General features: G+C 63.2%; 104 protein-coding genes, 1 tRNA gene and 1 pseudogene (2 of these 106 cut by a window edge). 67 read left to right on the forward strand and 39 right to left on the reverse strand.

Annotated features, from left to right (window positions below; all coding sequences use genetic code 11):
- On the forward strand, positions 1-240 hold the 3' portion of the coding sequence (locus Q0L30_RS16505; RefSeq protein WP_296658468.1) for a hypothetical protein. Its footprint begins 156 nt before the window's first position; 240 of the gene's 396 nt are visible here — the last part of the coding sequence; its start codon lies off the left edge, out of view; the stop codon is at positions 238-240.
- A gap of 266 nt (positions 241-506) precedes the next feature.
- Here the strand turns inward: Q0L30_RS16505 and Q0L30_RS16510 are convergent, their stop codons facing one another.
- The gene (locus Q0L30_RS16510) at positions 507-704 is read right to left on the reverse strand and encodes a hypothetical protein (protein WP_296658469.1); all 198 of its coding nucleotides are present in this window, start codon (positions 702-704) and stop codon (positions 507-509) included.
- A 611-nt stretch (positions 705-1,315) separates the two neighbouring features.
- Here Q0L30_RS16510 and Q0L30_RS16515 point away from each other — a divergent pair.
- Positions 1,316-2,119 (forward strand): ferritin-like domain-containing protein, encoded by an 804-nt coding sequence (locus tag Q0L30_RS16515; RefSeq protein WP_296658981.1) that lies wholly within the window; start codon positions 1,316-1,318, stop codon positions 2,117-2,119.
- A gap of 235 nt (positions 2,120-2,354) precedes the next feature.
- Here the strand turns inward: Q0L30_RS16515 and Q0L30_RS16520 are convergent, their stop codons facing one another.
- The 4 genes from Q0L30_RS16520 to Q0L30_RS16535 all read right to left on the reverse strand — a co-directional run bounded on the left by Q0L30_RS16520 (position 2,355) and on the right by Q0L30_RS16535 (position 7,328).
- Positions 2,355-3,974, reverse strand: a complete 1,620-nt coding sequence (locus Q0L30_RS16520; RefSeq protein ID WP_296658471.1) for a DEAD/DEAH box helicase — start codon at positions 3,972-3,974, stop codon at positions 2,355-2,357.
- Between the two features lie 227 nt (positions 3,975-4,201).
- Positions 4,202-4,822 (reverse strand): hemolysin III family protein, encoded by a 621-nt coding sequence (locus tag Q0L30_RS16525; RefSeq protein WP_296658474.1) that lies wholly within the window; start codon positions 4,820-4,822, stop codon positions 4,202-4,204.
- 417 nt (positions 4,823-5,239) lie between these two features.
- Positions 5,240-6,535, reverse strand: a complete 1,296-nt coding sequence (locus Q0L30_RS16530; protein WP_296658476.1) for a cytochrome c — start codon at positions 6,533-6,535, stop codon at positions 5,240-5,242.
- A 22-nt stretch (positions 6,536-6,557) separates the two neighbouring features.
- Positions 6,558-7,328, reverse strand: coding sequence for a c-type cytochrome (locus tag Q0L30_RS16535; protein WP_296658480.1), 771 nt, complete (start codon positions 7,326-7,328; stop codon positions 6,558-6,560).
- Between the two features lie 510 nt (positions 7,329-7,838).
- On the opposite strand from Q0L30_RS16535, the gene Q0L30_RS16540 reads away from it, so the two are divergent.
- Positions 7,839-8,765: a CopD family protein gene (locus tag Q0L30_RS16540; protein ID WP_296658482.1), complete on the forward strand. Its 927-nt coding sequence runs from the start codon at positions 7,839-7,841 to the stop codon at positions 8,763-8,765.
- Between the two features lie 41 nt (positions 8,766-8,806).
- On the opposite strand, the gene Q0L30_RS16545 is transcribed toward Q0L30_RS16540, so the two are convergent.
- On the reverse strand, positions 8,807-9,106 hold the full coding sequence (locus tag Q0L30_RS16545; RefSeq protein WP_296658484.1) for a hypothetical protein: 300 nt from the start codon (positions 9,104-9,106) through the stop codon (positions 8,807-8,809).
- Positions 9,107-9,387: 281 nt separating this feature from the next.
- Entirely contained in the window at positions 9,388-10,536 is a 1,149-nt protein-coding gene (gene dgoD / locus Q0L30_RS16550; protein WP_296658487.1) for a galactonate dehydratase, read from the reverse strand.
- Positions 10,537-10,662: 126 nt separating this feature from the next.
- Here dgoD and Q0L30_RS16555 point away from each other — a divergent pair, with 126 nt between their 5' ends.
- From Q0L30_RS16555 to Q0L30_RS16570, 4 genes are all read left to right on the forward strand, one after another.
- Positions 10,663-11,382, forward strand: a complete 720-nt coding sequence (locus Q0L30_RS16555) for a FadR/GntR family transcriptional regulator (protein ID WP_296658983.1) — start codon at positions 10,663-10,665, stop codon at positions 11,380-11,382.
- Positions 11,383-11,644: 262 nt separating this feature from the next.
- Positions 11,645-11,914, forward strand: a complete 270-nt coding sequence (locus tag Q0L30_RS16560) for a CopG family transcriptional regulator (protein WP_296658490.1) — start codon at positions 11,645-11,647, stop codon at positions 11,912-11,914.
- Entirely contained in the window at positions 11,911-12,261 is a 351-nt protein-coding gene (locus Q0L30_RS16565) for a type II toxin-antitoxin system RelE/ParE family toxin (protein ID WP_296658492.1), read from the forward strand. The genes Q0L30_RS16560 and Q0L30_RS16565 overlap by 4 nt, the downstream gene beginning before the upstream one ends.
- 49 nt (positions 12,262-12,310) lie before the next feature.
- A complete protein-coding gene (locus Q0L30_RS16570; RefSeq protein WP_296658495.1) occupies positions 12,311-12,487 on the forward strand; it encodes a DUF977 family protein in 177 nt (58 codons plus the stop codon).
- Positions 12,488-12,756: 269 nt separating this feature from the next.
- Here the strand turns inward: Q0L30_RS16570 and Q0L30_RS16575 are convergent, their stop codons facing one another.
- A complete protein-coding gene (locus Q0L30_RS16575; RefSeq protein ID WP_296658497.1) occupies positions 12,757-13,554 on the reverse strand; it encodes a hypothetical protein in 798 nt (265 codons plus the stop codon).
- Positions 13,555-13,891: 337 nt separating this feature from the next.
- Between Q0L30_RS16575 and Q0L30_RS16580 the strand changes: the two genes are divergently transcribed.
- The 8 genes from Q0L30_RS16580 to Q0L30_RS16615 all read left to right on the forward strand — a co-directional run bounded on the left by Q0L30_RS16580 (position 13,892) and on the right by Q0L30_RS16615 (position 20,256).
- The gene (locus Q0L30_RS16580; RefSeq protein ID WP_296658500.1) at positions 13,892-14,278 is read left to right on the forward strand and encodes a thioredoxin family protein; all 387 of its coding nucleotides are present in this window, start codon (positions 13,892-13,894) and stop codon (positions 14,276-14,278) included.
- Positions 14,278-15,006 (forward strand): cytochrome c biogenesis CcdA family protein, encoded by a 729-nt coding sequence (locus tag Q0L30_RS16585; protein WP_296658502.1) that lies wholly within the window; start codon positions 14,278-14,280, stop codon positions 15,004-15,006. Before Q0L30_RS16580 ends, Q0L30_RS16585 begins: the two co-directional genes overlap by 1 nt.
- Before the next feature lie 208 nt (positions 15,007-15,214).
- Positions 15,215-15,424: a DUF2892 domain-containing protein gene (locus Q0L30_RS16590; RefSeq protein ID WP_296658505.1), complete on the forward strand. Its 210-nt coding sequence runs from the start codon at positions 15,215-15,217 to the stop codon at positions 15,422-15,424.
- Positions 15,425-15,427: 3 nt separating this feature from the next.
- Positions 15,428-15,982, forward strand: a complete 555-nt coding sequence (locus Q0L30_RS16595; RefSeq protein ID WP_296658507.1) for a sigma-70 family RNA polymerase sigma factor — start codon at positions 15,428-15,430, stop codon at positions 15,980-15,982.
- Positions 15,963-16,232 (forward strand): GDCCVxC domain-containing (seleno)protein, encoded by a 270-nt coding sequence (locus Q0L30_RS16600; protein ID WP_296658514.1) that lies wholly within the window; start codon positions 15,963-15,965, stop codon positions 16,230-16,232. Before Q0L30_RS16595 ends, Q0L30_RS16600 begins: the two co-directional genes overlap by 20 nt.
- A gap of 49 nt (positions 16,233-16,281) precedes the next feature.
- Positions 16,282-16,842: a carboxymuconolactone decarboxylase family protein gene (locus tag Q0L30_RS16605; RefSeq protein ID WP_296658516.1), complete on the forward strand. Its 561-nt coding sequence runs from the start codon at positions 16,282-16,284 to the stop codon at positions 16,840-16,842.
- A gap of 799 nt (positions 16,843-17,641) precedes the next feature.
- Positions 17,642-18,745, forward strand: coding sequence for a DNA methyltransferase (locus Q0L30_RS16610; protein ID WP_296658518.1), 1,104 nt, complete (start codon positions 17,642-17,644; stop codon positions 18,743-18,745).
- Positions 18,746-18,759: 14 nt separating this feature from the next.
- Positions 18,760-20,256, forward strand: a complete 1,497-nt coding sequence (locus Q0L30_RS16615) for a hypothetical protein (protein WP_296658520.1) — start codon at positions 18,760-18,762, stop codon at positions 20,254-20,256.
- Positions 20,257-20,260: 4 nt separating this feature from the next.
- Here Q0L30_RS16615 and Q0L30_RS16620 read toward each other — a convergent pair whose 3' ends face one another.
- The 3 genes from Q0L30_RS16620 to Q0L30_RS16630 form a co-directional block, all read right to left on the reverse strand.
- Complete coding sequence (locus Q0L30_RS16620) at positions 20,261-21,964, reverse strand: hypothetical protein (protein ID WP_296658523.1); 1,704 nt, start codon at positions 21,962-21,964, stop codon at positions 20,261-20,263.
- A 90-nt stretch (positions 21,965-22,054) separates the two neighbouring features.
- Entirely contained in the window at positions 22,055-23,965 is a 1,911-nt protein-coding gene (locus tag Q0L30_RS16625; protein WP_296658524.1) for an ATP-dependent helicase, read from the reverse strand.
- Positions 23,962-25,695, reverse strand: a complete 1,734-nt coding sequence (locus Q0L30_RS16630; protein ID WP_296658527.1) for a DUF2813 domain-containing protein — start codon at positions 25,693-25,695, stop codon at positions 23,962-23,964. Before Q0L30_RS16630 ends, Q0L30_RS16625 begins: the two co-directional genes overlap by 4 nt.
- Before the next feature lie 457 nt (positions 25,696-26,152).
- Between Q0L30_RS16630 and Q0L30_RS16635 the strand changes: the two genes are divergently transcribed.
- From Q0L30_RS16635 to Q0L30_RS16655, 5 genes are all read left to right on the forward strand, one after another.
- Positions 26,153-27,079, forward strand: coding sequence for an HNH endonuclease (locus Q0L30_RS16635; RefSeq protein WP_296658529.1), 927 nt, complete (start codon positions 26,153-26,155; stop codon positions 27,077-27,079).
- An 81-nt stretch (positions 27,080-27,160) separates the two neighbouring features.
- A complete protein-coding gene (locus Q0L30_RS16640; RefSeq protein WP_296658532.1) occupies positions 27,161-27,643 on the forward strand; it encodes a hypothetical protein in 483 nt (160 codons plus the stop codon).
- A 40-nt stretch (positions 27,644-27,683) separates the two neighbouring features.
- Positions 27,684-28,322 carry a hypothetical protein gene (locus tag Q0L30_RS16645; RefSeq protein ID WP_296658534.1) on the forward strand — a complete coding sequence of 213 codons (639 nt, stop codon included), beginning with the start codon at positions 27,684-27,686 and terminating at the stop codon, positions 28,320-28,322.
- Between the two features lie 1,270 nt (positions 28,323-29,592).
- Positions 29,593-29,787 carry a helix-turn-helix domain-containing protein gene (locus Q0L30_RS16650; protein WP_296658535.1) on the forward strand — a complete coding sequence of 65 codons (195 nt, stop codon included), beginning with the start codon at positions 29,593-29,595 and terminating at the stop codon, positions 29,785-29,787.
- Positions 29,784-31,067, forward strand: a complete 1,284-nt coding sequence (locus Q0L30_RS16655) for a phage/plasmid primase, P4 family (RefSeq protein ID WP_296658537.1) — start codon at positions 29,784-29,786, stop codon at positions 31,065-31,067. The genes Q0L30_RS16650 and Q0L30_RS16655 overlap by 4 nt, the downstream gene beginning before the upstream one ends.
- A gap of 622 nt (positions 31,068-31,689) precedes the next feature.
- Here the strand turns inward: Q0L30_RS16655 and Q0L30_RS16660 are convergent.
- From Q0L30_RS16660 to Q0L30_RS16670, 3 genes are all read right to left on the reverse strand, one after another.
- A complete protein-coding gene (locus Q0L30_RS16660; RefSeq protein ID WP_296658540.1) occupies positions 31,690-32,031 on the reverse strand; it encodes a hypothetical protein in 342 nt (113 codons plus the stop codon).
- Between the two features lie 178 nt (positions 32,032-32,209).
- The gene (locus Q0L30_RS16665) at positions 32,210-32,533 is read right to left on the reverse strand and encodes a single-strand-binding protein/primosomal replication protein n (protein WP_296658543.1); all 324 of its coding nucleotides are present in this window, start codon (positions 32,531-32,533) and stop codon (positions 32,210-32,212) included.
- Between the two features lie 50 nt (positions 32,534-32,583).
- On the reverse strand, positions 32,584-33,810 hold the full coding sequence (locus tag Q0L30_RS16670) for a replication-relaxation family protein (RefSeq protein ID WP_296658545.1): 1,227 nt from the start codon (positions 33,808-33,810) through the stop codon (positions 32,584-32,586).
- An 876-nt stretch (positions 33,811-34,686) separates the two neighbouring features.
- Between Q0L30_RS16670 and Q0L30_RS16675 the strand changes: the two genes are divergently transcribed.
- Entirely contained in the window at positions 34,687-35,325 is a 639-nt protein-coding gene (locus Q0L30_RS16675) for a hypothetical protein (RefSeq protein WP_296658548.1), read from the forward strand.
- Positions 35,326-36,676: 1,351 nt separating this feature from the next.
- Here the strand turns inward: Q0L30_RS16675 and Q0L30_RS16680 are convergent.
- Entirely contained in the window at positions 36,677-36,844 is a 168-nt protein-coding gene (locus tag Q0L30_RS16680; RefSeq protein ID WP_296658550.1) for a hypothetical protein, read from the reverse strand.
- A gap of 298 nt (positions 36,845-37,142) precedes the next feature.
- On the opposite strand from Q0L30_RS16680, the gene Q0L30_RS16685 reads away from it, so the two are divergent.
- On the forward strand, positions 37,143-37,451 hold the full coding sequence (locus Q0L30_RS16685) for a helix-turn-helix transcriptional regulator (RefSeq protein WP_296658552.1): 309 nt from the start codon (positions 37,143-37,145) through the stop codon (positions 37,449-37,451).
- A 1,909-nt stretch (positions 37,452-39,360) separates the two neighbouring features.
- On the opposite strand, the gene Q0L30_RS16690 is transcribed toward Q0L30_RS16685, so the two are convergent.
- Positions 39,361-39,825 (reverse strand): HAD domain-containing protein, encoded by a 465-nt coding sequence (locus tag Q0L30_RS16690; protein WP_296658553.1) that lies wholly within the window; start codon positions 39,823-39,825, stop codon positions 39,361-39,363.
- Positions 39,826-39,874: 49 nt separating this feature from the next.
- Between Q0L30_RS16690 and Q0L30_RS16695 the strand changes: the two genes are divergently transcribed.
- The 4 genes from Q0L30_RS16695 to Q0L30_RS16710 all read left to right on the forward strand — a co-directional run bounded on the left by Q0L30_RS16695 (position 39,875) and on the right by Q0L30_RS16710 (position 43,126).
- A complete protein-coding gene (locus tag Q0L30_RS16695; protein WP_296658555.1) occupies positions 39,875-40,498 on the forward strand; it encodes an excisionase family DNA-binding protein in 624 nt (207 codons plus the stop codon).
- Positions 40,499-40,519: 21 nt separating this feature from the next.
- Positions 40,520-40,765, forward strand: a complete 246-nt coding sequence (locus Q0L30_RS16700) for a DUF2442 domain-containing protein (protein WP_296658557.1) — start codon at positions 40,520-40,522, stop codon at positions 40,763-40,765.
- Positions 40,766-40,916: 151 nt separating this feature from the next.
- On the forward strand, positions 40,917-41,210 hold the full coding sequence (locus tag Q0L30_RS16705) for a hypothetical protein (protein ID WP_296658559.1): 294 nt from the start codon (positions 40,917-40,919) through the stop codon (positions 41,208-41,210).
- Positions 41,211-42,712: 1,502 nt separating this feature from the next.
- On the forward strand, positions 42,713-43,126 hold the full coding sequence (locus tag Q0L30_RS16710; protein ID WP_296658560.1) for a hypothetical protein: 414 nt from the start codon (positions 42,713-42,715) through the stop codon (positions 43,124-43,126).
- 143 nt (positions 43,127-43,269) lie between these two features.
- Here Q0L30_RS16710 and Q0L30_RS16715 read toward each other — a convergent pair whose 3' ends face one another.
- From Q0L30_RS16715 to Q0L30_RS16735, 5 genes are all read right to left on the reverse strand, one after another.
- The gene (locus Q0L30_RS16715; RefSeq protein WP_296658562.1) at positions 43,270-44,889 is read right to left on the reverse strand and encodes a site-specific integrase; all 1,620 of its coding nucleotides are present in this window, start codon (positions 44,887-44,889) and stop codon (positions 43,270-43,272) included.
- A 161-nt stretch (positions 44,890-45,050) separates the two neighbouring features.
- A tRNA-Met gene (locus Q0L30_RS16720) sits at positions 45,051-45,127 on the reverse strand.
- Between the two features lie 116 nt (positions 45,128-45,243).
- Entirely contained in the window at positions 45,244-46,902 is a 1,659-nt protein-coding gene (locus tag Q0L30_RS16725) for an MFS transporter (RefSeq protein ID WP_296658564.1), read from the reverse strand.
- Between the two features lie 267 nt (positions 46,903-47,169).
- A complete protein-coding gene (locus Q0L30_RS16730) occupies positions 47,170-48,762 on the reverse strand; it encodes a sensor histidine kinase (RefSeq protein WP_296658567.1) in 1,593 nt (530 codons plus the stop codon).
- A gap of 12 nt (positions 48,763-48,774) precedes the next feature.
- Positions 48,775-49,557 carry a response regulator transcription factor gene (locus tag Q0L30_RS16735; RefSeq protein WP_296658569.1) on the reverse strand — a complete coding sequence of 261 codons (783 nt, stop codon included), beginning with the start codon at positions 49,555-49,557 and terminating at the stop codon, positions 48,775-48,777.
- Between the two features lie 221 nt (positions 49,558-49,778).
- On the opposite strand from Q0L30_RS16735, the gene recA reads away from it, so the two are divergent.
- The 8 genes from recA to Q0L30_RS16775 all read left to right on the forward strand — a co-directional run bounded on the left by recA (position 49,779) and on the right by Q0L30_RS16775 (position 58,342).
- Positions 49,779-50,858 carry a recombinase RecA gene (gene recA / locus Q0L30_RS16740; protein WP_296658572.1) on the forward strand — a complete coding sequence of 360 codons (1,080 nt, stop codon included), beginning with the start codon at positions 49,779-49,781 and terminating at the stop codon, positions 50,856-50,858.
- Positions 50,859-50,865: 7 nt separating this feature from the next.
- Positions 50,866-51,543, forward strand: coding sequence for a recombination regulator RecX (recX, locus tag Q0L30_RS16745; RefSeq protein ID WP_296658576.1), 678 nt, complete (start codon positions 50,866-50,868; stop codon positions 51,541-51,543).
- 108 nt (positions 51,544-51,651) lie between these two features.
- Positions 51,652-52,305 (forward strand): DUF2889 domain-containing protein, encoded by a 654-nt coding sequence (locus Q0L30_RS16750; RefSeq protein WP_296658985.1) that lies wholly within the window; start codon positions 51,652-51,654, stop codon positions 52,303-52,305.
- 82 nt (positions 52,306-52,387) lie between these two features.
- Positions 52,388-53,554, forward strand: coding sequence for an ADP-forming succinate--CoA ligase subunit beta (sucC, locus tag Q0L30_RS16755; protein WP_296658579.1), 1,167 nt, complete (start codon positions 52,388-52,390; stop codon positions 53,552-53,554).
- Between the two features lie 89 nt (positions 53,555-53,643).
- A complete protein-coding gene (gene sucD / locus Q0L30_RS16760) occupies positions 53,644-54,525 on the forward strand; it encodes a succinate--CoA ligase subunit alpha (RefSeq protein WP_296658580.1) in 882 nt (293 codons plus the stop codon).
- Positions 54,526-54,752: 227 nt separating this feature from the next.
- The gene (locus Q0L30_RS16765) at positions 54,753-55,493 is read left to right on the forward strand and encodes a TerC family protein (RefSeq protein ID WP_296658584.1); all 741 of its coding nucleotides are present in this window, start codon (positions 54,753-54,755) and stop codon (positions 55,491-55,493) included.
- Positions 55,494-55,712: 219 nt separating this feature from the next.
- Complete coding sequence (locus Q0L30_RS16770; protein WP_296658989.1) at positions 55,713-56,261, forward strand: pilin; 549 nt, start codon at positions 55,713-55,715, stop codon at positions 56,259-56,261.
- Positions 56,262-56,548: 287 nt separating this feature from the next.
- Complete coding sequence (locus Q0L30_RS16775) at positions 56,549-58,342, forward strand: O-antigen ligase family protein (RefSeq protein ID WP_296658586.1); 1,794 nt, start codon at positions 56,549-56,551, stop codon at positions 58,340-58,342.
- A gap of 78 nt (positions 58,343-58,420) precedes the next feature.
- On the opposite strand, the gene corA is transcribed toward Q0L30_RS16775, so the two are convergent.
- Both corA and moaC read right to left on the reverse strand, forming a co-directional pair.
- Positions 58,421-59,398: a magnesium/cobalt transporter CorA gene (gene corA / locus Q0L30_RS16780; protein WP_296658588.1), complete on the reverse strand. Its 978-nt coding sequence runs from the start codon at positions 59,396-59,398 to the stop codon at positions 58,421-58,423.
- A 157-nt stretch (positions 59,399-59,555) separates the two neighbouring features.
- Entirely contained in the window at positions 59,556-60,032 is a 477-nt protein-coding gene (gene moaC, locus Q0L30_RS16785; RefSeq protein ID WP_296658590.1) for a cyclic pyranopterin monophosphate synthase MoaC, read from the reverse strand.
- A gap of 161 nt (positions 60,033-60,193) precedes the next feature.
- On the opposite strand from moaC, the gene Q0L30_RS16790 reads away from it, so the two are divergent.
- A complete protein-coding gene (locus Q0L30_RS16790) occupies positions 60,194-62,005 on the forward strand; it encodes a M48 family metalloprotease (protein WP_296658593.1) in 1,812 nt (603 codons plus the stop codon).
- Between the two features lie 9 nt (positions 62,006-62,014).
- Here the strand turns inward: Q0L30_RS16790 and Q0L30_RS16795 are convergent, their stop codons facing one another.
- The 5 genes from Q0L30_RS16795 to Q0L30_RS16815 form a co-directional block, all read right to left on the reverse strand.
- Positions 62,015-62,635, reverse strand: a complete 621-nt coding sequence (locus tag Q0L30_RS16795) for a DUF2946 family protein (RefSeq protein ID WP_296658596.1) — start codon at positions 62,633-62,635, stop codon at positions 62,015-62,017.
- Positions 62,628-63,695 (reverse strand): alpha/beta fold hydrolase, encoded by a 1,068-nt coding sequence (locus Q0L30_RS16800; protein ID WP_296658598.1) that lies wholly within the window; start codon positions 63,693-63,695, stop codon positions 62,628-62,630. The genes Q0L30_RS16795 and Q0L30_RS16800 overlap by 8 nt, the downstream gene beginning before the upstream one ends.
- A gap of 22 nt (positions 63,696-63,717) precedes the next feature.
- Positions 63,718-64,164, reverse strand: coding sequence for a nuclear transport factor 2 family protein (locus tag Q0L30_RS16805; RefSeq protein WP_296658600.1), 447 nt, complete (start codon positions 64,162-64,164; stop codon positions 63,718-63,720).
- 100 nt (positions 64,165-64,264) lie between these two features.
- A complete protein-coding gene (gene waaF / locus Q0L30_RS16810; RefSeq protein ID WP_296658602.1) occupies positions 64,265-65,290 on the reverse strand; it encodes a lipopolysaccharide heptosyltransferase II in 1,026 nt (341 codons plus the stop codon).
- 292 nt (positions 65,291-65,582) lie between these two features.
- Positions 65,583-65,777 (reverse strand): zinc-finger domain-containing protein, encoded by a 195-nt coding sequence (locus Q0L30_RS16815; RefSeq protein ID WP_293039815.1) that lies wholly within the window; start codon positions 65,775-65,777, stop codon positions 65,583-65,585.
- Positions 65,778-66,407: 630 nt separating this feature from the next.
- Between Q0L30_RS16815 and Q0L30_RS16820 the strand changes: the two genes are divergently transcribed.
- From Q0L30_RS16820 to Q0L30_RS16860, 9 genes are all read left to right on the forward strand, one after another.
- Positions 66,408-67,607: a phosphoglycerate kinase gene (locus Q0L30_RS16820; RefSeq protein WP_296658608.1), complete on the forward strand. Its 1,200-nt coding sequence runs from the start codon at positions 66,408-66,410 to the stop codon at positions 67,605-67,607.
- Between the two features lie 283 nt (positions 67,608-67,890).
- Positions 67,891-69,327, forward strand: a complete 1,437-nt coding sequence (pyk, locus tag Q0L30_RS16825) for a pyruvate kinase (protein WP_296658610.1) — start codon at positions 67,891-67,893, stop codon at positions 69,325-69,327.
- Between the two features lie 368 nt (positions 69,328-69,695).
- Positions 69,696-70,760, forward strand: a complete 1,065-nt coding sequence (gene fba / locus Q0L30_RS16830) for a class II fructose-bisphosphate aldolase (RefSeq protein WP_293039820.1) — start codon at positions 69,696-69,698, stop codon at positions 70,758-70,760.
- 236 nt (positions 70,761-70,996) lie between these two features.
- Positions 70,997-71,887: a phosphoribosylaminoimidazolesuccinocarboxamide synthase gene (locus Q0L30_RS16835; RefSeq protein ID WP_296658611.1), complete on the forward strand. Its 891-nt coding sequence runs from the start codon at positions 70,997-70,999 to the stop codon at positions 71,885-71,887.
- An 81-nt stretch (positions 71,888-71,968) separates the two neighbouring features.
- Entirely contained in the window at positions 71,969-72,487 is a 519-nt protein-coding gene (purE, locus tag Q0L30_RS16840) for a 5-(carboxyamino)imidazole ribonucleotide mutase (protein WP_296658614.1), read from the forward strand.
- 141 nt (positions 72,488-72,628) lie between these two features.
- Positions 72,629-73,864 (forward strand): 5-(carboxyamino)imidazole ribonucleotide synthase, encoded by a 1,236-nt coding sequence (locus Q0L30_RS16845; protein WP_296658616.1) that lies wholly within the window; start codon positions 72,629-72,631, stop codon positions 73,862-73,864.
- Between the two features lie 14 nt (positions 73,865-73,878).
- Positions 73,879-74,901: an L-threonylcarbamoyladenylate synthase gene (locus Q0L30_RS16850; protein WP_296658619.1), complete on the forward strand. Its 1,023-nt coding sequence runs from the start codon at positions 73,879-73,881 to the stop codon at positions 74,899-74,901.
- Between the two features lie 522 nt (positions 74,902-75,423).
- The gene (locus Q0L30_RS16855) at positions 75,424-75,750 is read left to right on the forward strand and encodes a type II toxin-antitoxin system prevent-host-death family antitoxin (protein ID WP_296658622.1); all 327 of its coding nucleotides are present in this window, start codon (positions 75,424-75,426) and stop codon (positions 75,748-75,750) included.
- On the forward strand, positions 75,713-75,973 hold the full coding sequence (locus tag Q0L30_RS16860; RefSeq protein ID WP_296658625.1) for a type II toxin-antitoxin system RelE/ParE family toxin: 261 nt from the start codon (positions 75,713-75,715) through the stop codon (positions 75,971-75,973). Before Q0L30_RS16855 ends, Q0L30_RS16860 begins: the two co-directional genes overlap by 38 nt.
- Positions 75,974-76,155: 182 nt before the next feature.
- Here Q0L30_RS16860 and dacB read toward each other — a convergent pair whose 3' ends face one another.
- Positions 76,156-77,754, reverse strand: a complete 1,599-nt coding sequence (gene dacB / locus Q0L30_RS16865; protein ID WP_296658991.1) for a D-alanyl-D-alanine carboxypeptidase/D-alanyl-D-alanine-endopeptidase — start codon at positions 77,752-77,754, stop codon at positions 76,156-76,158.
- 465 nt (positions 77,755-78,219) lie between these two features.
- Between dacB and Q0L30_RS16870 the strand changes: the two genes are divergently transcribed.
- From Q0L30_RS16870 to Q0L30_RS16895, 6 genes are all read left to right on the forward strand, one after another.
- Positions 78,220-78,882: a response regulator gene (locus Q0L30_RS16870; RefSeq protein WP_296658630.1), complete on the forward strand. Its 663-nt coding sequence runs from the start codon at positions 78,220-78,222 to the stop codon at positions 78,880-78,882.
- 7 nt (positions 78,883-78,889) lie between these two features.
- Positions 78,890-80,191: an ATP-binding protein gene (locus Q0L30_RS16875; RefSeq protein WP_296658632.1), complete on the forward strand. Its 1,302-nt coding sequence runs from the start codon at positions 78,890-78,892 to the stop codon at positions 80,189-80,191.
- Positions 80,192-80,308: 117 nt separating this feature from the next.
- Positions 80,309-81,802 carry a DegQ family serine endoprotease gene (locus Q0L30_RS16880; RefSeq protein ID WP_296658634.1) on the forward strand — a complete coding sequence of 498 codons (1,494 nt, stop codon included), beginning with the start codon at positions 80,309-80,311 and terminating at the stop codon, positions 81,800-81,802.
- A gap of 204 nt (positions 81,803-82,006) precedes the next feature.
- Positions 82,007-82,507 carry a carboxypeptidase regulatory-like domain-containing protein gene (locus Q0L30_RS16885; RefSeq protein WP_296658635.1) on the forward strand — a complete coding sequence of 167 codons (501 nt, stop codon included), beginning with the start codon at positions 82,007-82,009 and terminating at the stop codon, positions 82,505-82,507.
- A gap of 266 nt (positions 82,508-82,773) precedes the next feature.
- Positions 82,774-83,139: a DUF427 domain-containing protein gene (locus Q0L30_RS16890; protein WP_296658638.1), complete on the forward strand. Its 366-nt coding sequence runs from the start codon at positions 82,774-82,776 to the stop codon at positions 83,137-83,139.
- 37 nt (positions 83,140-83,176) lie between these two features.
- Positions 83,177-83,920: an SRPBCC domain-containing protein gene (locus Q0L30_RS16895; protein WP_296658641.1), complete on the forward strand. Its 744-nt coding sequence runs from the start codon at positions 83,177-83,179 to the stop codon at positions 83,918-83,920.
- Between the two features lie 66 nt (positions 83,921-83,986).
- Here Q0L30_RS16895 and Q0L30_RS16900 read toward each other — a convergent pair whose 3' ends face one another.
- Entirely contained in the window at positions 83,987-84,646 is a 660-nt protein-coding gene (locus Q0L30_RS16900) for a TetR family transcriptional regulator (RefSeq protein WP_296658643.1), read from the reverse strand.
- A gap of 444 nt (positions 84,647-85,090) precedes the next feature.
- On the opposite strand from Q0L30_RS16900, the gene Q0L30_RS16905 reads away from it, so the two are divergent.
- From Q0L30_RS16905 to Q0L30_RS16915, 3 genes are read left to right on the forward strand one after another with little or no spacing between them, the layout of a single operon-like run.
- Entirely contained in the window at positions 85,091-86,356 is a 1,266-nt protein-coding gene (locus Q0L30_RS16905) for an efflux RND transporter periplasmic adaptor subunit (RefSeq protein WP_296658647.1), read from the forward strand.
- Positions 86,357-86,371: 15 nt separating this feature from the next.
- Positions 86,372-89,632 (forward strand): efflux RND transporter permease subunit, encoded by a 3,261-nt coding sequence (locus tag Q0L30_RS16910; protein WP_296658649.1) that lies wholly within the window; start codon positions 86,372-86,374, stop codon positions 89,630-89,632.
- A gap of 1 nt (position 89,633) precedes the next feature.
- A complete protein-coding gene (locus Q0L30_RS16915) occupies positions 89,634-91,157 on the forward strand; it encodes an efflux transporter outer membrane subunit (protein ID WP_296658651.1) in 1,524 nt (507 codons plus the stop codon).
- Positions 91,158-91,294: 137 nt separating this feature from the next.
- Here Q0L30_RS16915 and Q0L30_RS16920 read toward each other — a convergent pair whose 3' ends face one another.
- A complete protein-coding gene (locus tag Q0L30_RS16920) occupies positions 91,295-91,693 on the reverse strand; it encodes an FKBP-type peptidyl-prolyl cis-trans isomerase (protein ID WP_296658655.1) in 399 nt (132 codons plus the stop codon).
- 411 nt (positions 91,694-92,104) lie between these two features.
- Here Q0L30_RS16920 and pqqA point away from each other — a divergent pair, with 411 nt between their 5' ends.
- From pqqA to fghA, 8 genes and pseudogenes are all read left to right on the forward strand, one after another.
- The gene (gene pqqA / locus Q0L30_RS16925) at positions 92,105-92,179 is read left to right on the forward strand and encodes a pyrroloquinoline quinone precursor peptide PqqA (RefSeq protein ID WP_087124130.1); all 75 of its coding nucleotides are present in this window, start codon (positions 92,105-92,107) and stop codon (positions 92,177-92,179) included.
- A gap of 333 nt (positions 92,180-92,512) precedes the next feature.
- Entirely contained in the window at positions 92,513-93,442 is a 930-nt protein-coding gene (gene pqqB / locus Q0L30_RS16930) for a pyrroloquinoline quinone biosynthesis protein PqqB (protein WP_296658656.1), read from the forward strand.
- A gap of 130 nt (positions 93,443-93,572) precedes the next feature.
- Positions 93,573-94,328: a pyrroloquinoline-quinone synthase PqqC gene (gene pqqC / locus Q0L30_RS16935; RefSeq protein ID WP_296658659.1), complete on the forward strand. Its 756-nt coding sequence runs from the start codon at positions 93,573-93,575 to the stop codon at positions 94,326-94,328.
- Positions 94,325-94,636: a pyrroloquinoline quinone biosynthesis peptide chaperone PqqD gene (pqqD, locus tag Q0L30_RS16940; protein ID WP_296658663.1), complete on the forward strand. Its 312-nt coding sequence runs from the start codon at positions 94,325-94,327 to the stop codon at positions 94,634-94,636. The genes pqqC and pqqD overlap by 4 nt, the downstream gene beginning before the upstream one ends.
- Positions 94,629-95,825 (forward strand): pyrroloquinoline quinone biosynthesis protein PqqE, encoded by a 1,197-nt coding sequence (gene pqqE / locus Q0L30_RS16945; RefSeq protein WP_296658665.1) that lies wholly within the window; start codon positions 94,629-94,631, stop codon positions 95,823-95,825. Before pqqD ends, pqqE begins: the two co-directional genes overlap by 8 nt.
- Positions 95,826-96,045: 220 nt before the next feature.
- Positions 96,046-97,481 (forward strand): annotated as a pseudogene (locus Q0L30_RS16950) (xylulokinase).
- Between the two features lie 67 nt (positions 97,482-97,548).
- A complete protein-coding gene (locus tag Q0L30_RS16955) occupies positions 97,549-98,655 on the forward strand; it encodes an S-(hydroxymethyl)glutathione dehydrogenase/class III alcohol dehydrogenase (RefSeq protein ID WP_296658668.1) in 1,107 nt (368 codons plus the stop codon).
- A 13-nt stretch (positions 98,656-98,668) separates the two neighbouring features.
- A complete protein-coding gene (gene fghA / locus Q0L30_RS16960) occupies positions 98,669-99,517 on the forward strand; it encodes an S-formylglutathione hydrolase (RefSeq protein ID WP_296658671.1) in 849 nt (282 codons plus the stop codon).
- Between the two features lie 92 nt (positions 99,518-99,609).
- Here fghA and Q0L30_RS16965 read toward each other — a convergent pair whose 3' ends face one another.
- Genes Q0L30_RS16965 through Q0L30_RS16975 form a run of 3 tightly spaced genes read right to left on the reverse strand, consistent with a single transcriptional unit; the run spans position 99,610 to position 102,267 of the window.
- A complete protein-coding gene (locus tag Q0L30_RS16965; RefSeq protein WP_296658674.1) occupies positions 99,610-100,392 on the reverse strand; it encodes a metal ABC transporter permease in 783 nt (260 codons plus the stop codon).
- Positions 100,385-101,344, reverse strand: a complete 960-nt coding sequence (locus Q0L30_RS16970) for an ABC transporter ATP-binding protein (RefSeq protein ID WP_296658677.1) — start codon at positions 101,342-101,344, stop codon at positions 100,385-100,387. Before Q0L30_RS16970 ends, Q0L30_RS16965 begins: the two co-directional genes overlap by 8 nt.
- 56 nt (positions 101,345-101,400) lie before the next feature.
- Positions 101,401-102,267: a metal ABC transporter solute-binding protein gene (locus Q0L30_RS16975; protein WP_296658995.1), complete on the reverse strand. Its 867-nt coding sequence runs from the start codon at positions 102,265-102,267 to the stop codon at positions 101,401-101,403.
- A 406-nt stretch (positions 102,268-102,673) separates the two neighbouring features.
- Here Q0L30_RS16975 and Q0L30_RS16980 point away from each other — a divergent pair, with 406 nt between their 5' ends.
- The 6 genes from Q0L30_RS16980 to Q0L30_RS17005 all read left to right on the forward strand — a co-directional run bounded on the left by Q0L30_RS16980 (position 102,674) and on the right by Q0L30_RS17005 (position 108,776).
- Entirely contained in the window at positions 102,674-103,477 is an 804-nt protein-coding gene (locus Q0L30_RS16980) for an L-iditol 2-dehydrogenase (protein WP_296658679.1), read from the forward strand.
- Between the two features lie 65 nt (positions 103,478-103,542).
- Positions 103,543-104,868: a sugar ABC transporter substrate-binding protein gene (locus Q0L30_RS16985; RefSeq protein WP_296658682.1), complete on the forward strand. Its 1,326-nt coding sequence runs from the start codon at positions 103,543-103,545 to the stop codon at positions 104,866-104,868.
- 149 nt (positions 104,869-105,017) lie between these two features.
- Positions 105,018-105,971: a carbohydrate ABC transporter permease gene (locus Q0L30_RS16990; protein WP_367277833.1), complete on the forward strand. Its 954-nt coding sequence runs from the start codon at positions 105,018-105,020 to the stop codon at positions 105,969-105,971.
- A complete protein-coding gene (locus tag Q0L30_RS16995) occupies positions 105,968-106,858 on the forward strand; it encodes a carbohydrate ABC transporter permease (RefSeq protein ID WP_296658688.1) in 891 nt (296 codons plus the stop codon). Before Q0L30_RS16990 ends, Q0L30_RS16995 begins: the two co-directional genes overlap by 4 nt.
- A complete protein-coding gene (locus tag Q0L30_RS17000) occupies positions 106,855-107,559 on the forward strand; it encodes an HAD family phosphatase (protein WP_296658691.1) in 705 nt (234 codons plus the stop codon). Before Q0L30_RS16995 ends, Q0L30_RS17000 begins: the two co-directional genes overlap by 4 nt.
- Positions 107,560-107,666: 107 nt before the next feature.
- Positions 107,667-108,776 carry an ABC transporter ATP-binding protein gene (locus tag Q0L30_RS17005; protein ID WP_296658693.1) on the forward strand — a complete coding sequence of 370 codons (1,110 nt, stop codon included), beginning with the start codon at positions 107,667-107,669 and terminating at the stop codon, positions 108,774-108,776.
- A 43-nt stretch (positions 108,777-108,819) separates the two neighbouring features.
- Here Q0L30_RS17005 and Q0L30_RS17010 read toward each other — a convergent pair whose 3' ends face one another.
- The 5 genes from Q0L30_RS17010 to dalD all read right to left on the reverse strand — a co-directional run.
- Positions 108,820-109,665, reverse strand: a complete 846-nt coding sequence (locus Q0L30_RS17010; RefSeq protein WP_296658695.1) for a helix-turn-helix transcriptional regulator — start codon at positions 109,663-109,665, stop codon at positions 108,820-108,822.
- Between the two features lie 37 nt (positions 109,666-109,702).
- The gene (locus Q0L30_RS17015) at positions 109,703-110,260 is read right to left on the reverse strand and encodes a carboxymuconolactone decarboxylase family protein (RefSeq protein ID WP_296658698.1); all 558 of its coding nucleotides are present in this window, start codon (positions 110,258-110,260) and stop codon (positions 109,703-109,705) included.
- A 148-nt stretch (positions 110,261-110,408) separates the two neighbouring features.
- Positions 110,409-111,356 (reverse strand): sugar-binding transcriptional regulator, encoded by a 948-nt coding sequence (locus Q0L30_RS17020; protein ID WP_296658998.1) that lies wholly within the window; start codon positions 111,354-111,356, stop codon positions 110,409-110,411.
- Positions 111,357-111,406: 50 nt separating this feature from the next.
- Positions 111,407-112,888: a xylulokinase gene (xylB, locus tag Q0L30_RS17025; protein ID WP_296658700.1), complete on the reverse strand. Its 1,482-nt coding sequence runs from the start codon at positions 112,886-112,888 to the stop codon at positions 111,407-111,409.
- 163 nt (positions 112,889-113,051) lie between these two features.
- Positions 113,052-113,405: the 3' portion of a D-arabinitol 4-dehydrogenase gene (gene dalD / locus Q0L30_RS17030; RefSeq protein WP_296658702.1), read on the reverse strand. The gene runs 1,056 nt beyond the window's last position; only the last 354 of its 1,410 coding nucleotides appear in the window; the start codon falls outside the window, past its right edge; the stop codon is at positions 113,052-113,054.

The raw sequence follows: 113,405 nt of genomic DNA on the forward strand, positions 1-113,405 counted from the left end.
GGCGCCGACGCCCCGGCCGTCTATTCCGCGACGCTCGACGCGTTCGTCGCGCATCGTCGCGGCAAGCTCACGCAGGACCAGTTCTGCGGCTTCCAGGCCGCGCTCGCGCAGCATTACGCGTCACTCGGCAAGAGCGGCGATCCGCAGGCGCGCGCGCGGTGGGTGACCTACCTGAACGAACAGCGGGCGCTGGCCGTGTCGTGGCGCGCGTCGGTCGACCCGACCTTGCGGGCGGGTTGAACGTAGTAAACGCGGCGCAAATACGCGGCGAACGCGCACCAGACGCGCACCAGATGTGCCGCCAACGGCTACGGTCGACCGGAAAAAAAGTGGTCACGCGGGCATGAAGCGCGCGGGTCCGCGTGACCATGCACTGCAGGCGCGTACAACTACAGCGATGCGCCTGCATCGGGGATGCGCTCGACAGAGCATTGCGGCGGACAATCCCGGTGTCCGCGCAAGTCGAAAGCGTTGACGGATTTACGGGGCGCGAGTGCCCCGCCCGCCTAAGTACACCGTTTGATGGCCCGTAACGCGGAGTTGCCGGTTTCAGTGAGTCGCCATTGCTGTCGGCCGGAAGCCAGCCGCTCCAGCTGGACGAGCTGTCGTTCGAGGAGGGCGTCCAGTTCTTCCCGCTCCATGTCGATCTGGTGCGGCGCGTCCTTCACTAGCAGCAGGGTGGCGAATTCATGCGGACTCAGCATCGTTCTCTCCGTGTTGCCGCATCAGAAGTCGGCGAAAGCGGCCCTCAGGGCGGCCCGGCGACAAAATGCGGTGGTGTGAGCGAAAGCCTGCACCCGTGCTGATCGCGCTCTGAAAATGCACTGCCGGTTTCGGCTGACGGATCGGACAGGCCAAACGCTGTCCAGCCCTGGATCGGCGACGGGGAACTGGAGTGTAGTCAACGAGACAGCGTTCTACAAATCACATTCCGAAAATTTTTTGATTGACATCGATGCGGCCCACAAGCGGGTGTGACGTTCGGCTAAAACCTTGATTTCACTTCAGGTTTTTGATGCGGCGCGACAATGCGCAGTGCATTGCGCGGCGGCGGCGCGCCGGTGCAGCAGCCCGGCGCGGGCGGCTGCGGGGCACGTTCAAGGCGTCTATTTCCGGAACTGCGGGGGCGAGTAGCGATCCGTGCTCGCGGACTGCAATCTCGCGAAACAACAGCTAAGATGGATTAAAGGTGGGTGATACCTTTCACCACGCTTATGCACCCGCCTTCTTGAATCGAAAGCTGCGCCCTGTGCGAGCACAGACTCCGCTTCGGGAGAACAAGACAATGCGCGACGCTATTGAGCCAGGCCATGAGATGCCCTGGCGAATCGAAGACATCGATTTCACGCGTATCGACCGCCAACGTGCTGTTGTGAACGAAGATCTGCTGTTGCTGCTGTGCGCATCCTCGTTCATCGAAAGCGGCTCCGACCTGTACACCAGTAACCTGAGCGTGTTCTTCAACGGCGACCCGGAAGTCTCCGAATGGCTCACCACCGAGTGGGAACCGGAGGAGCTTCAGCACGGCCGCGCGCTACAGACCTACATTCAGTACGTGTGGCCCGATTTCGACTGGGACACCGCGTTTCACAACTTCTTCGACGAGTATTCGAAGACCTGTTCGTTCGAGGAGTTCGAGAAGACGCGCGCGCTCGAAATGGTTGCGCGCTGCGTGGTCGAGACGGGTACCGCCACGCTCTACCGGGCGATCGGCGAATGCTCCGACGAGCCGGTGCTCAAGGAGATTGCCGGCCATATCCGCACCGACGAAGTGCGCCACTACAAGCACTTCTTCCACTACTTCAAGAAGTACAACCAGATCGAGGGCCACGGCAGGCTGGCGGTGCTCGGTGCACTGCTGCGCCGCGTAATGGAGATCAAGAACGAGGATTCGGAGATCGCGCTGCGCCATGTGTTTGCGATCCGCTATCCGGAGCGCGTGAGCGATCCTGCCTACAACCGCGAACTGACCGCGCGCGTGAGCCGTCTCGTGCGGCACAATCTCTCCGCCGACATGTGCGTGAAGATGCTGCTCAAGCCGCTCGATATCCCGGCGAAGATCCAGCCCGGCGTGCACTATCCGCTCGCGAAGATCACGCAGCACGTGTTCTTTCGCTGACGCACCGCGCGTGCGGCCCGCGTGCAGCACACAGGCCCGCCACGCCGCGGGCCTTTTCTTTTGCGCGGTACAGCCGCCGCAACGGCAATGCGAGCGGAAAAGCCAATCGGCGAAGCCGACCGCTTGGGGCACTCCTGCTCGACGCAAAGCGCGAAGCGGCCTTTGATCTGCCGCTCCGAACGCGGTCGACAACGGCGAGCGAGACGGCTCATGCCGTCCCGCCGCCGCATCCGGCTTAGCGTTCGCGCGAGCCGCTGCCCGGACGGCCTCCCAGCAGCGCGCCGGGGTTCGTCTGCGGTTTGCGCGGTGTGCGGCCGGTTGCGCTATCGTGTGCCGCGCCACGCGGGCGATCGTGATCGCGGGCGCCTTCTCGCCGCGTGTGCTCGGCGCGCTGGGCGCCGGCACCCGGGCCTTGTGCCTTCACGGGGCGAGCGCCGCCCGCAGGCTTCGCCGAGCGCTGCGCGTCGTTGCCTGCGCCATTCGCGCCGCGACCGCGTCCGCCGTTGCTGCCACCGTTTCCACCGCGGTTGCCATCATTCCCGCTGTTACGCGACTCGCCGCGCGACTCATTGCGCGGCTGCGCCGGCTTGCCGCCTTGCCCGCGGTGAGCGGCGCCGCGCGCCTGTCCTTGCCCTTGCCCCTGCGCTTGTCCCTGGCGCGGCGCGCGTGCGCCGCCGCCCTGGCTGCGCCGCTGGATCGGCTCGGGCTTCGCGTTCGGGTCCGGCTCGAAGCCCGCGATGACTTCTTGCGGCACGGCACGCTTGATGAGCCGCTCGATGTCCTTGAGCAGTTGCAGTTCGTCGACGCACACGAGCGACACCGCTTCGCCCGTCGCGCCCGCGCGTCCCGTGCGGCCGATGCGGTGGACGTAGTCCTCGGGCACGTTCGGCAGGTCGAAGTTGACGACGTGCGGCAACTGGTCGATGTCGATGCCGCGCGCGGCGATGTCGGTCGCGACGAGCACCTGCAGCGTGGCGTCCTTGAACTCGCTCAACGCGCGCGTGCGCGCCGACTGGCTCTTGTTGCCGTGAATCGCGAGCGCGCTGATGCCATCCTTCGTGAGCTGTTCGGCGAGCCGGTTCGCGCCGTGCTTCGTGCGCGTGAAGACGAGCACCTGGAACCAGTTGTGCTGACGGATCAGGTGCGTGAGCAGATCGCGCTTGCGGTCTCGATCGACGGGGTGAATCTTCTGGGCGACCGTTTCCGCAGTCGTGTTGCGGCGCGCGACTTCGATCAGCGCGGGCGAATCGAGCAGGCTGTCGGCGAGCGCCTTGATTTCGTCGGCGAAGGTGGCCGAGAACAGCAGGTTCTGGCGCTTGGGCGGCAGCTTCGCGAGCACGCGCTTGATGTCGTGGATGAAGCCCATGTCGAGCATGCGGTCGGCTTCGTCGAGCACGAGTATTTCGAGCTGCGAGAGGTCGATCGTCTTTTGCTGCATGTGATCGAGCAGACGTCCAGGCGTTGCGACGACGATATCCACGCCGCGCTTGAGCGCGTCGATCTGCGGGTTGATGCCGACACCGCCGAACATCACCGTCGATTTGAGCTTCAGATATTTGCCGTAGGCCCGCACGCTTTCTTCGACCTGCGCGGCGAGTTCGCGCGTCGGCGTGAGAATGAGCGCGCGCACGACGCGCTTGCCGCTCGCGGCGGCCGGCATTTCATTGAGGCGCTGGAGGATCGGCAGCGTGAAACCGGCGGTCTTGCCGGTGCCCGTCTGGGCGCCCGCGAGCAGGTCGCCGCCGTTCAGCACGGCGGGAATGGCTTGCAGCTGAATGGGCGTAGGGGTGGTATAGCCTAGTTCGTTGACGGCGCGAATTAGCGGTTCGGACAAGCCGAGAGAATCAAAAGACATAGACACTCGTTTTATTGCGGTGGCGCGAGCGGCAAGGCGCAGCGCACATGCGCGCGCCACGGGACACAGGGCGGACCCGGCATCCCGGCCTTCTCGCGTTACGGGACGGCGCGCCAGTGCGCGCGCCGCATTGTCGGCGATCTATCTAGATGCGCCGGCTGGCGTTAAGTTGCATCGCGGGGCCGCGGACACTGCGGCGGCCGCGCGATGGCTTCGCAAAAGACGCGTTACGCGACGTAGCGCGCAACGCTGACGAATTGACAGACGCTTCCTGCGAGTACGAACAAGTGCCAGATACCGTGTCCGTGCCGGATGCGTTCGTCATTGATGAAAAAATAAATGCCGGCGCTATAGATGATGCCGCCGGCCAGTAGCCACGCGGCGCCGCCTGGCGGCAACGCTTCGAGCAACGGGCGGACCGCGACGACCGCGAGCCAGCCCATCACGACGTACAGGACCATCGAAAGCACGCGCGTGCGCCGGCCGATGGTGAGTTCCTGCGCGATGCCGAGGACGGCCAGTCCCCAGCTCACGCCGAACAGCGACCAGCCCCACGGCCCACGCAGCGTGACGAGCGTGAACGGAGTATAGCTGCCCGCGATCAGCAGATAGATGGCCGAGTGGTCGCACTTCTGAAGAATTGCCTTCAGACGCGGCCCGCGCACACCGTGATAAAGCGTCGAAATCGTGTACAGCGTGAACAGCATCGCGCCGTAGACTGCGAAGCTCACGACCTTGTATGCATCGTGATCGAGCGCGCCGATTGTCACGAGCGACACGAGGCCCACTATCGACAGCATTGCGCCCACGAGGTGAGTAATGCTGTTCAGACGCTCACCAGCGTGCATAACCACTCCTTGTTTTTCTGCTGCGCGGCGCTTTTCGGTTCTTTCCGCTTCCTTCCTGCCTGGTTGCTGCTTTGTTCCTGCATGTATCCGGCGTTTTTCCGGTGTTGTTCCGGTGTTTTTCCGGCTGCACGCCGCGCGCTGTGCAACCGGACGCCTTCGTTTCTGCGACATGCGCCGCCTGTATGCCGCCTATATGCCACCACGAACGGCACGATGCCGCTGTGTGCCAGGGCACAAAAGCCAGGCACCACAGGCACCGAAGCGTGCCGCACAATCCGGGCCCGAAATAGCGAAGGGCGCAACCCGCGATGTTCGGCAGGCTGCGCCCTGTCAGGCAGACGCCACTACGCAACTATAACAGTAACTACTTGCATGGGTTTGCAGGGGACGCTGTGGCCCCAATCTGTGGCCACAGCGTCAGTCGAGCGGTGCGGAGCGCAGTTCGGCCACCTGTTGCGGCGATACCGGCCTGCCCTTGTTGCCCCAGGACATGCGGATGAACGTCACCACGGCTGCGACCTCCTGATTCGACAGCGACTGCGCGAACGGCGGCATGCCGTAGGGCCGCGGATTGCGGTCCGTGCTCGGCGGATAGCCGCCGTTGAGCACCATGCGGATCGGGTTCACGGCCGAATGCATCTGGATCGACTGGTTGTTCGCGAGCGGCGGGTAGTTCGGCGGCATGCCGAGGCCGTTGTCCGCGTGACACTTCGCGCACTGGTCGCGATAGATCTTCTCGCCTTGCTGCAGCAGTTCGCCGCCGAAGGCTTCCGACGTCTCCATCTGCGTCGTCTCGGGCGCCTCGCTCTTTTGCGGGAGGGTCTTCAGGTACGTCGCCATCGCGCGGATGTCTTCGTCGGAGAGGTACTGCAAGCTGTTGTGAACCACGTCCGCCATCGGGCCGAACACCACGCCGCGCTGCGAGACGCCGGTCCGCAGCAGGCTCACGATGTCCTTGATGTCCCAGTCGCCGAGCCCGCCTTCGCCCGACGTGAGCGAAGGCGCATACCAGTTCTGCAGCGGGATCAGCCCGCCGCCGAACGCCGCCGAGTTGACCGGGCCGCCCACCATGTTGATCGAGGTGTGGCACATCGCGCAGTGGCCGAGGCCGTCGACGAGATACGCGCCGCGGTTCCACTCGACCGACTTGGTCGGATCGGGTGCGAACTCGCCTTCGCGGAAGAACAGTGTGCGCCAGCCGATCAGCAGGTTGCGGTTGCTGAACGGAAAGCGCAGCTCGTGTGGGCGGCTTGGCACGTTCGCGGGCGGCACCGAGCGCAGGAACGCGTAGAGCGCATCCACGTCGGCGCGCGTGACTTTCGTGTAGCTCGCGAACGGGAACGCCGGATAGAGCAGGCTGCCGTCCTTCGAGTGGCCGGTGTGCATCGCGCGATAGAAGTCGTCGGCGCTCCACTTGCCGATGCCGTATTGATCGTCGGGCGTGATGTTCGGCGTGTAGAGCGTGCCGAACGGCGTCGCCATCGCCAGGCCGCCCGCGAACAGCTTGCCGCCGCGCACGGTGTGGCACGCGAAGCAGTCGCCGGCGCGGGCGAGGTATTCGCCGCGCTTGATGAGGTTGGCCTCGTCGGTGGGCGCGGCCGCGAGCGCCTCGCCGATGTGCAGCGCTTCGAGGCCGGACCACAGCACCGGCACGAGTGCCGCGACCGCAACGACGACGGCCGCGGAAAGAGCGAACAGGGACTTGCGTTTCATATGGCTGTCTCCCCCAGGCGCCTTATTGCGGCTCGCTGCCGCAAGCGAGCGGTGTCTTCAACGAGCCCGCCGGTGCCGGCACGGGATTTTGCGGAGCGGGCTGCGTGGAGAGCCAGGCCGCGACCGCACTCACGTCCTCGTCGGATAGACGCGTGGCGATCGTATGCATGCAGTCCGGCACGATGGCACGCCGCGAACCCGAGCGCCACGCGCCGATCTGCGCGCTGATGTAGTCCGCATGCAGGCCGACGAGACCCGGAATCGCCGGTTCCATGCCGGTCAGCTTCTCGCCGTGACATGCGGCACAGGCCGGAACCTGCCGCGCCGGGTCGCCGTGCAGGACGATTTCGCTGCCGCGGGCAAGCTTGCTCGCGGAGACCGTCGGTGTGGCGGGCGGCGGATAAGGCGGACGCTGCTGCGAGAAGTGCGTCGCGATCTCGTGCAGGTAGTCGTCGGAGAGATAGGTGACCAGGTAGTTCATCGGAGGGTACTTGCGGCGCCCCTCGCGAAAATTCTCCAACTGGTTGAACAGATACTGGACCGGTTTGCCGGCGAGCCGCGGGAAGTAATCGTTGTCCGAACCCTGGCCTTGTTTGCCGTGGCAGGCGGCACAGCCCCGCACGCGCGCTTCGATCGTGTCCGGGGCCTTGGCTTGTGGGGCCTTCGCTTGCGGCGTCTGTGCGTGCGCCGCGTTGAAAACGCCGGTCGCCCCGAATACCAGCAATGCTCCGAGGGGCGCGGCGAGCGGAATGAGCGGTCGGAAGAGGCGTCTTGGGAACACGCTTAACTCCATCTTTATCGTGGACCTGACCGGGCTTCGAACGACCCGGCTTCCAGGCTGCGCGCGCTGAAATCTGCTGGCCTTGCGCGCTGCGGCGACGCGAAATTCTATCATCGCCGTCTTGCGGCGACCATTTGTCGCACATGCCGCGCCGACCGTGCAAGGGCTTACCCGAACGCCATTGCAACAACCCGGAGCACTATCGCCGGAATCAGCCGGTATCATTCTGCACCGGTTGCCGGATCCGTGGCACGCGTTTGTTCGGCGCCCGCGTGCCCGAATCCGCATTGGAGCCATGCGGGGGATGCCTTTCGGACGAGGTGCATCGCGTGGCTCGCTGCTGTTTAATTTGCGTTTTCTTCGATGTTTGCTTCGGGTTTGCTTCGATGCCTATGTACTCATGTTTCATGTTGCTTCTTTGCCACTGGTCTCGATGACTCCAATTGCACTTTGCTGTTCGATGCGGCGTACCTGCCCCGCGTATCTCTTTTCGTTGCGTGAACGCGGGGAGGCGACGGCCCGATGAAACCCGACTGGCTCTGGATCGGGCAGGTCGCGATGGCCGCCCTCATCAACGTTGCGTACGCATTCGCCCTGGGTTCGGCGCTCTACGGCGCGTGGCTCGAAAGGGACGGGCATCGCCCCGTCTCGCCCGCTCATGCGGCATGGCTGCGCGCACAACGCTCGCTGCGCGCGGCGGCCATCGTGCTCGTGATCGCGCTGGCGATGTGGCTGCTCTACGAAAGCGCGTCGATGAGCGGTGAGCGCCTGCCTGCCGCGTTCGGCGTCGTGTCGACGGTGCTCACGCAGACGCACGTCGGGCAGGCGTGGGGCGTCGCCGCTGGCGGCGCGCTCGTGCTGGTTGCGACGGCATTCCTCCGGTCCGGCGGCGTGCGCGACGGCGTGCTCTGGATCGCGCTCGTCGTTATCGCGCTGGGGCGCGCGGCGCTCGGCCATGCCGCCGATTCGGGCTTCGCCTCGGCCGCGCTCGGCATGCACGCGCTGCACGTCCTGAGCTCGAGCGCGTGGGGCGGCATCGTCCTCGCGGGCGGATTTGCCGTGCTGCCGGCGCTCGGTGCGTCGACGGCGCGCGGCATCCTGATCCGCACGTCGACCCAGGTGTCGAACGTGGCGATGTTCTCGGTGGGCTTCATGTTCGCGACCGGCGTGTTCAATGCCGTGCGCGGCTCAGGCGGCTCGCTCGCCGCGCTGACCGGCAGTTCGTGGGGCCACGTGCTGCTGTTCAAGGCGGGGCTCGTGGCGCTCGCACTCGTGCTGGGCGGCTATAACCGGATCGTCGCCATGGCGCAGTTGCGCCGGTCGGCTTCGACGGCGGCGGCGCGGCGCTTCGTGAACGTGCTTCACCTGGAAGCGATCGTGATGATCGGCGTGCTCGTGCTGGCGGCCGTGCTCGCGCGCAGCGTGCCGGCCTACGTGTTGCACGGCTGATACGTGAATTCCGAAGGCCGCGAAGGCCACATGCAGCGGCCTCACTCGTAGCCGAGCCGGTGACTGAGGATCGGCGAGAAGAAGAGGCCGATGGCGCACCCGGCGGCCTTGCCTTCGAGTTCGGCGAGTGCGGACACCGACGAAGGATCCCACAACAGATCGATCAGTTGCGGCGCGCACCACAGCACCGCAACGCCGATGAACGCGTGTTCGACGGCGAGGATGCGCCAGCCGTGCGCGCGGGCGATTGCCGCAACGATCACCCGCATGATGCCGAAGACGACCAGCGCGCCGACGGCGGCCTGTTCGCGGATCAGATAGTCCGGGAGCGTCGTGTCCATGTGAATCCCTGTAACGCGCAATGGGTCCTGGGGATTCAGCAAGGACTACGCCAGCGCAGCGCCGGTTGCGGTCGGTGCGCGCCTCGTGCGCGACGGATCATGAGCGGCGGGGCTCGCGGCGATGGTTTTATGTGCGCATGAAGACAATCGCCGCGTGCGCCCAATGGCGTCACGCGGCGAATCGGCTTCGAACCGGCCTTAAACGTTGCGGCGCTGAAACGCGTCTTGCAGGCAGCGTCGTTTGACGCCGCCCGCGCGGTTGAGGCCGGTCACCACGCCTGTCACCACTCGGCGACGCTGCCGTCCGCGTGACGCCACACCGGATTGCGCCAGCGATGGCCGGTCTTCGCCATCTCGCGCACTTGCTCCTCGTTCACGTCGATGCCGAGACCCGGGCCCTGCGGTATCGACACGAATCCATCCTCGTACGCGAACACGCCCGGATTATGGATGTAGTCGAGCAGATCGTTGCCCTTGTTGTAGTGAATGCCGAGGCTCTGCTCCTGGATGAAGGCGTTGTAGCTCACGGCGTCGATCTGCAGGCAGGCCGCGAGCGCGATCGGACCGAGCGGGCAATGCAGCGCGAGCGCGACGTCATACGCTTCGGCCATGGCGGCGATCTTGCGGCATTCGCTGATGCCGCCCGCGTGCGAAGCGTCGGGCTGGATGATGTCCACATAGCCGCCCGCGAGGATGTGCTTGAAGTCCCAGCGCGAGTAGAGCCGCTCGCCGAGCGCGATCGGCGTGCTGGTCTGGTCGACGATGTCGCGCAGCGCCTCGACGTTTTCGGAGAGCACGGGCTCTTCGATGAACATGAGCTTGTACGGATCGAGTTCCTTCGCGAGCACCTTCGCCATCGGCTTGTGGACGCGGCCATGGAAATCGACGCCGATGCCCACGTGCGGCCCGACCGCCTCGCGCACGGCGGCGACATTGGCGATCACGCCTTCGACCTTGTCGAAGGTATCGATGATCTGCAGTTCTTCCGAACCGTTCATTTTCACGGCCTTGAAGCCGCGCTCGACCACCGCGCGCGCGTTGTTCGCGACGTCGTGCGGACGGTCGCCGCCGATCCACGAATAGACCTTGATCCGGTCGCGCACCTGGCCGCCCAACAGTGCGTGAACGGGCACGCCGTGGTGCTTGCCGAGGATGTCCCAGAGCGCCTGATCGATGCCCGCAATCGCGCTCATCGAAACCGGCCCGCCGCGATAGAAACCCGCGCGATACATGACCTGCCAGTGATCCTCGATGTGGCGCGGGTCCTTGCCGACCAGATAGTCGGCGAGTTCGTGGACGGCGGCTTCGACCGTGTGCGCGCGGCCTTCGACGATCGGCTCGCCCCAGCCGACGATGCCCTCGTCGGTTTCGATCTTCAGGAAGAGCCAGCGCGGCGGGACGACGAACGTTTCGAGCCTGGTGATTTTCATGGCGGTGTCTCCGGTTTTTCCGGTGTCGGGTGCGGCGCGCGTGGGTCACGCGTCTTCGGCGTTCATGCTACTTCAAAAGCTGCTGTTAAGTGCTATTAATAGTATTATTTGGCTTCGGGTCCCATTATCTGGGCATGCGGACCGCAACGACATTCGAGGAGAACGGCGATTCAGCGCGATCTGCACGGCACGGTGGCATTCGAACTCGGTAGCGCGATCCTGCGCGGCGACTACGCGCCCGCGCAAGTGCTGCCGCGCGAGGCCGAACTCATGGAGATGTTCGACGTCAGCCGCACCGTGCTGCGCGAAGCGCTGCGCACGCTCACGTCGAAGGGGCTGGTGGAATCGCGTCCGCGCGTGGGTACGCGCGTGCGCGCGCGTGAAGCGTGGAATCTGCTCGATGCCGACGTGCTCGACTGGTATGGGGGCGTTGCGCCGCCGCTTGCGTTCGCGCTCAAGCTTCAGGAGATGCGCGAGATGGTTGAGCCGTTCGCGGCCGGGCTGGCGGCGAGCGCGCACGATGCCGATGCGCTGGCGGTTCTGCGTGAAGCGCACGACGCGATGGTGGGCGCGCGTAACGTCGACGAATGGGTGCGCGCCGATCTGCGCTTTCACCTCGCCATGCTCGCGGCTTGTCGCAATGAACTGCTCGTGCCGCTCGGCGCGCTGATTGCTCGTACGCTTGAGGGGCAGTTGCGTATGAATGCTGCGCGCGCGGAGGTGTTCAACGCCGCGCTGGCGGAGCATACGGCTGTGTTCGATGCGATTGCGTGTCGGGATGCGCCGCGTGCGACATCGGCGATGGCGGCGTTGTTGCGCACGACGCGGGAGCGGATCGAGGGGTGATTGGTGTGGGGCGTTCGAGCGCTTTGCGCGCCTCTTTTTCCGCCAGGTGTTTACTGCAAGACACCAAAGAGATGTCTTGCAGTGTCGATCACGATAGTCTTATTGAGGAAGAGGGTGTTGCCTATTATCGCGGGAAATCCACTATCGCCCCCTACTGAAGCCGCTGATCGAGTAGGACGCTGGTCTGGTGTGGTGCGATAGATGCGAATAAAGCCGCGATTTGTGCGACAATTTTTTCGCGAATGAGCCAGCGAGGTTTCCTATGTCCGAACGCATCAATGCCCGTCTGTCGCAGCCCCTGGCTGAGTTTGTGAGCCGGATGGTTGGCGAAACAGGTCTCTATGAGACGCCTAGCGAGTATGTGCGCGACCTCATCAGGCGCGATATGGAGAAGCGCGAAGGCCAGTTTCTACAAGAGGCTATCCTTGCGGGCTACCGTGATCTTGCCGCGGGCCGCGTTTTTGCGTCGTCCGGGGATTTCAAGGCCGACATGGCTTTGCTGGATCGCAAGGAGGCCGAGGGCTGGCAATGACGGAATCTGCCGCCCGATTATTCCTGACCCGCCACGCGGCACTTGAGCTACGTCGAATTCATGTGCGCTCCACCCGCGAATGGGGCGAAGCGGTGGCCGACCGATATCTTGATGATGTGTACGTTGCGATACAACGGGCGGCCGCCAGGCCGGAGGATGGCCGCTTGCGGCAGCTTCGCTCGGCACCTTTCTTGATGGTGCCCGCACGGCAACACTTCGTGATCTATGACATCGTGCCAGATGGCATTGTTGTGCTCGCCGTCGAGCCTCAGGTCCGTGACATTGAAACACTGATTGCCGGGTTCACTCCTGCATTTCTGGCGGAAGTTGAGCGGCTGAGGCAATGATGATGTCCGTGGCCGGGGCATTGCTTGATGGCCACTGCCCGCGCTGTCCTTGCAGATCGTCGCGTTTGCCCGTGAGCATGGCCGCATCACGATGGCCGAGGCGATCAAGCTGACAGGCAGCAATCGAAACACTTTGAAGCTGCACTTCCGCGATCTGATCGATCGCGGACATTTGGAGCTGCACGGCAGTGGGCGTGGCGTCTGGTACGGACTGAAGTCGGTTTAGGAAAAAGCGGATACACCTGCTGCCCGGCACTGCCCCTCATTACGCATCAAACAGAGAGGAGTGCGTAGAAAATAACACACAAATGGTAAGCTCGGCCCCGCCTCGTCTGCATCGACACTTTTGCGCCGCAATTTATTTTTGCCGAACAACCTGAATCTTGTGGAACTGAAAAGGGCTTCCGATTTCCCGGAAGCCCTTTCTACATCTAGTGACGAATCAGGTAGGGGCCTTCTGGTCCAGACCTGATCTGCGTGGGCGTATTCCGGCAATCAGACAAGTTTCGAATCGACATCGACAGGAAGCTCCGAGAGTATTTCAAGTGATTCGTCGGAAAGCACATCGTCCCCCTCGAATCCGAATAGCGTCATATCCCGCCTCACGAGCAAGTCCCGGATTTCGGTTCTGAAAAGGCGTACCAACGATACGATGACGGCATCGATATCCGCGTTGCCCGTCTCCAGCACCATATGGTCCAGTAGATCGACCGTCGTCTCGGCGCTGAGCATCAAATCGCCCGTTACCCAGCTATTGACCGTAAAGAGGCTGATTGGCAGGCCCTTGGCATCGAAGCCGATGGTCAGCAGGTGCCGGGTGTCGACCCGAGCATCAGCCCCGCCCGCAAGTTGCGCGAACGCCAGTTCTCGCCTCGAGCGCAACCGTCGCGACCACAGCCTGCGCCTTGCAAAGAGGTGAATGTGCCCGTGCTCTCTGGCGCCGGGTCTGTCTTCCGGTGAGTGCGAGTGATAGAACCACTGGTAACTGCCGTCCGCATCAATTGCGTCATATTCCGGATAGTGGGTCCATTGTTTCGGAGACTGACCGCGCAACAGGCTATCCAGAAGATGTTCACTCCGCTGGGCGAGGCCGGCATAGACATCGAGCAAACGCAAGCCGGCGGCGCGCGCGTCGTCGCCGGCTGGACGCGTTGATTGCCGGGCCCGGGCCATGGGTATCAGCTTTGAGGAGCGCACTTCGGAGCGCACTTCGGGCCACACTTCGGGCCGCACTTCGGAGCGAATTTGCTGGCGCCGCACTTGACCTTCTTCATGCTCTTCCTGGGCGCGCATCTTCCCGCACATTTTGCTGCGCGGCACTTCGCCATTTCAGCGTTGGGGGCGCACTTCGCCGGGCCCTTCATTTCCTGGGCCGCGACCGGCAACGCCAGGGTGGCGGCGGTCAGGGCGGTCAGAGAGGCGAGTTTCAACGATGTCTTCACGATGGCTCCTTGATGGTGAGTAGTGCGAGGCGCCAGAAGGCCTCCTCGACCGCTAAGAGGGCCCTGGGCACGAAAAGGGTTCGGCGGCACCGCAAATATATTTTCGCGGACCGCGAATCGTTTTTGCACCTGGCCGCCTCTTAGTGGGGGTTCCTCCTTCAATCCCGTGAAGCACGCAAGGAAGCACCATGAAAGCTCTGCGCACACTCGTTGGAATCATTCTGGCCGCATCGGCTTCCCTGACCGTGGCGGGCGAAATCAAGCCCTACACACCGCAAGCGTTCGACCAATTGACGCAGGCGGGCAAGCCCGTGGTCGTCGATGTCAGTGCAACCTGGTGCCCGACCTGCAAGGCCCAACGGCCCATCGTCGAGAACCTCATGAAGCAGCCTGCCTACCGGGACGTGACGGTGCTCACGGTCGATTTCGACACGAACAAGGCTGCCCTGAAGCTATTCAAGGTCAACATGCAAAGCACGTTCGTGGCCTTCAAGGGAGCATCGGAAGTGGGGCGCTCGGTGGGCGACACCACGCCTTCGGGCATCGAAAACCTCATCAGAAAGACGGTCAATTGATGGAAATCGGTCTCGGCTCCTACAGCTTTGGCTTTCTGGCAGGGCTCCTTTCGACGTTGTCGCCTTGTGTCCTGCCGCTCGTTCCCATCCTGCTCGGGTCTGCGACGAGCGTGCACCGGCGCGCGCCGCTTGCGCTCGCCGGTGGGCTGGCGATTTCCTACGCGATCATCGGAACCTCGCTCGCCTCGGCGGGGACGGCCTTGAACGTCGACGCGGGTGTTTTCCGTTATGCGGGTGCGATCGTGCTTGCACTGCTGGGCGTAGTCCTGATGTCAGGCAGTCTGCAGCAGCGCTACGCGGTTGCGACGTCGGGTCTGGGTGACGCGGGAAATAGCCTGATATCCCGTATGCAGCCCGACGGGCTGTCGGGCCAGTTCGCCATCGGCCTCGTGCTGGGCGTGGTGTGGAGTCCATGCGTGGGCCCCACCCTCGGGGCGGCCGTCATGCTGGCCAGTCAGGGTTCACATCTGCCGCAAGCCGCGCTGCTCATGGGTGTCTTCGGCATCGGCGCCGCCTTGCCAGTGGCGGCCCTGGCCTATGTCTCACGGGGCGCCATGGCGAAAATGCGCGGCAAGCTGATGCTGGCGGGGAAGACCGGCAAGATTGCGATGGGTGCCATCATGGTGGCGATCGCCGTGCTAATCCTGAGCGGGGCCGACAAAACCATCGAAGCCTGGCTGGTGAGTCATTCGCCCGCATGGCTCACGGCATTGACCACGCGTTTTTGAGCCTCTTATCCGAACATCTTCAAAGCGCCTTACTGTGCGCAGAAATCAGATCGAATTTCGCACGCTCGCCTCCTTGCTGGCTGCGGCGCCGCAGTCGGTGGATAGCAACGCGAACGCGCATTTTTTTCATGTTCGGCGAACCGTTTTGCCGGGTGGATGCCTCTTGGTGTGCGAGGGCTGTCCTCAATCACCGACAAAGGAAATTGCCATGTTCTATGTGAAGAACGTTCCGAACTGGGAGCGCGTCCTGCGCGTCATCATGGGCCTGATGAGCCTGGGCTATGCCGTCATGAACTGGGGTGGTTCAAGCCTGGCTATCGGCGCGGGCATCGTCGGCGCGATGCTGGCCATGAGCGGCCTGATCGGCTTTTGCCCCATGTGTGCGATGGTGGGGCGCAAACTGGACAAGGAACAGTAAGCCATGGCAAAGAGCGGGGTCGAGCGGGACAACTTGATAGTGGCCGCCCAGACGGGAGACGCTGCCGCTATCTCATCTCTGCTCGCCGTATGTCAGGCCGACGCCCGGCGTTACGCATACAAGCACTGCCACGCGAGCGATGTCGACGATGCCGTGCAAGAGTCGCTGCTTGTCATCTCGCGCAAGGTGAAGGGTCTCAAGGCTGCTGCTGCGTTCTCCGGCTGGCTGTTCACGGTCATCAAGCGCGAATGCCGCAGGCTTCAACGGATGATGTTCAGGCACGACCCGTTGCCGGAAGAGGCTGCTGAGGCGCTGCTCGCCCACCGAAGCGACGACGCGCTACGCGTGGACCTCGCCAACGCCCTGGAATCGTTGCCCGCGCACTACCTGGAAGTCGTGCTGCTACGCGATTTCGAAGAGTTGACGATTGCCGAGATTGCGGCGCGTCTGGGCGAGCCGCAGGGCGCCGTCAAAAGCCGGTTGCATCGCGCGCGGGAGCTGGTGCGCGAGTACATGCTGGGCCCGGACCTCGCTCCGCATGAAGGTGGCAGGAGGTGAACGCGTGAGCAATCTCCAACCCGGCTCAATTGATGCTCGATTGCGCTCGACACTGACCTGCCCGGCATGCGGCCATGCCGTCGAACTCGACATGCCCACGGACGCGTGTCTCTTCTTTTACGAGTGCGAGGCCTGCCATGTGCAGCTTCGACCGTCTCCGGGCGACTGCTGCGTCTTTTGCAGCTACGGCTCGATGAAATGCCCTCCCATCCAGCTGGAGCACCGCTGTCGCGGCACTCGTGCCAACTGACCGCTATTGAAATGCGGTCATCCTCGTTTTCTCATCCATGGAGATGAACATGCCTTACATCAAAACGCTTGCCCCTGTTGACCATGCATCTGCAGAAGGCAAGCAGAAAGAGATACTGGACACGGCCCGCAAACAGGTTGGTTTCATCCCCAACATGTACGCCAACATGGCCAATGTTCCGGCGGTTCTCGACACGTATCTGCACGGCTATGGACTGTTCCGGGGAGAGTCCGGCTTTTCCCCGGCGGAGCAGGAGGTTGTCTTTCTGGCAGTGAGCCAGGTTAATGGCTGCGCCTATTGCACGGCGGCTCACAGCATGATTGCCGACAAGATGTCGGGGGTGCCCGCCCCGGTCCTGCAGGCCATTCGCGACGGCCAACCTATCCCCGATGCCAGGCTGGCAGCGCTGTTCGGTCTGACTCAGGACATCGTTCGTACGCTCGGCAAACCGGGCGAAGGCAAGGTCGCCGCGTTTCTCGATGCCGGTTATACGGAGCAGGATGTGCTCTATATCATCCTGGCCGTCTCCGTTAAGGTTCTGAGCAATTACTCCAATCACGCATTCGGGACCGAAGTCGATTCGAGATTTGCGGCTTACAAGGTGAGTTGACGCCGTCGCCAGAATTGCGAGCTATGGGACGCGTTGTGTACGCATGGATTGCGCGCACGGCGCATGGGAAAGCGGCCCCGGTGGGGCCGCCGAAAAGTGACGGACAAAGAAAAAGCCGCTGAACCTTGCGGAACAGCGGCTTTTCTTGCAACTGGTGGCGAATCAGGGAGACGAAAACTGGCCGGCCATTCTGTATCTGCCGTGCATCCTAACTCCTTGATTTGATTGGCTCGATTTCCGCAAGCCGACCGCGTATAAGTAACTATACGGATGAATTCGTACGGTTGCAAGCGCTGCGATTGTTACGGTCTTAGTGGACGCACCGGGCCGCTCGACAAGCCGGCCAGCGGGCAAGAGAGCACTGAGCTTCGGGCAAAACATGGGAGCTCATCCCCGCTTGGATGCGTGACTTAGACAATGACGGAATGGATTGGCTGATTAGATGGACAGGAATTGCAAGACTTGGCAGGTCGCTATCTCGTACGAGGCCTCATGCTGGCCACTCCCGATTTGGGATTTATCCGGTCCCGCCTCGGCGAGCTCGACCGTGCCACCCTGTAGGAAAGCCCTATCGCTTGAAACGTCGGGGAAACCGGTACGCAGCTACGAAAAGGGGGCTGCTTCGCGTGACCGGCGTCGACTACACCAACAGCGCCTGAGTGGGACGTTGCGCACAATCGAGCAGGTGTGAACTGTGCCAGCCCTTCGAATTGGATTGCGTGCGGACGGCTAGGTATCGCATAATGGTGAATGATGGACAGTTTTGAACAGCTAATGCCGACGTACAGAATACATACTTATGATTGAATCGAATCTGACCTTGAAGGAGGTTGCAGCTCACCTGAAAGTCTCGGTCAGCACCGTGCGCCGCCTCGTTCGCAATGGTGACTTGCACTCATTCCGAATTGGCGCACATGGTCAGGTTCGCGTACCTGAGAGCGCGGTTCGCGAATTCTGCGGAGGAGGCCCTCTTAGTCAGGAAGCTGCTGAGGAACTGAAGCCGAACGTGGAGCCGGAGCGCGACGTAGAGCCTGGCCAAGTTCGCGTCCATTCTGGGACTACGGCGGCAGACCTTCGTTGGAGCCTCTTGAATGCAGACGTAAATGCCGCTTTGTCAATGTTGCCAGCGAGCAGTGTTAACTGCGTCGTTACCAGTCCGCCCTATTATTGGCAGCGGGACTATGAGGTAGACGGACAGATTGGCCATGAGTCGACCATTGAAGGCTATGTGAATGCACTCGTCGAGGTATTCAGTAATGTGCGCAATGCTCTGACGCCGGATGGGACGCTGTTTCTTAATCTTGGCGATACCTATTACTCGGCGAAGGGAAAGCCGCACGGCGCTGACGAAAAGCACAATGGCCGCAATATGATGCGGCGGCATCTGCGGGCGGTCGATGGACCTGGTCTCGGGCTGCCGCGCAAGTCCTTAATTGGTATTCCGTGGCGTGTCGCACTCGCTTTACAGCAGGAAGGTTGGACTCTTCGAAGCTCCGTGATTTGGCAGCGGCCTGCCACCCTTCCAGAACCTACCGCGCATGACAGACCTTGGCGTACCCACGAGAACGTATTTATCTTTTCGAAGGGGCCGAAATACTACTTCGATAGGTCGGGGCTTGTCGGTGAAGAGGATATCTGGAAAATCGTTGCCCGACCGGAAAATCCGGGGTCACACTTCGCTCCCTATCCGCGCGAGCTCGTAGAGCGCTGTCTGGCGTGTGGTTGCCCTGAAGGGGGGACCGTACTAGACCCCTTTGTTGGTTCGGGGACGACAATGGTCAGTGCTCTGGCCAGCGGTCGAAATGCGGTAGGTATCGAGCTGAAGTCGCAGTATGCCGATTTTGCCTCCGCGCGCATCCGCAAAGAGTTCGGTGAGCTTGCTACAGTTGAGGCGGCTGCCTAGCTATGGTGTTGGCCATGCGTATAGAGCAGGGCGGGGAAGTATTCGAGCTGGCTCAAGGGCAGAACGACATCGAAATATCCGAAGGAGTCGTTCTCTGTTCGGTCGAGGCTCGTAGTCGCCCGGCAGTGCTTCTCAACGAGCAGCGATTGGCAATATCGTGGAATCGAAATGCCAAGCTCGCTGTTTGGAGCGCCGACCTCACCAATCAGGTTGGTTTCCATAGATTTCATGTGCACGTCGACGGTGAGCGTGGTGTCTTTGATTTCCGAACACGCACGGCGAAAGCTACATGGGAAGAAGTACGTACGATGGCGGAGATTTGTAGCAACTCGTACTTCGGCTACAGACGTCAGTTCGCCTACATGGCGTCCGATGGTACGACCCGTAAGGTACGATTGCCGCAGATTCACTACGCATGGCTGCGCGACAGAATTCCCGAGATAGAACAGCTTGTGCACTCCATTCAGGCGCGCCCAGCGACAAGCAACTTAAGAGCCAAACAGGTTTCGCTCCAGAGCAAGGGCCTCTCAGTCTCCCGGACGAGTCGCCTGCTGCGCGAGAACCACAATCTGCTGGAACCCGACGAGTCAGGTCCTATCCACGTAGGCGAGCGAAGGTATTGGCCGTCACAGGTAGTCGTATCGGCAAGGGAGCGCCATTCTCGGCTGCAGGAGCACGCACAGATTGCCGCGTTCCTCTGGTCGCTGGCTACCGAATGCGATGATTTGACTAACTTTGTCGCATTGCCTGTCCGCAGCGAAGTTAGGCGCTATTCTGAGCGAATCCGCGCGTTGCGCGCGCTGCCGCTTTTTGGCGCGATGGAAATTCGGCCTTTTGCAAGACCAACTGCCGTATTGCCGACACACATTCAGCGAGCGGACCGGCGTTACGGAAGACTACGGGACCTACAAGCGGAATATGGTTCCGAAATCTCAGATAGTATGGATTTCGCAAAGTCTATCCGTGTCAACGTACGCGATGTCTGGGAAATCTATCAAACCTTTGTGGCACACGTAGTTGGTAACGCATTCGGCCTCGCCTATTCATCGGTGGACTGCGACTTGCGTAAGCGTTCCCCTCAAGGCTGGTCGATGGCGTCCGACGAGTGGAGGATGTACTTTGACACAAGGCCGCCAAAGGCTGAGCTGCCGTCATGGCGTGATGCAACTAATCGACCGGCCGATGAGCGTCCCGATATCATTTTGGTCGGCAAACACCCAGGCGATGTAATACTGCTAGATGCTAAGTTTAAACTCGACTTTGCAAGTTCACGTGCCTTGCAAGTCGACCTGTTCGAAATGCAAGGCTATCTAAATAGTTTCGCCGCCAATCGCGGCGGGATTCTATATCCAGGTCCAATTCCTGCTGCGAGCAGCATCGCCGCGAAAGGCAATGTTCTGCTCGAGCTCCCCATCCGTGCCGACCACTTCGGACGTGTCGGCGGAATGGACGCCGTTCATCGATACGTCCGAGAAGCGTTGCAATCCATTTGGAGCGCAACTCTTCCGTAGCGTCTCAGTACCTGAACAGGACGTGGCCAGTGGATGCATCCTTTGTTTGTAGAATCGCCTCCAGTGCGGCGATTGCAGCACGGAGCTCACCTGTTCCAGTGTCTATCGCCACGACGTAAGAAAGCAACTCTTCGCAAACTTTGACTGGGCCACTCAATTGAGGTGCAACCTTGAACGCAAGTTGCTCGCCAAGTGCGACTCGCCACGGTCGGCCAGACATTGCCACGTAGTCTAGGATGTCTTGAATCACACCTAGCGTTAGCGACGTCGCCTCACTTCGGGAGCAAATCTGGCAGACGTGCCAGAGGATATCGCCGAACGGATTTGACCGTATGTCTGAATTTGGGGCGAGCGCGGCATTTAAGCGTTCGAGTCGGAACGTATCTAGAACGCTTGGGAACCCCACTTTCTGGCGCTTAAGAATACGTCCCTTGGTTTGCTTAAGGAGGTCAACGCAGGCTTTGTCGAACTTGCCCCTGTCGTCGTCGGCAACGAGTCCCCCTAGCGCGTTGGGCATCTCGACGATGTTCGCGCGTCGTTTAACAGGGCTGCTCAACTGGAATCGTGTGGTCTCCTCAAGGAACGAATTGACCGTGCCGACAATGAATGCGTCCGAGGGTAACAGGGACTCAGAGTCTAGCCCTGGTAGCTCTACTTTCGCGTCGCTTTCAAGCGCTGGTAAGAGTCTTGCTAGATAGTGGTCAACGTGGCTCAAATTCATTTCGTCCAGCAAGACAATGTAGATGTCTTTGGGGCGTTCAGACATGAAGAGCTTTCGGCTTAACGCGGTCGCGGCAATGCCGCCCGAAATCTTCTCGTAACCAAGTACATCGGCCTCGGAAAAGTCACTACCGACACTGACTTCGAGCGGCCACACTGAATTTTCGAAGAACTGACTCAATCCTTCGGTAAAAGCCCTCACGAAAGCAGTTTTGCCCGTGCCTGGGCGACCAGAAAGGACGACAAATCGTTGCGCAATCAGCGCGCCATAGAATGCCCGAATGAAGCCATCGGGCAATACCAACCCTTCTTTTTCCGAGACCCAGCGCTCAAGATGTTGAATCAAATCGGCTTCACTACGGCCAAGCATTGAGGGGCCCGGAGGTACCCCGTGTATCAATTGCGCGAGCTCTTCTTCGGGAATGGGTGCCGGGGAGAAGTATTGTGTCGGCGTCGGTCGTGTTGCGTCGAAGAGTCGCATGTACTCGTCATCCGCGACCTTGAATTCTTCGCGAAACCTGGATTCAACATCGTCCAAGGATGGAGGCAGGTCCTCATTCCGATACAGCCATGCTGCTAAATCGAATACGGGTATGCGCTGCTTTGAAGGCAGGAGTGCTTCTAGCTTGCCGAGATAGTCCGGTGCGAAGGCCCATTCCTTGTCGCTCGGATGCTCCAGAGCTTTACTGTAGGCGTCCCGGGAACGTGCACTTTGAAGTGTGCCTCCGGAATACTTGGAATTCTTCCAGAACCACGTTTTCGGCTCCTTTCGCCCAAAAGGTACGCAGTATGGCTTTCCAGGCGGAGCGCCGTTCGGCGAGAAATATTGGCCAAGCAAAGCCTCTTCTTGTTGGCTTCCCCAAACAGTGGGGGTTCCCACTTGGACTCCAGTCTGCTTCATCGATAAGAAAGTCACGCCGAAAAAGGCGTGGAATCGTTGAAGACTTTCGAGGGATTGCGCGAGTTGGCCGACTGAAATAAAGGCCATTAGAGTTCCTTGGTTGTTATTTTCCAATTGCAGCTTTGGCCCCGAACACGGCAACCCCTTTCAGGTGCTACCCTCGGAATCGTCAACTGCCTACGTTACGTCAAGTCCCATTTCGCGTAAGAAACGCGAGGACGTCTTTGACCAACCGTTGTAGCTGTGCGCGTAGCTCATTGTTAAGGTTTGCAAAGTGCGCGTGATTGCAACGAAGCAGTTCCGACGCTCTTCCTGCATTTCCCTGCTGCTGTCACCCGCCTTTATTGCTTGAAACGACGGTAGCTGGTCCTCAGCGAGTCCAACCAGAAATACATGCTCGAACTCCATGCCTTTCGAGGCGTGAACAGTGAAGCAGCGGACAGCGTCAGAGGGTGGTTCAGGAGTTTTGTTGGCCAGCGTTAATTCTTGCAAGAATTGACCGAGAGTCATAGCGTATGCTTCTGACTCTCCGCCTAACTCACCAATCACCGTACGCCAGACTTGCCTTTCTGACGGATATTCCGCGAATCGCTCAGTGCCGTCAGGGCTTCCGTGCTCTCGGTCGTCAAAATATCCGAAGCCTGTTCGGAGAAAACCTTCGAAATTTCCCGAGACCAGACTACTAATCGCGTCACACAGTTCGACGGGAAAGCGCCCGGAATTTCCAGTTGCCAGAGTAGATAGCGCGAGTAAGTGGTCGCCGTTAGCTTGGCTCGCAAGTTCAATTACTTCCGCAGTGCCGATTTCCGTATCGATGGAGTCAGAGAGCGCCTTTGTTACGTTTGACACCAACTCCTCGTCTGAACGCACTGCCGCGAGCTTCAGGCAACTGACGATGAAGCGCATGGGCCCGCTTTCGAACTGCGACTTGCGTTGCTGAACGTGGGCTTTGACGCCAACAGCGCCGAGAGCGCCTTGCACTTGGATAAGAAGCTTGGAGTTCCTCGCAAGCACAGCTATATCGCGCGGGATGCTTCCTGTCTGTAACCGCGTTGCAACTTGCCGCGCTACCGTCTGAGCCTCGTCTATCTCCGTGGACGCTGCAATGACATTAATAACACTGCCTTGGGTCGTTGGCGGCTTCATCGGCATGAGCGGTCGCTTGCCAGGGGAGCGGTCGCTGTTGTGCTGAATGAGGGAATTTGCAAGTTCGACGACGTCAGGTGGACAACGATAGTTCTCGGGGAGTTGGATACTGGTTAGGTCGTAGTGTTTGGCAAGTTCGTTGATGCGGGACGGGCTCGCGCCATTCCATTGATAGATAATTTGGTCGTCGTCGCCAACGATAAACAGGTTCGCGTCTCGCTCCGGAGCTAGGGCGCGAAGCAAGCGAAATTGCACCAAATTGGTATCTTGGAACTCATCTACGCATACGTACTTATAGACCGTCCGCAGCTGCTTAGCCAAACGCGGGCGCGAGCGCAACAATTCTTCGCAAAAGTAGAGAATGGCTCCATAGTCGACACAATTCTCGGTCTTCAAAAATTGCTTGTAGTCGGCGAACAAACGCTGAAGTTGTGCTGCAGCGTCCGGGTCACGCATTAGCTTAGGAATATCTGCGTCTTCAATGGCCCGCTGGAACAGATGGTCCAGTGCGCCTAATGCCTTCTCAGCCGACAGTATTTTCGTATAGAAAGAGGTGTCGGCCGCAAGAATGTCGCGTACCGCCCGAACACGTTCAGGGTCCTCGATGATTTCAAAGTTGGGACTTAGGCCGAAATGGCTTCCGTGCTGCCTTAAGATATCTGTCCCAAAAGAGTGGAAAGTAGTCAGTTGTACGCGACCGCTCGAGGTCGGGCACATGGAGAGCAAGCGCTCCCTCATTTCGGCAGCAGCTTTGCGCGTGAAGGTCAAACAAAGGATGCGAAACGACTCGTTTTCACTGTTGCGCACAAGCCTGGCTACGCGCGTCGTCAATGTCGCCGTCTTGCCCGAGCCAGGACCGGCGAGAACGAGCAGCGGGCCCTCGTCCCATAGGGCCGCCTTCCGCTGGCTGAGGTTCAGTCTATCGAGAAAGTCATCCATCATTTTCCCTGCCTTGCGAGTGCGGCCGCTTTATAGATTGCGAGTCTAAGTGCCTTCGGAACTGAAGTACGACCGCGAAGTCTCATTGCATCAACGACGGCATGAGCGGCAGCAGGCTTACTGTTATTCGGAAGGCATTTTGTAACCTGCAGGACGTAGTCTGCATCGCCCGGCTTGGCTGTCATCTTCTCTAGCTTCTGGGGGCTAGCAAGTCCCTCATACACATCAAGAAAGCCGTTGTCACCCATATACGGTTCCACTGACGGAACATTTTGCATGGTCGTAATATGCCTATGCGACTTAGCACCAGCGAGCAACTTGTTTTTCGCTTTTTCCACGTCGCCCATGCCTTGCTCGTCTCCATCGGTGAAACAGTGCCACGGGATGCCGAGGGCATTGGCGGCGTCGAGGAAATACGCGATGTCTCCCTGACGATACTCTACGCACCGGACGCCAGCCTGCTCGAGGTTCACTCCAAGGACCTCTGCAGCGCCGGCAAACAGGATAGCCTCAGTCTCTCCTTCCCCCAAGAGCCAGCATCGAGCGAAGAACAGCTCGCCTCTGGTTCTCCGTACGAGAAAGTCGAACTTTTGACGTTCTCTGTCTCGGAAGAGGTCCGGCGGTATGCGGCCGACCTTAACGACCCCGCCGGAGCGGTACAATCGCCGCACGGACGTCATTTCGACTTCTGACAAAAGGTCGCCGGAGTGGGTCGCGACGAGCTTCTGGCCATCGATGCCCTTAATTGTTTGCCACAAAGCTCTTACTGCGCTTGGGTGCAGGTGAGCTTCGGGTTCCTCAAGGGCCACAATCGCTTGGGTTCCCTTGACGCCCTGCTTGCGAGAAAGCTCCGACTTCAGGAATGCATCGAAAAGCATAAGAACGGCGAGGCTCTGCGTACCCTCTCCATGCCGACTTATCGGCAGACGCGCACCCGTTGCCGATGCGATGCTGACCTGAGTACGATTCAGCATGTCGAAAACACGCGCAGGAACTGCGTCGACGCTGACGACGTCGTTCTTTCCGACACTCACTAAATCCCGCATCTTCGCGAGATAGTCCTGTACGCCTTTGAACGTCCCGTGCGCTTCGATTATCTCGCTGTTCACCGCTTGAAGTTGCCTCTCAATCTCAGCCTTTCTCTCTGGCGCAATCTGCGAATTCTTGACAAACGGTGCCCAGAACTGAGAGGTCCTGGAAAACTCACGTGCTGCGTCGCGGAGTGCCGAAAGGTAGAACAGCGGGCGGATAAGCTGGAGGGACGGAAGCTTTCCCCTGTTCTTTGCGGGCAACGCGTTTCCTGCGGCATCAAGGAAATCGTAGGTATGTTCAATTTCCTGCGTGACCGCCGAATATTGAGCAGTCACACGCATCTGCACGCGACTACGGTCATCTGGGGGCACGAGAACGACGATGCCACCGTCTCCACCCAGAGTTCGCTCAATCTCGTCGGGCCACTCCCCGGCGGCGGCTTCTTCGAAGGTGAGGGTGATTGAGACCGCAGGTGCGGTCGTTGGGTCGGCTGACGCTCCGTCGAAATGAAGGTCAAAGTCGTCAAATGGTGAAACACGACCACCGGCCCTCATCGCACTAAGGCAAGTACGCAACGCATGCAGAACTGTTGTTTTTCCGCTGTTATTCTCGCCGACAAGAACCGTCGTCTCATCTAGGTCAAGCGCAAGATGTTTAATGCCGCGATAATTTTCGATTTCAATACGGCGCAACAACATCATTCATCCCCAAACGGTGAATTGCAATCCACTCCAAATCTTGTCTACCCGCGCGAGTTCCTCAGTGAAGGTCGTTGCGCAAGAGACGACTTAGTCGGTTCCAGCGTTTGCCGCGCTTCGGGTAGCCGAGGCAGGAGGGTCGAAGGCTCCGCAACCCTCGGAAACCACATCGATGTTGTCATTTTATCTTGTCAGGCCACGTGGGGACTATGTCTACGCGCGAGCGCTTCGTCGTTTCTCATCACCCTGACCTGCATTGCGCCTACGTGGGGGCTCCTCCGACACTAAAGCGCACCGCCTACCGGCAGCGGCATTCCGGGTGCATATCTTACGCTAAGGGCGCTGCTGGTACCTCAGGGGCAGTCCACGCGGTACGGGAGGTAGACGATGGGCGGGCCAGTTGCCCGCAGCTCCTCGCGGCACGATAATTCGAAGACGACCTCCGAGCAATCACGTGCACATGGACCCAATCGAGTACGCCAAAGCGTTCTATCTTCAGCACTACACCATGCTGGACATGTGGCACATCACGCCGGGTGTCAGGGTGGTCCTCGGGAGGGGCGGCTCTCAGAAGTGTCGATTCTGCCTGAGGCTGGCACCCGAGGTTACGTTCCGGTTGAAGGCCCATGCCATTCCCGAAGCACTGGGCAACAAGGGGATGCTTTCCCGGTACGAGTGCGATGAATGCAACAAGCACTTCGGCAGCACGATTGAAAACGACTTGGGAAACTGGACACTACCGATGCGCACACTCTTGCGCATATCCGGTAAAAACGGCGTCCCCACTCTGAAGAATGAGCGCGACGGTTGGCGCATCGAGTGCGATGACGGAAGCGAACTGAAAGTTAGTCACAATCGCATCGACTCTGTGTTTGAAGTCGACGAAGCGCAGAAGCTCATTCGGTTCAATCTAAAGAGAGGTCCGTACGTTCCGCTGGCTGTCCGCAAAGCGCTCGTCAAGATTGGGCTAACGCTGCTGCCAGAAACTGAAGTGCCGAATTTCGAGGAAACAATCAAGTGGGTTCGCGACCCACAGCACTCGAATGAACGAATGGTTCGGATGCCAGTGCTTCGAACTTTGAGGCCAGGACCAATGAACGGCCAAATGATTACGGCCGCACTATTACGCAGAAGCGAGCCCAGTATCGCTTTGCCGTACGCGTTTCTTATCCTCTCGATTGCGAACGAGGCCTACCAAGTGATGCTTCCGAGCCCACAGCTGGACCCGCCATTGGACGCAACACCAACGCAAATGCCGGTGTTTCCTGTTGGACTCGGCCAGAACCGCGACTCGATTTACTCCGCTTTGAATCTTTCCGACAGCGAACGCGTGGTCGACGAGGTTATGTCAGCTGTCATGTCGTACGACGCCCGGATTCCGAAATAGGGTTGCTCACGGACCGTCCGTCTCAAACCATATTACAAGAACGCTGGAGCGTTTGCGGAGCGCGAGGAATAAGGCGGAGTCATGCAAACAGGCAGATGCCAAGTCTGCGAGGAGCAACTAGGCTCCCGCACCCACGAATTTTACAGTCGTACTCAAAAGGTCGTCTTCGAGGGCAAACTCAAGACTGTAACGGTGCTATATGAACTGCAGGAGATGAGCTTCTGTGGGCAAGAGTGCTGGGAAGCTATGGAAAAGCCGATTATGGACGGCCTCCATCCGCTATACCAGCAGCTGCACCCGGTTGCGAAGTGCTGTGAGTGTCAGGCTCCAGTCGACAGAACGCAGCCGCATTATGCGCTGTACGTCGGCGAACTCGAAGACGTGTCACAGCCGTGGCTGGCATCGATGCGTATACTTGACGAAAGAGAAGTCGCCGTTTTTTGTGCGGAGTGCCGAGTTCCGGATGGGGATTTGGCAGCAGCCTTGGGCTTGCTCACGGAAGAGAATGATAGTGTCGCGGCTGCCGAATCGGAACCGGCGAAGAAGCTTGAGCCTCAGTCGTGACGTGTGACGTAACCACGATGTAAATACAAGAGAACACGGAATGGTGCCACTGTACTTGCTTGAAAAGATTGCACGCCACGGAATGGCCGCTCAACGTCTGATTGACGAGCGTAAGCGCAGAGAAGGTGAGCATTTCGGAAGCGATGACGGTGGCGCTGTCGCATTCGAAGCCGCTGATTTCGTTGTGACTTTCCTCGCACTTTGCGGGGACGAGTCGGTTCTGGAAACGCGTGAGCTTCGCAACAATATTGCCCAGCTAGTCGGCACCGCTATTCGAGAACACAAGACTCAACAACAGCCAGAAGAAGAGGCCGCAGTCTTTGAGAACGATGGGAGACCTCTCGCCCCCGGCCAGTACGACGGGATGCAATATGTCCTTGAGGAGGAAGATGGCGAAAGTGCATCGAAGAGCCAAATTGAGGCGTATGTCCGCGACACTGGACATGAAAGGTTCCTGTCTGTTCACATGACGGAGAGCCTTCGGCAGGCTTTCGGTGATTGCCTTCAAAAGGGAGAATTCAACGCGAGCTGGTTCGGCTCGTCGCTCGCTTTGGAGTTGTCGGTTCAGCCCGAATGGCTCACCGATAGTCGGCAACGGGCGGCTGCCAAGCGTCGGGTGGAGAACCAGCACATCCGTGTCCCGCTTGACGCAATCAAGATTACCTATGCTGTTGACTGATTGAGCGGCTGAGGGCGGCTCCTCGCTAACCCTGTTCGGCCGGTTAGTCCCGGCGAGAGTCCTTTCCACCGGTGCCTCTTGCCGTCGTCGCAGTCCGACGCCGAACGTCGCGCTCGATGCACTTCGGAAAGCGCGACATCGAGGCCTCCAACGGTGGAATCTCGGGCGGCTTGCGTTCGGCCGGCGACGACGACCACACCAACAGGAAGCGTCAGTGTTATAGGCACCAACGAACTTGCTGGACGAGTGGGGCCTCTTCTATTGTACTTGCCTGTCACCTTCGCCCCGTCACGCAGCGCCGAGGACTTCGGCGCTACGCGCTTGAATCAGTGGTTCGTTTAGAGAATTTACGAGTTCCACTTTACTGAGCTGCATTTCGGGCACTTGTATCCGCGATTGACAATCCACGTCACAATCTCGTCTTTGAAAATTAGCATTGCAACCCCGCCGGCGACGAGGGCAACGCAAATTTCCAATGCAAGGCCCGTCCCCGCGAAAAAATATGTTACCCACGCTGCAAACCCGCCAGCAGGAAGTGCGCCCCCGATTATCTTTACGATGAGCTCAATAGTAACCTTCTCGCTATGGTTGCAATTCTCACATTTGATTTTCATTGTACTGGCTTACCTGATGCGTGAATAAAGAGTAAGGGCGCGCCGCGCCTTCTGGCTGGTACCTCAATGTCTGTAACGGCACAAGTGCGGATGACTTTAGCCTTCCGCGTTGCGGAAAAGGAAAAAAATCCGACGGCTGATGATGGAATGGTCGCCTTCGAGCCACGCATGAGAACGGAAACGAGCTTGTACTGCACTTCAAAACGATGCATTTTGGGTACTTGCATCAACCAAAGGTTGATTGGGCCGCTTACCTCAAGCGCACAATGTAATGCTCCGCCGACCTTCCGTCATATCAACGGGAAGGCTCAGAACCTTTATTGTGGTCGAGGCCTGAGACGCGACAGCTCATCGGGTATTGCACGCTCTTGTCGGTTGCGACGCGCTCGAGCTATGGATGTCCGATTTGGTGCTTACCAGCGAACGCGGGCAGCGGGAAGCTTGCTCCAACGGGGCGTCAAGCGCGCACCTCGCGAGCGTCATGAATGAGCGCGCGCGACACGCTCTATTTCAATTCGGGCGTACCCGTCGACTGTCGCAGGCGTAGCGTTTAAAAGCTGTGAATACACCTTAAGCCACGTCGTGGCACCCGGAGGGACGTAGGGCCGCCACTTGGCCTATGTGCTCCGGCAAAACGATTCGTTGGAGTGTATTCCATGCCTTATTTGCTGGACATTCATGAACTCGCGGAGTTGCTCGGTCGCAGCCCGGAGACAATAAAAAAGGACATCCGCCGCAATCACTTGGCCGTTCCACCACGGCTTCATATCCCTGGCACCCGGTTGCTGCGTTGGCGGCGCGCTGATGTCGAAGCATGGCTCGCCGAGCACGTCGTCGGAGGAGCGGAATGAGCGAGCGTTTCGAACCGCACGATTACGCAGACGCCCTCGTTCGCAGTGGGCAATATGCTCACGAAAGCGGGGTGTTGTTTCAATGGACCGGCTTGTATTGGCGGGCCGTCAAGGAGGAAGACGCCGAAACGGATTCCTACCGCTGGCTTGTCCGTCACAAACGGAGCCACGCATCCAGGGAAAACGCGCGCAAGGCCGTCCATGCTGCGATTCTTTGGTCCGAGAAGCTCCCAGAGCCCACACGCGACGTCGTCATTCCATGCAGCAACGGATATGTTCATGTTGTCGACGGGGAACTGCAGCTGCTCCCGCCCGACGCATCCTTGGGTCTGCAGCATACGCTGATGTGTGAATATGACCCAGCGGCGGTCGAGCCAAGCCGCTTCATGCAATTTCTGCGAATGATACTACCTGACGAAGCCGTGCGGGCTCGGGTGCAGGAGTATGTCGGCTACACACTCACTGCTGATGCTCGCTATCAGCGAGCGCAGTTGTGGCTCGGTAGCGGCGCGAATGGCAAGGGCGTATTAGCGAACATTGTTCAGGCTTTGCATGGCCGGCCAGAGAGCGTCCAACTGGATGCCCTCGATGGATTCCGACTGTCGGTGCTGATTGGCGCGAGCCTCATCTATTCGGATGAGACACCACGAGGGCGCATCAACGAACAACTGCTTAAATCATTGATTGCCGGTGAGCGTGTCCAGGTGGACCGGAAATATCGAGACCCGGTCAGTATTCATGTACGTGGCAAATGGCTGGTGTTGGGGAATCACCTGCCGACCATCACGGACCATTCCACTGGCTTTTGGCGTCGCTGGGACATCGTGCCATTCAGTGTGACAATTTCCGAAAGCGAGCGTGACCCATTGCTGTCCCAGCGCATCATCAGTACCGAATTGTCTGGCGTTCTTGTGTGGGCCTTGGAAGGTCTGATGCGGCTGCAGAAGCGCGGGGCTTTCGATACCATGGTGCCGGTCGCAATGTCCCGGTTGCTGCATCAAGCGAAGTCGGAGACTAACTCCGTCCAGGCTTGGTACGACGATTGCGCCGTCTCAATTTCCTCTAGCCAGTCCACCGTCAAGGACGAGGTTTATGAGCATTACCGCCGGTGGTGTGACCGCCACGGGTTGACTCCGATGGCGTCCCCGCGCTTCTGGACGCGTATGAAAGAACTTGTTCCATTCGAGGATTTCCGACGCCGAAAGGGTAAGAGTCAGATTCGCATGTGCAACCTCCAACTGCCACCTGACGGCTGCGTCGGTGATACCCAAGCAGGCTAAAGCGTAGCGTCCCGTCGTGACACCTCCCGTGCGATGCGGTAACGAGTAGCAGCAGCGCGTCGAACCAGTTTTGGCGCGCTTTCTAATGGGTGTGCCGGGTGTGCCGGGGTAATTGCGAAAACTATTTCATGCGGGTACCGTCCGCACGTAAAGTAGTTAGCCGTTTCACCCTGACTCACCCGACTCAACGCTAGGTTCTTCGCATTTTTTCTTGTTTTTTGTCGTGCCAGTGGGCTCGGTAACCCGACTCCTAGCGTCTCACCCTCATGACGAGACGGTGAGGTGTACGCGGACAAGCTTTTCGCCTGTCGGCGATGTTTTCCAGCCGTGTACTCCACGGGAAGCGCTAGGCGCTCGATTTGTTTCAGGCTACAAAGTCGGGGCCGCGCCGCATAATCAAGCTGTCGAGTGCCGCTATAACCTGGTCCGCAGTGAATAGGCGAGGATGTTTTACGGCCTGAAGCCGACACTCGCGGTCTGAACGACACATGTCACGCCCGCATACTAATCACCCAATTGGCAATCGGTTTTCGGGCAAGGTGGCTACCCGAAGGCCCAGTGAAGCAGGCGGTGACAGTAAGCCTTCGTAAAAAAACAGGGCTGCTCCGGCAGCCCTGTTCAATTAATATTCGCCGTTACGCTCTATGAGGAGTTTGGCAATGACCTCGTGGACGAGCAACGCTCCCGCCTCGATGCCCAGAAGGTGATGGATATCGAAGCCGTTTTCCATGCCCCGGAACCACTTCATCACGGTCAGGACGTCTTCAAAGTGTTCGCCGTTGATGCGACGGCAAAGCATGTATGTATCGGGCCGTGAGAGTCGGGAGTCGTATAACGAAACCAAGAACTCGGCCACCGGCAGGACGCCAGCGTCGTTCCTCGCTGCACAGGCGGAAAATAGTCGATGTGCTGCCTGCGCTCCGCTATCTTGCCCAAAGTCGGGGAGCAGTGTTGGTACGTTCATGATTGGCCTTAAAGAGTCCGTGCGCTACGTATAGCGATGCCTTGCTCCTCAGTGAGGAGTTCACGGCTCTATGCATCGAACTGCGCAGTTGACTGAGTCGGTCTGGCCATCCCGAATGAAAAAAAGCCACCCCAGAAAGGGGTGGCATGCGAATAACGCTCAAACGGGAACGATAACTTTACGCCGGTGTTGGCTCTGCTGCCGCCGATACACTCGCGGGCTTCGATATCTTCGCAGCTTCAAACGCGATGATGAGAAGCGTTCCCGTCGGTTTTCCCTCGCGAGACAAATAGAAGTCCGCCTTTAACTTCCCCGTGACCTTTGCGAAATCGCCCTTTGAGAGTTGCGGCTCAACGTCTTTCATGATGCGGACTGTGTACCATGTGGGCTCCAGGTCCGTTCCGCGTTGACTCTCGCATAGTCGTAGTTCGTAATATCCCTTTCCGGTGGCCTTACTTTCCTTGCGCGCCGGTACGGTCGCGACGTTTCCGAAAACTTGCATCTGTCTTTGTCCTTCGAAGGTTAGGTTGTCTCCTACAGCTATTCGTATAGTCACCAAGAGCCAGATGCATCGCTCGAAAAGGGAAGAAGTGGTGAAATTGGCGAAGTCCACGGACTGCGAGCGCTCGGCCGACGGTACGGCAGATAGTCTTCCTCGAACCATCCGGACAGCGGCTGCCGATTCGACGAATCGAGTCGAACTTTGGGCAACCATGTCGGGAGCAGTTGCACAATCACATGCCCGACGCAATGGTCAATGTACTGCTGTCTGTCCGGCACGTAGACCATCGCCCAAACTTCGAAGATTCCCTCCTCAAATTCGAGAAAACGCCGCTGTATTTCGGACGTCAATTGCAGCCCGTCGCTGTCGCGCACTCTCCCCCGCAGTAGTGCGAGCGCACGCAACAATATTCGGTCGGTCCGAGCAAGGACAACAATGCGCCGCAATGGTTGATTGTTTGATAGGCGCGCTCCGATACGGCCAGCAAGCGCACAGAGTGCTGCTTCGCGGTCGCTTCCCCGCTTGCTTCTGTCAATCTCGAACCACGTCACACCGTCTTGCTCGTACGCGAGGACATCGGGGCGCAGTATGCGCTGCCGTCCACCAGTTTCGACGGTAACGAACCCCTGCTTGATATCTGCGCTCTTGTCGCGACCAGCATTGAGTTCCCTTAACGCCTCCGATTCGGTCTCCGCCGGCACGCCACGAGCTTCACAGCAGAGGGTGATGAAATTCATCCAGAGCGTATGCTCCGGATTGGACATATCAGCGACGCGACGCACTGAAGCCGTCGCATCGATGCCCTGGTCGTGCAGCCACCTGGCTCCGCCGACCGTCAGCCCGTACACATGCTGCAGCCTATCCGTGCGGTACCGGCGAACCAGTTTCGCCTTCGCTAGGCCTCTCATCGCTCTTTGCGCAGCGGTTAGCGAAGCTTTGAATGGTCGCTCTGGAAAGCACGCGACTGCGATGTCTATCGCGCGCACAACGCGAAACCTGTTGACGGTTAGAAGGGCGCGTATCCACACTATCTTCTGCAAAGCGGTCGGATGAATCTCCGATGTCAATCCACGGTCGATTCTTTGCGTAACTGCCTTTGCTTTCGTGTGCTGCAGCGTTACACCGAGATGCGCCTGCGTGTCATGTCCACTGGGAGCCAACGACTGTCTCTCCGGGATACCGTCGCCTGTATCGCGGCGGCGCTCCGCCCGTGCGCGCTGGGTATGGATTACGTGCCTACGGGGCGTAGGATGCGGTTCATTGAGTGAATCTGCCATTTCTCGTGGCCCTCCTGAATCAGGTTTTCGAGGCCACACGTCGCGAGGTGCACTCGGGAGCGCGTGGTACGTACTCCCGTATAGCTACGGCGCTACCAGTCTCCGCAAGGATGAACACCACGCGTTTCGCAACTGTCGGTGCGTTCGAGAGCACCGTTGCGCGGCCGGATGCGGGCGATGGGGCAAACGTGCTTTCCCCTTATCCTGCCTCGTGCGCAGGGGCGCACGGCAACTAGCCTTTTCATCGCGACGTCGGGCAAGGCCGCTGTCCATTCGACCCGGCTACGCCGGTGCGAACCCCCCGCCGACGTCGCGTACCTTTTGACTAAGCCACTCTGCGTCCGAAGACGCCGGCGCTGACCGTGCTCCCTGCATGCCGTTTCGCCCTGGCTTGCCCCGCACTGCGCAATCAACTGCATCCTCGCGCAGAGCGGGGACCCCTTGCCAGAATGCACTCGCGCTTGCGCGCTCGTAGGATATTCAAGGTCAGCATGAACCGACGTCGGCGGGGGGTTCGCACCGGCTGTCGCCGGGCCCGGTCGCGAGCAACTGTTCGCTCATAGCCGTCCCGCGTGAAAGACCGTGACCCTTGTGCGCCGCTGCTGCACCGGCAATGGGCGCGGCTGGACGCCGCGCCGTCCGTCCGCTCGTTCCGTCGAGAGCGCTCTTGGGTACGGTCGGGGGCGGGTCTGTGACAAAGATGTACTGGACGAGGGTGAGAGAGCCATCGCGCGCGGAACGTCAGCGCTACCGGCAACTGATAACCGCGTCACGCGTTTCGATGTCGCGAGGCAAAGGCAGAAAGTCACACAAATGCCCCTCGCTTTGTGTCGCTGATTGCTATACAAGCGTGCATACAACTATTGGAGAGCTCATATGCATGCGAAACGACGCAATGGCAGGGTGCTGCTTTACCGCAGCACATACATTCGCAAAGGCGAAAGAGGGAATACACACGGATTTGCGGAACAGCGCTTCGTGGGAAGCATGAGCGTAGACGCGCCGACGATACCGGCCGAACTCGCTGGCGAGCTCACGGAAGCGGAACTGCTTTACGTTCAGCAGAGGGTGATTGAGCCAGCGCGGAAGGAAGCTGAGGCAAGGCGAGCTGCGGAAGTGGCGCGTGCTCTTGACCCACGCTGGAGGGTAGATGAGGCTGTGAGGCTGCTCGGAGAAGCAGTTGAGAAGATGGGAGCTTCTCCTTCTGTCACGGTCGATACAAAACGCGTGGACGGGCTGCGGAAGGTCGTCAGCACGCTTATCGAAAACGCCGGTATGTTGACGCCGGCAAATGGCGAACCGGCAAGTCCGTTGAAGAGAGCTCTGGAAGCCATCAAGCTTGCAGCTGCTGCGGTAGCTAACGGTAGTTGTGGTCGCGCACCGTCGGAGAACGTAAGAAATACGGAGCAGTATCAGTTGTGGACTGAGATAAAGGCTGCGATGGAAGGCGACATCGGTGGTAGTCTACTCCGAGCGCTGCAAGATGCTGGGTTTGTAAAAGCCAAAATGCGCTAGGGTCACGGGTGAGTGGCTAACAAGTGTTTCCCCGGGACACACTTTTAAGGCGGCTACGTTCTTGATGCTCCGCTCTGGGCACTCAGTTCAGGCTATCGATGCCGCGAAGTGTCCCCTCGGCGGCCACTTTTCTGGGTGCTATTCTGAGGGGGCCGGTGCCGCCCAACGCGGAAACGCCACCATAGCCGTTTCACCATCGCGGCTGTCGAGTGAGACCATGCTTAGTCGAAAACCGAGGGGGGGAGAGCGCCGCGAGGGAGAGCAGGCCGAATGCAGAAACGCCACCATAGCTTCTTCTCGCTCAAGGGTGGCAGTCTCGCATCCGTCCACGCACGAACAGGTCGAAAACGAGTTTGTATTCGACCATCGATGCGCTAGGGGTAAAGTGAGCGTGCGAAAAGTGTTTCCCGGGGAAACACTTTTAAGGTGGCCATATTGTTGAGGGTTCACTCTGGGCACTTAAGTCAGGCTATCGATGGACCAAGTGTCGCCTCGGGGGATATCTTTCTGGCTGCGATGACCCAAGGTAGGCGATGCAGCCCATTCGACCATCGGTGTTCGACTAGGTTATGCGAGGGCAGGACGGCCGCGTTCGCATTGGCGTGCTGGGCGTAGGACGAAATCGAGCTGTTGAAGGGACCATGCTTAGTCGAAAACCGATGGCCAAGAACGTGCCGGGGGAGGGGCGGCCGAATGCGAAAACGCCACCGTAGCCGGTACACGCTCAAAGGTGGCGGTTTCGCATACGTCAAGGCGCGGACACGCTGAAAACGAGTGTGTAATCGACCATCGATTCCGCATGGACACGGGCGAGTGTTTGAAAAGTGTTTCCCCGGGAAACGCTTTTGCGGTGGCTTGGCTCTTGAGGCTCGACTCTAAGCACTCAGGTCAGGCTGTCGATGCGCCAAATGTCCCATCGGGAACATCGGTCTTGCTGCGATGCTCAAGGAAGGCGGTGCGGCCGATTCGACCATCGGCGTTCGACTAGGTTATGCGAGGGCAGCACGGCCGCGTTCGCATTGGCGTGCTGGGCGTAGGACGAAATCGTAGCTGTTGAACGGGACCATGCTTAGTCGAAAACCGATGGCGGAGAAAGTGCCGCGAGGGAAGGGGACCGAATGCGAAAGCGCCACCATAGCCGGCACATGCTCAAAGGTGGCGGTTTCGCATAGGTCAAGGCGCGGGCACGCTGAAAACGAGTGTGTATTCGACCATCGATTGCCCAGACACTCGGGCTAGTGGGCGACGAGTGTCTCCCCGGGAGACACTTTTGAGGTGGCTTGGCTCTGGAGGCTCGACTCTAAGCACTCAGGTCAGGCTGTCGATGCGCCAAATATATGAACGTCGTCCATCACTTCCGCCGCTTTGCTTTCGCCGCTTTGCGCACGTGTGTCTTCAACGCTTTGCCGAGTGCCGCGTCTGGCAGTGCCATCACTTGGCCGAGCAGTTTATTGACAAACTCGAGGGCGAACAGGTCAACGGCGCGCTGGGCTTCATCACTGATAGACGATTTTTTCATGGGTGACCTCCAATGAATGTCCGCAGAATTCTAGTGAAAAGTGGCAGTGGTGGTGGCGAGATATGGTGGCAGTTTCGCGGACGGCAACATGGTGGACTGGCCCAAAGATGGCGGTCCCCGAACTGGCAGCTCCGGAGATAGACCGGGGGCGCTGGACGTTCGCAGGGGTGCGGAGCTGGTCAAGGCGTGCTTGGCCTTCGCCGCATACGAAAGGAAGCGCAGGGTAAAGAACAGGTCATAATGTGTCATATAGGATACTGTATCGACGTTATCGTACTTAACGTATCCTAGGTGACACATGAACCTCTTTGAGCTCGGAGATGCATTTCGCCTTGCGCGAATTGCTGCAAACAAAACTCAGCAGCAGGTTGCGGAACTGAGCGGCGTCACGCGCGCACGGATTAGCCGCTTCGAGACGGGTAGCCTGCGTGAGCTCGGGACAGTGAAGATGCTGAGTCTCTTCGAGGCACTGGGGCTTGAGCTTTTTGTTCGCCCCATCGGGCATGGGCGAACGCTTGACGACGTTCTGGCTGAGCAGCAAATGCCTACTATTCCCGTGGAGGAAACGCGGCGACGCGTCCGTACCTCTCGTTCAAAAGGCGAATAGCAAAAACTTCTTCACCTTCTTAAAAGCTCTTCTCCCTCGAGCGTCGACAAAAAGTCTGACGCCGTTTTGGAACTCGTGTATCCGCCAATATCCCGACTGGACAGGGACGCCGACCCCTCGGCTATCTTCCGCCCACCTTGGCTTCGACATCCTTTCGGCAACGTCGGGGCTCAGTCGAGGCAAGGTTCCGCTGAGGCTGGACCGCAAGTTTCAGCGCTGAAACTTTCTCCTCCGCTGTCCGGACGGGCAAGGGGCGAGAACCGACACGCACTTTTTTGGACCGAGCCCTAGCCATGGCCGACCATCTCCCTCTACTGCCATACGCTACTTTGCGTCCGGAGAGTTCCGAGGTTGCCCGTGCCGAAGACCATCTCGAATCTGCTTGCACCAGCCTATAACGTCGTCCAACTGAAATTCGGACAGGTACGGTGAATGAGTGAACAATGTCTCTAGGATGAGGCCACAACGAATCTCTGTAGTCGAGCCAAGACCCGTCACGCCGTCTATACCCTGTCGACCAGAATCATCGAGCATTCTCCGGCCGTCGCAATTGATGAACTCGTTCGGTTTGAATTGGTGCATGAGAATCGTATGGCGCTATCAAGCGCCGCCTGTGTATTGTGTGTCGAGATTGTTGTCTGCAATTGGTCGGTAAGCTCCGTCGGAGTCATCGACTTTTCGATGTGTCTATTGCAGATGTTAAAAGTCTAATGCAGAAATATAGGGAAGTAAAAATATAATTTAGGATTTCTATTGAAAAGGACCGGTCTTTTTTAATGAATATTGTGATGTGGGTGTACAAAGACTCTCCCAAAACGAACTCTTCGGGAATCATGCCGGCGCTGGTGCGCCGCTTCAGTGGGGAAAGTGGAAAGATGTCGACCGGGGCGATTTAAGACTGGTACGGATGCGCGACTCATGGTTGATAAGTTTCAGCGCCGAAACTTCGACGAGAACCACGCACGATGGATATCAAACGTACTTGTGCAGCAGTGAGACTTGTCGGCGCGCACTCGCAGTCGTGTTGGCGGACAGCATTGAGCTGGTTGTGCCGTTGGCTGAGTTCGCGGCTCTCCAGTGTGACCGGGAAACGTTCCGGCGCTGAAACTTTTGGACGCGTTCTAAATGTGTCGCCTCCCGCAGTAAGTCGCCGCTGCCCTCCTCGGCGAGAGTCGTGTCATATACATAGGAACCGCGCGCCGCGCTATGTGTGGAAACGGTGTCATTTATGATGCGGGCGGTGACACTCGCGCGTTCAGCCACGCGCGGTGCCCGAACAGCGCGGCGAGGCGCGCCTGCAGTCCTCGTTTTGAACGCTGCGGCGGCTCGATTGCGGCCTCACGGCTCCGTTTGTCCACCTGGCGGTCTGGCGCTGGTCGAGCGTGGGCGTGGGGCCTCGCGGTGTCCATCGAGGGCAGCGTCGAATGCAGAAAGTGTTTCCCGGGGAAACACTTTTGGGCGGGCATCAAATGCAGAAAGTGTTCCCTCGGGGAACACTTTTCTCGGCGGCGAGATTCTCGAGGGGCCGTTGCTGGCGTTTGTCATGTTTGATAGTCCTCGTAATGGTCCATTTGATTGAACCCGCAGTCGCAACCGACTGATACTTCGGCGTTGGCAGAATCACCAGCAGCGGACCATAGTGGGGTGGGCTACTAGCCCACCCCCTGCAACCGACTGATACTTTGGAGTTCGCAGAATCACCAGGAGCGGACCCGTGATGAGGTGTGTTGCTAGTAACCCGTATCTTGAGCCTCAGACACAAGCGGCTGGAGAATCCGAGATAGAACCTTCGGGGTTGGGTGTGCTACTAGCACACCCCCAATTTTGAGTTTCGGTCACTCCTAGCGCTCGTTCAGGGCTCTTGCAATGTTCGCCATCATATGAGCGAAATTTTCTTATTTTGTGGACTTCATTGGCATAACTGTCCCAGCCGGGTTATCAAAAGTTGCTGAACCAAATTATCGCCGAGTCCAACAGACGGTTGGCACCGAACAAGTCGCTCGCGACAGTTTTCGAATCCATCGCCACGGTCATCAACAGCCAGCCAGCGTTGGACGTTATGTGCGCGCACGTAACGCTGAACCTGCACACCACGCGGTAATGCTCGAAATGCAACTGAATCAGCATCGCTAGGCTGCGTCGCGTCGACGACGCGCTCGCGCAGCCGTGAAGAGGGCAGTGCGTCACGGGCAGCTTCAAATCCGACGACCGATACCCAATCTGTAGAGAGAACGATATCCGCGTTGAACGGCTGCAACAACTGCTCGAGCACTGCCGCGAACTCGAACAACTCAACGCCCGGCGCGCTCACGATGCCGTTGGGCGTGCGATACGCGTCACCACGATGTAGGACGTTGTCGTAGTCGAGGAACAAAACAGGCGACATAGGGCAGATAATGAACGCTCATCGAACGTGAGGCTACATGATGAGCAAACGCGACGAAAAAAGCGAGGCCGGGGACAGCAACGTCGTTTCGACGGCTGAAGCGGCAAAAATTCTCAACGTGTCGACGAGATACGTTGAGCAACTCATCGACGATGACCGACTACCCCTGCATTACGCCGCAGGACGGGAGCGGTTTCTCCGAAACGACGACGTGCTCGCCTACAAAGCGACTGCGAAAGCCGTTGCTCAGGAGGCGTTAGTTCAGTTGATGGAAGCGTCCGAGCGCGCAGGCCTCTATGTCAAAGAGGCGCGAGAGGCATTGAAGCCGTTCGTTCCAGCGGATTTTCCACGCGAACCACTCAACGCATTGCTGAGTGGCTCGCATCCGAAGCTGGCCCTGCGAATGATAGACGGTCGAGCCTACGCGGGATTGACTCCGGATGAGCTCTACGAGCGTTACGACACATGCGAAGACCTCGCGCGTCAACTCGCAAACTACTGCACGCGCAAAGCAGATGAGAACCCCGAGTGGACTCACGAGTTTAATATCGAACGCACAGAGCGAGGAGTGACGAAGAAGCGCGCAGAGGGGAAGTGGGACATCTCGGAAGCCGAGCAGGCGTGGGTCATCAAGAAGATGCGCGAATTCCTCAACTGGTGAAGTTTCGGCACTGGAACTTTCATGGATAACAAACACGTTCGAGCGACTGCCATCCGGTTTGAGGACGGTCAATTCGTCGTCACGCTATCAGGGGGCAGTGAGTTAGTTGTGCCACTGGCGCAGTTCCCGACTCTCGGCTCGGCCACCCGGTCACAGCTTGAGAGCGTGCGGATTTCCCCGTCGGGGAGGGGACTGCACTGGGACGAACTCGACGAGGATATCAGCGTTGACGGTCTGCTTCGCGACCAGGAAACGTTTCGGCGCTGAAAAACCAACGGCTACCCGAAGGTAGCCGTCGTAGCCGGGGTTCTCTTAGCCACTCCAAGGTGGGACCCAGATTAACCAGGTGGCACTGCGTTTTTTCACCCGTCGCGCAGCTTTCGTCTCCAATATACCCTGAAACTCTCGAGGATTCGCGATGACCGTGAAAGAACTCATCGAACTGCTCAAGGCCGCTCCTCCAGACAGCATCGTGCTATTCATGGAGCAATTCGCATCCTGGACTGAGGGCGAGGAGATACAGCAGGTCGACGTCCGGCCAGAGCCCTGGCTGCACGAGCGAGGGCACCATCGCGACGATACCTATGAGGCGCACATCCCGGCGACGCTCAAAGACCCGCGCGAAGAGGCTGGCTACCATGACGTAACTTGGCGGCCAGAGAGCGTCGTTGTGTTGTCGTCGGGACCTACCAACCTGCGGTTTCCCTTCTGACCAAGGCCAGTGTTCTGGTAGAACACGGACCGATGGGCGCGGACATATCACGCTATATCACAGGTTTGATATAAGCCCGCTGCGCTCGTTTCTGCCCAGAATCCGCTCAAAATTTGGCAGATACTCGAGAATCTGCTCATTTCCAGCCTCAGTCGCGCGGCCGACCGCAAAAAGTATCGGCGTAGCTCTTTGGCGCGGGAGGGCGGATGCGGCATACAACCCGCCGGAACCAAGCGCCTCGCGCTGTTCGACAGAACTCCCGTTTTGCTCGAGCAACGTCTGCTGCAACTAGCGTCACGTGCAGTCCGTCAACGTAGCCAGAAACCTCATACTCGCCACTCGCTAGACGAGTGCCCCACGCGGTATAGCCCCACGCAAAAACCTCGGTCATGTTCGTCCCCTGTAGATGCGCCAAGTGTTCCCTCAGGGAACACTTTACGGGTACGAGGGCTGTCGACGGTCATTACCTAATGTAATGAGTTGTGAGACAGGAAGGAGCCCTCGCTTCGAGCGATAGTGTAATTCGGTATTCCACCCTGTCATCGCGGCCTTCTCGACCGGAGGCCGTGACGCGTCTCCCGGAGTCGAGTGGGATACTATCCCACCCTGTCATCGCGGCCTTCTCGACCGGAGGCTGTGACGCATCTCCCGGAGTCGAGTGGGATACTATCCCCCCTGTCATCGCGGCCTCCTCGACCGGAGGCCGTGACGCATCTCCCGGAGTCGAGTGGGATACTATCCCACCCTGTCCTTTTCCACGCATTTGACGAGTTGGGTGACGCCTGGCACGGCCAAGCATTCATTGCCTTCGGCTTTGGGGTGACCTGTCACCGTCTGTAGGCCTCGACTAGTCAGCGTCTCGACGGCCGCGTGGCGTTCCGTGTCGCACACCATCTCGAATTTGCTTGCACCAGCCGATAATGTCGTCCATCTGAAACTCGGACAGGTGCGGTGCGTGAGTAACCAACGCCTCCAGGACGAGGCCACAACGAACCTCCGTAGACGAGCCGAGACCAGTCACACCGTCTATGCCTTGGTGACCAGAGTCGTCAAGCATTCTTCGACCGTGCAATTAATGAATTCGTGTGGTTTGAATGTATGCATGGGTATTTTTTTGGCGCTGTGATACGCCGTCAGTGTTGAATTGGCCAGAATGTTGCTGATTTGGTTGGTAGGCTGATGATTTTTGTTGCGTTCGAGAATGGTTTAATGCAGTCGTTTAATAAAGTAAAAATAAATTAGGATGACTATTAAAAAGAATCGGTTCTATTTAGTGATTTTCAAATAAGGTCGGGCGGACGTCGTTCGCGATGTCCAGGAGGCGCGCGCTCTTTTTTTTCGCGAAGCGGGCGAGGCAGACGACGCACTCAGAGGCGGAGGCATAACTCGACCAGCGAGCGCCGGGAATGTTTCTCAGGGGAGACGCGGAGCCGCTTCGATGCGGGTCTCAAGGTTCGACGTTTCGTGCCGTTAAACAGCGTCTTCCACTCATGGGGTTCTGTATGACAATGTTGCTCTATAAGACTGCGGTGGCACCTCTGACCGAAACGGAGCGCCAAGGCTGGTACGCGATTGCTGGGACAGGAGGTGTGACCGAATTCGAGGATGCGGGACATCTCATCAATGACCTCACCGTTGGAGCCGATGCCTGGACTCATCTGGAAGGCGCGCAGGTGGTCGGTCTGCATGACGATAGCGAGGTAACGGAGGACGACCCGCGATTCAATCACGAAGCGGATGACGACGGCTTCGCCGTCGTGCGCAGTCCGCTCGGCGGCTTGTATCTGGCAATGTCGATTAATGTTCCGGAGGCGCTCCTGATGCAGAAGGCAGACCTGATTCCGGGCGGAAAGGATTTCGCGTTCGGCGAAGTGCTGGAGAAGGCGTGGGCGGATTTCATCAAGTCGTCGCGTTAAGCTGACGTATTCGTTAAAGCGGCGCGGGGCCCGTAGCGACTGAGGTATCCAGAGGGGCTCGCGGCACTGCTCTTGAGAGTCAGTCGAGCCCCTTGATTGATGTGACGGCAGGGCCCGTTTTCTCCCGGTCGGCTGCGTGTAGGTCAGTACGTATCGTACAGGGCGGAAAAATCCACCCCTTCAATACGGAACCGTTCCATGCCCTCGGCCAGTTGCATCGGGTCAAAGACACGTCGGCCCCGGCTTTTCTTGCCGTAGCGCGCTCCCATGCCGTCGGGCTGATGACCGAGAATGCCGTGAATACGATAGTCGTCGAGGCCGCACCAGCCAGCGCGCTCTTGGAAGAAGTGCCGGAATGAATGGAAGTTGTAGCGCACGTCGTCGACCACGTGCCGGTCGAGATATTCGTTGAACCAGGTCGAGAACTGGGCCGTGAACACGCCGTATTTGTTGGGCCTGAGGTCTGGAAAGAGCCGGTCCTTCCCAGACAAACGGACGGCGTCGACATAGCGGCCGAAGCCGATTTTGAGCAACTCGGCGTGAACTGGAACGTGGCGCTTCGATACTTTGTTCTTGACCCCCTGCGTATCGTCAAGGTCGGTGATGCGCAGGAACATGCGGTCATTCAGCATCACCACGTCGCTCACGGCCAATTGGCCGAGTTCTTCGACGCGTTCGCCACCGAACAGGGCAAGCAACGGTAGCCAGAACGCGGCGTCGCGGCCGCCCTTGGCTGGCCGCTTGCCGGCGGTGAAGACTTCCGTCTTCAGCAGCAGGCGGACGTGTTCCGGTTCGAATGGTTGAATCTCTTCAGTGTCCTTGTGCGAAACATTGATTTTTACACCGACAAACGGGTTCACCCGCAGCGCCGTTTGGCCGCTATCCAGGTTCGTCTGGAGGACTGGGCGCAGCAACGCGAAGATGGTCTTGATACGACTCCGGGAGAGGCCCTCCGCTTCCTCCAGATGAGCCGCATAATTTCGCAGGTCGTCGGCGGTGAGCTCGACCGGTGCGCGGTCCCCGGTAAATTTCCGCAACCGGGCAACTTGGGACCGCGCTTCGTCAGCGGTCTTCAGCTCCGGCTTGCGTTCGGCAATCCAGTGGTCGAGATAATCGTCCCAGCTATCGTTCTCGCCGGGGGCAGCGGGCATCTCAGGGGCCGGCACGTCCGCACCATTCAGGCGCGCCAGCTGGTCCTTGATGACCGCGAGGTCGGTTTGCATCAACTGCAGCGTAAAGTGCTGCCGCAGTTCCGGGCTGACGAGGTCTATGTCGAAGCCCTCGGTATCGAGGACGTTCTCGACGATGTGTTCTGCATACGAGAGGTCCTGCAGTGCGCAGGCGTCCGTGAGCGCCTGATGCTCTTCCTCGAACATCGCCCGGGTTTCCGCGAGGCTCGCGTGCGTTATCGGGCGGTCAGCGTCCGGCAGCGAAAGCATTGCCGCCCGGTAGCGGGCCAGCAGTTGCGGCACCATCCAGCGTTCCAGCCGGACAGGGCGGCCACCGTCGGACACAGGTTCGTCCGTTGATGGGGCATCCGGTCTGGCGTTCAGCTTGGCTTCCATTGCGGCGAACAGCTCGTCGGTCTCGGCGGCCCGTTGCCGGGCGCGCCGTGCGGCCTCCTTGTAATCGGACGTGCGCAGGGAGCCGGTGATGAACTTTTTGTCGAGTGCCGCCTGAAGATGGAGGGGCACAGGACGCCGGAATTGCCAGTTGCTGCTGTCCGGCCGCCTGTATAGATACGGATGCATGTCGTCGCCCACGGTTGACCTTTGAGGGTGGATTCGTACGCAAATCGGTACGGTCCATTGTTACGGTCGGCAGGCGAAAAACTTGAGCCCCAGAAGCCGGAAAGCCTTATGAATCAAGGCGTCCGGAAAGACAAAAGGCCGCTGTCCTTGTGGGACAGCGGCCTTCCAACAACTGGTGGCGAATCAGGGACTCGAACCCCGGACCTGCGGATTATGATTCCGTCGCTCTAACCGACTGAGCTAATTCGCCGAAGAAGCGAATTATGCCTGGGGCCCCCAAGGCTGTCAACCACAATCGGACGATTTTTTCGCGAGACGGTCCGGTAGCCCCGCCGCGCATCCCAACAACCCAGCAAGACCCCCACCTCAATCCCTCGCATAAATATCCGAGTCGCTGGTTTCCTTGAGGAGCAGCATCCCGACCACGAAGGTCATGAGCGCGATGACGATCGGATACCAGAGCCCCGAGTAAATGTCGCCATTCGCCGCCACGATCGCGAACGCGGTCGCAGGCAGGAACCCGCCAAACCAGCCGTTGCCGATGTGATACGGCAGCGACATCGACGTGTAGCGGATCCGCGTCGGGAACATCTCCACGAGCATGGCCGCGATCGGCCCGTACACCATCGTCACGAAGATCACGAGGATCGTCAGGATCACCACGGTCATCGCCCAGTTGAGCTGCGCCGGGTCCGCCTTCGCCGGGTAACCGGCTGCCTGCAGCGTCGCGGCGAGCAGCTTGTCGAATGCCGCGCCCTTTTCCCCGGCCCCTTCGGCCTTGCCGTCGAACGCGTCGATCACCGTGTCGCCCACCCTGATCTGCGCGATCGTGCCCACCGGCGCCGCCACATTCGAGTAGTTCAGGCCGGCCCGTGACAGCGCACCTTTCGCGATGTCGCACGAGGACGTGAACCGCGCGGTGCCGACCGGGTTGAACTGGAACGAGCACTCGTCGGGGTTCGCGATCACGACGATCGGCGCGCGCTGCGTCGCCGTTTCGAGCGCCGGATTGGCGAAGTGCGTGAGCGCCTTGAAAAGCGGGAAGTAGGTGAGCGCCGCGATCAGGCAGCCCGCCATGATGATCGGCTTGCGGCCGATCTTGTCCGAAAGCGCGCCGAAGAACAGGAAGAACGGCGTGCCGATCAGGAGCGCGAGCGCGATCAGGATATTCGCGCTCGCGCCGTCGACCTTGAGCGTCTGTGTGAGAAAGAAGAGCGTATAGAACTGGCCCGTGTACCAGACGACGGCCTGCCCGGCGGTCAGGCCGACCAGCGCGAGGATCACGATCTTCAGGTTTTTCCACTGGCCGAACGCTTCCGCGAGCGGCGCCTTCGATACCTTGCCCGCGGCCTTGATGCGCTGGAATGCAGGCGATTCGTCGAGTTGCAGGCGGATCCAGACCGACACGGCGAGCAGCAGGATCGACGCGACGAACGGGATGCGCCAGCCCCACGCGGCGAACTGCTCTTCACCGATCGACGTGCGCACGCCGAGGATCACGAGCAGGGAGAGAAAGAGGCCGAGCGTCGCGGTCGTCTGGATCCACGACGTATAGAAGCCGCGGCGTCCGGGCGGCGAGTGTTCGGCGACATAGGTCGCCGCGCCGCCGTATTCGCCGCCGAGCGCGAGACCCTGCAACAGGCGCATGGCGATGAAGATCACGGGCGAGGCGAAGCCGATGGCCGCGTAGCCCGGCAGGAAGCCCACCAGGAAGGTCGAGCTGCCCATGATCACGATCGTCACGAGAAACGTGTGCTTGCGCCCGACCAGGTCGCCCAGCCGGCCGAATACGATCGCGCCGAACGGACGCACGGCGAAGCCCGCTGCGAAGCCGAGCAGCGTGAAGATGAAGGCTGCGGTTGGGTTGACGCCTGAAAAGAAACTTTTGCTGATGTAGGCCGCGAGCGAGCCGGCCAGATAGAAGTCGTACCACTCGAACACGGTGCCGAGCGACGACGCGAATATCACGCGCTTTTCGTCGTGCGTCATCGGCGCGTGTGAAGCCTGTCCGCCAACCGTTGCCATGGATCTCTCCAATCCAGTATTGCTATACGTCGGATCCGCCTGGCGGGCGGCCCTCTTGGTCATTATTGGAGCGTAAACCTGAGGAATTCTGAAATTAATCCGGGCGTCGGGTGGGTGTAATTAAATGGGAGCGTGATTAATTATTTTCGCTGAAACTGTCGCTATTTTTTCCGTATCGCCGTGCTTCATCTGCGATCGAATGTTTTATGCTCACGAGTTTCCGCAGTCGGCCTAAGGGTAAGTCCCATTTCTGACTGTGCAAACGCGTCAGCCTCGGACAATGTTTCCCGACGCACCAGGCGCCGCCGCGCGCAGCCGCAGCGTCACGCGTACGAGCGTTCCCGCGAGCCGCGGCGACTGTTGATAGACGTTGTCCTCGATGGCGAGCGTGCCGCCGTGCATCGTCGCGATCTCGCGGACGATCGCGAGGCCGAGGCCGCTGCCGTCGCCTTCGCGTCCGAGGATGCGGTAGAAGCGCTCGATCACGCGGCCGCGCTCGGCGGCCGGGATGCCCAGCCCGGTATCCTCGACTTCCAGGTGCACGACGCCCGCCGTCGGCTGCGGGCGCACGCGCACGGTGATCCGCCCGCCCGCGGGCGTGTAGCGGATCGCGTTGTCGATCAGGTTCGAGAGCATCTCGCGCAGCATCACCGGATTGCCGTCGACTTCGACCGGCGCGGCGTGTTCGCCGTCGTCGTGCGCGAGCGGCCCTTCATAGCCGAGGTCCATCTGTTTCGCGAGCGCGGGCTGAACCCAGTCGCGCACGGCGAGGCGCGCAACGTCGGCGACATCCACCGGTGTGAAGACCTGTCCCGACATGCGGTTTTCGGCGCGCGCGAGCGCGAGCAGTTGCGTGACGAGCCGCGCCGCATGTTCGGAGCTCGTCGCGATCTGTTCGAGCGAACGATGCACTTCGGGCGACGCATCCTGGCGCAGCGCGAGTTCGGCCTGGGTCCGCAGCCCCGCGAGCGGCGTTTTCATCTGATGCGCCGCGTCGGCGATAAAGCGCTTTTGCAGTTCGATGTTTTGTTCGAGGCGCGTCAGCAGATCGTTGAACGACGTGACGAGCGGCTCGATTTCAGGCGGCGCGCGCCGTGCTTCGAGCGGCGAGAGATCATCGGGGCGGCGCATGCGCAGGTTCGATTGCAGCGCGTGCAGCGGTGCAAGCCCGCGCGAAAGCCCGAACCACACCAGCAGGATCGCGAGCGGCAGGATCACGAACTGCGGCAGGATCACACCCTTGATGATGTCGTTGGCGAGCTGGCGGCGCTTGTCGAGCGTCTCGGCGACCTGGACGAGTGCGGGTTGCGCGCCGGGCATCTGCGGCAGCTCGACGGTCGTATAGGCGACGCGGATGTCGATGCCGTGAAGCGTGTCGTCGCGAAACTGCACGAGGCCCGGCGGCGGACGATCGTCCTCGCGCGGCAGCGGCATGTCGCGGTCGCCGCCGACCAGTTCGCCGCGGCTGCCGAGCACCTGGAAGAACACATTGTCGACGTTGTCGGCGCGCAGGAAGTCGCGTGCGGAGGCGGGCAGCGAGAGTTCCGCGACGCCGTTGACCGGATGGATCTGACGCGCGAGCACATAGGCGTCGGTTTCGAGCGCGCGGTCGAACGGACCGTTCGCGATCGACTTCGCAACGAGGTAGGTCACCGCGATGCTCATCGGCCAGAGCAGCAGGAGCGGCGCGAGCATCCAGTCGAGAATCTCGCCGAACAGCGAGCGCGGGCGCGCCTCTGCGACGGCTTCGGTTTCGTCCGGCGGGGCGAACGGATTCGCGTAGCGGGCGTCGCGCGCTTCGTCGTCGAGCGCATCGGTCGCGGGGACGGACGGCGGCGAGGCGCGGGCGGGCTCGGCCATCTTCAAGCCTGGCTATTTGTAATAGTGGCTGGCCGGCATCGCGGGCGGCGTGCTGGCGGCGGTTGCCTGGGCCGGGTGTGCACCTGGTTGCTCAGCCGGTTGCGCCGCTCCGTTCGTGCCCGCCGACGGTTCTTTTTCGAGGCAATAGCCGAGCCCGCGCACGGTCACGATCCGCACGCCGCCGCCCGCTTCGAGCTTCTTGCGCAGCCGGTGGACGTAGACCTCGATCGCGTTGTTGCTGACTTCCTCGCCCCATTCGCACAGGTGATCGACGAGCTGCTCCTTCGATACGAGGCGCCCGAGGCGCTGCATCAGCACTTCGAGCAGTCCCAGTTCGCGCGCCGAGAGATCGAGCACGTGGTCGTTGATGCGCGCGACGCGCCCGACCTGGTCGAACGACAGCGCGCCGTGGCGCACCATGGTCGGCCCGCCGCCCGCGCCGCGCCGCGTGAGCGCGCGCACGCGCGCTTCAAGCTCGTTGAGCGCGAAGGGCTTGGCCATGTAGTCGTCGGCGCCGAGGTCGAGGCCTTTCACGCGTTCGTCGACGCTGTCGGCGGCGGTGAGGATCAGCACAGGCAGCGTGGAATTGCGTCCGCGCAGGCGGCGCAGCACTTCGAGGCCCGGCATTTTCGGCAGGCCCAGATCGAGGATCAGCAGGTCGAAGTTTTGCATCGACAGCGCGGTATCGGCGTCGACGCCATTCTTGACGTAATCGACGGCATAGCCCGATTGGCGGAGTGATCTGACGAGTCCGTCCGCGAGTATGCTGTCGTCTTCGGCAATGAGAATTCGCATGGTGCGTGCGCGTCGTCTCCAGGCCCGCACCGGGCTTGCGTGGCGCGCGGCGGTCTCCCGAAATTTCGCGGTTTTGGTGAGCGTGGGGCTTGCTAAAATCACTGTTTTTTTATACAGTATCTGCGTTCGCGCGCATCAGCTCTGATATTAACCTCGGGTATTAACCCAAGCGAGCCGGCGCGCCGTCACGAGATGCCGTTCATCATAGCAAAGGACGATTCATGGAAGATAGCAAGAAAGGCTCGGCTGGGCTGACTGCTGAAAAGAGCAAGGCGCTTGCCGCCGCGCTCGCGCAGATCGAAAAGCAGTTCGGCAAGGGTTCGATCATGCGGCTCGGCGACGGCGAAGCGGTTGAAAACATCCAGGTGGTCTCCACCGGCTCGCTCGGCCTTGACATCGCGCTTGGCGTGGGCGGCCTGCCGCGCGGCCGCGTGGTCGAGATCTACGGTCCGGAATCGTCGGGCAAGACCACGCTCACGCTCCAGGTAATCGCCGAAATGCAGAAGATCGGCGGCACGGCGGCCTTCATCGACGCGGAACACGCGCTCGACGTTCAATATGCATCGAAGCTCGGCGTGAACGTGCCCGAACTGCTCATCTCGCAGCCGGACACGGGCGAACAGGCGCTCGAAATCGCCGACGCGCTGGTTCGCTCGGGCTCGATCGACATGATCGTGATCGACTCGGTCGCGGCGCTCGTGCCGAAGGCCGAAATCGAAGGCGAAATGGGCGATTCGCTGCCGGGTCTGCAGGCGCGTCTGATGTCGCAGGCGCTGCGCAAGCTCACCGGCACGATCAAGCGCACCAACTGCCTCGTCATCTTCATCAACCAGATCCGCATGAAGATCGGCGTGATGTTCGGCAACCCCGAAACCACCACGGGCGGCAACGCGCTCAAGTTCTACTCGTCGGTGCGTCTGGACATTCGCCGTATCGGCTCGATCAAGAAGAACGACGAAGTGATCGGCAGCGAAACGCGCGTGAAGGTCGTGAAGAACAAGGTCGCGCCGCCGTTCCGCGAAGCGGTGTTCGACATTCTGTATGGCGAGGGCATTTCGCGTCAGGGCGAAATCATCGACCTCGGCGTGCAGGCCAAGATCGTCGACAAGGCGGGTGCGTGGTACAGCTATAGCGGCGAGCGCATTGGCCAGGGCAAGGACAACGCGCGTGAATTCCTGCGCGAGAACCCGGAAATCGCGCGCGACATCGAGAACCGCATCCGCGAATCGCTCGGCGTGAGCGCGATGCCGGCGAACGCCAGCAATGCCGGCGAAGTCGAAATCGCGGACGAAGAGGAGTAATTCACCCGTGATTCGCAAGGGCAGGTCCGCATCGGCGCCGGAGGCGCAACATGATACGGGCCGCCCGAGCGACGGCCCGGAAAGCCGCGACGCCCGCGAGGGCGAGCGCGGCTTTGGTCATTCTGGGCGCGATATTGCCGACGCGGGCGCCGACCGCTTTCAGCGCACCTCCGATGCCCGCGCGGCACGCACCGCTTCCTCGCGTACTGCTGCCACGGCAGAATCGCGGCGCCCCGTCCGTTCGCTCAAGAGCCGTGCGCTCACCTACCTCTCACGTCGCGAATACAGCCGCGCGGAGCTTTCGCGCAAGCTGATGCCGTTTGTCGACGACGTCGACGCACTCGAAGTCCTGCTCGACTCACTCGTCCGCGAAGGCTGGCTTTCCGACGCGCGCTTTGCTGAGAGCGTGATTCATCGCCGCGCCGCGCGGCTCGGCACGACGCGCATCGTCAGCGAACTCAGGCGCCACGCGGTGGACGACACCCTGATCGAGGAAGTGAACGCTCAGTTGCGCGAGACCGAACTCACCCGCGCACGCGCTGTCTGGGAGAAGAAATACGGCCAGTTGCCCGCGACACCGGCCGAACGTGCGCGTCAGGCGCGATTTCTCGCTGCGCGCGGATTTTCGATGAGCATCATCGGCAAGATTCTCAAAGGCATCGACGAAGCCTGGCCGGAAAACTGAGGCCGTACGGTATTTGTAAAGGCCTGATCTACCAGGGTGTTCCTGTCAGTCAGGAATACCCGGTATGTTAAAATTCAGCGGTTTTCCAATCCGGTCTCAAGCTTTCGCATGCCGCTTTCCCCGCCCGTGCCCCGCCAGTTGCGACATCAGCGTGCAATCCGGGCGGTCGCCTATGAGCGCGAAGACGGCCTGTGGGATATCGACGCCTGCCTGACCGACCACAAACCACGCGATGTGCCGCTCGCCACAGGCGTTCGGCCCAATGGTCTGCCGATTCATGAACTCTGGCTGCGTATCACGATCGATCGCAGGTTCAACGTCGTCGACGCCGAAGCGTCGTCCGACTGGGTGCCCTACGGTCGTCTGTGCCAGAATTCCAATCCCGCCTATCGTGCCCTCATCGGGCTCAATCTGCTCCAGAACTTCCGCCGCGAAGCGGGCCGCCGTCTTGGCGGCACGGCTGGCTGCACGCATCTCACCGAGATGCTCGGCGTGCTGCCGACCGCCGCGGTGCAGGCGTTCGCCGGAGAGGTTTGGGATGCCCGGAGCGGCGCGCCGGGTGAAGCGTCAGGACCGGAAAGCGGCAAGGTTGCCGGCGCCGGCGAAAAGCCGCCTTTCCAGCTCGGCCGCTGCCATGCGCTGCGGTTCGACGGCGAGGCGGTCAAACAATTTTATCCGCGCTGGTATGGCCATGCGCCGCACTCCGAGGGGCGCGGCGCGGAGACAGCCGGCGTGCGCGAGGACGTCGACCCGGGCGCGTGAGCGCAAGGTCGATGACGTCACGCACGAATAACAACAGCGGAAACGAAGTCCAATCCAACTCTCAGACTGAAGGGAATCACGCATGAAGATTCACGAGTACCAGGGTAAGGAAATCCTGCGGAAATTCGGGGTCGCGGTACCGCGCGGCAAGCCGGTGTTTTCGGTGGATGACGCGGTCAAGGCCGCCGAAGAGCTGGGCGGCCCGGTGTGGGTCGTCAAGGCGCAGATCCACGCAGGCGGCCGCGGCAAGGGCGGCGGCGTGAAGGTTGCGAAGTCGCTGGAGCAAGTCCGCGAATATTCGAACCAGATCCTCGGCATGCAGCTCGTCACGCACCAGACCGGTCCGGAAGGCCAGAAGGTCAACCGTCTGCTGATCGAAGAAGGCGCTGACATCAAGAAGGAACTGTATGTCGGCCTCGTGATCGACCGCGTCTCGCAGAAGGTCGTCGTGATGGGTTCGAGCGAAGGCGGCATGGACATCGAAGAGGTGGCCGCCAAGACGCCGGAAGCGATCCACAAGATCGCCGTGGATCCGTCGAAGGGTCTGCAGGACGCGGAAGCCGACGACCTCGCGAAGAAGATCGGCGTGCCCGACGCTTCGGTTGCGCAAGCCCGCGCGATCCTGCAGGGTCTCTACAAGGCGTTCTGGGAAACCGACGCATCGCTCGCCGAAATCAACCCGCTGATCCTGACCGGCGACGGCAAGGTCATCGCACTCGACGCGAAGTTCAACTTCGACTCGAACGCGCTGTTCCGCCACCCGGAAATCGTCGCGTACCGCGACCTGGACGAAGAAGATCCGGCTGAAATCGAAGCGTCGAAGTTCGACCTCGCGTACATCTCGCTCGACGGCGACATCGGCTGTCTCGTGAACGGCGCAGGCCTCGCGATGGCGACGATGGACACCATCAAGCTGTTCGGCGGCGAACCGGCGAACTTCCTCGACGTCGGCGGCGGCGCGACGACCGAAAAGGTCACCGAAGCGTTCAAGCTGATGCTGAAGAACCCGGGCCTGAAGGCGATCCTCGTGAACATCTTCGGCGGCATCATGCGTTGCGACGTGATCGCCGAAGGCGTGATCGCCGCTTCGAAGGCGGTGGACCTGAAGGTGCCGCTCGTCGTGCGCATGAAGGGCACGAACGAGGACCTCGGCAAGAAGATGCTGGCCGATTCGGGCCTGCCGATCATCTCGGCGGACAGCATGGAAGAAGCCGCGCAGAAGGTTGTCGCGGCTGCCGAAGGCAAGTAATTTTCACCGCATACCGAATGGCGTGGCGACGGCGCGAAGGCCGCAGCCGACGTGACGCAACGCAACGCCAGGCGAACAGAGGTCAATACATGTCGATTCTGATCAACAAAGACACCAAGGTCATCACGCAGGGCATCACCGGCAAGACCGGTCAGTTCCACACGCGTGCCTGCCGTGAGTACGCCAACGGCCGCGAAGCATACGTCGCGGGCGTGAACCCGAAGAAGGCCGGCGAGGACTTCGAGGGCATTCCCATCTACGCGAACGTGCGCGAAGCGAAGGAAGCGACCGGCGCGAACGTATCGGTCATCTACGTGCCGCCCGCAGGCGCTGCTGCCGCGATCTGGGAAGCCGTCGAGGCCGACCTCGATCTCGCAATCTGCATCACGGAAGGCATTCCGGTTCGCGACATGATCGAAGTGAAGGACCGCATGCGCCGCGAAGGCCGCAAGACGCTGCTCCTCGGCCCGAACTGCCCCGGCACGATCACGCCGGACGAGCTGAAGATCGGCATCATGCCGGGTCACATCCACAAGAAGGGCCGCATCGGCGTCGTGTCGCGTTCGGGCACGCTGACGTATGAAGCCGTGGCGCAGCTGACCGCGCTCGGCCTCGGCCAGTCGTCGGCAGTCGGTATCGGCGGCGATCCGATCAACGGTCTGAAGCACATCGACGTCATGCAGATGTTCAACGACGATCCGGATACGGACGCCGTGATCATGATCGGCGAGATCGGCGGTCCGGACGAAGCGAATGCCGCTTACTGGATCAAGGACAACATGAAGAAGCCGGTCGTCGGCTTCATCGCGGGCGTCACGGCGCCTCCGGGCAAGCGCATGGGCCACGCCGGCGCGCTGATCTCGGGCGGTGCGGACACGGCCGACGCGAAGCTGGAAATCATGGACGGCTGCGGCATCAAGGTGACGCGCAACCCGTCGGAGATGGGCCGTCTGCTGAAGGCAGTGCTGTAATTTCGCCGATCGCCGGCCCTGCTCGCGCGGGTAGCCGGTGTTTTTGGTATGCTTGCGGAATCCTTTCATAAGGGTTCCCGACAAAAAGCGAGGGAGCCAGTGATGGCAACCTCGCTTTTTTATTGGCCGTCGGGTTCATGTCCGGTTCATGCCCGCCGGGGTTGCTTCTGGCGTTGTTTCTCACTGCGCTTTTGCGCTGTCCGCTCACCGTTCTTGCCACCGCATTCATGACTGAGTTTCTCGCGTCGCTCAACTGGGGCGCTGTCGTTCAGATCATCGTCATCGATATCCTGCTCGGCGGCGACAACGCCGTCGTCATCGCACTCGCGTGCCGCGATCTGCCCGCCCAACAACGTCTGCGCGGCATCCTGTGGGGCACGGTGGGCGCGATTGCGCTGCGTGTCGTGCTGATCTCGTTCGCCGTCCTGCTGCTCAACGTGCCGTTGCTGAAGTTCGCCGCCGGAATGCTGCTCCTGTGGATCGGCGTGCGGCTGCTCGCCCCGGCTCATCTCGAACACGCCGATGTGAAGCCCGCCGAAAAGCTGCTCGGCGCGATCAAGACGATCATCGTCGCCGACGCGGTGATGAGCCTCGACAACGTCGTGGCGATTGCGGGCGCCGCCGAGGCCGCCGATCCGGCGCACCGCACCGGTCTGGTCATCTTCGGGTTGATGGTGAGCATTCCGCTGATCGTGTGGGGCAGCCAGCTCGTGCTGCGGCTGCTCGATCGTTTCCCGGTCATCGTCACGCTGGGCGCTGGGCTGCTCGGCTGGATCGCGGGCGGCCTGATCGTCAACGATCCGGCGGGCGACCGCTGGCCGCTGCTCGATACGCCGGTCGCCGAGTACGGCATGGCCGCGGCGGGCGCCGTGTTCGTCATGGGGCTCGGTCACCTGCTCAAGCGCCGCCAGGCGCGGCGCGCGGTGGCGCGTGCGGCGCAGGTGGAGCAGGGGGCACACAAGCCGTAAGCCGGTTCCTACGCCATTCGGCTGGCTGTTCCGCAGCGGGACCGGCCGATACGATCGAGACGCCTGTTCACCTTTCGTGGACAGGCGTTTCTTGTTTCTGGAGCCCGGATGATGACCGTCACTGTTTTTCCCGCGCGAGCGCCCGCTGTCGTGTCGCGCCGGCGTTTGCTGCACGCGTGCTCGCGCGCTCAGGCCGTCGCGTCGGCCAGGTTCGCGCCGATTGCACCGATCGTACGGAACGTGGGTCGCCTTGCGCTCGGTGGTTTCACGCTGATCGAACTGATGATCGTGCTTGCTATCGTCGGCGTGATCGCCGCCTACGCCATTCCCGCGTATCAGGACTATCTGGCGCGCAGCCGCGTCGGCGAGGGCTTGTCGCTCGCGTCGTCGGCACGGCTTGCGGTCGCGGAAAACGCCGCAAGCGGCAACGCGTTTTCTGCCGGGTTCTCGTCACCGCCCGCTACGCGCAACGTCGAATCGGTGCGGGTCGACGACACGAATGGCCAGATCGCCGTCACCTTCACCGTTCGGGTTGCGCCTGCGGGAAGCAATACGCTCGTGCTGGTTCCCTCGGTGCCGGACAACGCCGAGGCGCCTACGGCCCGCGTCGCGCTCGCACGGGGCAGCTCGCAGGGCGGCACCGTCACGTGGGAGTGTTTCGCGGGAAGCAAGACGGCGTCGTCGCTGGGCGCGCCAGGCGCTGGGCCGGCGCCAGCTGATGCGGCGACGCTGCCGTCGAATCTCGCGCCGCCCGACTGCAGGGCTTGATGAGGTCTGACGCGGATTCGAGGGGGCCGGGCGCAAGCCGATGTCATGGCGCGCGCCGCGTGGGGTTAGGGGCTAACGCAACCAATCGTGCGCGGTCAGTCGCGGCAACTGGCGGTATTGCGCGGCATCTTGAAGAGCGGTGCGATGCGGTGCGATGCGGCGCAGGCACCAGGCCCGCGCCCGTGAACCGCAAAAAGCGTGCGCGCTCGCTCGCAACAAGGCGAGAGCCCGCACAGAGCGGGAAAAGTTTTGTATAGTGCGCCGGTTGCTGACGCCCCCGCCGACTTATGCCTTCCAATTTCACGCGTTTTCTTACGTTTTTCTTGCTGGCTGTTGCGTTGACCCTACCGTATGCCGTCGTCAACCACACCTATCCGATGCCGACGTTCTACGCGGAGTTCACGTCGCTGGCGCTCTGGTTGTTCGTCGGCGCTGCCGTGTTGCTGCTCGTGCGCTCGGCGCGGCCTGCGATCGGTTTCGCGATGCCGTCGGTTGCGCTCGTGCCTCTCGCGTTCGGCCTGTTCCTGATCGTTCAGATCGTCGCGCTGCCCGTGACGCAGCCGTTGATGAACTGGCTTGGCGCCGGTTATCTGCTTGCCGCGTTCATGGCAACGCTAGCGGGTTACGGCATCGCGCGCGCGCGGCAGACGCAGACCGCTCTGGTGTGGGCCGCCTTCGCGCTGCTGCTCGGCGGACTTTTCGCAGTGTTCAGCCAGGTCGTCCAACTGTTCCACCTCGAAGCGAAGTTTGCGCCGCTCGTCGTCGCGTACAACATCACGACCGATCGCCGGCCGTTCGGCAATATGGCGCAGGCCAACCACCTCGCCACCTACATCGCATTCGCGATGGCCGCGTGTCTCTTCCTCGTGCAGACGCGCCGCCTGCACGTCTTGTTGTGGGCGGTGCTTTCCGCGATCTTTGCGTGCGGCCTGGCGCTCACCGTGTCGCGCGGCCCGTGGCTGCAGATGGCGGTGATCATTGCCGGGGGATTCTGGATCGCGTTCGCGGGCATGCGCCGTGACGTGACGGAGCCCGGCAGGCCCGGCACGCTGCGCAACTGGCTGCTGCCCGTCGTGCTGCTGCTGATCTTCATCGGCGTGAACACGTACGTGCGCTGGGCCAACGTGCGTTACAACCTCCAGCTCGACGTGTCCGCGGCGGACCGTTTCAAGGACGCCGGACAGATCGCGCCGCGTCTCGCACTGTGGCGCTACGGTTTGACGATGTTCAAGGCGCATCCGTTGCTGGGCGTCGGCTGGGGCGAGTTCCCGCTCCACCAGTTCGAACTGGTGCGCCAACTGGGCGGCGTCGAGATCGCCAACAACGCGCACGACATCTTTATCGATCTGCTCGCCAAGACCGGTCTGATCGGCCTCGCGATCGTGCTGCTCGGCCTGCTGGCCTGGTTCGTGCGCGCGCTGAGCGCGACGCACACGCCGGAGCGCGTGTTCGGCTTCATGTTGATCGGCGCGCTCGTCATGCATGCGCTCGTCGAGTATCCGCAGCAGTACATGTTCTTCCTGCTGCCCGCGATGTTCGTGTTCGGCCTGCTCGAAACGCGGCCGCTGCGCTTCGTGCCGTCGGGCGTGTCGTTCGGCGTGCTCGCGATCGTCGTGGTGGGCGGGATCGTGTCGCTCTATCCCGTGCTGCGCGACTACAACCGCTCCGAGGTGCTCTACTACGGCGAGCATCCCGCGCAGGAGTACAGCGAAGCACCGTCGTTCCTGTTCCGCGGATGGGGCGACTATGGCATGGCCACGCTGCTGCCGATTGATGCGTCGAATCTCGCGTCCAAGCTCTACGCGCATCGGCGTGCGATTTCGCTGCTGCCCGGCGAGACGGTGCTGCGCCGTTACGCGGCGCTGCAGGCGTACGGTGGCGACATGGCGGGGGCAATGGATACCGTCGCGCGGCTGAAGATCTTCGCGGTGGAGCTGCGCGACTGGCCGAAGCAACTTGCCGAACTCTACGGCTTGACCGACCGGCAACCGGCGCTCAAGGGCTTCAGGGCTGCGCTGATGAAGAAGTACGGTGCGCCTGCGCAACCGATCGAATCGGACGACGACGACTCCGGCGACTGACCGCAGTGACTGACCGCTGCGACTGATCGATACGGCGCGCGCGGCGCGAGCGAGGGGCTCAGCCGCGCGAGCGCGCGCTTATAGCCAGCCTGCGGCCCTGAATCGCCAAAACAGGATCAGGTCGATCAACAGCATCGCCGCAAGGCAGATCTGATAGCCGAACGGGAGATGCAGTTCGGGAATGTTCTGGAAATTCATCCCGTAGATACCGGCGATCATGGTCGGCACGGCGAAGAGCGCGGCGAACGCGCCGAGACGCTTGGTCACTTCGTTTTCGGCGAGCGAGATCATGCCGAGGTTCACCTGCACCGCAGTGACGGTCATTTCGCGACGGCCTTCGACCGTCCGCACAATCCGTTCGAGATGATCGTAGACGTCGCGGAAGTACGCGGCCATGCCTGAGCAAATGCGCGGGATGCGGCCGCCCGTCAGCTTGCTGAGACTTTCGAGCAACGGCGCGACGCGCTGCTGCAGGGCCACGAGTCTGCGCTTGAGCGAGTAAAGATCCTCGATGATTGCGCGCGACTGCGCGAGCGTATGTTTCTCGAAGATGCGGTCTTCGATCTCTTCGAGTTTCGTGGAGAGCGTTTCGAGAATCGGGAAATAGCGGTCGACGACCGTGTCGATCAGCGCATACAGCACGAAACCCGAGCCTTCCTTGAGCAGATTCGGTTCCCGCTCGCAGCGTGTACGCACTTCCTGGAAGCCGTGACGCGTCCGGTTGCGCACGGAGAGCACGTAATTTTCGCCCGCGAAAATATCGACTTCGCCGATCACAAATTCGTCGTTCTCGTCCATCTCGATCGTGTGCAGCACCGCGAATAGCGAGTCGCCGTACTCCTCGATTTTCGGGTGCTGGTGACCGTTCTGGACATCTTCGATCGCAAGCTCATGCAGGCCGAATTCCTCTTTCATCGCCTCGAGTTCGGCCGGTTCCGGGTCTTTGAGCGCAACCCAGACGAAGCATTCGCGTTTCGCGATGTAATCGCTGATGTCCTCGATCTTGATATCGGCGAGCTTCTTGCCATCCTGGTACGCGGCGCAGTTGATCAGCATGGTCTGTTACCTTGAAAGCGAGTGCGGACTGTCCGAAACGCGGTTAATGGCCAGTGCGCCAATAAGCTGAACACTTCAACGGGTCACTTCGGCGGATCACTTCGGCGGATCACTTCGTCCGCACGGCCGCTCCGGGCCACGCGAACGCCGGCAAGATTCACGCCGCGACCCAATCACCCGACTTGCCGCCGTGCTTTTCCATGACCTTCACATCGGTGATGGTCATGCCGCGGTCGACGGCTTTGCACATGTCGTAGACCGTCAGCAGCCCGACCTGCACGGCGGTGAGTGCTTCCATCTCGACGCCCGTGCGCCCCACGGTCTCCACCTGCGCCGTGCAATGCACGCCGGGCAGCGTTTCGTCGAGCGCGAAATCCACGGCGACGCGCGTGATCGCGAGCGGGTGGCACAGCGGAATCAGATCGGACGTGCGCTTGGCGCCCTGGATGGCGGCGATGCGTGCGACGCCAATCACGTCGCCTTTTTTCGCCTGACCGTCGCGGACCAGCGCGAACGTTGCGGGCAGCATGCGGATCGTGCCGCGTGCGACGGCGATGCGCCGGGTCTCGGATTTGCCGCCGACGTCGACCATATGGGCGTCGCCGGCCGCATCGAAATGAGTGAGTTCGGGCATGATTGGCTCTCCATCGAGGGCGCCTATCATAACAGCGCCGCGCGCTGGCGCTGTCTGCACGGTGTCGCCGTGGCGCACGCAGGCCGCGCGTACAATCGGCAGGCGACGAAGCGGCGCCAGCCGCTACCACGCAGCCCCGCCTTTCTCCGATCCTGTCATCAATGCGTCTGAAACGACTGCTTGCTGCCTGGTTGTCCGTATCGGTTGCGGTCTGCCCGCAGGCATATGCGCAGACGCACGCCTCGCTCGCGCTCGCCGTCAGCGCGGTCGCGCTCGATACGAATGCAGCCGCCGCGATCCGGGGGGCAGCCAACGTCCGCGGTCCGGGCGCGGCTCCCGCGGGCACGGATTCGCTCGCGCCGGATGCGCCCGCGCTTGTGAGCGGTCCACTCGACGAGCGCGCCGATCCGATGATTCCCGCGTCTATCGCGCAGGGTGTGTTCGGCACCTACGGCGGCGCGCAAGACCGCTTGTCCGGCCAGTCGGGCGCGCGCGGCAACGCCAGTGTGCGCGCAGGCACCTGGGTGCCGCAACTGCCCGCGCTCGGCGACGGCTCGGACGGCGCGCTCTCGCCCGAGGCCGAGCGCAAGGTCGGCGAGCGCGTGATGCGCGAGATTCGCAGCCGCCCCGATTACATCGGCGACTGGCTCGTGCGCGACTATCTCAACTCGGTTGCCGCGCGGCTCGCGGCGGCGGCGAATGCGCTCTACATCGGCGGCTATCGACCCGACTTCGATCTCTTCGCCATCCGCGACAGCCAGATCAATGCGTTCTCGCTGCCGGGCGGTTTCATCGGCGTGAACAGCGGACTGATCGTCGCCACGCAGACCGAATCGGAACTCGCCTCCGTGCTCGGCCACGAGATGGGCCACGTGCTCCAGCGGCATATCGCGCGTATGCTCTCGCAAAACGAGCGCACCGGCTACGCGGCGCTCGCCGGCGTGCTGTTCGGCATCCTCGCGGGCGTGCTCGCGCGCAGCGGCGACCTTGGCAGCGCGCTCGTACTCGGCAGCGGGGCCTATGCCGTCGACCGCCAGTTGAGCTTTTCGCGCGCCGCCGAACACGAGGCGGACCGCGTCGGTTTCCAGTTGCTCGCGGGCGCGGGCTACGACCCGTACGGCATGGTGGCGTTTTTCGAGCGGCTCGATCGCGCGTCGATGGACGACACGGGCGTGCCGGCCTACGCGCGCACGCACCCGCTCACCACGGAGCGCATTGCCGACATGGAGGATCGCGCGCGCCGTTCGGCGTATCGCCAGCCGCGCCAGGCGCCCGAGTACGGCTTCGTGCGCGCGCGCGTGCGTATCTTGCAGAGTCGCATGCGCGGCGACCGGATCGATGAGGTTGCGCGACTGCGCTCGGAAATCGAAGACCGCACGGCGTTGAACGTGGCCGCGAACTGGTACGGCATCGCGTTCGGACAGGCATTGCTTGAACAGTACGACGACGCCGCAGCGTCGCTGGCGAAATCGCGTGCGGCGTTCGGTGCGTTTGAAGCGGCAGACGGCAGCAGGACGCGCAGTTCGCCGAGTCTCGACGTGCTCGCCGCGGACATCGCCCGGCGCGCGGGGCGCAACGATGAAGCGGTGCAGCGCGCGCGGACCGCGCATGCCGCATGGCCCGCGTCGCATGCCGCAACGGAAGTCTTGCTGGATGCGCTGCTCGGCGCGCGCCGCTTCAAGGAAGCGCAGACGCTTGCGCAGGCTCAGACCGTGGCAGAGCCGAAGCAGGCTGCGTGGTGGCTCTACCTCGCACAGGCGAGCGCGGGCCTGGGCGATCTGCTGACCCAGCGGCGCGCGCTGGCGGAAAAGTTCGCGCTCGACGGCGGGTGGGCGTCGGCGATCCGGCAGTTGAAGGAGGCGCGCGACATGCGATCGGTCGGGTTCTACGATCTGTCGATCATCACGGCGCGCCTGCACGAGTTCGAGGCCCGCTACAAGCAAGAGCGCGAAGACGAGAAAGAGGGAAGCTGAGCGGGGCGCTCAGGCGGTGCCGCGCTGCCCCTGCACGTTGGCTGCTTCGTGCGCCGGGCTCGAAACGAAGCCAAAACGTGCGGGCACTTGCGCGCGCTGGATTGCCTGAAGCGGCAGCACGATATCGGCGCGCCACGCGAAGGTGCCGCTTAAACCGTCGTCGGCAAGCGACGCGTGGTCGGCGAACACATCGAGATCGTGATCGTGGAGCAGGGCCACGCACGCGCTCGCGCGATCTTCAGCGGCATCGCCTGATGAAGCGAACAGCACGCTGCCCGCTTCGTCCACGTAGACGGCTGACGGTGCGAACGGCTGGCCGGTCTGGTCGGTGAGCGTGAGCGCACCGGCCGCATCGCTTGCGAGCCGCACGATCGACGGCGTGTATTCCAGCTCGACATAGACGCGCTGCGGCCCGTTCTGGAAATACCACTGGCCGTGCTCGTCGCATGCGTAATTGCGGTTGATGAAGCCGATCAGCGTCTCGTGCCGGATCGGCGTGCCGTGCGTGCCTGCTGCCTGGTCGGCCTCGTCGCGCATGCGCCAGTGGCCGCGCGCATCGAGCATCAGCCAGCCGGTGCAGTGCGGCACGTCGGGCCAGCGCGCGAGTGCCTGTCTGACGATCTCATCCATGGGCGACAAAGCGTGAGAGATAGCCGGTCACGCGCTCCGCGAGCCAGTCGGAGCGGCCCGGGAACGGTCCCGTCATGAAGCCGACGTGGCCGCCGTGCGCGGGCTGCTCCAGTTCGACCGCCGCGCTCACTTCGCCGGGCGAGGGCAGTGCGCGGTCAGGCAGGAACGGATCGTTGCGTGCGTTGAGCACGAGCGTCGGCACGGCGATTTCGCTGAGCTTCGGGCCAACCGTGGCCCGGGTCCAGTAGTCGTCGGCGTTGCGAAAACCGTGCAGCGGCGCGGTCACCACGTTGTCGAACTCGAACAACGTGCGGCTCGCGAGCACGGCGTTGGCGTCGAAAAGGCCTGGATATTGTTCGAGCTTCTGGAGCGCCTTCGCCTTCAGCGTTTTGAGGAAGCTGCGCGTGTAGATCAGGCCGAAGCCGTGCGAGAGCATTTCGCCGCCCGCATGGACGTCGAGCGGCGCCGAGACCGCAGCGACTGCCTTGACGACGATCGACGCATCCTCGCGTTGCTGCGCGAGCCAGTGCAGCAGCACGTTCGCGCCGAGCGAGACGCCTGCGGCCACGAGCGGCCCGCGATGAAGCGCGGCGAAGCGATGCAGCATCCAGTCGACCTCGTTGGCGTCGGCCAGATGATAGAACCGCGGCAGCAAATTCAGCGGGCCGCTGCAACTGCGAAAGTGCGGGATCACGGCATGCCAGCCGCGCGCGGCTGCGGCGGCGGCCATCGTGCGCGCATAGTGCGAGCCGGAATTGCCTTCGAGCCCGTGCAGGAGCACGAAAAGCGGTGCGTTGGGCGCGGGAAGCGGCTGCCCGGCGGCGGGCACAACCCAGTCGAGTTCGATGAAGTCGCCATCGGGCGTGTCCCAGCGCTCGCGGCGGTAGACGGGCGTGGGCAGATTCGACATGAGCGCGGGCACGATGGTCTGCGCGTGCGCGCCCGGCAGCCAGAGCGGCGCGCGATAAGCGCCGGCCAGCGCTGCCGCATGCGGATGCGCATGCGCAGCATTCGCTGTCGGCGTTCCGGTGCGGTGGGACTTGTCTCCGGTCGTGCTCATGACTGCTATACCGAAGGCGTGTTTAGTGCAGCGCGCCCAGGCTGCGGCGCAGTTTCGCGGAGAACTGGCTGGCCGCTTCGTCGGGCATGCGGCTCGAGTGGATGTGGGCGATGCGCCATTCGCCGCGCTCGTGGACCATCACGTAGGTCGTGAAGACCATCGCGGGCACGGCTTTCGGGTCGACCGGCCGATGCGCTTCCACGATGGCATAAACCACGGTGCCGAGGCTGTCGTAGACGCGGATATCGAGCGGCTCGATCGACACCGGCGCTGCCTCGAACTGCGCGGCGAGCCCGGCGCGGATGTTCGGCAGGCCGTACAGATGGGCGCCGTCCGGGCAGATGCAGCTCACGAATTCCTCATCGATCCACAGGCCCATCAAGCCGTCGAGATTCACTTCCGCGACGGCCTGGTACCAGGCGTTGAGCGTATCCGCGGCGGCTTCAAAGTGGTGGGCAAAACGTGGCATGGCTCGATGATCTTGTGCGCCGGGGCGCGGGTTGCGAATCGACACTCGCTGCGTTTGCAGCAGCAGCGGGCATGCTGTTGCCGCTGCGGACGCAGCGAGACTAGCGTTGGCCGAGCAGCATGCCGCGAAGATCGCCGAACACCTGTTCCGGGCTCAGTTCGCGCAGGCAATTCAGATGTCCGAGCGGACATTCGCGCTGGAAACACGGGCTGCAATCGAGATGCAGCCATTGTACCTTTGCGAGATCGGACAAGGGCGGCGTGTGGCGCGGATCCGTCGAGCCGTACAGCGCCACGAGCGGCCGCCGCAGCGCGGCGGCCACGTGCATCAGGCCCGAGTCGTTGGTGACGACAGCGTTTGCGCGCGAGATCAGCGCGCACGCTTCGCCGAGTGCGGTCTGTCCGCACAGGTTGCGCACGTTCGATGCGCGCTCGGCGATGGCCTGCGCGAGCGGCGCATCCTTCGGCGAGCCGAGCGCGACGATCTGCGTGTACGGGAACGACTGGCCCACCATCTGCGCGAGCGCCGCGAAATGCTCGGGCGGCCAGCGCTTGGCCGGGCCGTACTCGGCGCCGGGGCAGAACACGAGGAGCGGCACGCGCGTATCGAGGTTGAAGCGCGCCGAAACGCGCGACGCCTCGTTCGGATCCGACTCGAGACGCGGCATCGGCAGGTCGTCGGGGACCGTCGCGCCGGGCGCCCACGCGAGCGCGGCGTAGTGCCTGACCATCGGCGGACGTTCGTCCTTCGGCGGATTCGCGTGACGCACGTTCAAGAGACCGTAGCGGCTCTCGCCCGTGTAGCCGATGCGCAGCGGAATGTGCGCGAGCCACGGAATCATTGCGGACTTCAGCGAGTTCGGCAGCACGTAGACGGCGTCGTAGCGCACCTCGCGCAAATCGCTCGCGAGTTGCCAGCGGCGCAGCAGTTGCAGCTTGCCGTGCGCGAGGTCGGTGGCGTAGACGTCGCGGATTTCAGGCATGCGCTCGAGCACGGGCGCGACCCACGTGGGCGCGAGTGCATCGATCACGATGCGCGGATGCAGTTTCACGAGCCGCGAAAGGAGCGGCTGCGCCATCAGTGCGTCACCGATCCAGTTAGGGGCGATTACCAGCGCGCGGCGCATCGGGTATCAGGGTCCGGAAAGTGACAAAGCGCCCGCGCGCATCGGGCGCGCGGAACGCGGTTAGCAGGGCGGACGCGCCGCAGGACGCGTCGTCGGGCCGCCCGCGGCCTCATGCCGGCGGGCGATGCACAGCGAAACGAGGGCACACCCGGGAAGGGCACACCCGGGAGGTGCGGGGCGCGCGAACGTGAGCAGCGACGGACCGTATAACGGGCGGCTGCGGCGGCGAATGCTGCGCGGCCCGCTGCAACGCCAAATCGCGCCACATCACGCACGCGCGGCGCCGCGGCGCTCAGTGGCCGTGCACGACCTCACCGTCGCGCAGCTTGTAGCGCGTGCTGCAGTAGGGGCAGCGCGCTTCGCCGTGGGTCACGTCGAGGAAGACGCGCGGATGGTTGCTCCAGCGCGGCATCGACGGATTCGGGCAGTACGCGGGCAGATCCTTGGCCGACAGTTCGACCAGCGGCATTTCCTTGATTTCGCTCATGAGGACAATTCTCGTAACGCTCGTTGTGGACCGTAGCGCAGCGGCAGCTTCGGCGTCCGCAGCGGGCAAACGTGCATTCTAGCGCCAATTGGCGCACACACGTGCCCTCGCGGGTGCCTGGGGACGCTTTATGTCACGCCTCGGCACGCCAGTCGGACAGCGCACGCAAAGGTGTTTGAAAGGCACCCAAACCAGGTGCCAAATGCGGGGTGCCGAATACCCGGCGCGAAATACCAGGCGCGAAATACCAGGCGCGAAATACCAGGCGCCAAATGCGTCCGGGAAAAAGCATCATCGGGCATCGCGAAAAAAACAAGACGAAAACGTGCCAAAATGGCCGTGCGTCACGGCAAGCGCGTGGATACGGGCGCCTGCGGCGGGCCAGGTGACCGGACCTGCTCAGGGCATTCGCCGAAGGGCGTCTCGGATCGGTCTGGCGATCGGCTAAAATACCGGTCTCGCAATTCGATGCCGGCTTTCGTCGCGCTCGTCGGATATCAGGCAAGGCCACGAGCAGCGACCCGGGACGTCTCAAGATCCGGCTCCCGCGCCGTGCACGCCGCGCCAGGTCCGCAGCAGCCCGGGCATCGCGTTGTCACCGCCTTCCCACCATCACGCACAGTCAAGTCCATGAACAAGGTTCTGCGTCTCTCCGATCTGATCTCCGAAGGCAAGCTCAACGGCAAACGGGTATTCATCCGCGCCGACCTCAACGTGCCGCAGGACGACCAGGGCAACATCACCGAAGACACCCGCATCCGCGCTTCCGTGCCGGCCATCAAGGCCGCGCTCGCCGCGGGCGCGGCCGTCATGGTCACGTCGCACCTCGGCCGTCCGACCGAAGGCGAGTTCAAGCCGGAAGACTCGCTCGCGCCGGTCGCGAAGCGTTTGTCCGACCTGCTCGGCCGCGATGTGCCGCTCGTCGCGAACTGGGTCGAGAACGGCGTGAATGTCGCGCCGGGCAACGTCGTCCTGCTCGAGAACTGCCGCGTCAACAAGGGCGAAAAGAAGAACTCCGACGAGCTTTCGCAGAAGATGGCGAAGCTCTGCGACGTCTACGTGAACGACGCGTTCGGCACCGCGCACCGGGCCGAAGCCACCACGAACGGCATCGCGAAGTACGCGAGCGTTGCCTGCGCGGGCCCGCTGCTCGCCGCCGAACTCGACGCGCTCGGCAAGGCGCTCGGCGCGCCGAAGCGCCCGCTCGTGGCGATCGTCGCGGGCTCGAAGGTCTCGACCAAGCTCACCATCCTCAAGTCGCTCGCGGAAAAAGTGGACCAGCTGATCGTCGGCGGCGGCATCGCCAATACGTTCATGCTCGCGGCCGGCCTGAAGATCGGCAAGTCGCTCGCCGAAGCCGACCTGGTCGCCGAAGCGAAGGTCATCATCGACGCGGCGCGCGCGCGTGGCGCCTCGGTGCCGATTCCGAGCGACGTCGTGACCGCGAAGGCGTTCGCGGCGGACGCGAAGGCTGAAATCAAGGCCGTGGCCGACGTCGCCGACGACGACCTGATCCTCGACATCGGCCCGCAGACCGCGAAGGCGCTCGCCTCGCAACTCGAACAGGCCGGCACAATCGTCTGGAACGGCCCGGTGGGCGTGTTCGAATTCGACCAGTTCGGCGAAGGCACGAAGACGCTCGCGCAGGCTATCGCGAAGTCGTCGGCGTTCTCGATCGCAGGCGGCGGCGACACGCTTGCGGCCATCGCGAAGTACGGCATCCACGACAAGGTCAGCTATATCTCGACCGGCGGCGGCGCGTTCCTCGAATTCCTCGAGGGCAAGAAGCTGCCGGCTGTCGAAGTGCTCGAAACCCGGGCAGCTTCGTAAGCGACACGGTGCGCCCCGGCGGTAGCGGCGGGGCGCGTGTCACATTCGGCGGCAGCCGCGGACGCGGCGCGCAAAATGCGCGCTCGCACACCGCGGCGAGCACGCTGCCCCGAGGCGCGAAGCGCGCGTGGCCGAAGCGGCCGCCGCGCGGATCGCGCGCTCGCACAAAGCGACGCTGTATTTCACCGGCGCGCGTTTCGGCCACACCGCGGGTGCGGGTGAGCCGGTCGGTCCTTCTCGCAGCAACGTTTCTTCCAGCGATCTTTTCCAGACGAGGAGACTCATGCATCGCGCCACCAAGATTGTTGCAACCATCGGTCCGGCTTCCAGCTCGCCGGACGTCCTGCTGCAGATGATTCGCGCGGGACTCGACGTGGTGCGCCTCAACTTCTCGCACGGCACGGCGGACGATCACCGCCAGCGTGCAGACAGCGTGCGGGAATGCGCCCGCAAGGCAGGTCGCGAGATTGCGATCATGGCCGACCTGCAAGGCCCGAAGATTCGCGTCGGCAAATTCGAGAACGGCAAGGTCTCGCTCGAACCCGGCATGCCGTTCATCCTCGACGCCGACTGCGAACTCGGCAACGAAGAACGCGCCGGTCTCGACTACAAGGATCTGCCGCGCGACCTGAAGTCGGGCGACGTGCTGCTGCTCAACGACGGCCTGATCGTGCTCGACGTCGTGCGCGTGATCGGCAGCGAGATCCATACGACCGTGCGCATCGGCGGCGACCTGTCGAACAACAAGGGCATCAACCGCCAGGGCGGCGGCCTCACCGCGCCCGCGCTGACCGCGAAGGACATGGAGGACATCCGCACGGCGATGTCGCTCGGCGCGGACTACATCGCCGTGTCGTTCCCGAAGAACGCAACGGACATGGAAATGGCGCGCCAGCTCGCGAATATCGCGGGCGCGCCATACGGCATCAAGCCGAAGATGATCGCGAAGATCGAGCGCGCCGAGGCCATTCCCGAGTTGCAGGAGATCCTCGATTCGTCGGACGGCATCATGGTCGCGCGCGGCGACCTCGCGGTCGAAGTCGGCAACGCCGCCGTGCCCGCCCTGCAAAAGCGCATGATCCGCATGGCGCGCGATTCGAACAAGCTTGTCATCACCGCGACGCAGATGATGGAGTCGATGATCTACGCGCCCGTGCCGACGCGCGCGGAAGTGTCGGACGTCGCGAACGCGGTGCTCGACGGCACCGACGCCGTGATGCTCTCGGCGGAATTGGCGGCGGGCAAGTACCCGGTGCAGACGGTCGAGGCGATGGCCGCGATCTGTCTCGAAGCCGAGAAGTCCGAGCAGTCCGAGCTCGACAAGGATTTCCTCGACCGCACCTTCACGCGCATCGACCAGTCGATCGCCATGGGCGCGCTCTTCACGGCGTTCCATCTCGGCGCGAAGGCAATCGTGGCCCTCACGGATTCGGGCTCGACGGCGCTGTGGATGTCGCGTCACTGGACCCACGTGCCGATCTTCGCGCTCACGCCGCGCACCGGCAGCGAGCGCGCGATGACCCTCTACCGCAACGTCACGCCGCTGCACCTCGACACCAGCACGGACCGCGACACCGCGCTCCAGCAAGCCGTCGAAGTGGTGGTGAGCAAGGGCTATGCGTCGCGCGGCGACGTGGTGGTGCTGACCGTTGGCGAGCCGATGGGGCAGCCTGGCGGCACCAACACGCTGAAGATCGTCCGTGTGGGTGACGTGCTGTAAAGTTTGACCGCGAAGTTTGACCGCGAGTTTGACCCGGTTCGTGCATGAATCCGGCCGCAGTCCGCGCGTACGAGAGGCCGCGCGGACTGCCTGCTTTTCAGTCCGCTTTTCAGCCAGCTTTTCAGCTTAATTGCCAGTCCGACGCCATCCCGATGTCAGTCCGCTGCCAGCCAGCCGTCAGGACGCCCTGACATGGCATTTTCATGCGGCTGACGCGATTGCGCCGGGCGCGGGCTGGCTTCGCGATAAAATCACGCCATTGCGCCCGCGGCGAGCATGCGGGCGGCGGCTGCCAGGCCGCCTTCGACCGGCCACGCAAGATGGCCGGCGTGACGTAGAAATTCGTTTCAAATCAAAGGAGTAGCACAATGCCTCTCGTATCAATGCGTCAACTGCTCGACCACGCAGCAGAGCACGGCTATGGCCTGCCCGCATTCAACGTCAACAACCTGGAGCAGGTTCAGGCCATCATGGCGGCAGCCGACCAGGTCGGCGCGCCGGTGATCATGCAGGCGTCGGCGGGTGCACGCAAATATGCGGGCGAGCCGTTCCTGCGCCACCTGATCGAAGCCGCCATCGAGTCGTATCCGCATATCCCGGTCGTCATGCACCAGGACCACGGCCAGTCGCCGGCGGTTTGCATGGGCGCGATCCGCAGCGGTTTCAGCAGCGTCATGATGGACGGCTCGCTGGAAGCCGACGGCAAGACGGTCGCATCGTACGAATACAACGTCGACGTGTCGCGCCGCGTCGTCGACATGGCGCACTCGATCGGCGTCACGGTCGAGGCGGAACTGGGCGTGCTCGGTTCGCTGGAAACGATGAAGGGCGACAAGGAAGACGGTCACGGCGCCGAGGGCACGATGACGCGCGAGCAGCTCCTGACCGATCCGGAGCAGGCCGCCGACTTCGTGAAGCTCACGCAGTGCGACGCACTGGCGATTGCCATCGGCACCTCGCACGGCGCGTACAAGTTCTCGAAGAAGCCCACGGGCGACATCCTGTCGATCCAGCGCATCAAGGAAATCCACGCGCGCATTCCGAACACGCACCTCGTGATGCACGGTTCGTCGTCGGTGCCGCAGGAACTGCTGGCGGAAATCCGCGAATTCGGCGGCGACATGAAGGAAACCTACGGCGTGCCGGTCGAGGAAATCCAGGAAGGCATCCGTCACGGCGTGCGCAAGGTCAATATCGACACCGACCTGCGTCTCGCGATCACGGGCGCGATTCGTCGCTACATGTTCGAGAACCCGTCGAAGTTCGACCCGCGCGACTACCTGAAGCCGGCCCGCGAAGCCGCGAAGAAGGTCTGCGTGGACCGTTACCTGGCGTTCGGCTGCGAAGGCCAGGCGGGCAAGATCAAGCCGGTGTCGCTCGACAAGATCGCCGAGAAGTACAAGTCGGGCGAACTCGCGCAGATCGTTCGCTGATGCGCCGCGCGCCCCGGACCGTGCTCGCGGCGCCTGCAGCGCCCGCAGCACGACCGGCCGGGCGCGCGACGTTCCGTGCAACATTCTGCGCAGGCAACCTGCAGCAGGATCGTCGCCGTATCCGCCAGTCTGGGGAACGGCGACTGGCTTTTTGATTTACCCTTTTGGTTTACCCGGTTTTCCCTTTCGGTCCGGTTTTGCGCCGGCCCCGCCACGTTAAATAGCGAATCACGACGATGTCTACCCTCTACGAATCCACGCTCCGCTCGCTGCCGCTCCTCGGCCGCGGCAAGGTCCGCGACAACTATGCCGTGGGCACCGACAAGCTGCTGATCGTCACGACCGACCGTTTGTCGGCGTTCGACGTCATCATGGGCGAGCCGATTCCGCGCAAGGGCCAGGTGCTGAACCAGATGGCGAACTTCTGGTTCGGCAAGCTCGAACATGTCGTGCCGAACCACCTCACCGGCGTCGATCCCGAAACCGTCGTCGCGCCCGATGAAGTCGAGCAGGTGCGCGGCCGTGCGGTCGTCGTGAAGCGCCTCGAACCGATTCTCGTCGAGGCGGTGGTGCGCGGCTATCTGGCGGGCAGCGGCTGGAAGGACTACCAGGCCACGGGCGCCGTGTGCGGCGTGCAACTGCCGCCGGGCCTGCAGAATGCGCAGAAGCTGCCCGAGCCGATCTTCACGCCCGCGGCGAAGGCCGAAATGGGCCACCACGACGAGAACATCACGTACGAAGAGATGGAGCGCCGCATCGGCACCGAGCTGTCGCGCACCATCAAGGAAACGGCGATCAAGCTGTACAAGGAAGCGGCCGATTATGCGGCGACGCGCGGCATCATCATCGCCGACACGAAGTTCGAATTCGGCCTCGACAATCACGGCCAGCTGTATCTGATGGACGAGGCGCTCACCGCCGACTCGTCGCGCTTCTGGCCCGCCGACCAGTATCAGGTGGGCTCGAATCCGCCGTCGTTCGACAAGCAGTTCGTGCGCGACTGGCTCGAAACCCAGGACTGGAAGAAGGAGCCGCCGGCGCCGAAGCTGCCCGGCGAGGTGATCGAGAAGACGTCCGCGAAGTATCAGGAGGCGCTTGAGCGCCTCACCGGCCAGACGCTCGCCTGAGGCATCTCGCCTGACGCGAATCAGCGTGAATTAACGTCGACGGATGCGCGCGAGCGCGCGCATCCCGGGGAAAGGAAGCAAATGAGCGAAGTACAGACGGCTCACCAGCATGCAGCGCCGCTCGTCGGCGTACTGATGGGCTCCAGCTCGGACTGGGAAACGATGAAGCAGGCGGTTGCGATCCTGCAGGAGTTCGGCGTCGCCTACGAGGCGAAGGTCGTCTCGGCGCACCGCATGCCCGACGAAATGTTCGAGTACGCCGAAAAGGCCCGCGAGCGCGGCCTGCGCGCGATCATCGCGGGCGCGGGCGGCGCGGCGCATCTGCCGGGCATGCTGGCCGCGAAGACCACCGTGCCGGTGCTCGGCGTGCCGGTGGCGAGCAGGTATCTGAAGGGCGTCGATTCGCTCCATTCGATCGTGCAGATGCCCAAGGGCGTGCCGGTCGCGACCTTCGCCATCGGCGAGGCGGGCGCGGCCAACGCGGCGCTCTTCGCCGTGTCGATCCTGAGCGTGACGGACACGGAATACGCGAACAAGCTCGCGGCTTTCCGGGTGCGCCAGAACGAAGCCGCACACGCAATGGTGTTGCCGGCGCTGTGAGCGCCCCCGCCGGGGCACGGCAGCACGCCTCGCTATTACGTTCGATCTCGACGTTCGACCTCGACGCTCAACTTCGACATTCAACCCGGCCTGGCCCGTGCGCCGTTTGCAGCGCCGCGCCAGCCGCGACCGACCACTGAGATGACCCCTGACAACACTCCGGTTTCACCGATCCTGCCCGGCGCCTGGCTTGGCATGGTGGGTGGCGGCCAGCTCGGCCGCATGTTCTGCTTTGCCGCCCAGGCGATGGGCTACCGCGTCGCCGTGCTCGATCCGGATCCGGCGAGCCCGGCCGGTATGGTCGCCGACCGCCATCTGCGCGCCGCCTACGAGGACGAAGCCGCGCTGACCGAACTTTCGCGCCTGTGCGCCGCCATCTCGACCGAATTCGAGAACGTGCCTGCCGCGAGCCTCGACGCACTCGCCAAATCGACCTTCGTGAGTCCCTCCGGTAGCTGCGTGGCCGTTGCGCAGGACCGCATCGCCGAAAAACGCTTTATCGCCGCCGCGGGCGTGCCGGTCGCGCCGCACGTGGTGATCGAATCGTCGCAGGCGCTCGCCGCCATCGACGACGCCACGCTCGCCGCCGTGCTGCCGGGCATTCTCAAGACCGCGCGGCTCGGCTACGACGGCAAGGGCCAGGTGCGCGTGGGCAACGCCGAGGAGGTGCGCGAGGCGCATGCCGCGCTCGGCGGCGTGCCGTGCGTGCTGGAAAAGCGTCTGCCGCTGAAATTCGAGGTCTCGGCGCTGATCGCGCGCGGCACGAGCGGCGCGAGCGCCGTCTATCCGCTCGCGCAGAACACACACCGCAACGGCGTGCTGTCGCATACGATCGTGCCCGCGCCCGACGCGAGCGCCGCGCTCGTCGAGCAGGCGCAGCAGGCGGCGCTGCAGATCGCGGAGAAGCTCGGCTACGTGGGCGTGCTGTGCGTGGAATTCTTTATCCTCGAAGACGGCTCGATCGTCGCCAACGAAATGGCGCCGCGTCCGCACAACTCGGGTCACTACACGGTCGATGCGTGCGCCACGAGCCAGTTCGAGCAGCAGGTGCGCGCGATGACGGGCATGCCGCTCGGCGACACGCGTCAACACTCGCCGGCCGTGATGCTCAACATCCTCGGCGATGTGTGGTTCGCCGCCGGTGGAAGCGGTGCGGGAGGGGCAGGTGGCGCGCGCGCGCAGAAAGGCGCCGTGCCCGTCACGCCGCCGTGGGACCAGGTGGCGGCCATGCCGGCTGCGCGTCTGCATCTGTACGGCAAGGAAGATGCGCGTCCAGGCCGTAAGATGGGCCATGTGAACTTCACGGCGCCGACGCTCGACGAAGCGCGCGTGGCTGCGCGCGACTGCGCGCGTTTGCTGCATATCGCCACGAGCTGAGGTTGCACGACGTCATGACCGGTCAGCTGTATCCCACCGATGCCGAAATCGAGCACGCCGCCGCGCTGCTCGATGCGGGCGAGCTTGTCGCTTTCCCGACCGAGACCGTCTACGGCCTCGGCGGCGACGCGGCGAACCCCGACGCCGTCGCGCGCATCTACGCGGCCAAAGGGCGGCCCGCGAACCATCCGGTAATCGTGCATCTGCCGCCCGGCGCCGATCCCGAGTATTGGGCCGCCGAGTGGCCGGAGCCGGCGCGCAAGCTCGTCGCCGCGTTCTGGCCCGGCCCGCTCACGCTGATCGTCAAGCGCCACCCGCGCATTCCCGATGCCGTGAGCGGCGGTCAGGATTCGGTCGGTTTGCGCTGTCCGTCGCATCCGGTTGCGCAGAAACTGCTCGCGGCGTTTTCGGCGCGCCGCGGCGGCCATGGCGGTGTTGCGGCGCCGTCGGCGAACCGCTTCGGCCATGTGAGCCCGACCACCGCGCAGCACGTGCGCGACGAATTCGGCGCGGCCGTGCATGTGCTCGACGGCGGGGCGAGCGACGTGGGCATCGAATCGACGATTCTCGATCTCTCGCGCGGCTTCCCGGCGCTGCTGCGCCCGGGCCACATCACGCCGCACGATATCGCGCGGGTACTCGGCGAGGCGCCGCGTCTGCCCGACGGATCGGATGCCACGGCGCCGCGTGCCTCGGGGACGCTAAAGGCCCACTACGCGCCGCGCACGCCGCTCGCGCTGCTGCCGTTCGAGGCTTTGGAGCCGCTGCTGAGTGCGGCGCGCGAGAACGGCGAGACCGTGGCGCTCGTGGCCCGCGCATCGCGCGCACACGCATGGGCGAGCGCGCCCGGCGTGCACTTCGTCGCCGCGCCGGAAGATCCGCAGTTGTACGCACGCGAACTCTATGGCTTGCTACGGGCGCTCGATCGTGCGAACGTCACGCGCATCCTGATCGAAAAACTGCCTGAAACGCTCGACTGGATCGCCGTGAACGACCGGCTCGGAAGGGCGGCGGCGGCGTTCGAAGCGCAGGAGTAAGTGCGGGAATAAGTGCAGGAATAGCGGGCTCGATAGCCGGACATCAGCTGTACACACGCATGCAAAAAAACGGTTCTCGCGAACCGTCCAGTCTGCTGACGAACCCCACGTTTTTCTGAGCGTGGGGTTTTTGCATTCTGGCGAGCCGCCAAGGTTTGACGACGCGATGTCGTGACGCCTGATGGGTTCTGCGTGACCCTTCAAAACAACCCGACCGGCGCGCGGAGCCTGGTCGTCATTGCCGCCCCTGGCGTGGTCGCCTACGTCCTGTATTGGTTGGGGTACGTGCAAAAGTGGTCAAAATGGTCATTTTGACTCAATTTGCACATTTTGATCATAGTGCCTACAATGGGCCTCGTTGCGCCTTCGAGTGCAGCGAACACCCTGAACATTGGCAGACAGAGACACGCGGACTAATCGACCGAAAATAGAGACCGAATCGAAAAACAGCGAATTCACTGAATCCAAACTTGATGAAGAAACCGGGTGCAACGTCACACTGAAGCCCCGGCGGAGAACGCGATGAACAGCAATACCCTCGTAACTTTCACCGCGAGGGACGCCAAGACCCGTTTCGGCGAGGTCCTGGACGAGGCGTTGGGCCACCCCGTGGGTATTACTCGCCACGACAGGCTCACGGCGTACGTGGTATCGAGGCGCGACTTCGATAACCTGCGCAATCGCGTCCAGGAGCTTGAGGATAAGTTGTGGCTTATCCAGGCCGAGGCCGCCCGCGAGGAAGGTTATGCGAGCGACGACGAGGTTGCGGCGTTCCTGCGTGATGCCCGGAACTCAGGAAATGAATCTAAAGATGACGAAGCAGGCGCAGAAAGCCTGCCAAAGCCTTGATGCAAAGCAGTATCGACAGGTCGTTTCCGCAATCCTCGGGCTTCTGAAGAACCCGGAACCCCACGACAGTCAGCCGATGAAGGGGGCGACCCGAGGCGAGCGGCGTGTGGACGCAGGCGAATACCGCGTCATTTATGCCATCGAGGGCGAAACCGTCGATGTGCTTGTGGTCGGTAAGCGTAACGGCGACGAGGTGTACAAAATCTGGGAACGGATGTCGTAAAGGTGGGGCGCTTCGGCGCGCCCGGATTGCTGACGAACCCCATGTTTTTCGGAACATGGGGTTTGTTTTTTGGGGCGCAGATTGCTGACAACCCCTCCGGTCGATAACGGGCGTTTGTCAGCAATCTGGACGGCTCTCGCGAAGCGTTTTTTTTCGTGCGACGCGTGCTGAACGAGGCCGCGTCAATGCGCGCCGCGGCGCTGGGCTTTCTTGCGGACGACATGCTTCGCCGCCCGCTTCGGATGGCGCTGCACGTACATCGGCGCCTCTTCGGGCATGCCCTTGTAGACCCATTCGAGCAGCGCATCGTGCGCTTCGCGCGCGCCTGCCGCATGCGGGTCGTTGATAAGACTCACGACGATCCACGTTTCGCCCGTCTGTGCCGCAACGTAGCCCGCGATCGCGCGCACGTCGCGCAGCGTGCCGGTCTTGATGTGCGCGTTGCCGTCCACAGGCGTATTGGTGAGGCGGTGGCGCATCGTCCCGTCGACGCCCGCGATCGGCAGCGAATCGACGAACGGCTGCGCGACCGGGCTCGCGTTCGCGGCCTGCAGCAGCGACGCGAGCGAAAGCGCGCTGATGTGCTCGTCGCGCGAGAGGCCGCAGCCGTTTTCGAGCGCGAGTTCGGGCGCGTAGACGCCGCTCTTGCGCAGGAACGCCTTGACGGCGGCGGCAGCTTTCGTCGTGGTCGAGGGCGCCTTGCCTTCTACGGCGCCGAGCGTGAGAAACAGGTTGCGCGCCATCACGTTGTTGCTGAACTTGTTGATGTCGTGCACGACGTCGGCGAGCGGCGGGCTCTGATGGACCGCGATGAGGCGCGCGCCCGGCGGCACGACGCCTTCGCGCACGGTGCCGCTGAAGGTGCCGCCTGCCTGTTGCCACAGCGCGAGGAAGCCGTCGGTGAAGAACGTGGTGTGATCGACCGGCGCGGCCATGTTGAGCGTGCGCTCGCCACAGCGCGCGGCGTAGCCGCCGTCGAAGCTCGCGGTCACGGTGCCGTTCGCACCCGGTGCGATCTGCGGCGACGGCATCATGCCGGCGCATTTGCCGCCGTGCTCGCGGATGTGGTTGTCGATCTGCCATTGCGCGACTGGCGGCACGATGCTGATCGAGACGCCATCGGGCGACGGCGAGTACGTGAACGATACCGATTTGAACGCGTACATCAGCGGATCGGGGCCGACGTTGTAGGGAGCCTCGACGTCGTCGTCGAACGGCGGCAGGTCGCGCGTCGAAGCGTCGAACTCGCTCTTGTCGAGCACGAGCGCGCCGTCGATATGCGCGATGCCCGCGGCGCGGATCTTCTGCGCGAGATCGATCAGCTCTTCGGGGACGAGTTTCGGGTCTCCCGTGCCCTTGATGTAGAGATTGCCGTGCAACGTGCCGTTCGCGTCGACCTCGCCATCGGTGAACGCGCTCGTGTGCCAGCGGTAGTCGGCGCCGAGCATCGCGAGGCCGGTCCACGTCGTGACGATCTTCATCGTCGAGGCGGGCATCATCGGCTGGCCCGCGTTGACGGCCACGCTCGGCTGGCGGTCGCCGATCTTTTCGATCACCACGCTCACCGCCGAGAGCGGCACGTGCGCGCGCTCGAGGCCCGCCATCACGGAGGGCGGCAGCACGGTGCTCACGTTGACCGAAGGCAGGCGCGCGCCTTCCGGCTGCGCCTGCGCGGCGGGCATGCCGAGGCTCGCCGCGGCCAGTGCGGCGCAGGCAAGGCGCAGGGCGAACACGGCGCGCACAGGTGCGGCTACGCGTGTAGCGGACGGCGCGCCTGTCATGCGCGCGGCGCGCGGCGTGACGGGACGCAACACGGGATGCAACAGGGTGCGAAGGCGGGACAGCGAAGCAGGGAGCATGTGGAGCGTCGGATGAATACGGGCCGTGCAAAGGGCGCGCGGCAGGCGATGGGCACGATCGGTTGCCAACGCCTGGCCGCGCGCACGCGCGAATCTTGTGTGCCGCGCACCGCGTGACGTGATGCGCATCGTGCAAGCCGGGCGCGCATCGCAGCGCCGCGCGCCGCAAAAGCGACAATTGTAAAGACCTCGTGCGGCGCGCGCGCATCGAGCGGCGACAAAAACCCTGGTGCGTGCGCGAAAGCCGACCGGCGTGACGGTGGCGCGGCGGTGGCGCGGGGACGGCACGACGGTGGAGCGGGGGCCGGGGGCGCTAGAATGGACCCATCTGCCCCAATCCGGCGCCCGCTCCACCGTCACGCAGCGCCTCTTTGCCAATTCATTACGATGCGAATACTGCTTGTCGAAGATGACCGCATGATCGCCGAGGGCGTGCGTAAAGCGCTGCGCGGCGACGGCTTCGCGGTCGACTGGGTCGAGGACGGCGACGCCGCCATCACCGCCGTGACCGGCGAATCTTACGATCTGCTGCTGCTCGATCTGGGCCTGCCGAGAAAGGACGGGCTCGACGTGCTGCGCACGCTGCGCGCGCGCGGCCTGGCACTCCCGGTGCTGATCCTCACGGCGCGCGATGCGGTTGCCGACCGCGTGAAGGGCCTCGACGCCGGCGCCGACGACTATCTCATCAAGCCCTTCGATCTCGACGAACTCGGCGCGCGCATGCGCGCGCTGATCCGCCGCCAGTCGGGCCGCAGCGAGTCGATGATCCGCTACGGCACGATCACGCTCGATCCGGCGTCGCACCAGGTGACCCAGGACGGCGTGCCGATTGCGCTTTCGGCGCGCGAATTCGCGCTGCTCGAAGCGCTGCTCGCACGCCCGGGCGCGGTGCTCTCGAAGAACCAGCTCGAGGAAAAGATGTACGGGTGGGGCGAGGAGATCGGCAGCAACACGGTCGAAGTCTATATCCACGCTCTGCGCAAGAAGCTCGGCGCCGACCTGATCCGCAACGTGCGCGGACTCGGTTACATGATCGCGAAGGAAGCGTGACGCGCCGATGAGTTCTATCCGGAAACAACTGCTTTTCTGGCTGCTCGCGATCGTCGTCGCGGGTGTCGTGCTGGCGGGCTGGCTGATCTATCGCCAGGCGCTGGCCGAAGCCAACGAACTGTTCGACTACCAGTTGCAGGAAATTGCCGACGCATTGCCCTCCGAGCCGTTCAGCGAGATTCTCAGCTCGCGCGACACCGGCAACGAGGGCATCGTCTTGCAGATCTGGAACCGCAACGGCGTGCTGATGTATTACTCGCACCCGCGCGTGCCGCTCGCGCCGCGCACCGAACTCGGCTTCTCGACCGAGCGCACCGATCGCGGCGACTGGCGCGTGTATGGCGCGATCGTCGGCGACAACTTCGTGCAGCTCGCGCAACCCGTCTCCGTGCGCAACCGTCTCGCGGCGAACGTCGCGCTGCGCACGCTGTGGCCGCTGATCGTGCTGCTGCCGTTTCTGGGACTTGCCGTCTGGCTCGTGGTGGGCCGCGGGCTCAAGCCGCTCGCGCGCGTCACGAATGCGCTCGATACGCGCCATCCCGAAGCGCTCGATCCGTTGCCCGAGCAACGGCTGCCGCGCGAAGTCACGCCGCTCGTGCGCGCGCTGAATGCGCTGCTCAACCGTCTCGCGCAGGCGCGCGACACGCAAAAGGCCTTCGTCGCCGATGCCGCGCACGAACTGCGCACGCCGCTCGCCGCGGTGCAGATCCAGGCGCAACTGGTTGCGCGCGCAAAGGACGACGAGACGCGCCGCGAAGCGCTCGACGATCTGCAGGCGGGCGTGACGCGCGCGACGCGGCTTGCCGAACAGCTGCTCGCGCTCGCGCGCTCCGAACCGGACGGTCATGTGTGCGCGCACGACGTCGATCTGCGCGTGCTGCTCGAAGATTGCGTGGCGTCGCGCGCGACTGTTGCGCAGCAGCGCGGCGTCGATCTCGGCATCGAGCAGAGCACCGATGCAACCGTGCACGGCGACGCCGACGCGCTGCGCGTGATGCTCAACAACCTGCTCGACAACGCCACGAAATACACGCCGGAAGGCGGGCGCGTCGACGTGGCGCTGCGCCTCGACGGCGGCCATCCGCTCGTGCGCATCGCCGATAGCGGGCCGGGCATTCCGGTCGCCGAGCGCGCGCGCGTGTTCGACCGTTTCTACCGCGTCGGCGGGGGCGCTTCGCGGGCGCGCACGGACGTTTCCGGCACCGGCCTCGGGCTCGCGATCGTGCGCCGCATCGCGGATCAGCACAACGCGACGATCACGCTCGGCGATTCGCCGGCGGGCGGTCTTCAGGTCGACGTGCGTTTCTGAACCCCGCGGCGCACTTTTTGCATGGGGGTCGCCGGATTAAGACTCCTTTAAGTGACGCCACGTAGTCTTTGTTCCGTCATAACACGCACAACACGTCCCCGCTTCAAGGAGTCCGCAATGAACGCAAAAGTCTTAACTCGCAGTGCCGTGGCGATTGCCGTAGCCGCCGCGTTGTCGGCGGGCTATGTAGCCGGACGCCATGACGTTCCGACCCCGAACCTGGTTTCGTCGGCTCAGGCCGCGGCGCTGATGCCCGCGGAAGCCGCCGCCAAAACCGGCGTTCCCGATTTCTCCGGCCTCGTCGAGACCTTCGGGCCCGCAGTCGTCAACATCAGCGCCAAGCACATGGTCAAAGAGACCTCGATGCACGGCCGCGCGCAGCAACTGCCGATCGATCCGAACGATCCGTTCTACCAGTTCTTCAAGCACTTCTACGGCAACCACCCGGGCGCGGGCGACGGCAGCGGCGGCGAGTCCGACACGCCGAGCGCGAGCCTCGGTTCGGGCTTCATCATCAGCTCGGACGGCTACATCCTCACGAACGCGCACGTCGTCGACGGTGCGAACGTCGTGACGGTGAAGCTCACCGACAAGCGCGAGTTCAAGGCGAAGGTCGTCGGCGCGGACAAGCAGTCGGACGTCGCGGTGCTGAAGATCGACGCGAAGAGCCTGCCGACCGTGAAGATCGGCGATCCGCACCAGAGCAAGGTCGGCCAGTGGGTCGTGGCGATCGGCTCGCCGTACGGCTTCGACAACACCGTGACCTCGGGCATCATCAGCGCGAAGTCGCGCTCGCTGCCGGAGGAGAACTACACGCCGTTCATCCAGACCGACGTGCCGGTGAATCCGGGCAACTCGGGCGGACCGCTGTTCAATCTGCAGGGCGAAGTGATCGGCATCAACTCGATGATCTACTCGCAGACGGGCGGCTTCCAGGGCCTGTCGTTCGCCATTCCGATCGATGAGGCCATGAAGGTCAAGGACGACCTCGTCAAGACGGGCCACGTGAGCCGCGGCCGCCTCGGCGTGGCGGTGCAGTCGGTGAACCAGACGCTCGCCGATTCGTTCGGCATGGACAAGCCGCACGGCGCGCTCGTGAGCTCGGTCGACGCGGGTGGTCCCGCGGCGAAGGCGGGCCTGAAGCCCGGCGACGTGATCCTGTCGGTGAACGGCCAGCACGTGGACGATTCCACCGATCTGCCGGCGCTGATCGCCTCGATGAAGCCGGGCACGAAGGCCGACATTCAGCTGTGGCGCGACAAGTCGACGAAGACCGTGAGCGCGACGATCGGTGCGCTCACCGATACGAAGGTTGCCTCGGCCGATACGCACAACGCGCAGATGCAGGGCCGCCTCGGCGTCGCGGTGCGCTCGCTCACGCCGGACGAGAAGAGCAACGCGTCGGTCGATCACGGCGTGATCGTCGAACAGGCGGGCGGCGCGGCCGAGAACGCGGGCATCCAGCCGGGCGACGTGATCCTCGCCGTGAACGGCCGCGCGGTGACGAGCGCCGAGCAGCTCAAGGACATGATCACGCATGCGGGCAAGAGCATTGCGCTGCTGATCCAGCGCGACAATGCGCAGATCTTCGTGCCGGTCGACCTTGGCTGATTCCGGCTGATCCTGCGCCGTAGGGTTCTTTAGCGTCTGTTAGGGTCCGGCCGCGCGCCGGGCCGCTCACTTGCCGTCGTTATTCGCTGCCGCCGTTGGCCTCTGGCCCGGCGGCAGTGTCGTATGCGGCGTCCGCTCGCTTCGCGCACCAGGCACGCGAATTGCTCGTCTGTTCGTCGTAGTGGATGTGTAAGGAGTGGCACGATGAAGACGTTCCGGAATTCGCGCCAAATCGCTTCGGCGGCTTCGGCGCTGCTGGCGGCGGTCGCGCTCGGCATCGCGGGCACGGCGGCGGCGCAGCAAAACAGTACGGGAGGCACTGTCGGCGGCTCGACCACCGACAACACGAGCGCGGGCAACGCCAACGGCACCGGCATGCCGCAAATCCAGCAACAGGGCGCGGTCTCGTACGTATCGGGCGGCGTCGGTCAGGACGAGTCGATGGCGCTGCGGCAGGCCGCGCGCCGCTGGCCGCTGTCACTGCGCTTCACCGGCACCGGCGGCAACTATCTCGCCGACATCCACGTGAAGATCGCGGACGCACACGGCACGAACGTGCTCGACACCACGTCGCTCGGGCCGTACATGCTCGTGAAGGTGCCGCCGGGCCGGTATTCGGTCCACGCGAGCTACTCGGGCGTCGCGAAAACGAGCGCGGTTACGGTCGGTTCGAGCGGCACCGCGCGTGCCTCGTTCACCTGGTGAATACCCGGCAGCCCCGCTGGGCGGGGCGTGCGGGCCCGCACGCTCCGCATCGAAGTTCATACAAGGCGGCGAAGTTTCGCCGATAATGAAGCCATGAGCGGGTCGCGGCGCGCGCCGCGACCCGCTCAGGACCAAAAGCAGGAGCGGGGCCGAAAGCAAGAGTAAGAGCAAGAGCGGGGCGCCGCGGACGAACACAGGCGCGGCGTAGGCCCTCAGGCCGTGCACAGCGTAGGCGGGCACTGCCGCGACCATTCAGGGAGCCGGATATGGCGGTCAATCCAGACGCCGAACATCGCATCGATATCGTCGCCAACCGTCATCGCGTGCGCGTGATTCACGGCGGCATCACCATTGCCGACACGCTCTCGGCACTGACGCTCTCCGAAACCGGTTACCCGGATGTTTTCTATTTCCCGCGCGCCGACGTGAACATGGCGCGACTGGAACGTTCCACGCATACGACGCGTTGCCCGTACAAGGGCGAGGCGTCGTATTTTCATCTGCGCACGGAGGACACGCGTGTCGAAGATGTTGCGTGGAGCTACGAGGCGCCGCTCGCCGGCGTCGCAGGCATCAAGAACTTTGTGGCGTTTTACGCTTCGCGCGTAGACCGGATCGATCAGACATCCTGACCGGGACGAGCTACCGGGCGCTATCGTGGGAGCCGCCATGGAACTGAACGACGCCTTACGCATTCCGCTTGCGCCATCTGTCGTCTGGGAGGCGCTGCAGGACAGCGCGCTCGTGCGAGCGAGCATGGAGCACTGTGAATCGTTGCGGCGTCTCGGGCCGGGCGAGTACGCCTTGACGCTCACCGTGCCGCTCGGGCCGTTGCGCGCGCGTTACGAAGTGCGCGCTCACCTCGCAGCCGACGCCTCCCAGGTTCCGCTCACGCCGCGCCGCGTACTGAGCTTTCGTGCGCGCGCCGACGGCGTCGGCTCGCTGCGCGGCCAGATCGACGTGGCCCTGCGCGCCGACGATGAGCCGGGCGGCCCGGCGGGCATCTGCAAGGGTACGAGCACGCGCATCGACTATTCGGTGTGGGCGACGCTCACCGGCCCGCTGGCCGAGTTGCCGGCGCGCCAGCTGGAAAACGCGCTGCACGAAGTCGCCGACGATTTCTTCACCGAATTCTGCGCTGTCGTCGAAGCGAAGCACGGCACGGGACCGAATCGCGTGGCGGGGCAGGGGCCGCGCCGCACGCACGTATTCCTGCGGCCGATCAGCCTTGCGGGCGTTGCGCGGCGCGCGCGTTTGCTGCCGCAGCAATACGGCGGCACGCTGAGCGGCCGCGCGGCGAGCACGCTGCACCATGAGAGCGCGCCGCACGCTATGCCGACGTGGGCGTGGGCCGCGCTGATTTTCTTCGTCGCGCTGCTGCTCTATGTGGCGCGGCGCTTCACGGGCGGCTGAAGACGGTTGCAAAAGCGGCGGGGCGTACGCGCCCCGCCGTGCTTCTCCGTTCTACGGCCAAACCGTTCAGGTGGGTTCTTTCTTCGCAGGTGTTCCGGTTCGCAATGCCGGGCTGTAGCGCAGTGTGTCGAGCATCGCGTCGACATGCCGGCCGGCGTTCGTCGCGACATCGAAGATATCGGGCAGGACCGCCATGTCGCGCAGCGCGCCCGTGATGAACGAGTGCAGCACGCGCGCCGCGCGCTCGGCGTCGAGGTCGGCCGGCAGCTGACCCTTCGACATCGCATTGCGCAGCCCTTCCCGGATCCGCTCCAGCCCCTCGCGCATGGTCGACTGATGTCGCGCCATCACGGGCCCCATTTCTTCCACGAACTCGCATTTCAGAAACAGGATTTCGAACACGCGGCGGCGGCGCGCGTCGGTTGCCGTGTCGCGCAGACACAGCACGCACAGGTCGCGGATGCGCCCGAGCGGATCGGGCTCGGAGGGATCGGTCGTGGCCGCCTTCAGCTCGTCGAGCGGCAGCACCACGCGGTCGAACATCGCCGTGAAGACGTCGCCCTTGTTCGTGAAGTGCCAGTAGATCGCGCCGCGCGTGACGCCCGCAGCCTGGGCGATTTCGGCAAGAGACGTGCGCGAGACACCCTTCTCGAAAAAGACCTGCTCGGCAGCGTCGAGGATCCGGCTACGCGTCTCCAGCGCTTCCTCTTTCGTGCGTCGGACCATGTTTCAGCGTTCTTTCAATGGATTGCAGGAAGAGCGAATCGGGCGACTTTTAACGTTCGCGAGCTGACTTCGACCACACAAAGCGAGTGTAGTAAGCAAATCGCGTTGACGCTTGCCCCAGGCGAGGAATGTTCGCTTTTTACATGCATTCGCGAATGTATCTATAATAGCAGCCCACCATCCCTGTGCCTCGAGTGGTGATGTCCGGTTAATATCCGTCACTGGTTCAGGTGGCCGTGAAGATCCCGACGCGCGATGCCGTCATGTCGGCATCGGCGCTGTACAGCCCCGCTTTGGAGTCCGGATGGGGGCGGTAACCGGCGCTGCATTTGAAAGCAGTCAGGGGTATCCGTCAAGTATTGCCAGATGCTGGCGTGCGTCGCCGTCCTGCCTCGAGCGGGGCGCAGCATGCTTTTTTCGTCAGTAATAGACAGAGGTCGTTCCATGCGCGTCGAACGGGTTCCATTCCGCCTAATCAGTATCGCGACGGCTGCCATCGTGCTTGCAGCGTGCGGGCAAAAGCAGTCGGCGCCTCCGCCGCAAACACCCGAAGTGGGCGTGGTCACGGTCCAGCCGAGCGCCGTGCAGGTCGTCAGCGAATTGCCGGGCCGCACCAACGCCTTCCTCGTCGCGCAAGTGCGCGCACGGGTCGACGGCATCGTGCTGCGCCGCGAGTTCACCGAAGGCACGATCGTGAAGGCGGGCCAGCGGCTCTACAAGATCGATCCGGCGCCGTACGTCGCCGCGCTCAACAACGCACGCGCGGCGCTTGCCAAAGCGCAGGCCAACCTCGCCACGCAGAACGCCCTCGTCGCGCGCTACAAGGTGCTGGTCGCCGCGAACGCCGTGTCGAAGCAGGACTACGACAACGCGGTCGCGGCCCAGGGCCAGGCCCACGCCGATGTCGATGCCGGCAAGGCCGCCGTCGATACCGCGCAGATCAACCTCGGCTATACCGACGTCGTCTCGCCCATCACGGGCCAGGTCGGCATCTCGCAGGTCACGCCGGGCGCTTACGTTCAGGCGAGCCAGGCCACGCTGATGTCCACCGTGCAGACGCTCGATCCCATGTACGTCGATCTCACGCAGTCGAGCCTCGACGGCCTGAAGCTGCGCCGCGAGATCCAGGAAGGGCGTCTGAAGACGAGCGGCCCGAACGCCGCCAAGGTGACGCTGACGCTCGAAGACGGCCGCACCTACAAGGAGGACGGCAAGCTGCAGTTCTCCGACGTCACGGTCGACCAGACCACGGGTTCGGTGACGATCCGCGCGATCTTCCATAACCCCGACCGCGTGCTGCTGCCGGGCATGTTCGTGCGCGCGCGCATCGTCGAAGGCGTGAACGCCAACGCGTTCCTCGTGCCGCAGGTCGGCGTGCAGCACGACCAGAAGGGCCAGGCGACGGTGCTCGTCGTCGGCAAGGACGACAAGGTCGTGCTGACGCCGATCCAGACCGGCGGCACGCAGGGCCAGGACTGGGTCGTCCAGGGCGGCCTGAATGCGGGCGACCGCGTGATCGTGCAGGGCACCGAGAAGGTGCGTCCGGGTGCGAGCGTGAAGGCGATTGCGGCACAGCTGCCGCCGCCGCCGGCGCCGGGTGCGCCTTCGGCGGACATGGCGCCGGGCTCGAACGCCGGCGCACCCGCCGCAACGGGCGCACAACCGGCTTCCGCTGCACCCGCCGCTTCCGCTGCGTCCGCCGCGCAATAACAGGGAGCCTGCTTCATGGCAAAGTTCTTTATCGATCGCCCGATTTTTGCGTGGGTGATCGCCATCATCCTGATGCTGGCGGGCGTGGCGTCGGTGTTCACGCTGCCGGTGGCGCAATATCCGACCATTGCGCCGCCGTCCATCCAGATCAGCGCGACCTATCCGGGTGCGTCCGCGAAGACGGTGGAAGACACGGTCACGCAGGTGATCGAGCAGCAGATGAGCGGCCTCGACCACCTGCTGTATCTCTCCTCGACGAGCGACGACTCGGGCACGGCCACGATCACGCTGACCTTCGCTGCGGGCGTCAATCCCGACATCGCGCAGGTGCAGGTGCAAAACAAGCTGCAGCTCGCCACGCCGATCCTGCCGCAGGTGGTGCAGCAGCTCGGCATCAAGGTCACGAAGTCGAGCAGCAGCTTCCTGCTCGTGCTCGCGTTCGTGTCCCAGGACGGCAGCATGACGAAGTACGACCTCGCGAACTACGTGGCGTCGAACATTCAGGACCCGATCAGCCGGATCGACGGCGTGGGTACGGTCACACTGTTCGGCTCGCAGTACGCGATGCGCATCTGGCTCGATCCGACCCGCCTGACCAACTACGGCCTCACGCCGGTCGACGTGTCGAGTGCGATTGCCGCGCAGAACGTGCAGATCGCGGGCGGCCAGCTCGGCGGCACGCCGGCGGTGGCGGGCCAGTCGTTCCAGGCAACCATCACCGAATCGACGCTGCTGCGCACGCCGGAAGACTTCGGCAACATCCTGCTGAAGGTGAACCAGGACGGCTCGCAGGTGCGCCTGAAGGACGTGGCGCGCATCTCGCTCGGCGGCGAAACGTATAACTTCGACACGAAGTACAACGGTGCGCCGACGGCCGGTCTCGGCATCCAGCTCGCCACGGGCGCGAACGCGCTGCAGACCGCGAAGCTCGTGCGCCAGAAGATCGACGACCTGTCGAAGTACTTCCCGCATGGTCTCGTCGTGCAGTACCCGTACGACACGACGCCGTTCGTGCGCCTGTCGATCGAGGAAGTGATCAAGACGCTGCTGGAAGGCATCGTGCTGGTGTTCCTCGTGATGTACCTGTTCCTGCAGAATCTGCGCGCGACGCTGATTCCGACCATCGCGGTGCCGGTCGTGCTGCTCGGCACGTTCGCGATCATGGCGGCGGTCGGCTTCTCGATCAACACGCTATCGATGTTCGGCCTCGTGCTCGCCATCGGCCTGCTCGTGGACGACGCGATCGTGGTCGTGGAGAACGTCGAGCGCGTGATGGCGGAAGAGGGACTACCGCCACGCGAGGCGACCCGCAAGGCGATGGGCCAGATTACCGGCGCGCTGGTCGGCGTCGCGCTCGTGCTCTCGGCGGTGTTCGTGCCGGTGGCGTTCTCGGGCGGTTCGGTCGGCGCCATTTACCGGCAGTTCTCGCTGACGATCGTGGCGGCGATGGTGCTGTCCGTGCTCGTCGCGCTGATTCTCACGCCCGCACTGTGCGCGACGATTCTCAAGCCGATCCCGAAGGGGCATCACGAAGCGAAGACGGGCTTCTTCGGCTGGTTCAACCGCACCTTCGAGAAAAGCCGCGACAAGTACCACAGCGGCGTGCACCACGTGATCAAGCGCTCGGGGCGCTGGCTCATCATCTATATCGCCGTGATCGTCGCGGTCGGCATGCTGTTCGTGCGTCTGCCGAAGTCGTTCCTGCCCGATGAGGACCAGGGCACGATGTTCGTGATCGTGCAGACGCCCTCGGGCTCGACCCAGGAAACCACGGCGCGCACGCTCGCCAACATCCAGCATTACCTGCTCGACGACGAGAAGAGCATCGTCGAGTCGGTGTTCACGGTGAACGGCTTCAGCTTCGCGGGCCGCGGCCAGAACTCGGGTCTCGTGTTCGTGCGGCTGAAGGACTACAAGCAACGCCAGCATCCGGATCAGAAGATCCAGGCGCTCGTGGGCCGCATGTTCGCGCATTACGCGTCGTACAAGGACGCGATGGTGATTCCGGTGAATCCGCCGTCGATTCCCGAACTCGGCACGGCGGCGGGCTTCGACTTCGAACTGCAGGATCGCGGCGGCCTTGGCCACGACAAGCTGATGGAAGCGCGCAACATGCTGCTCGGCATGGCTGCGAAGGACCCGACGCTCGCGCTCGTGCGTCCGAACGGCCTGAACGACACGCCTCAGTTCAAGGTCAATGTGGACCGCGAAAAGGCGCAGGCGCTCGGCGTAACGGCGGCCGCGATCGACCAGACGTTCTCGATTGCATGGGCGTCGCAATACGTGAACAACTTCCTCGATACCGATGGCCGGATCAAGAAAGTGTTCGTTCAGTCTGACGCGCCGTTCCGCATGACGCCGGAAGACATGGACCTCTGGTACGTGCGCAACGCGACGGGCGGGATGGTGCCGTTCGGCGCGTTCGGCGCGGGGCAGTGGACGTTCGGCTCGCCGAAGCTCGAGCGCTTCAACGGTATTTCGTCGATGGAAATCCAGGGCCAGGCGGCTCCGGGCAAGTCGACGGGCCAGGCGATGACCTCCATGGAGAAGATCGCGGCGAAGCTGCCGGCCGGCATCGGCTACGAATGGACCGGCCTGTCGTTCCAGGAACGCCAGTCGGGCTCGCAGGCGCCGATCCTCTACGGCATCTCGATCCTCGTCGTGTTCCTGTGTCTCGCGGCGCTGTACGAGAGCTGGTCGATTCCGTTCGCGGTCATCATGGTGGTGCCGCTCGGCGTGCTCGGCGCGCTGCTCGCGGTGACGCTGCGCGGTCTGGAAAACGACGTGTTCTTCCAGGTGGGTCTGCTGACCACCGTGGGTCTGTCGGCGAAGAACGCGATTCTGATCGTGGAGTTCGCGCGCGATCTCCAGGCTGAAGGCAAGATGGGTCCGATCGAGGCGGCGCTCGAAGCATCGCGCCTGCGGCTGCGCCCGATCCTGATGACGTCGATGGCGTTCGTGCTCGGCGTGCTGCCGCTCGCGATCAGTAACGGCGCGGGCTCGGCGAGCCAGCACGCGATCGGCACGGGCGTGATCGGCGGGATGTTGACCGCCACGTTCCTCGCGATCTTCATGATCCCGATGTTCTTCGTCGTGATCCGTGCGAAGTTCGCGGGCGAGAAGGAAGACGCAGACGTTGCGCTCCAGCACTACGAAGAGCACCACGCGCACGACCACGACGATGAGAACGGCGGCACGCATGGTGGCGACGGCAGCGGCGGCGCAGGCGGCGCGGGCGGCGCAGGTGGCAACGGCCCGGGCAAGGAAGGACACTGAGATGCATAAACTATCGGTAATGGCAGTGGCCGCCGCGCTTCTCGCGGGTTGCACGATGGCGCCGTGGTATCACCGGCCCGCAGCGCCGGTCTCGCAGACTTTCCCCGAAGGCGGTGTGTATGCGACGCAGCCGGGGCAGCCCGGCGGCGTCCCGAACGGCCGCAGCGCCAACGGCGCCGCGGCGACCGACATCGGCTGGCGCGACTTCTTCGTGGATCAGCGCCTGCAGCAGCTTGTCGAGATCGCGCTGAAGAACAACCGCGACTTGCGCGTGTCGGTGCTCAACGTCGAGGCCGTGCGTGCGCAGTATGAGATCACGCGTGCGGAGCTTTTCCCGTCAATCGATGCTACGGGCACGGAATCGCGCACGCGGGTGCCGCGCGATTTGCAGACCTCGCCGCGCAATCCGGTGAGCATCTATAACGTCGGCTTGCAGGCGTCCTGGGAAATCGACTTCTGGGGGCGTATCCGCAGCCTGAAGGACCAGGCGCTCGCGCAGTATCTGGCGACGGCCGAGGCGCGCAAGGCGGCGGAGATCTCGCTCGTGTCGCAGGTGGCGGACCAGTATCTGACGATGCTGGCCGACGACGATCTGCTCACGATCACGCAGAACACGCTGAAGACCGCGCAGGACTCGTACAACATCACGAAGGTCCAGTTCGACAACGGCACGGGAACCGAACTCGATCTGCGCCAGGCGCAGACGGTGGTCGAGACCGCGCAGGCGAATCTGCAGGCGCAGATGCGCGCGCGGGCTCAGGCGGAGAACGCGCTCGTGCTGCTGATCGGCGAGCCGCTGCCGGCCGACCTGACACAAGGTCAGTCGCTCGACTCGCAGGATCTGCTGACCGACATTCCGGCGGGCCTTCCGTCCGACCTGCTCACGCGCCGGCCGGACATCATGGAAGCGGAGCAGCAGCTGCTTGCTGCGAACGCGAACATCGGCGCGGCGCGCGCGGCGTTTTTCCCGAAGATCTCGCTGACGGCTGCATTGGGCACGGAGAGCCTGTCGCTTGGCGGCCTGTTCAAGGCGGGCACGGCGGCATGGAGCTTCGCGCCGCAGATCACGATGCCGATTTTCGAAGGCGGCGCGAACATTGCGAACCTCAAACTCGCGAACGTCGAGAAGCGCATCGAGATCGCGAACTACGAGAAGGCGATTCAGTCGGCGTTCCGCGAGGTCGCGGACGGGCTCGCCGCGCGCGGCACCTACGATCAGCAGATCGCGGCGCTCGAGCGCAATACGTTCGCGAACCAGCGGCGCCTGGACCTTTCGGACCTGCGCTACAAGAACGGCGTGGACAGCTACCTGCCGGTGCTGACTGCGCAGACCGACCTGTATTCGTCGCAGCAGACGCTGATCCAGACGCGCCTTGCTCGCCTCACGAATCTGGTCGATCTGTATCGCGCGCTGGGCGGCGGCTGGATCGAGCATGCGGGCGAGACGCCGCGTCCGGCCGATGCACCAGTCGATTACGGTGCGGCCAGCGCGCCGGTTGCGGCTTCGGCGGCGAAGGCGGGTTAAGCCGCTGCGCCATCTGGCGGCGCTTCAAGCAAATACGCCACGGGAGACCGTGGCGTATTTTTTTGTTCATCGCGTCGCGATATGCGCAATACGCGCGATGTGCGTGAGTCGCGCGGTTCGGCGCTTTCGCGTTTCGATTACTGGCCGATGCCGATCAGTTCGACTTCGAACGTGAGGTTGCTGTTCGCGGGGATCGGGCCAACGGCGCGATCGCCATAAGCGGTTGCAGCCGGGCAGGTCAGCTTCGCCTTGCCGCCAACCCGCATTTTCTGCACGCCTTGCGTCCAGCACGGAATGACTTGTCCGAGCGGGAAGACCGCGGGGCCGCCATGCTTGGCGGAGCTGTCGAATTCGGTGCCGTTCGCGAGCGTGCCGCGATAGTTGACACGCACGACGTCGTCGGCGGTCGGGTGCGGGCCGGTGCCTTCCTTGAGGTGCTCGACTACAACGCCCGATGGCAACTTCTCGATGGAGTTGGCGGCGAACGCGGTCGATGCAACGGTGGCGGCGGCGAGTAAGGCAATCAGAGATTTCATGCGATGTCCTCGTGAAATGGCTTACGCATTATATCGGGATACTCGCCGGATCCCGGTTGACGGTGCGCCAGATAAAGCGAATGAAGCGGGGCGCATGCGGGTCGGCAACAGCCTGCACCCCGGCATGCGGGATGGACCGACCCAGTCGGGTGTGCGCTGAGCAGAGCGCGTTCTAATTCAACGTTTTGAATATCGATCGGATGGGTGAAGCGGGCCGCGCATGACCGCGAGCCGCACGGCATGCTTTATTCGTCGCGCCGCCGCTTTTGCGGCAGGACACACAGAACCGGTTTTCCAGTGGATATTGCGATGTCCTTAATATCGACTACCATGAGAAATGTTGCTGTGCAGCGCAATTCCGGGCGCGGCGACATATCTCTTCCTTGTTACGCGTACAACGGAGTCACGAACATGCAATGGACGACCCCCGCCTATACCGATATGCGATTCGGCTTTGAAATCACGATGTATATCGCCACGCGCTAGGCTCGCTCGCGCCGCTTTGCAGGGCGCTTGACGATCCTTCGCATCCATCCTGCCGACGGCTCGTAGTTGGCTCGTAGTTCGCTTGTAGTTGGCTCGCGGTTGGCTCGCGGTTGATTTGTAGCCAGCTTCAAGCGCACTGTCTGCGTAACCTCGCAGGCAATGTGCGACGGTTAGTTTTCGTTGTGCCGGATCGCCGCATCGCGAACGCGTGCACCGTGGTATTGCGCGCGTTCGCACCCTGCCTGCCGACGTCGTCGTGAACCCACCGTGAATCCGCCGTGAACCTTGTGCCGCACATTCGTCGCGCGCGCATCATCCATCGTATGGAACCGCATGAAGATCAAGGTGCTTGGCTCATCGGCCGGTGGCGGCTTTCCTCAATGGAACTGCAACTGTTCGCGTTGCGACGGCGTGAGGCGCGGCACGATCAAGGCTTCGCGTCGCACGCAGTCGTCGCTTGCGGTGACATCCAATGGCGACGACTGGCTGCTCGTCAACGCGTCGCCCGACGTGCTCGCGCAGATCGCCGCGAACCCCGAACTCCAACCGGCGCGTCGGATACGCGACACCGGCATCGCTGCCGTGCTCACGATCGATGCGCAGATCGATCACGTCACCGGCCTTTTGATGCTGCGCGAGCGCAGCACGCCGCTTCTGCTCTACACGACGGACGCGGTTTGGCAGGACCTCTGCACGGGCTTTCCGATCGGTCCGATCCTCTCCCACTACTGCGGCGTCGAGCATCGCCGGATTGCGCTCGATGGCACGCCGCTCGCGCTCGACGCGCTGCCGGGCGTGCAGATCGACGCGCTGCCGCTCACGAGCAAAGCGCCGCCGTATTCGCCGCACCGCCAGTCGCCCGAGCGCGGCGACAACCTGGGGCTCGTGCTGACCAACCGTGCAACGGGCAAGCGCGCGTTCTATGCGCCGGGGCTCGGCGAGATCGATGGCGCGCTTCTCGCCGTCATGCGAAGCGTGGATCTGCTGCTCGTCGACGGCACGATGTGGACCCACGACGAGATGATCCGGCTCGGCCTGTCGAAACACACTGCCATGGACATGGGGCATCTGCCGCAATGCCGTACGGGTGGTGAGGGCGGCATGCTCGACATCCTCGATTCGATCGATCGCGCGGGTGTGCGCAAGGTGCTGGTTCATATCAACAACACCAATCCGATCCTGGTGGAGGACGGACCTGAGCGCCGCGCGCTCGACGCGCGCGGCATCGAAGTCGCCTACGACGGCATGACGTTCGAGCTATGACCGGCGCAAGCGAAGCGCGCTTATCGACGTTGTATCGCCGTTGTTTTGCCGTTGCATTGCCGTTGTTACGCCGTTGCCCACGGCGCTGCGCCGCCTGGCTCACGCATGAAACCACTGTGCTGGAGATCGCATGAACCACCTGCGTGGTATTGAAGACCCCCGCTTTGAAGACACCCGTTCGCCGCGCGCGCGAGACGAGGCGCCGGCCTGGACGCGCGCCGGGTTCGAAGCGCAATTGCGTGCCAAGGGCAGCGCGTACCACATTCATCATCCGTTCAATGTGACGATGAATAACGGCGGTTGCTCCCCGGCGCAGATCCGTGGATGGGTGGCAAACCGTTTTTATTATCAGATCAATATCCCGCTGAAAGATGCGGCGATTCTGTCGAACTGTCCCGTGCGCGAAGTGCGCCGCCTCTGGGTCAAACGCATACTCGACCACGACGGCAACGATGCCGAACCCGGCGGCATTGAAGCATGGGCACGTCTTGCCGATGCGGTCGGCCTGAGCCGCGATGAACTCTGGTCGCTGCGGCACGTCACGCCCGGCGTGCGATTCGCGGTGGACGCGTATGTGAATTTCGCGCGCCGTGCGCCGTGGCAGGAAGCGGTCTGTTCCTCGTTGACGGAGATGTTCGCGCCGCAAATCCATCGCGACCGGCTCGCGACCTGGCCCACTCATTACCCGTGGATCGAACCGGCGGGCCTCGCGTACTTCCGCTCGCGCATTCCGCTTGCACAGCGCGATGTCGAAGAGGCACTCGCGATTACGCTCGATCACTTCGTGCGGCGCGAGCAGCAGGAGCGCGCGCTCGACGTGCTTCAGTTCAAACTCGACGTGCTGTGGTCCATGCTCGATTCGATCGAAAAGGTCTTTGCGCAATGAACGAACCCATTCACGCTGAGCGCGCCGCGGCAGCGCTGCCGCATTCGTATCGCCCGGCGCTGGCGCGGCTGTTCCGTCTGCAGTGGGAACCCGCGCAGCAGGCTTACGTGCTGCTCTACCCGGAGGGCATGGTCAAGCTCAACCAGAGTGCAGCGGAGATTCTCAAGCGTTGTGACGGCTCGCGCGATCTCGATGCACTGGTTGCCGATCTCGAACAGGCTTTCGCCGCGACCGGCATTGCGGCGCAGGTGCATGCATTCGTTGCCGATGCGCTTGCGCACGGCTGGCTGGAGCCGCGCGATGAATGATCCGGTCACGACGAGCGCGCCCGCTCATGACCTGGCGCCGCCGCCGCCGCTGTGGCTGCTGGCGGAACTGACCTACCGTTGTCCGCTGCATTGCGTGTTTTGCTACAACCCGGTCGATTACACGCGACATCATCGCGAACTCGATACGGCGCAATGGATCGACGTCCTGCGGCAGGCACGCGAACTCGGCGCGGCGCAGCTCGGTTTTTCGGGCGGCGAGCCGTTGCTGCGCGACGACCTCGAAACGCTCGTGGCGCAGGCACGCGCGCTGGGTTTCTACACGAACCTGATCACGTCCGGCATCGGCTTGACCGACGCGCAGCTCGATGCGCTGAAGCAGGCCGGGCTCGATCACATTCAGCTTTCGTTTCAGGACTCGACGCAGCAACTCAATGACTTCCTGAGCCACACGCGCACCTTCGACCTGAAGAAACGCGTTGCGGATTCAATCAAGCGCCACGGCTTTCCGATGGTGCTCAACTGTGTGCTGCACGGCTACAACCTTCCGCACGTCGACAAGATCATCGACATGGCGCTCGCGATGGGCGCCGAATATCTGGAACTCGCGAACACGCAGTACTACGGCTGGGCGCGGATCAATCGCGCGCATCTGATGCCGACGCGCGCGCAACTCGACGCGGCGGAGGCGACGGTCGAGCGTTATCGTCAGTCGATTGGTTCACGCTGCAAGATCTTCTTTGTCGTGCCGGACTATTTCGAGCGCCGCCCGAAGCGCTGCATGAACGGGTGGGGCGCGGTGTTCCTCGGCATCGCACCGGACGGCGTCGCGTTGCCGTGCCACACGGCGCGGAGCCTGCCGGAGCTGGTGTTTCCGAACGTCACCGAGGTTCCGCTGCGCGAGATCTGGTACGACAGCCCGGCCTTCAATCGCTTTCGCGGGCTCGACTGGATGAAAGAGCCGTGCCGCAGTTGCAGCGAAAAGACTCACGATCTAGGCGGTTGCCGTTGCCAGGCGTTCCTGCTGAGCGGCGACGCAGACAACGCCGATCCCGTTTGCGACAAGTCGCCGATGCACGAGCAAGTCGTGCAGATCGTGCGCGCCGCCGAAGCGCGCGAGCGCGTGTGCGAACACCCGATCTTCTTTCGCAACGACGCCAGTTCAAGGCAGCTTGTGGCGTGCGCACCAGGCGATCCGGACGATGGCTCTGAGGCCGGGCGCGAGCGTTAGCGCGATTCGATCGACCCCACACGGTGCGGCCAGGTGACGATGCCCTATGCGAGCGGCAAGTTGCCGATCTTCTCGAGCGTCCGATAAGTCTGCGTGTCGAGCACGTGGACGGCGTTCGAGCGGCCACACGCGAGCAATAGCCACGCTTGACTGATCGCGTGACGCGGTGCCGTGTGCCGTTATCATCGCCACTACACCTTCGCAACGTCACACGTCTTCCATGAACCCCTCACCCACGCGTTTTCTCGGCATCGATCTAGGCACCGGTTCACTCAAGGTCGTGATCGTCGATGAAGCGGGCGTCGAGCGCGCCTCGGCCAGTGCCGTCTATGCGCTCGATACACCGCAGCCCGGCTGGGCCGAGATTCCGGTCGCACGCTGGTGGGACGCGTTGTGCGTGGCCTGCGCGCGTCTCGATGCAGGCGAGCGCGCGGCCGTGCGTGCAATCGGCTTCTCGGGGAGATGCATGGCGTTGTGCTCACCGACGAAGCGGGCCGCGCGTTGCGTGCCGCGATGCTGTGGCCGGACACGCGCGCGCATGCGCTGCTCGACGCGTGGCCGGAACCGCAGCCCAATCCGGTTGCGCCGGGCATGGCCGGGCCGCTATTGCGCTGGACGCTGCTGCACGCGCCTGGGATGGCGCACGCTGCGCGCTGGGCGTTGCAGCCGAAGGATTGGCTGCGCGTGGCGCTCGGCGGCGCGATTGCAGCCGATCCATCGGATGCGTGTGCAACCGCGCTCGCCGCGCCCGATGGCGCGTGGGACTGCGCGCTGATCGAGCGCCTCGGCTTGCCTGCGCACTGGTTCGCGCCGCTTGCGGCATCGGCTGAAGCGAGCGGCACGCTTGGCGCCGATGCCGCGCGTGCGCTCGGCCTCACAGCCGGCATTCCGCTCGCGACGGGCGCGGGCGACACGCCGTGTGCGGTGCTTGGCAGCGGCCTCGCGCCCGAAGGCGACGCGCTGCTCACCACGGGCACCGGCGGCCAGATTCTCGTGACCGCGCGCGCGGAACCGCCCGCGCGGCGCGGTCTGCATCGCTATCGGCAGGCGCTCGGCGGCTGGTACACGATGGCTGCGATGCAGAACGTCGGTGTAGCGCTCGAAGCAGCACGCGGCTGGTTGTCTTACGATTGGAAGCTTGCCTATGACGAAGCATTCGGCGCGGCACCGTCGGCGACGCTCGCGTTCCTGCCGTATCTGAGCGGCGAACGCTCGCCGTGGCTCGATCCTTCGGCGCGCGGCGGCTGGCTCGGCGCGGGACTCGGCGATACGCGCGGCACGCTCATGCGCGCGGCGTTCGAAGGCGTCGCGTTCGCGTTACGTGCCGGGCTCGACGCGCAACGCGCGTGCGGCTTGCCGATCACCCGCCTCAAGCTCGCGGGCGGCGGTTCGGTCGACGTGCGCTGGCGGCAACTGCTTGCCGATACGCTCGGTGCAGAACTCGACGCCGTCGATTGCCCCAACGCCGCTGCGCGCGGCGCGGCGCTTTTGGGCGGTCTCGCGTGTGGACACTGGCGCGAAGGCGATCTCGCGGCGCTTGCGCCTCGCGCGACACGCGTGGCGTCGCCGCGTGAGGACAGTGCGCTCGAAGGGCGTTACGCGCGCTTTCTGGATCTTTACGGCCGCGTGCGCAGCTGGTTTGCAGCCGCGCCGTGATCAGAAGACACATTGCAGCATCCGGTTCACCGATTCACTGATTCACCGATTTACAGGAGCATGGAAGATGAAAACGAAAGCCGCCATCGCATGGAAAGCGGGCGCCCCGCTGACGATCGAAGAAGTCGACCTCGACGGCCCGCGCGCGGGCGAAGTGCTGATCGAAGTGAAGGCGACCGGCATTTGCCACACCGACTACTACACGCTCTCGGGCGCGGACCCGGAAGGGCTCTTCCCGGCAATTCTCGGCCATGAGGGCGCGGGCATCGTCGTCGATGTGGGCCCGGGCGTCGGCACGGTGAAGAAGGGCGATCACGTGATTCCGCTCTATACGCCCGAATGCCGCGAATGCAAGTTCTGCCTCTCGCGCAAGACGAACCTGTGCCAGAAGATCCGCGCGACCCAGGGCAAGGGCCTGATGCCCGATGCGACCTCGCGCTTCTCGCTCGACGGCAAGCCGCTCTTTCACTACATGGGCACCTCGACGTTTTCGAACTACATCGTCGTGCCGGAAATCGCCGTCGCGAAGATCCGTGAGGACGCACCGTTCGACAAGGTCTGCTACATCGGCTGCGGCGTGACGACGGGCGTGGGCGCAGTCGTGTATTCGGCGAAAGTCGAGGCGGGTGCGAACGTCGTCGTGTTCGGTCTTGGCGGGATCGGCCTGAATGTGATTCAGGGCGCCAGGATGGTGGGTGCGGACAAGATCATCGGCATCGACATCAATCCGAAGCGCGTCGAACTCGCGAAGAAGTTCGGCATGACGCACTTCATCAACCCGAACGAAGTGGAGAACGTCGTCGACCGCATCGTGCAACTGACCGATGGCGGCGCCGACTACTCGTTCGAATGCGTCGGCAACGTGAAGCTCATGCGCGAAGCGCTCGAATGCACGCACAAGGGCTGGGGACAGTCGTTCATCATCGGCGTCGCGGCGGCGGGCGAGGAAATCAGCACGCGGCCGTTCCAGCTCGTGACGGGCCGCCAGTGGAGGGGCTCGGCGTTCGGCGGCGCGCGCGGGCGCACGGACGTGCCGAAGATCGTCGACTGGTACATGGAAGGCAAGATCAACATCGACGATCTCATCACGCACACGCTCCCGCTCGACCGCATCAACGAGGGCTTCGACCTCATGAAGCGGGGCGAGTCGATCCGCTCCGTGGTGCTGTACTGAGCGGAGGCGAGCGATGCTGACTCTGATCGAGGAGCATGCCTGCCACGGCGGCGTGCAGCGCATCTACCGGCACGACTCGGCGACGATCGGGCTGCCGATGCGCTTTTCGGTGTTTCTGCCCGTGCAGGCGCACGCGCGCGGGGTGCCGGGGCTGTTCTATCTGGCGGGCCTGACCTGCACCGAGGAGACGTTTCCGATCAAGGCGGGCGCGCAGCGCTTCGCGGCGCAGCACGGCATCGCGCTGATTGCGCCCGATACGAGTCCGCGCGGCGCGAACGTGCCCGGGGAAGCGGATGCGTGGGACTTCGGTGTGGGCGCGGGCTTTTACGTCGATGCGACGCGCGAGCCGTGGTCGGCCAACTGGCGTATGTACTCGTACGTGCGCGACGAACTGCGCGAGGCGGTGACGACGCATTTGCCCATCACGGGCGATCGGCTCGGCATCTTCGGCCATTCGATGGGCGGGCACGGCGCGTTGATGCTCGCGCTACGCAACCCGGAGATTTACCGGTCGGTGTCGGCGTTCGCGCCGATTGCCGCGCCGACGCGCTGCCCGTGGGGCGAGAAGGCGCTCCGCGGCTATCTGGGTGACGACCGCGAAGCGTGGAAGCGCTACGACGCAAGCGAACTCGTTGCGCACGCAACGCGCAGGTTCGAAGCGGGCATTCTGGTCGATCAGGGCCTGGCCGATCAGTTCCTCGCGGACCAGTTGAACCCGGATGTGTTCGAAGCCGCGTGCCGTGCAGCCGGGCAGCCGCTGATGCTGCGCCGTCACGAGGGCTACGATCACGGGTACTTCTTCATCCAGACTTTCATCGAGGATCACATCGCGCATCATGCGCGCGTGTTGATGAAGCATTAGCCGGTTCGAATCCGGTCGCGTCGATGGCCGTCCATGAAAGAACGGCGTTGCGCCTTGCGGTGCAACGCCGTTTTTTCATGGATGAAACAAGCTCAACGCCGCCCGATCAGACTCGCGACATAGACGAGCGCCGCGAGCAAGGTGATCCAGAAACTTGTCGGCCAGTCCGTATAAAACGCGAGCGTCACGCCGATCCACGCCTGCGCGAGCGCGAGCACCGCGGCGAGCACGAGGCCGCTCGACAGTCGCGTCGTGAGGTTCTGCGCGGCGGCGGCGGGCCCGACCATCAGCGTGAACACGAGCAGCACGCCGACGATCTGCGTGCACGCGGCCACGGCGAGCGCCGCGATGGCGAGGAACAGGACCGAGACGAGCCGCAGCGACACGCCTTTGGCCTCGGCGAGTTCGGGCTGCAACGAAGCGAACAGGAGCGGGCGCATGATTGCGGCGAGCGCGACGAGGCTCGCGCCCGCGAGCGCGGCCAGCACGCCGAGCGTGTCGCGGCTCACGCCGAGCACGTTGCCGAAGAGCAGCGCGGTCACCTGGGTCGCGTACGACGTGAAGAAGTGCAGGAACAGGAGCCCGAAGCCGAGCGCGAGCGAAAGCGTCACGCCGATGGCGACGTCGCGGCCCGCGAGCTTTTCGCCGAGCGCGCCCATCGAAACGCCCGCGGCGAGCGTGAAGCCGACCATGCCCCACATCGGCGAGACGCCGAGCAGCACGGCGCCGGTCGCGCCCGTGAAGCCGACGTGCGACAGCGCGTGACCGGCGAAGGTCTGTCCGCGCATCACCAGAAAATAGCCGACCACGCCCGCGAGCACCGCGACGATGCCCGATGCCGCGAAGGCGTTCACCATGAAATCGTATTCAAGCATCGTGCGTATGGTCGTGTGCGCCGCTGCCGTGCCGGTGTGCATGGGCGGCGTGTTCTTGTTCCCCGGCGTGTTCGTCCGGATGCGCGTGCGAGTGATCGTGCTCGTGGCCGTGATCGTGCTTCTCGACTTCGACGTCCCCGGACATCACGAAGATGCGGCCTTTCATGCGCATGACTTCGATCGGCGAGCCGTACAGGCGCGAGAGCACGGGCCCGGTGATCACTTCGTCGACGCTGCCGAGCGCGGCCACGCCGTTGCCGAGATACAGCACGCGGTCGAGTGCGTTCAGGAGCGGATTGAGTTCGTGCGCGGAGAACAGCACGGCGATGCCGAGTTCGCGCTGCACGCGCCGCACGAGTTCCACCACGCCGCGCTGATGGTTGGGGTCGAGGCTGATGAGCGGTTCGTCGAGCAACAGCAGCTTCGGGTCGCCGAGCAGGCATTGCGCGAGCAGAAGGCGCTGGCGCTCGCCGCCGGAAAGCTCGGAGAGCGGCCGGTCGGCCAGCTTCGACGCACCGACCAGGTCGAGCACGCGGGCGACATCGGCGCGCGTGGCGGCATCGGTGCGCGGCAGACCCCAGCGGTGGCCGTCGGCGGCCATTGCGACGAAGTCGCGCCCGCGCACGCGGCGGCTGGCGAGTGCGGTGCGCGTTTGCGGCATGTAGCCGATCGACGGATTGCCGCGCGCCACGTTTTCGCCCAACACGCGGATCGTGCCGTGCGCGGTGGGCACGAGGCCGAGGATCGCGCGCATCAGCGTGGTCTTGCCCGCGCCGTTCGGCCCGAGCACGCCGATGAACTCACCCTGGTTCACCGCGAAATTCGCCTCGCGCAGGATCGTGCGGTCGCCGAGCGCGAGCGTGACGCCCGCGACCGTGAGCACGGGCGTCGTATGCCGGTGCGCGCCGTGGGGCGCCGCGTGATCGCGGGGCGAGGGCCCAGCCGTTGTCATCGGGATCTTCCTTGCGGACTTCGAGTTACTCGTTCGATTGACTCGATCGGGTTGCGTTAGTGGTTGGCGAACGAAGCCAGCGCATGATCCAGCGCATCGAGCTGCACGAGCATCCATTGCTGGAACGTCACGCCTGCCGGTTGCGTTTCCGTGACGCTCACGCTCGGCACCTTCGAATCTTTTGCCAGCGCGAGCATGCGGTGCGTGAGCGCTTCGGTCGCCTGGCTGTTGTAGATCAGCGCGTGCACGCGCCGCTCGCGCAGGTCGCGCTCGAAGGCTGCGATGTCCGACGCGCTCGCTTCGGTGTCGTTCATCGTCGCCAGCTGGAAGCGCAGGTTGCGCATGTCGAGACCGAGTGCATCCGACATGTAGCCGAACACCGGTTCCGTCGCCGTCACCGGCACGCCGTGATAGCGCGCGCGCAGCGCCGCGACCTTCGCATCGACCGGCTTGAGCGAGGCGAGGAACGCCGCCAGGTTCGCATCGTACACGCTCTTGTGCGCGGGGTCCGCCGCGACGAGCGCGGCGCTTACCGCGCGGGCTACCGCGGGCATGGTGTGCGGCTCGTACCACAGGTGCGGATTGTCGCCGGCCTTCTTGCCGACCAGATTCGCGGCGACGATGATCGTGCGCTCGCCGCCCTGGGTCGCGCCGAGCAGCTTCGTCATCCACGGATCGTAGTCGGCGCCGTTGTAGACCACGATGCGCGCGCGTTGCAGCGCGCGCGCCGTCTTCGGGCTCGCTTCGAAGAGGTGCGGATCCTGGTCGGGGTTGCTGAGGATGCTCGTCACGTCCACGCGCGCGCCGCCGAGCTGCTTGACCACGTCGCCGTAGAAGTTCTCGGCGGCAACGACCGGAATCGCGGCGTCAGTGGTGCCAGCGGCGAGCGCGGCATGCGCGAAGCCGAAGACGGCGGCCAGCATGGCGGCCAGCGTCAGCGCAAGGCGTGCGGCGGCGCGCGTGAGGCGGCGCGCAGCGATATGGCTTGCCGGGTTGAGTGCGATCATGGTGCTGTCCTCGATGACGAAGCGAACGGCGGGAACGGGCTGGCGGTGAAACGAAGGCGCAATGATATAACGTATCGCAATCTTTGACGAGCCAGCCGGGCAGCAAGCCAGGCAGCAGAGCAGGCAGTGACCCGGCTGACGGCAGCGCAAACCTTGCGCGGCGCACCATCGAAATCTCCGTAAATCGCGTTTGTCCGCCTTGACATGCCACTGTGCGTGTCCGATCATTCGATCACCGATAGAGCAAATGCTCGCATTCGGAGCGTTCGTTCAAAGAGCCGACGTTCCGCACGACGGCACAAACAAATTGGGAGACAGCGCAGTGGCACATTCCGCGAATCAGGCGGCTGGACGTCTGCAGGACAAGGTTGCCGTGCTGACCGGCGCGGCGAGCGGGATCGGCGAGGCGGTTGCGCGCCGCTATCTGGACGAAGGCGCGCGCTGCGTGCTCGTCGATGTGAAGCCGGCTGGCGCCATCGCGCCGCAGCTCGCGGCCGATCACCCGGACCACGTGCTGGCGCTCAGCGCCGACGTCACGCGCCGCGAAGACATCGAGCGCATCGTGAACGCGGCGGTCGACCGGTTCGGCCGCATCGACATCCTCTTCAATAATGCGGCGCTCTTCGACATGCGCCCGCTCCTCGACGAATCCTGGGACATCTACGACCGCCTCTTCTCCGTCAACGTGAAGGGCATGTATTTCCTGATGCAGGCCGTCGCGCGCCGCATGGTCGAGCAGGGCCAGGGCGGCAAGATCATCAATATGTCGTCGCAGGCGGGACGCCGCGGCGAAGCACTCGTTTCGCACTACTGCGCCACGAAGGCCGCTGTGCTGAGCTATACGCAATCGGCGGCGCTCGCGCTCGCGCCGCACAAGATCAACGTGAACGGCATCGCGCCGGGGGTCGTCGATACGCCGATGTGGGATCAGGTCGATGCGCTCTTCGCGCGCTACGAACACCGTCAGCCCGGCGAAAAGAAGCGGCTCGTGGGCGAGGCCGTGCCGCTCGGGCGTATGGGCCTGCCCGACGATCTCACCGGCGCGGCGCTCTTTCTCGCGTCCGCGGATGCCGATTACATCACCGCCCAGACGCTCAATGTAGACGGCGGCAACTGGATGAGTTGACGGAGAAGCCGCACCCATCGTGCACCAATCGACATAACGTAACAAACAACGAACGGAGACAAACGATGAATACAGCCTTCAGGACCGCGTTACGCGTGCTCGGCGCCGGTGCCATCGCCGCCGCCGGCGCGAGCGCCGCACATGCGCAGACCGTGACGATCGCCATGTTGAACAACCCGGACATGATCGAGCTCAAGCGCCTCTCGCCGGCCTTCGAGAAAGCCAATCCGTCCATCAAGCTGAACTGGGTGATCCTCGAAGAGAACGTGTTGCGCCAGCGCGCGACCACCGACATCACGACCAACAGCGGCCAGTTCGACGTGATGATGATCGGTACGTTCGAAGCGCCGCAGTGGGGCAAGCGCGGCTGGATCATCCCGATGACGAATCTGCCTGCCAGCTACGACATCGAAGACGTCGTGAAGACCGCGCGTGACGGTCTCTCGTACAACGGCACGCTCTTCGCGCTGCCGTTCTACGTCGAAAGCTCGATGACGTTCTATCGCAAGGACCTGTTCCAGCAGAAGGGCCTCAAGATGCCCGACCAGCCGACCTACGACCAGATCAAGGAGTTCGCCGACAAGCTCACCGACAAGTCGGCCGGCACCTACGGCATCTGCCTGCGCGGCAAGGCGGGCTGGGGCGAGAACATGGCGTACGTGACGACGGTTGCGAACACGTTCGGCGGGCGCTGGTTCGACGAGAAGTGGCACGCGCAGCTCACCACGCCCGAGTGGAAGAAGGCGGTCAACTTCTACGTCGACCTGCTGAAGAAGGACGGCCCTCCGGGAGCCAGCTCGAACGGGTTCAATGAAAACCTCACGCTGATGTCGTCCGGCAAGTGCGCGATGTGGATCGACGCGACGGTCGCCGCGGGCATCCTCTTCAACAAGCAGCAGTCGCAGGTGGCCGACAAGATCGGCTTCGCCGCCGCGCCGACCGAGGTCACGCCGAACGGCTCGCACTGGCTGTGGTCGTGGGCGCTCGCGATTCCGAAATCGTCGAAGTCGCAGGACGCCGCGAAGAAGTTCATCGAATGGGCGACCTCGAAGGAATACATCGAAATGGTCGCGAAGGACCAGGGCTGGGCCTCGGTGCCCCCGGGTACGCGCCTGTCGACGTATGCGCGTCCGGAATACAAGGCCGCCGCGCCGTTCTCGGGGTTCGTGCTGAACGCGATCAAGACCGCCGATCCGACCCGTCCGACCCTCAAGCCCGTGCCGTACACCGGGATTCAGTTCGTCGGCATTCCTGAGTTCCAGTCGTTCGGCACCGTCGTCGGGCAGAACATTTCCGGCGCGCTTGCCGGACAGACGAGCGTCGATCAGGCGCTCACGGCGGGCAACGCGGCCGCCGACCGTGCGGTGCAGCAGGCCGGGTATCAGAAATAACGCCATGCAGGCCGACGCGCGCCGCGCCGCTTCGCTTACGGGCAGGCGGTGCGGCGCGGGCCGCAGCGGCCAATGGCGGCCAACAGCGGCCAATGACGGCCAATGACGGGCAACGGCGCCGCGCAGCAAGCGGCGCGCAACACTGAAGGGTGGTCACCATCATGCGTCATCTCCGTCTCCCCATGCCGGTATTCCATCGCAGCAGCAGCCCGGGCACGCCGCGGCAAGACACGCGTCGCCAGGGCTCGCGCTGGCTGGTCGCGCCGTCCGTCGCGGTGCTGCTCCTGTGGATGACGATCCCGCTCGCGATGACGATCTGGTATTCGTTCACGCGCTACAACCTGCTCAATCCCGATCTCAAGGGCTTCGCGGGCTTCGATAACTATCGCTTTCTGGCGACCGATCCGTCGTTCGTGCCGTCGATCGTCCACACGCTGGAACTGATCGGCGCCGTGCTCGTGATCACGGTGGTCGGCGGCGTGCTGATGGCCGTGCTGTTCGACCGCAAGTTCTACGGCCAGGGCATCGCGCGACTTTTCGCCATCGCGCCGTTCTTCGTGATGCCGACGGTCTCCGCGCTGATCTGGAAGAACATGATCCTGCATCCGGTGTACGGCCTCGTGGCCGTCGCGATGCGCGCGGTGGGACTCACGCCGATCGACTGGTTCGCGGTCTATCCGCTCACGGCGGTCATCATGATCGTCGCGTGGCAGTGGCTGCCGTTCGCATTTCTGATTCTGTTCACGGCGATCCAGTCGCTCGACCAGGAACAGAAGGAAGCCGCGCGCATCGACGGCGCGGGCGCGATCTCCATGTTCGTCTACATCACGCTGCCGCATCTGCGCCGCGCAATCGCCGTGGTCGTGATGATGGAAACCATTTTCCTGCTGTCGATCTTCGCCGAGATCTACACGACCACAGGCGGCGGTCCCGGCAACGCGACCACCAACCTCACTTACCTGATCTACTCGATGGGCCTGCAACAGTTCGATGTGGGCATCGCGTCCGCCGGCGGCATTCTCGCCGTGGTGCTCGCGAACATCGTGTCGTTCTTCCTCGTGCGTATGCTCGCGCGCAACCTCAAAGGGGAGTACGAAAAATGAGCCAGCTTGCCGCTACGCCTTCGCGCGCGCCGAAGGCTCCTCACGCCTCGCCGGACGCGGTCAACCGTTCGTCGCCGTTGCAGTTCGTCGGCCGCGTGCTGCCCGGGGTCCTCGCATGGATCATCGCGCTCCTGCTGTTCTTCCCGATCTTCTGGATGACGATCACGGCGTTCAAGACCGAGCAGCAGGCGTATGTGACGTCGCTCTTCTTCATGCCGACGCTCGACAGCTTCCGTGAGGTATTCGCGCGCAGCAACTACTTTGCGTTCGCGTGGAATTCGATCGTGATTTCGGTGGGCGTGACGATCGTGTGCCTGATTCTCGCCGTACCGGCGGCCTACGGCATGGCGTTCTTCCCGAACGACCGCACGCAGAAGGTGCTGCTGTGGATGCTGTCGACGAAGATGATGCCTTCGGTGGGCGTGCTCGTGCCGATCTATCTGCTGTGGAAGAACGGCGGCCTGCTCGATACGGTGAGCGGTCTCATCATCGTCTACACGCTCATCAACCTGCCGATTGCGGTGTGGATGGCGTACACGTACTTCAATGAGATTCCGCGCGACATTCTCGAAGCGGGCCGCATGGACGGCGCAGCGACATGGCAGGAAATCGTCTATCTGCTGATGCCGATGGCCGTGCCGGGCCTCGCCTCGACCGCGTTGCTGCTCGTGATTCTGTCGTGGAACGAGGCGTTCTGGAGCATCAACCTCTCAAGTTCGAATGCCGCGCCGCTCACCGTGTTTATCGCGTCGTATTCGAGCCCCGAAGGCTTGTTCTGGGCGAAGCTTTCGGCGGCGTCGCTGCTTGCCGTGGCGCCGGTGCTGATCATCGGCTGGCTGTCGCAAAAGCAACTGGTGCGCGGACTCACGTTCGGGGCCGTCAAATGACATCGGTCGCAGCCTTGATCTGCGACTGCGATGGCGTGCTGATCGACAGCGAAGCGGTGGCTGCGCGCGTACTGGTGCGCGAACTCGAAGCGCGCTGGCCTGGCGTCGCGGTGGAACCGGTCGTGATGCCGTTGCTGGGTCAACGAATCGAGCGCGTGCTCGGCGGCGCGTGCGAAGCGCTCGACCGCAGCCTCGCGGCGCACGACGTCGCGGCGATTGGCGTCGCGGTCGAGCGCGAAGCGCAGGACGCGCCGCTTTTCCCGGGCGTGATGGCCGCGCTCGAAGGCGTCGCCCTGCTGAAAGCGTGCGCGAGCAACAGCTATACGGCGATCGTGCGCGCCGTGCTGGCGCGAAACGGCCTTGCGCGGTTTTTCGGCGAGCGCATTTATTGCGCCGACAAGGTCGCGAAGCCGAAGCCCGCACCCGATGTTTATCTCGCCGCGGCGCAGGGCATGGATGTGGCGCCTGCCGCGTGCCTCGTCGTCGAGGACAGCGTGGCGGGCGTGAGCGCCGCGCGCGCGGCGGGCATGACGGTGCTCGGTTTCGTCGGCGGCACGCATGTGGGCGATGCGCATGCGCAGGCGCTGCACGACGTGGGCGCGATCGAGGTTTTCGACGACATGAGCACGCTACCCGCACGGGTGGCGTACTGGACGCAAAAGATGCAAGCGGTGCAAGCGGCGCAAGCGGCCTCGCATTGAGCGAAGCACGGCTTAAGCGGAATTGAACGGCCGCATTGAACAGCGGTATTGAACAGCGGCAGGCGGCGTGAAAGACGAGGCCGCGCCGCAACGAACGGAGACACATCATGGCCAGCGTGACCCTGAGAAACGTGCTGAAGCGCTACGACGACAACGAAGTGCTGCGCGACGTGAACCTCGATATCGCGGACGGCGAGTTCGTCGTATTCGTCGGCCCGAGCGGCTGCGGCAAGACCACGCTGATGCGGATGATCGCGGGGCTTGAGGACATCAGCGGCGGCGACCTCATGATCGACGACACGCGCATGAACGACGTGCCGCCCGCGAAGCGCGGCATTGCGATGGTGTTCCAGTCGTACGCGCTTTATCCGCATATGACGCTCTACGACAACATGGCGTTCGGCCTCAAGCTCGCGGGCGCGAAGAAGCCCGAGATCGACGCCGCGGTGAAGAACGCCGCGAAGATCCTGCACATCGACCATCTGCTCGACCGCAAGCCGCGGCAGCTTTCGGGCGGGCAGCGTCAGCGCGTGGCGATCGGGCGCGCGATCACGCGCAAGCCGAAAGTCTTTCTCTTCGACGAGCCGCTCTCGAACCTCGACGCCGCGCTGCGCGTGAAGATGCGCCTCGAATTCGCGCGCCTGCACGACGACCTGAAGACGACGATGATCTACGTGACGCACGACCAGGTGGAGGCGATGACGCTCGCGGACAAGATCGTCGTGCTGTCGGCGGGGAACATCGAGCAGGTCGGAAGCCCGAATCGTCTCTATCACGCACCGGCCAATCGTTTCGTGGCCGGTTTCATCGGCTCGCCGAAGATGAACTTCCTCGACGGCACGATCCAGCAGGTCGCGAGTGACGGCATCGTGGTGCGCTACGCGACCGGCGAGACCCAGAAAGTCGCGGTCGAGCCGCGCGGCGCGCGTGAAGGCGACACGGTGACCGTGGGCATCCGGCCCGAGCATCTGCATGTGGCCGCTAGCGAGTGGGGCGTGAGTGCGCGCTCGATGACGGTCGAGTCGCTCGGCGATGCGGCGTATCTCTACGCCGAGTCGCCGGTTGCGCCGGACGGGTTGATTGCGCGGATCGCGCCGCTGGAACGGCACGAGCGCGGCGAGCAGATGAGGCTCGGCGCGACGCCCGATCATTGTCATCTGTTCGATGCAAGCGGCCAGGCATTCGAGCGCCGGTTCGCGCAGGAAATGGCGGCGTAGCGGCGCATCTTTGGGCGAATCGTCGGGCGCATTCTCCTGCGCTTCAATGCTGTGGCGAATGGACGGCGAGCAACTGCCGGTGACGTGCTTCGGTTTCGTCATCGGCGGGGAACAGGCACTCCAGCCGGAGTTCCTGCGCCACGACGTTTTGCGGCGCGCCGACGATCGTGACCATCGAGAAATAGCGCAGCACGGCGCCGTCGCGGACAAAACCCACCGGAATAACCGGCATCGTGGGCGTGGCCGACGGCCCATGATGCGTCTTCCAGTCGCGCGGCACGTCGGGATAAACCAGCAGTTCGTCGAGCAGACGCTTCGTTCCGGCGTCGACCGCGTGACCGACCGATTCTCGATACACGCGTTGCAGCAGGCTTCGCGCGACCGTTTTCCAGTCGTCGAGGAAGGGGCGCATGCCCTGCGGATCGAACATCAGATGCAGCATGTTGCGCGGACCTTCGCGCGCGGCCATGTCGATAAAACAGCCGAAGAAGCGCGGCGCGGCCGCGTTGGTCATCAGAACGTTCCAGTGGCGATCCATGACGATGGCCGGATACGGCTCATGCTGCCGGACGACGCGTTCCAGTGCATGAATCACGCTATGCATTTCCGCTGCGTTCCACGGCGCTTCCGAATACACGGGCGCGTAGCCCGCGGCGAGCAGCAGCGCATTGCGCTCGCGCAGCGGCACATCGAGCGTCTGTGCGAGCGTCAGCAGCGTTTCGCGGCCCGGCACGCTGCGCCCGCTTTCGATGAAGCTGATCTGCCGCTGCGAGACGCCGGCCTCGAGCGACAGATCGAGTTGACTCACGCCACGCACGTCGCGCCAATAGCGCAGCAAGTCGCCGAGTTCGCCTGGCGGCGCTTTTGGATCGGGACGGGTGGCGTTCATCGGATTCCCCTGTTCAAGGTGGATGAATCGAACGGACTCAGACTGCGCCCGCGTGCCAGGCGTACGCCTCGAACTGCGTTTCGAGCGGCGGCCGGGTGACGCTGCTCGTGTAGTTCGTGATCGTCGACGCGGCAACGGCGGCGATGACCTCGAGTAGCTGCCCGGCGCTGAATCCCGCTTCCATGAAGCGCTGCTGGTCCGCTTCGGCCAGGCGGCCGCGCTTTTGGATCAGCGTGCGCGCCAGCGCCGACAGTGCGGCCAGTGCGGGGTCGGCAGGCAACGTGCTGCGCCGCATCGCGTCGACATCGGCGCGCGACACGCCAACGTCTAACGCAAGCGCCGTGTGAAACGCGACCGGCCATTCGCTCGCGTTCGTCACCGCATTGGTCAGCAACAGCGTTTGAATCTGCGGCTCGGTCAGACTGCTCGCATGCACGCGTTCGAACAAGCCGATGAAACCGTTGAGCAGCACCGGCGACGCGGCCATCCGGGCCGCGATGTTCGGAATCAGGCCGAATGACTGCTGCAGTTGCCGGAGCACCGGCTTCGATTGCGCGGGAGCCGATTCGAGCGTGTAAAGAGGATAGGCGGACATGGTAACTCCTGGGCGATGTGCGCTGCCCGATTGGCGGCGCGACAGCCGAAGAGTAGGGGCGCGCGTGCGTGGCGCCAATTACATGCGATGTAATCGCCGCGCATGACGCTCACGGCGCGCACGAACGCGCGCCGCAAGCCCGCGTGCGTCACGCATCGAGCGCCGCGCGCGCGCATGCCTCATCGGTGACGAGGCCCGACAGCCAGCCGCCGTTGAGCGCCGCGATCACCGCTTCGCGTTTGCGTGCGCCGCCCGCGAAGCCGATGGTCGGCCGCTTCGGCGGCGAGTCGAGGCGGATGCTCGTCACGCGCCGGCCCGTCGGCGAATCGACGCGCCTACCCGACGCGTCGATCGGCAGCCCGAGCATCTCCGCCACGGCGCCAAGCTGCATCAGCTCGCGCACTTCGTCGGCGGTAATGAAGCCGTCCTCGTGCAGCGGACAATGCTCGCCGATATTGCCGATGCCGACGAACGCGACATCGGCTTCGCCCGAAAGCGATTCGACGATGCGATAGAGCCGGTGATTGCACCATTGCGCGCGCTCGGCTTCGCTGTCGGCAATCAGCGGCGCGGGCAGCAGAAAATGCTTGCCGCCGGTCTTCTCGGAGATGTGCAGCGCGACGTCGTAGCGGTTCGACGAGCCGTCCTGCGCGATGGCCCCGACCATCGACACGAGCCGGTGCTGCGGCCGCTCCAGTTGCGCGATCTGATCGACGGCGGCCTTGAGCGTGCGGCCGCTGCTCACGGCGACGACCATCGGCCGATCTTCGTTCAGGTAGCGCTCCATCACCTGGGCGCCTGCGACGGCGAGCTTGCGGTCGATTTCTTCGGGCGTGTCGTTGTCGAGCGGCACCACTTCGCAGACCGAAAGGCCGTAGCGCTTCGATAGCCGGTCGGCGAGCGCGAGGCAGTCGGCCAGCTGATGATCGACGCGCACGCGGATCAGATTCTTCTCGACCGCGAACGCGACGAGCCGCTGCGCCACGGGCCGCGAAACCTGCAGCTTCTCCGCGATTTCGTTCTGGGTATTGCCCGCCACGTAGTAGAGCCAGGCGGCGCGGGTGGCGAGATCGAGTTTTTCGGTGGATTTGGGCACGATGTGTGTGGGCGTCGACGCGGGCGCGCTGGCCCGCAGTGTACGGGTCATCAGGCGAGCCGCTTGCGCGAGCGCTCGAAGAGCGGGCGCACGTGGCGGTAAAGCGCACGGTATGCATCGAGCCGCTCGCGCAGTGCGGCGTGACGCGCGGCGTCCGGCGTGTATTCGGCGAGCACCGGCGGCTTCGTCAGCACGTCGCGCGCATTGCCGCCCGCCGCGAGCCAGCCGAGCCGGGCCGCGCCGAGCGCCGCGCCCGTCTCGCCGCCGCCGTGCTGACGCGTGGGCGTGTTGAAGGCATCCGCCACGAGTTGCGCCCAGTACGCGCTGCGTGCGCCGCCGCCGATCATCGAGAGCGGTCCGGCTTCGGTGCCTGCCGCCGCGAGCGCGTCGAGGCCGTCGGTGAGCGCGAGCGTCACGCCTTCGAGCACCGCGTAGCCGAGCAGTGCGCGGTCGGTCGCGTGCGTCATGCCGAAGAACACGCCTTGCGCATACGGATCGTTGTGCGGCGTGCGCTCGCCCGAAAGATACGGCAGGAAGAGCGGGGCCTCGTCGCGTGCCGCGGGCGCGAGCGCTTCGACTTCGGCGAGCAGCGTGGGCTCGTCGGTGCCGGTGAGCTTGCAGACCCAGCGCAGGCAACTGGCTGCGGAAAGCACGACGCTCATCTGATGCCAGCGGTCGGGAATCGCGTGGCAGAACGCATGAACCGCCGACGCCGGATTCGGCCGGAAGCGGTCGCCCACGACGCACAGCACGCCCGAGGTGCCGAGCGAGACGAAGCCGTCGCCGGGCTGCGTGGCGCCGATGCCGATGGCGCTCGTCGCGTTGTCGCCGCCGCCCGCCGCGACGACCACGTCGTCGCGCAGGCCGAATTCGCGCGCCACGTCGGGCAGCAGCGTGCCGGAGCTTGCGCTGCCCTCGGCGAGCGCGGGCATCTGGGCGCGTGTCATGTTGCAGGCGTCGAGCAGCGCATCGGACCAGTCGCGCTTCGCCACGTCGAGCCAGAGTGTGCCCGCCGCATCCGAGGGATCGGACACCTTGCCGCCCGTCAGGCGCAGGCGCAGATAGTCCTTCGGCAGCAGCACGCATGCCGTTTCGCGGAAGATTCGCGGCTCGTGGCGCGCGACCCAGAGCAGCTTGGGCGCGGTGAAGCCCGGCATCGCGAGATTGCCCGCGATGCGATGCAGTTGCGGTGCGCGCGCGGTGAGTTCGGCGCACTCGTCGACGGCGCGCATGTCGTTCCAGAGGATCGCGGGGCGCAGCACGTTGTCGTGCGCGTCGAGCAGGACCGCGCCGTGCATCTGTCCTGAAAGGCCGATGCCGCGCACCTGCGCGAATTCGGCGGGATGCTTCTCGCGCAACGCGGCGAGGGCGCGGCGCGTGCCGTCCCACCAGTCGGCGGGATTCTGCTCGGACCAGCGCGGGTGGGCGCGCGTGACCACGAACGGCGAACCGGCTGTGCCGATCACGCGGCCATCCGGTGCGAGCAGCAGGACTTTTACTTCCGAGGTGCCGAGGTCGATGCCCAGGTACATGGGGGAATGCGATGTCGTCGAGGGGATGCGCTACTTTAGCCGCGCTGGGCGCGCGGCGCCATGCGCGGCGACCCGGGGGCCGCCGTGCGTGGCGCTTAAAGAGGTGAATGAGGCGAGTGCGGCGAAGCCGACGCCGACGCTTCGCTCGGGCTACTCGGGCTACTCAGGCTGCGGAGTGGCCGCGTGCCGCGAGCCAGCCATCGATGCGCACGAGCGCGGCGCGCAGCGCGCCTTCGAGCGCCGCGTTGCCGGCCAGACCGCCCCACAGAAGCTTGTCGGCGCAGAAGACGGCGAGCGGGTCGTCGGCTTCGAACATGCGGTGCACGGCCGCTTCGTCCATCACGCCGTCCTGGTAGCGGTACGGCAGCGTGCCCTTGTGCCAGCGTTCGAGAAAGCGCAGGAAGAGTGCTGGCAACACCGCCGTCGCGGCGGGCGCGGCGCCGGCCGCGATGCGCTGCGCGAGCGTCGGCGTGATGAAGCCGGGGATCTTCGAGAAACCGTCGGCGGCGACGCGCTG

Origin of the sequence: Paraburkholderia sp., assembly GCF_024281035.1 — a bacterium.
Classification (GTDB): domain Bacteria; phylum Pseudomonadota; class Gammaproteobacteria; order Burkholderiales; family Burkholderiaceae; genus Paraburkholderia.

Excerpts from the sequence above, each read along its gene's own strand:
- Q0L30_RS16620 (WP_296658523.1), bottom strand. The coding sequence starts at position 21,964 with ATGGCCTTTATTTCAGTCGGCCAACTCGCGCAATCCCTCGAAAGTCTT.
- Q0L30_RS16575 (WP_296658497.1), bottom strand. The coding sequence starts at position 13,554 with ATGCGCGCCCAGGAAGAGCATGAAGAAGGTCAAGTGCGGCGCCAGCAA.
- pqqE (WP_296658665.1), top strand. The coding sequence starts at position 94,629 with ATGAATGATCCGGTCACGACGAGCGCGCCCGCTCATGACCTGGCGCCG.
- Q0L30_RS16680 (WP_296658550.1), bottom strand. The coding sequence starts at position 36,844 with ATGAAAAAATCGTCTATCAGTGATGAAGCCCAGCGCGCCGTTGACCTG.
- pqqC (WP_296658659.1), top strand. The coding sequence starts at position 93,573 with ATGAACCACCTGCGTGGTATTGAAGACCCCCGCTTTGAAGACACCCGT.
- fba (WP_293039820.1), top strand. The coding sequence starts at position 69,696 with ATGCCTCTCGTATCAATGCGTCAACTGCTCGACCACGCAGCAGAGCAC.
- recA (WP_296658572.1), top strand. The coding sequence starts at position 49,779 with ATGGAAGATAGCAAGAAAGGCTCGGCTGGGCTGACTGCTGAAAAGAGC.
- Q0L30_RS16895 (WP_296658641.1), top strand. The coding sequence starts at position 83,177 with ATGGAACTGAACGACGCCTTACGCATTCCGCTTGCGCCATCTGTCGTC.
- Q0L30_RS16640 (WP_296658532.1), top strand. The coding sequence starts at position 27,161 with ATGCAAACAGGCAGATGCCAAGTCTGCGAGGAGCAACTAGGCTCCCGC.
- Q0L30_RS16765 (WP_296658584.1), top strand. The coding sequence starts at position 54,753 with ATGACTGAGTTTCTCGCGTCGCTCAACTGGGGCGCTGTCGTTCAGATC.
- Q0L30_RS16870 (WP_296658630.1), top strand. The coding sequence starts at position 78,220 with ATGCGAATACTGCTTGTCGAAGATGACCGCATGATCGCCGAGGGCGTG.
- Q0L30_RS16615 (WP_296658520.1), top strand. The coding sequence starts at position 18,760 with ATGCGTATAGAGCAGGGCGGGGAAGTATTCGAGCTGGCTCAAGGGCAG.
- Q0L30_RS17015 (WP_296658698.1), bottom strand. The coding sequence starts at position 110,260 with ATGTCCGCCTATCCTCTTTACACGCTCGAATCGGCTCCCGCGCAATCG.
- dacB (WP_296658991.1), bottom strand. The coding sequence starts at position 77,754 with ATGACAGGCGCGCCGTCCGCTACACGCGTAGCCGCACCTGTGCGCGCC.
- Q0L30_RS16905 (WP_296658647.1), top strand. The coding sequence starts at position 85,091 with ATGCGCGTCGAACGGGTTCCATTCCGCCTAATCAGTATCGCGACGGCT.
- purE (WP_296658614.1), top strand. The coding sequence starts at position 71,969 with ATGAGCGAAGTACAGACGGCTCACCAGCATGCAGCGCCGCTCGTCGGC.
- Q0L30_RS16730 (WP_296658567.1), bottom strand. The coding sequence starts at position 48,762 with ATGGCCGAGCCCGCCCGCGCCTCGCCGCCGTCCGTCCCCGCGACCGAT.
- Q0L30_RS16725 (WP_296658564.1), bottom strand. The coding sequence starts at position 46,902 with ATGGCAACGGTTGGCGGACAGGCTTCACACGCGCCGATGACGCACGAC.
- sucD (WP_296658580.1), top strand. The coding sequence starts at position 53,644 with ATGTCGATTCTGATCAACAAAGACACCAAGGTCATCACGCAGGGCATC.
- Q0L30_RS16635 (WP_296658529.1), top strand. The coding sequence starts at position 26,153 with ATGGACCCAATCGAGTACGCCAAAGCGTTCTATCTTCAGCACTACACC.
- Q0L30_RS16610 (WP_296658518.1), top strand. The coding sequence starts at position 17,642 with ATGATTGAATCGAATCTGACCTTGAAGGAGGTTGCAGCTCACCTGAAA.
- Q0L30_RS16880 (WP_296658634.1), top strand. The coding sequence starts at position 80,309 with ATGAACGCAAAAGTCTTAACTCGCAGTGCCGTGGCGATTGCCGTAGCC.
- Q0L30_RS16750 (WP_296658985.1), top strand. The coding sequence starts at position 51,652 with ATGCCGCTTTCCCCGCCCGTGCCCCGCCAGTTGCGACATCAGCGTGCA.
- Q0L30_RS16975 (WP_296658995.1), bottom strand. The coding sequence starts at position 102,267 with ATGCTGGCCGCCGTCTTCGGCTTCGCGCATGCCGCGCTCGCCGCTGGC.
- Q0L30_RS16955 (WP_296658668.1), top strand. The coding sequence starts at position 97,549 with ATGAAAACGAAAGCCGCCATCGCATGGAAAGCGGGCGCCCCGCTGACG.
- Q0L30_RS17005 (WP_296658693.1), top strand. The coding sequence starts at position 107,667 with ATGGCCAGCGTGACCCTGAGAAACGTGCTGAAGCGCTACGACGACAAC.
- Q0L30_RS16540 (WP_296658482.1), top strand. The coding sequence starts at position 7,839 with ATGAAACCCGACTGGCTCTGGATCGGGCAGGTCGCGATGGCCGCCCTC.
- Q0L30_RS16855 (WP_296658622.1), top strand. The coding sequence starts at position 75,424 with ATGAACAGCAATACCCTCGTAACTTTCACCGCGAGGGACGCCAAGACC.
- Q0L30_RS16510 (WP_296658469.1), bottom strand. The coding sequence starts at position 704 with ATGCTGAGTCCGCATGAATTCGCCACCCTGCTGCTAGTGAAGGACGCG.
- Q0L30_RS16965 (WP_296658674.1), bottom strand. The coding sequence starts at position 100,392 with ATGCTTGAATACGATTTCATGGTGAACGCCTTCGCGGCATCGGGCATC.
- sucC (WP_296658579.1), top strand. The coding sequence starts at position 52,388 with ATGAAGATTCACGAGTACCAGGGTAAGGAAATCCTGCGGAAATTCGGG.
- Q0L30_RS16595 (WP_296658507.1), top strand. The coding sequence starts at position 15,428 with ATGGCAAAGAGCGGGGTCGAGCGGGACAACTTGATAGTGGCCGCCCAG.
- Q0L30_RS16700 (WP_296658557.1), top strand. The coding sequence starts at position 40,520 with ATGGATAACAAACACGTTCGAGCGACTGCCATCCGGTTTGAGGACGGT.
- fghA (WP_296658671.1), top strand. The coding sequence starts at position 98,669 with ATGCTGACTCTGATCGAGGAGCATGCCTGCCACGGCGGCGTGCAGCGC.
- Q0L30_RS16835 (WP_296658611.1), top strand. The coding sequence starts at position 70,997 with ATGTCTACCCTCTACGAATCCACGCTCCGCTCGCTGCCGCTCCTCGGC.
- Q0L30_RS16630 (WP_296658527.1), bottom strand. The coding sequence starts at position 25,695 with ATGATGTTGTTGCGCCGTATTGAAATCGAAAATTATCGCGGCATTAAA.
- Q0L30_RS16670 (WP_296658545.1), bottom strand. The coding sequence starts at position 33,810 with ATGGCAGATTCACTCAATGAACCGCATCCTACGCCCCGTAGGCACGTA.
- Q0L30_RS16590 (WP_296658505.1), top strand. The coding sequence starts at position 15,215 with ATGTTCTATGTGAAGAACGTTCCGAACTGGGAGCGCGTCCTGCGCGTC.
- Q0L30_RS16920 (WP_296658655.1), bottom strand. The coding sequence starts at position 91,693 with ATGAAATCTCTGATTGCCTTACTCGCCGCCGCCACCGTTGCATCGACC.
- Q0L30_RS16600 (WP_296658514.1), top strand. The coding sequence starts at position 15,963 with ATGAAGGTGGCAGGAGGTGAACGCGTGAGCAATCTCCAACCCGGCTCA.
- Q0L30_RS16685 (WP_296658552.1), top strand. The coding sequence starts at position 37,143 with ATGAACCTCTTTGAGCTCGGAGATGCATTTCGCCTTGCGCGAATTGCT.
- Q0L30_RS16655 (WP_296658537.1), top strand. The coding sequence starts at position 29,784 with ATGAGCGAGCGTTTCGAACCGCACGATTACGCAGACGCCCTCGTTCGC.
- Q0L30_RS16890 (WP_296658638.1), top strand. The coding sequence starts at position 82,774 with ATGGCGGTCAATCCAGACGCCGAACATCGCATCGATATCGTCGCCAAC.
- Q0L30_RS16625 (WP_296658524.1), bottom strand. The coding sequence starts at position 23,965 with ATGATGGATGACTTTCTCGATAGACTGAACCTCAGCCAGCGGAAGGCG.
- Q0L30_RS16845 (WP_296658616.1), top strand. The coding sequence starts at position 72,629 with ATGACCCCTGACAACACTCCGGTTTCACCGATCCTGCCCGGCGCCTGG.
- Q0L30_RS16815 (WP_293039815.1), bottom strand. The coding sequence starts at position 65,777 with ATGAGCGAAATCAAGGAAATGCCGCTGGTCGAACTGTCGGCCAAGGAT.
- Q0L30_RS16645 (WP_296658534.1), top strand. The coding sequence starts at position 27,684 with ATGGTGCCACTGTACTTGCTTGAAAAGATTGCACGCCACGGAATGGCC.
- Q0L30_RS16775 (WP_296658586.1), top strand. The coding sequence starts at position 56,549 with ATGCCTTCCAATTTCACGCGTTTTCTTACGTTTTTCTTGCTGGCTGTT.
- Q0L30_RS16605 (WP_296658516.1), top strand. The coding sequence starts at position 16,282 with ATGCCTTACATCAAAACGCTTGCCCCTGTTGACCATGCATCTGCAGAA.
- pqqD (WP_296658663.1), top strand. The coding sequence starts at position 94,325 with ATGAACGAACCCATTCACGCTGAGCGCGCCGCGGCAGCGCTGCCGCAT.
- Q0L30_RS16665 (WP_296658543.1), bottom strand. The coding sequence starts at position 32,533 with ATGCAAGTTTTCGGAAACGTCGCGACCGTACCGGCGCGCAAGGAAAGT.
- Q0L30_RS16705 (WP_296658559.1), top strand. The coding sequence starts at position 40,917 with ATGACCGTGAAAGAACTCATCGAACTGCTCAAGGCCGCTCCTCCAGAC.
- dgoD (WP_296658487.1), bottom strand. The coding sequence starts at position 10,536 with ATGAAAATCACCAGGCTCGAAACGTTCGTCGTCCCGCCGCGCTGGCTC.
- Q0L30_RS16580 (WP_296658500.1), top strand. The coding sequence starts at position 13,892 with ATGAAAGCTCTGCGCACACTCGTTGGAATCATTCTGGCCGCATCGGCT.
- Q0L30_RS16545 (WP_296658484.1), bottom strand. The coding sequence starts at position 9,106 with ATGGACACGACGCTCCCGGACTATCTGATCCGCGAACAGGCCGCCGTC.
- Q0L30_RS16885 (WP_296658635.1), top strand. The coding sequence starts at position 82,007 with ATGAAGACGTTCCGGAATTCGCGCCAAATCGCTTCGGCGGCTTCGGCG.
- pqqB (WP_296658656.1), top strand. The coding sequence starts at position 92,513 with ATGAAGATCAAGGTGCTTGGCTCATCGGCCGGTGGCGGCTTTCCTCAA.
- Q0L30_RS16910 (WP_296658649.1), top strand. The coding sequence starts at position 86,372 with ATGGCAAAGTTCTTTATCGATCGCCCGATTTTTGCGTGGGTGATCGCC.
- xylB (WP_296658700.1), bottom strand. The coding sequence starts at position 112,888 with ATGTACCTGGGCATCGACCTCGGCACCTCGGAAGTAAAAGTCCTGCTG.
- Q0L30_RS16790 (WP_296658593.1), top strand. The coding sequence starts at position 60,194 with ATGCGTCTGAAACGACTGCTTGCTGCCTGGTTGTCCGTATCGGTTGCG.
- Q0L30_RS16735 (WP_296658569.1), bottom strand. The coding sequence starts at position 49,557 with ATGCGAATTCTCATTGCCGAAGACGACAGCATACTCGCGGACGGACTC.
- Q0L30_RS16860 (WP_296658625.1), top strand. The coding sequence starts at position 75,713 with ATGACGAAGCAGGCGCAGAAAGCCTGCCAAAGCCTTGATGCAAAGCAG.
- Q0L30_RS16520 (WP_296658471.1), bottom strand. The coding sequence starts at position 3,974 with ATGTCTTTTGATTCTCTCGGCTTGTCCGAACCGCTAATTCGCGCCGTC.
- Q0L30_RS16970 (WP_296658677.1), bottom strand. The coding sequence starts at position 101,344 with ATGACAACGGCTGGGCCCTCGCCCCGCGATCACGCGGCGCCCCACGGC.
- Q0L30_RS16675 (WP_296658548.1), top strand. The coding sequence starts at position 34,687 with ATGCATGCGAAACGACGCAATGGCAGGGTGCTGCTTTACCGCAGCACA.
- moaC (WP_296658590.1), bottom strand. The coding sequence starts at position 60,032 with ATGCCCGAACTCACTCATTTCGATGCGGCCGGCGACGCCCATATGGTC.
- Q0L30_RS16850 (WP_296658619.1), top strand. The coding sequence starts at position 73,879 with ATGACCGGTCAGCTGTATCCCACCGATGCCGAAATCGAGCACGCCGCC.
- waaF (WP_296658602.1), bottom strand. The coding sequence starts at position 65,290 with ATGCGCCGCGCGCTGGTAATCGCCCCTAACTGGATCGGTGACGCACTG.
- Q0L30_RS16650 (WP_296658535.1), top strand. The coding sequence starts at position 29,593 with ATGCCTTATTTGCTGGACATTCATGAACTCGCGGAGTTGCTCGGTCGC.
- Q0L30_RS16795 (WP_296658596.1), bottom strand. The coding sequence starts at position 62,635 with ATGGATGAGATCGTCAGACAGGCACTCGCGCGCTGGCCCGACGTGCCG.
- Q0L30_RS17010 (WP_296658695.1), bottom strand. The coding sequence starts at position 109,665 with ATGAACGCCACCCGTCCCGATCCAAAAGCGCCGCCAGGCGAACTCGGC.
- Q0L30_RS16560 (WP_296658490.1), top strand. The coding sequence starts at position 11,645 with ATGTCCGAACGCATCAATGCCCGTCTGTCGCAGCCCCTGGCTGAGTTT.
- Q0L30_RS16875 (WP_296658632.1), top strand. The coding sequence starts at position 78,890 with ATGAGTTCTATCCGGAAACAACTGCTTTTCTGGCTGCTCGCGATCGTC.
- corA (WP_296658588.1), bottom strand. The coding sequence starts at position 59,398 with ATGCTGATCAACTGCGCCGCGTACCAGGATGGCAAGAAGCTCGCCGAT.
- Q0L30_RS16695 (WP_296658555.1), top strand. The coding sequence starts at position 39,875 with ATGATGAGCAAACGCGACGAAAAAAGCGAGGCCGGGGACAGCAACGTC.
- Q0L30_RS16585 (WP_296658502.1), top strand. The coding sequence starts at position 14,278 with ATGGAAATCGGTCTCGGCTCCTACAGCTTTGGCTTTCTGGCAGGGCTC.
- Q0L30_RS16660 (WP_296658540.1), bottom strand. The coding sequence starts at position 32,031 with ATGAACGTACCAACACTGCTCCCCGACTTTGGGCAAGATAGCGGAGCG.
- Q0L30_RS16820 (WP_296658608.1), top strand. The coding sequence starts at position 66,408 with ATGAACAAGGTTCTGCGTCTCTCCGATCTGATCTCCGAAGGCAAGCTC.
- Q0L30_RS16515 (WP_296658981.1), top strand. The coding sequence starts at position 1,316 with ATGCCCTGGCGAATCGAAGACATCGATTTCACGCGTATCGACCGCCAA.
- Q0L30_RS16800 (WP_296658598.1), bottom strand. The coding sequence starts at position 63,695 with ATGAGCACGACCGGAGACAAGTCCCACCGCACCGGAACGCCGACAGCG.
- Q0L30_RS16535 (WP_296658480.1), bottom strand. The coding sequence starts at position 7,328 with ATGGAGTTAAGCGTGTTCCCAAGACGCCTCTTCCGACCGCTCATTCCG.
- Q0L30_RS16525 (WP_296658474.1), bottom strand. The coding sequence starts at position 4,822 with ATGCACGCTGGTGAGCGTCTGAACAGCATTACTCACCTCGTGGGCGCA.
- Q0L30_RS16995 (WP_296658688.1), top strand. The coding sequence starts at position 105,968 with ATGAGCCAGCTTGCCGCTACGCCTTCGCGCGCGCCGAAGGCTCCTCAC.
- Q0L30_RS16710 (WP_296658560.1), top strand. The coding sequence starts at position 42,713 with ATGACAATGTTGCTCTATAAGACTGCGGTGGCACCTCTGACCGAAACG.
- Q0L30_RS16805 (WP_296658600.1), bottom strand. The coding sequence starts at position 64,164 with ATGCCACGTTTTGCCCACCACTTTGAAGCCGCCGCGGATACGCTCAAC.
- Q0L30_RS16985 (WP_296658682.1), top strand. The coding sequence starts at position 103,543 with ATGAATACAGCCTTCAGGACCGCGTTACGCGTGCTCGGCGCCGGTGCC.
- pyk (WP_296658610.1), top strand. The coding sequence starts at position 67,891 with ATGCATCGCGCCACCAAGATTGTTGCAACCATCGGTCCGGCTTCCAGC.
- Q0L30_RS16530 (WP_296658476.1), bottom strand. The coding sequence starts at position 6,535 with ATGAAACGCAAGTCCCTGTTCGCTCTTTCCGCGGCCGTCGTCGTTGCG.
- Q0L30_RS16565 (WP_296658492.1), top strand. The coding sequence starts at position 11,911 with ATGACGGAATCTGCCGCCCGATTATTCCTGACCCGCCACGCGGCACTT.
- Q0L30_RS16915 (WP_296658651.1), top strand. The coding sequence starts at position 89,634 with ATGCATAAACTATCGGTAATGGCAGTGGCCGCCGCGCTTCTCGCGGGT.
- Q0L30_RS16900 (WP_296658643.1), bottom strand. The coding sequence starts at position 84,646 with ATGGTCCGACGCACGAAAGAGGAAGCGCTGGAGACGCGTAGCCGGATC.
- Q0L30_RS17000 (WP_296658691.1), top strand. The coding sequence starts at position 106,855 with ATGACATCGGTCGCAGCCTTGATCTGCGACTGCGATGGCGTGCTGATC.